The organism is Akkermansia massiliensis, assembly GCF_018847375.1.
GTDB lineage: Bacteria > Verrucomicrobiota > Verrucomicrobiia > Verrucomicrobiales > Akkermansiaceae > Akkermansia > Akkermansia massiliensis.
In genome coordinates this window covers 114,739-229,535 of sequence record NZ_CP072036.1, presented here as the reverse complement: position 1 = coordinate 229,535, position 114,797 = coordinate 114,739, and the positions used below count along the sequence as shown (strand labels likewise).

Here is a 114,797-nt window from a genome sequence, read left to right as displayed (position 1 = left end):
GGTGTCTGGAGGGGCACTTCCCTCTGGGTGACGATGGATTTTTTATTGGGGTGAACGAATTCGATAGGTTCCTCCACCGTGATGATGTGCCGCGCCTGGTTGCTGTTGATGTAGTCAATGATGGCGGCCAGGGTGGTGGATTTACCGGAGCCCGTGGGCCCCGTGACCAGCACCAGCCCTGATCTCATGTGGGCGAATTCCTTGACGACCGTGGGCACGCCCAGTTCTTCCAGCGTGGCGATTTTTGTGGGAATGAGACGGAAGACGGCTCCCAGGCCGTGCTGCTGCCTGAAGTAGTTGCAGCGGAAACGGGAGGTTTCATCCATTTCATAGGCGAAGTCCAGATCCCCTTCTTCCAGGTATTTCTGGAAGGCCTGGGAGTCGCATATTTCCGCGAGAAGGTTTTTGAACGACTGGCCTTCCAGGTTTTCGTCGGAGATGGCGGAGATGGTCCCGTTGACGCGGATTTTCGGAGGCTGGCCTTCGCTGAGGTGAAGGTCGGAGCCGCCCGCTTCTACGAGGTATTTGAAGTATTGGTCGATAACAGCCATAACAGGAGTGTGTCAAAGTTAAAGGTTACTTGATTCCCAGGAAGGATTTCATGATGGTTTTGTCTTCCGCGCGGAAGATGCAGTCTTCCGTGGTGATGAGACCTGCCTGGTGCAGCGCCCGGAGGGAGTCATCCATCAGGATCATGCCCTGGGCCTTCCCGGTCTGGATGCAGCCGGGAATCATGAATGTCTTTCCTTCGCGGATGCAGTTGGCGATGGCGGGTGTATTGACCAGCATTTCAATGGCCAGGGCGCGGCCGTTGCCGTCCGCCCTGGGAACGAGCTGCTGGGAGATGATGCCGCGCAGGGATTCACTGACCATGATGCGGATCTGGTCGCGCTGCTCCACCGGGAAGACGTCCAGCACGCGGTCCACCGTGCGGGCTGCGGACCCCGTGTGCAGGGTGCCGAGCACCAGGTGGCCGGTTTCAGCCGCCGTGAGCGCCAGGGAGATGGTTTCCAGGTCGCGCATTTCACCTACCATGATGACGTCCGGGTCTTCACGGAGGGCCCCGCGGAGGGCGCGCGCGAAGGATTCCGTGTGCTTGTGCACTTCACGCTGGTTGACGTGGCAGTTTTTGGAGGGAATCAGGTATTCGATGGGGTCTTCAAGCGTGATGATGTGGTCGTGGCGGTCCTGGTTGATGAAGTCCACGATGGAGGCCAGGGTGGTGGATTTACCGGAACCCACGGAGCCCGTCACCAGAATGAGGCCGTTGGTGTAGCGGGTGAGGGGCACCACGTATTCCGTCGGCAGGCCGATTTCCTCCATGGTGCGCACCCGCGTGTTGATGATGCGGAAGCAGATGTCATAGCCCAGGCGCTGCTTGACCACGGAAGCGCGGTAGCGTCCGAAGTCGTTGGCATAGGCAAAGTCCACGTCCCCCTTTAATTGAAGGCGGTTCCATTCCGGGTCTTCCAGAAAGCCCCTCGCCAGAACTTCCGTGTCCTGGGGCGTGAGATTGGGCGCTTCCTCCCAGATGGGGAGAAGCTGGCCGAACCGGCGCCAGGTGGGGCGGCTGTTGACGGCAAGGTGGATATCGGAACAGTCAAAGTCCTGTCCAAGCTTAAGATATCCGTCGACGTGGGGCAAAATGTATTCGCTCATGTTGTGAATGCAGCAAACTGATAAAGCTACATACTAACGAAAACGGGGCTTTTTTGACCAGCAAAAAATGTTTGGGAAATGATTTCTGTGCAGGCGGCCCTGTGCCGTCCCGTGGCGGGGGAGGATTTTTGGAGAGAAGCCTTGAGGAAGGCTCGCAAAAGTTTATTTCCGGGAGCGGGAAAGAGCATTTATGTTTTTCTGCCGTTTCGGGAACCGGATCCTGAGGGATCGCGGTTTTTCACGGACTTTCCCGGCAGAGGCATACGTTTGGCATGGCGGAAAGAGCCGACAGCAATCCCGCTGCTGTTTTCATGGTTAAATGTGAAATGGCGGCATTGAGGACAAGTCTATGGCGCGGTTGCATTTTTGCCTCCGGGGGAAAGGTCGGGATATTGTTTTAAATGACTTTCTTCATCAATTTTTCCTGTTCCTCCGAACGGGGACACGGAAGGAACATTTCCAAATTCCCCGCCGCCGCGATGACTGGGAAGGCCATGTTTCCGCCATGATGGTCGTCTTCCTATATTGGGGCCTCCCTTTCATGGCCAGGTAGCTTTTTTCCTGATTGTGCCCTGTTATTTTTGGCAGGAATTGTTCATGGCGGAAAGCGCTGGAAAGGGGAATTGAGCTGCCGATGCCTTTTTGGGGTCAGGCATGCCCTGGTCTCCTGTTTCATTCCAATATCGCCGCATGGACCATGCCGAAATGCCTGTCCAGCCTGGCGAGGTACGTATGAACAAAGGGGCGTTGTTTTCTTTGGCGGCAGGTCGTTATTTTATGAGGTATCGCGGCCGTCTGCATGAAGAGTTGTCCTGCAGGGGGGGACGATATTCCCGGAACGGCGCGCATCTGACGCCGCAGGGATATGAAGACATTTCTCCCGCAACAGCGGAATTCCTGAGTTCTTTTTTAAAGCAGCGGCTTGAAAAGGCTGCGCCGCATCGACCGGAAAATCCTGTTACTTGAACAGGTTGAAGAATTTCTTGCCTGCCAGGTCGAAGCCCATTTTTTTCAGGGACGGGAAGGCGAGGGTTACCAGGATTTCAATGATGAAACGGAAGATAGGGGAATTGATCCAGCTTCCGGAAACATGCGGACGCGGGGGCGCCGGATGGCTTTTTTTTCCCGTAAACATGCGGATGAGCAGAATGCCTCCCACCGTGCCGACAATGGAGCCGATCACAGGCAGGGACATGGCCTTTTTTTTCAGCTTCCGGAAGTGGTCGGCCTGCTGCTGCGTCTTCTGGACCAGGGTATCCGTCTCATTGACGATATCCAGCCGGGAGGAAGCCACCCGCATCAGGAGTGCGAGCTTTTCTTGAGAGCCATTTGCAGACATGATAAATCCGTTTTAAGTTCTTCCGCCGTCGCCGGGGCGATGGGCGTTACATGGGTTCGGCTGAAAAGGATGAGGGCCACGGCAGCCGCCACCAGATGGATGCCGGTGGTTACGGCAAGTCCGGCAATGATTCCCCAGAAGTGGGCCATGACCATGGTCAGGAAGCACCACAGGAACAGATAGCCGAAGATGGCCATAAAGGCGGCCAGCAGGAGCAGGGCCATTTTCCTGCCCAGCCTTTTGGACGCTTCCTCCAGTTCCAGCTTGAGCAGCGCGGCCAGGGCTTCCACATGGTCAAGCGCCGCCGCTCCGGTTTCCCGGAGGGACCGGACCATAGCCGCTCCTTCTTCCTTTTCCTCCACAATGGGGGCGACGAAGGTGCGTTTGAGTTTGTCAATCAGTCCCATGGCTCGGTTTGAAGGGGTGAGGGCGCCATGCGCTTGATGCGCATGGCGCGGAATGAGGGTTAACGGCGGCGGATGAGCATGCCGATCAGAAGGCCCACGCCCATGGCGATCAGCACGGACTGGGTGGGTTTTTCCTTCACGTATTCTTCGCCCGCTTCATGGAACTTCTTGGCCTTGTCACGGATGACTTCTCCTTTTTCCTGGGCGTAGTCACGGATGGTGCTGGCCTGTTCCGTAGCCGCCTTGCGGATTTGGTTTACTTTGGCCGCGGCGAAGGCCCTGGCCTGTTGAAATCTGGTTACGGCAAGCTCGCGGGCGGAAGGGCAGGAGCAGGCGGTGTCGTTTGCTGCTGCGGTCGGTTCAAGTTCGGTTTGGTTGTCTTGCATGGTTGATTAGAGTGTTAAGGGTTGGTTCCTGTTGAAAAACATGTCGGCTTACATGTTTTCGCCTCTCACATTGGGAATTATTTAGCACGCTTCCCTCTATTGGCAAGTGTGTAAAGCGGCTTCACCCGGAATTGTGCGCGTTCCTCAGCGGCGGCTTCCTGAAAAACCGCCGCGGGGGTCTGGTTTGGCCTGGGGCTCGTTCGGGTTCCGGTACCGCAGGATTCCGTAGTCCCTCAGGTTACGGATGAATTCCTGGGCATTGGCGCGGAAGCGCGCATCGTACATGAGCAGCCCCAGGAAGCCCTGGTTTTTCCGGGCGTCCGCCGTGACGGAGGCGATTTGCTCGGAAGCCTTGCGCAGGGCGGTCAGCGTGGGGGGGATTTCCTTGATGGCGGGGTCCAGGCTGTTGAGCTTTTCTTCCGCTCCGGCGATGATTCTGCGGGCGTCACTGACGGTGTCTTTCATGGCCGCCATTGTCGCGGGGAGCTGTTCGCCCGCTTTGTTCATTTGAGCCAGCACGCTGTTGAGGTGCCGGAGGTTTTCCCGGCTCAGGATGCCTTCATTGATCAGCTTGGTGGTCTGGGCCAGCCCTTTGGCCGCTTCCCCGATGTTGAGGATGGCCTCGTCAATGTTGTCCGAATTTTTTTCAATCTGCTTGAGGATTTTCAGTATTTCCTCCGTGGCGCCCACGGCGTTGTTCTTGATCTTGCTGAAATCGCTTTCAGGCTGCCCGATGATGGTGGCATGGGGCGGGATGTATTCGTGCGTGGGGCGTGCCGGGGGAACGATGTCGATGTACTTGTCTCCCAGGATGTTCTGCATGTCCACGCGGAAGACGGAGCCTTCCTGGATTTTCACGTCGCTCAGGATGCTGGCTTCCAGCATGACTTCATTGCCGGAGGGCAGGAGTTCGGGCGCCTTGGTGACCTTTCCCACCGTAACGCCGCCCAGGCGGAGCTGGGAGTCCTTGATGAGGCCCGCCGCGTCCTTGAAAATGATGTTGATGGGGTAGGTTTGCTCCTTGGAGGTCTTGATGTTGCCAAACCCCAGGATGACGCCGATGATCATCAGGATTCCGGCAATCAGGAAGATGCCCACCCAGGTTTCCGGCTTAAGTTTCTGCTTCATGGCTCTGTGGTAAGATGGTTATTGTTTCCGTTCACGTTCCGCCCGTTCCAGCAGAACCCGTTGAAAGTTTTCATGCCTGCCGGTCAGGGAGGCCCAGTCTTCCCCGGAATCCCCGTACAGGAACCTTTGCAGGTTTTCATCCCTGGAATGCAGCAGTTCCTCCGGGGTTCCCGTCCAGTAAACTTCCCCGTTCCTGAGATAGACGATTTTGTCCGCAATGCGGATCACGCTGGGCATGTCATGGGAGACGATGACGGTCGTGATTCCCTTGTCCTTGCAGATTTGCCGGATGAGGAAGCTGATGCTGTCCGTGACAATGGGGTCCAGGCCTGCGGTGGGCTCGTCATACAGCAGGCATTCCGGCGTGGTGACGATGGCCCTGGCTACGGCTACGCGCTTGATCATGCCTCCGGAGAGGCTGGCCGGCATTTTTTCCTGCTGCCCCAGCAGGTCCACGGAGTCCAGGGCGGCGGAGATGCGCGCGTCCAGCTCCTTTTCATTCCGGATTCCTTCCTCGCGCAGCGGGAAGGCGACGTTTTCCCCTACGCTGAGGGAGTCGAAGAGTGCCCCCTGCTGGAACATGAAGCCTATTTTACCGCGGATTTGCTTCTTGATTTTTTCCGGCGCTCCGCTGATGCGCCTGCCGTCTATTTCCACATAGCCGTCCAGCGGGTCCATCAGGCCGTCCAGATGTTTCAGGATGACGCTTTTTCCGGCTCCTGACCCGCCGATCAGAGCCATCAGCTCTCCCTTTCCCACGTCAAAGCTCACGCCTTTCAGCACTTCCTGGGTGCCGAAGCTTTGCTTGAGCTGGTGGACGCGGATGAATGGCTGCATGGCGGCGCGGAAGGGTTATCTCATGAATCCCATGGGGAAGATGGAATTGAGAATCATGGTCAGAATGAAGTTGGCGATGAGCAGAGCCACGGAGGCATACACCATGGCCTGCATGGTGGATTTGCCGACGCCAACGGCTCCGTTCGTGGTGTTCAGGCCTTCCCGGCAGGAGATGGTGGAGATGATGAGGCCGAAGACCAGGGCTTTGACCAGGGCCACGGTGATGTCCCCCATGGTGACGAATTTGCTCATGAAGTGCATCCAGTAAGCCTGGTCCACGTTAAAGGAGGTGATACTGACGATGTAGGCGGAGGCGATGCCCACCAGCACGGCTTCCATCATCAGGATAGGCATGGAAATGAGCATGGCCTGGATGCGGGGCTTCACCAGGTAGTCCACCGGGTCCACGTTCATGGAGTTAAGGGCGTCTACCTGTTCCGTGACTTTCATGGTCCCGATTTCCGCTGCCATGGCGGACCCGACGCGGCCCGCAAGCATCAGCCCGGTAATGACGGGCCCCAGTTCCCGGAACATGCCCACGGCGACGACGGCGCCCCCCATGGTTTCCATCCTCACCGTCTGGAGCTGGAACAGGGTCTGGGCTTCCAGCACGGCTCCGGTGAACGCGCCGGTGATGATGACCACCGGCTGGGACTGCACCCCGATTTTTGCAATTTGCTCCACAAGAACGCGCATCCGGAATTTGCCGGACCACATGCATGCGGTCACTTGGTAAAGCAGCAATCCGATTGACCCCAGGCGGTCAACCAGCCTTAGAGCGGCGCGGCCGATCATGGTGGCTACATAGAATTGCATGGCTTCTACTAATCACTTCTTCCACTTCAAGAGCAAGCGCAATGTACGCCACGGGAAGAAAAGCAACGCGCCGCGTCAATCCGTCAGCCGGTGGACGTAAGGCGTTTCCGGTGCACCGGGAATGGAGCGCAGCGTGAGGCGCGGCGGCAGTTTCCGGCGCATCCATTCGGAGGCGCGGGCCCGGCGCTGCCAGCGGCGGATTTCAAGCTCCGATTCCGGGAAGAGGCCAGCCAGCGGCGTGGCGGATTCATGCGCGCGGTGCAGACGGATGAGGAGGCTGTCGCGCATGGCCGCATCCGGCGCGGGAGAAAGGAAGCCGGGGAACAGGTCCGCCAGTTCCGTTTCATATAAATCCCCCAGCGGCATGAAGTCAGCGGCCAGGGCCGGCGGAAGGAGGCGGGGTGCGGTCATGATGTCCGTTCCGGTCAGGGCGGAAAGCAGCAGGCCACCTTCCTCCTGGGCCCATTGGCGCATGAGCCATGCGGCCGTGAACAGGTCATCCGGTCCTCCGGCCGCCGCATCTGCGGGGAGAGGCAGCATCCGGGCCTGAATGCCCAGCTTGTCCGCACAGGCTTGCGCCCGGGCAGTGTCCTGTTCCGGAATGCCGGGGAGGCGGGGGATGAAGCCCGTCAAGGGCAGGGAAGGCAGTTCCTCTTTTAACAGTTGAGCCAGCAGGAGGGATGCGGAGCTTTCCAGCAGGTTCAGGCAGGCGGCGCCATGCCCGCTTTTCAGGATGAAGTCCGCCGTGCCTTTCCGGAGGGCGTGCCGGAGCTGTTCTTCCGGAGCGGGAAGCGGAGAAGACGCCTCCGTGGAATTTTCCGGAGAAATGACGGCAGAATCCCGTTCAAAAAGACGCAGCCGTTTGAGGAGAATCCCGTGGGCGGACCATGCGGAAGACGCGCCGGGTAACAGAAACGGGCCTTCTCCCCCGGCCAGGCGGGCGGTGAGGACCGGCAGCCCTGTTTCCCGCGCCAGCCGGCAGGCTTCCTCCTCATCCTGCTCCAGCAGTCCTTCATGCCACGCGCCGGAATGGGTGCGGAGCAAGAGGCAGGGTACGGAAGAGGAGGCCGGGGAAGATTCCGGCCATGAAATGATGGAAAAACCCGCTTCATCCGCCGTCCGGCAGATGCCGAAAACGGGAACGGCCACCGTTCCGTGTGCGGCTGGGGAAATAACGGCTTGCCGTGGAAAGGAAAGGCCGTTCCGGAGCATGTGGAAGCGGCTGCCGTCCGCGTCCGCCGCTGCCAGCAGCAGGGGGACGTCCGCTATTTCCCGGGCCAGGTAGGCCAGGGCCGCCCTGTGCTGGGACCGGAAGCCGCTGCGCAGGGCCAGTTCCCCGGTGTGCGCGCCACTGAGGGCCAGCGGCGGACAAAGAACGAGCTCCGCCCCGCCGTCCACGCAGGAACGGTACAGTTCCACGATGGTTCTGAGGTTCCTGGGGAAATGGCCGGGGATGGTCTCCGGCTGGATTAATCCTGTCTTCAGCATGCGCCGGCAGGGTAGACCATTCCGGGGAGGCGGGCAAGCCGGGATGCCCGGCGGCTTTCCCTCCGGGCGTTTCCTGAGGAGTTTTTATCGCAAGGAGCTTGTCATCCGCGGTCTTCATGGTATGATCTGCACCGATTGCGCGCCGTCCGTTCCCGGGCGCATCAATCCGGAATTACTTATGAGGAAACAGTCAACAGAGGGGCAGGAATCCTCCATCCAGCGTGCCGTAGCATTATGGCGCGAATATCTTCTTCCTTATAAGGGCACGCTGGTGTGGGCTGTGATCGGCGGCATGGTGGCCGCTGTTTCCAGCGGCTTCGGCATACCGGTGATTTTGCAGGAAATGTTCCCCGTGATCTTTGACGGGAAGCCGCTGCCCCCGTGGGCGGAGCGCGTGCTCCTTTGGTACGTGAGTCCGGAAAACCTGCCCTGGGTGACGGTGTGGGCCACGGCGGCCATGCTCCCGATGGTAGTGGTGGTGCGCGGCCTCTCCTCCTTCGTCAATGTCTACCTGCTTTCCAAAATAGGGCTGGGCGTGCTGGAAACGCTGCGGCTCAAGGTGTACAGAAAATACCAGGATTTATCCCTGGCCTTTCATGACCGCCAGCAGAAGGGAGACCTGCTGAGCCGCCTGATGCAGGACACGCAGTTCCTGCAGGGCGGCCTGGTGCAGATTGCCAATGACCTGATTATCCAGCCCCTGACCCTCCTGGCCGCGCTGGGATTCCTGATTTACAGGGCTTCCGTCAGCCAGCAGTTCCTTATTTTGCTGGCGAACATGCTTCTGGTGGGCGTCTGCGTGATTCCCATCCGCTACATCGGCAAGAAAATGCTCGCCCGCGCCCGCGTGGTGCAGTCCAGCCAGGGGGATCTTTCCTCCACGCTTCAGGAAAACTTTTCCTCCCAGCGGGACATCCGGGCCTTTGAACTGGAAGAGCAGCAGACAAGTCTGTTCAGGAACAGGATTCACCGTTACATCCAGGCTTCCATCAGTGCGGTCAGGTGGCAGAGCCTGCTGACGCCTTTGATTGAATTCGTCAGCGCCATCGCCATGGCGGCCACTCTCTTTGTCGGCAACATGAACGGCATGAACATGGGGGACTTCGCCGCGCTGGCTACGGCCATGTACCTTTGCTATGAACCGGTCAAGAAGCTGGGGGCGGTCCACAACAAGGCGGAAACCCTGAATGCCGGGCTGGAGCGCATCAACCATGTGCTGGACGCTCCGGACGACGTTCCGGAACCGGAAAACCCGAAGAGTCCGGAAACCTGGAAGGGGGAAGTGGAGTTCAGCAATGTGTGCTTCGGCTACCAGCAGGACGCCCCCGTCATGAAGAACATTGACATCCGCATCCCGGCTGGCCAGGTGGTGGCCCTGGTAGGCCCCAGCGGCGCCGGGAAAACGACCTTCATCAATCTGCTGTGCCGTTTTTACGACGTACTTTCCGGCAGCGTGAAGGTGGACGGCATCGACGTGCGGGAGATGGCCAAGAAGGACCTGCTTTCCCATATCGCGCTGGTTTCCCAGTATCCCGTGCTGTTCCGCGGATCCGTGGCGGACAATATCCGCATCGGCCGTCCGGACGCTTCCGACGCGGAGGTGGAGGAAGCCGGGCGCATGTCCGCCGTGGACAGCTTCATCAATGAGACGGGGGAAGGCTATTCCCGCATGATCGGAGAAATGGGGGAAGGGCTTTCCGGCGGCCAGCGGCAGCGCGTTTCCCTGGCGAGGGCCTTTCTGAAAAACGCGCCTATCCTGGTGCTGGATGAAGCCACGGCTTCCCTGGACATGAAGAGCGAGGAACTCATCCAGAAGGAGATTGAAAAGCTGGCTTCCGGACGCACGGCCTTCATCATTGCCCACCGGTTCAGCACCATCCGGATGGCGGACCGAATTCTGGTTCTGGAAAAAGGGAGCGTCATTGCGGATGGCACGCATGAGGAGCTGATGGCCTCCTCCCCCCTGTACAGGGAACTTTACAACAAGCAGCAGATGGTTGCGGAAGAGGAAGGAGGCGCTTCATGTTAAGACAGTTTTTTGAGTACGCGCGGTATTTGAAGCCGGTGATGAAGCTGTTCATCGCCGCGCTGGCCGCCGGGGCGCTGGCCGCCGCCGCCAGCGGTTTCGGCTTCCCGCTGATGATTGCCAAGGTGTTCCCGGTGGTGTTTGACAATACGCAGATTCCCCCGGAGCTTCAGAACATCATCGCCCATCTGGTGGCCCCGGAGCACATGCACACCGCTGTGCTCGTGGCCGTATGTTCCCTGCTGCCGCTGGTTTTTGCCATCCGGGGCATAGGCACGTTCTTCAATGTGTACTGGATCAGCATCGTCAGCATGAAGGTGCTGGAGGAAATCAGGCTGGACGCCTTTTCCAAACTGCAAACGCTGCCCCTCTCCTTCATTGACCGCCAGAAACGGGGGGACCTGATCAGCCGCCTCATTAATGACGCGGCCAACGTGCAGGGAGGCCTGGTAATAGCGGCCAATGACATCATCAAACAGCCCCTTACCCTGCTGACCGCACTCGCCTTCCTGGTGTACAAGGTCTTTGTTGACCCGAACACGGCGGTGGTGCTGATGAATCTGGGGCTGGTTGTGCTGGCGATATGGCCCATCCGCTTCTTTGGCCGCCGCGTGATGAAGAAGGCCAAGCAGGCGCAGGACGAGCTGGGCAATATCACGGCCGCCGCCCAGGAAAACCTGGCGGCCCAGCGTGAAATCCGTTCCTACGGCATGCAGGAACAGCAGGTGGGGCTTTTCCTGGGGCTGATCCAACGCTTCTTCAAAATCAATCTGAGAACGGTGAAGTACAGGCACTTCCTGGTGCCGGTGCTGGAAATGGTGACGGCGCTGGGCCTGGGCATTCTGCTGGTGAGGGGCCATGAAATGGGAATCACCAAGGCTGACTTCACGGCCCTGGCCGCTGCCCTCTTCATGTGTTACGACCCCCTCAAGCGCCTGGGCGTGACGCTGACCAACCTGAAAAGCGCGCATGCCTCCCTGGAACGCATCAACTACCTGCTGAAGGAGCCGGACACCATGCCGGAAGCCGCCAATCCCGTTCCCCTGGGGCGAGCCTCCGGGCGTTTGGACTATGACGGCGTTTCCTTCTCCTACGACGGCGCCCGCAAGGTGCTGGACGGCATTGACGTTCATATCAGCCCCGGGGAAGTGGTGGGCCTGGTAGGCCCCAGCGGCGCCGGGAAAACCACGTTTGCCAGCCTTCTGCCCAGATTTTACGACGTCAGTTCCGGCACCCTGCGCATGGACGGCGTGGATGTGAGAGACGCCTCCCTGCACGATGTGCGCAAGAACATTGCCTTCGTTTCCCAGCATCCCGTGCTCTTCCACGGCACCATCATGGAAAACATCCGGCTGGGACGGCAGGACGCCACGGATGAGGAAGTGATGGCGGCGGCGCGCGCCGCCGCCGCGGACGGCTTCATCATGGGGATGCCGGACGGCTACCAGACCATGCTTGGCGACGGCGGCAGCGGCCTGTCCGGCGGCCAGCGCCAGCGCGTGGCGATTGCCCGCGCCTTCCTGAAAGACGCCCCCGTCCTGATTCTGGATGAAGCCACCGCCTCCCTGGACGCGGAAAGCGAGGCCCAGATCCAGCAGGAGCTGGACCGCCTGGTGGAGGGAAGGACGGCTCTCATCGTAGCCCACCGCTTCAGCTCCATCCGCGTGGCGACGCGCATTCTGGTGTTTGAGGGCGGCCGCATCATCGGGGACGGCACTCATGCGGAACTTTATGCCTCCTGCCCGCTGTACCGGGAATTGTATGACCGCCAGTCCCTCTAGGTGAAAGGGGGGGACGGAGACGGAAGGCTTTTCCCGCGCCCGTGCCGGAGCGCACATGGCGGTTTTTCTCAGGCCATGGTGGAAAGAGCTATTGTCAAACAAGGGTCATGATGTACTATTCCGCCAGCATGAATACACTGGATGAATCCCTGACGAATGCCGTTAAAGAGGGGGAGCTTTTGGAGTCTTCCCTGACCAATATCCGCCTTCTGCTGGCCGGAACCAAATCCCCCGTAGCGCGTGAGGCCGTAGAGGAACTGGCCGCCGCCGGGGAGTGGCAGGAATTGAATGACCGTTTTTACAAGACCCTGGCCTTCGGTACGGGGGGGCTGCGCGGCCGCACCATCGGCAGCATCGTGACCCGGGCGGAGCAGGGGAGCGGCGGCGTGAACGGCCGCCCGGAATATCCCTGCGTGGGAACCGCCTGCATGAACTACTTCAATGTGGGGCGAGCGATGCGCGGCCTGATCATTTACGTGAAAAAGCATGTGGAGGCCACGGACCCGGGCAGGAAGCCCCGGCTGGTCATCGGCCATGACACGCGCCACTTCTCCCGTGACTTCGCCGAATTCTGCGCGAAAATCGGCACGGACCTGGGCTGTGACATTTACCTGTTCGACAGCCCCCGGGCCACCCCTGAAGTTTCCTTCGCCATCCGTGAACTCAATGCGGATTCCGGCGTGGTGCTGACCGCCAGCCACAACCCCTCCCACGACAACGGCTTCAAGGCCTATTTTAACGACGGAGCCCAACTGGTGCCTCCGCATGACAAGGCCGTGATTGAGGAAGTGAACTCCCTGACCTCTGAGGAATATGAACCGCTGCCGGAAGACCGGCGCGGCACCCTTCACGTGCTGGACGCCTCCTTTGACCGCGTCTACATGGACCGCCTGAAAACCGTGCTGCTCCGTCCGGAGCTCTTCAGCAAGGGCGGCGCCAAAATCGTTTACTCCAACCTCCACGGCACGGGCGGCCATATCATCGTTCCCCTGCTGAAGGAACTGGGCTGCAACGTGCAGACCGTGGCGGCGCAGGACGTGCAGGACGGCCGCTTCCCGACGGTGGCCTCCCCCAACCCGGAAAACCCGCCGGCCCTGGCCCTGGCCATTGAGCAGGCGGACGCTTCCGGCGCGGACATCGTCATCGCCACGGACCCGGACGCGGACCGCATGGGTGTGGCCGTTCGTGGGGAAGATGGGAAAATGCACCTGCTGACCGGCAACCAGATCGGCTCCCTGCTGGCGTGGTACCGCTGCATGAGCATGTCCGGGCTGGGCATCATCAATGACTCCAACCGTTCCCGCGCCGTGATGGTGAAAACCTTTGTGACGACGGGCCTTCAGGACGCCATCGGCCACCACTTCGGCTATGAAGTGGTCAACGTGCTCACGGGCTTCAAGTACATCGCCCAGAAGCTCGGCAAATATGAAGAAGCCATTCCTGCGGAAAAGCGGGAAGGCTACCGGAAGATGAGCGAGGAACAGACGCGCGCCCTGCGCCTGGAATACAGCCGCTACTTTGTCTTCGGCGGGGAGGAAAGCTACGGCTACCTGGCCCAGGACTTCGTGCGCGACAAGGACGCCAACTCCGCCGCCATCATCTTTGCGGAGCTGGCCGCCTATGCGGAAAGCGTCGGCAAGAGCCTGCTGGAACTGCTGCATGAACTCTTTGAACAATTCGGCGTGTACCTGGAAATGGGCAAATCCCTGGTCATGGAAGGCGCGGACGGCGCGGCAAAAATCGCCGCCCTCTCCGCCTCCTATTCCTCCAATCCTCCCACGGAAGTGGACGGCGTGGCCGTCAGCGGCATCCGGGACTTCTCCAAGGGTGACATGGTGGATGCGGAGGGCGACCCCATTCCGGCGGAAAAAATGATCTTTGTGGATATGGCGGACGGCCGCAGCTTTGCGGTGCGCCCCTCCGGAACGGAACCCAAGATCAAGTACTACCTCTTCGGCCACGGGAAACCGGGCGCTCCGGTGAAGGAAGCCCTGCCGGCGGTCCAGGCCTCCCTGGACTCCCTGTGGGCTGCCGTGGAGAAGGACGCCTTCGCCCGTTCCAACGGCTAAATGTTGTTGATTTCTTTCCCCCGTCTACCATGTAATGTGGACGGGGGAAATTTATTTTCTTGCCAAGGAGGCCGGAATTCCGCAGTTTATAATTCTTATGACATTTGCGGTCCACAAAACTCTCTCCGTGGCCGGTGCTCTTTTGGCCGGTCTTCTTCTCTCCTCCTGCTCCTCCACCTCCCAACAAGTCGAAGCTCCGGCACGGCTCCCCGCCTACCACTTTGTACCGGGAAAAACGGCCGTGCTGCACAACGGGAAGGCCATTCCCCCCAGGAATGCCCCCCCGCAGGTCAAGCGCGCCATTGCGGCCGCCAATTCCCTGGTCAACAAGCCCTACCGCCTGGGCGGCGGCCACAGGAAGCACTATGACTCCCACTATGACTGCTCCGGCAGCACCTCCTTTGTACTGAAGGAAGCCGGCCTGCTCACTTCCACCCGCCATTCCAAGCTGTTCCTGAACTACGGGCAGAAAGGCGCCGGGGACTGGATTTCCGTCTATGCCAAGAACGGGCACGTATTCATGGTCATCTGCGGCCTCCGGTTTGACACCACCGGAAGCGGCCGCCGCGGCGAAGGCCCCCGCTGGAGGGTGGACGGCCGCAATGCCCGGAACTTCCTGGTGCGCCACCCCACGGGTCTCTGATCCGGGCCTGCGCGACGGAAAACCGCGTTTTTTGCGTATGTTCGCGCAGGCTTTCTTGAACAATGGAAAGTAATGTGCTATCAGGTGCGAGGACGTTGATAGTTCCTTGACTTTCATGGCTAAGACAAAAATTCACGTAGGGCTTGAGATAGGGACAAGCAAGACTTGCATGGTTGTGGGCGAAGTGAAGCCCGACGCAACCGTGACGATCATCGGCGTGGGTGAGGTTCCTAGCGAGGGCGTGGTCCGCGGCGAGATTGAAGACACCTCCAAGGTCATCCAGTGCATTTACGATGCCTGGAACATGGCCCAGGACCATGCGGACGTGGACATCATGACCGTCTATCTGTCCGTGACTGGAGCCCACATCGTGGGGCAGAACAACCGCGGAACCTTCCGCCTGCCTCCGGATGAAAGCATCATTTCCCAGGAGCACATGGACGAGGTGACGGAAATCGCCCGTGACATCGCCCTGGGGCCGGAACAATTCGTCCTGCACCGCGTGCCCGGCCTTTTCTCCGTGGACGGGCAGGAAAACCTGACCAATCCCGCCGGGCTGACCGGCAGGACCCTGGACATCGACTGCCATATCATCCACGGCATCAAATCCCGCATCACCAACTCCTTCCGCTGTGTGCGGGAAGTTCCCCTGGACATCGCGGACGTGGTCTTCGCCCCGATTGCCACGGCCCAGTTCGTGCTCAACAGGCAGGTCAAGCAGGCGGGAGCCCTCCTCATTGACATGGGGGCGGGCACTACGGATTACGTTCTTTACCTGGACGGCCAGCTCGTGGCCTCCGGATGCGTGCCCCTGGGCGGCGACCACATTTCCAATGACATCACGCTGATGACCGGCATTCCGCTGGCACAGGCGGAACTGCTCAAGAAGACGGAGGGGGATGCCAACAGCTTTTCCGGAAAGACCAATGAAATGGTGCGCGTGCGCGGGGAAGGAAACATGAAGGATGCCGCCATCGAACGCAATGTTCTGAATGAAATCATCCGTTCCCGCCTGCTGGAAATCTTCAATCTGGTCAAATCCTCCCTGCCCAAGGACACCTTCAAGGGCAACCGCTGCCACGGCGTCTACCTGTGCGGGGGCGCCAGCCTGATGCGCGGCGTGGGGGAACTGGCCTCCCACGTGTTCGGCGTGGCGATCAGCCGTCCCACGCTGGTCAAAAACGGAGCGCCTTCCTATCTGGATGACCCGCGTTACTGTACGGCCATCGGGCTGATACGGTATGCCCAGATTCTGGATGCCGAACTGCCGCAGCAGCGGAGCTGGCTGGGGCGCGTGCTGGGCCTCTTCGGCAGGAAGAACTCCTGATCAATCTCTACCCCAATTAAAAACCATGCTGGAATTTTCTCCCCAGGACCCGTCCGGGCTATCCGGAAAAATCTGCCTGTGCGGCATTGGAGCCGCAGGCGCCAAGGTGATGGAGGAAGTTCTGCTGCTGGCTCCGCAGGCGGTTTCCGTGTGCGCCATGAATCTGGATGCCCGTTTGCTGAACGCCTCCGCCGTTCCGTGCAAGGTCCATCTGGGAGCCAGGCTTACCCGGGGGCTCGGCTCCGGCGGGGATGCCTCCGTGGGGGCACAGGCCGCCTGTGAAAGTGAATCCTCCATCCTCCGGGCTCTGGAAGGCAGTGCGCTGACCGTCCTCGCCGCCGGGCTGGGAGGCGGAACAGGCTCCGGCGTGGCGCCGGAGGTGGCGCGGCTGGCCAAGGAGCAGGGCTCCTACGTCGTCAGCGTCGTCATCCGCCCCTTCCGGTTTGAAGGAGACCGACGCGCCGCCCAGGCGGACGAGGCGCTGTCCCGGCTGGCCCTGTATTCCGACATGGTGCTGCGGTTTGACAATGACGCCATGGAAAGCCTGATTGATCCCGACAAGGGAGTGTTGGAAGCCTTTTCCGTGGTCAATGCCCTCATTGCCCGCGCCGTGCTCATCGTGCCCTCCCTTCTCAACTCTTCCGGAAGCCTGCTCCGCGTGGGGCTGGATGACCTGCTCCGCGTGGCCGGAACAGGGAAGGGAATTTGCTCCTTCGGCGTAGGGGAAGCGTCCGCGGACGTTTCCACGGCGGACATGCTGGACCAGGTCCGGCACTCTCCCCTTTTCCTGGAAAAACGGCTGGGGGAAGTGGACGACGTTCTGGTGCTGGTGCGCGGCGGCAATTCCCTGACCCTGAAACGCCTGGAAGCGCTGGCTGGCGGAGTGGCGGAAATCCTGGGGAGCGGCGTGCGCCTCCATATCGGCGCTTCCGTGGCGGAACAGCCGGAAGACCGCCTGTCCCTGACCGTGCTGGGCGTTGTGCCCGTGAATGAACCGGAAATTTCTCCTGCACCCGTTTTCCGTAGGGAACCGGAGCTCCAGACAGTTCTTGTGCCGGAGGAAGAACCCTTCATCGGGGATGGGAAAACCATCATTCAGCCTGTGGCTCCCGCCGTGGTTCCCGAACCGGAACGGCGTCCGGAGCCGGAACCTCCCGTTTCCATTCCCTCCGTCAGAAGGGATGACCATGAACTGGAAGAGGAACTGGTGCCTGTAAGGCCTGTTCCCTCCGTGCCGGACGTGGAGGAAACGTTCCCGGAACCCGCGCCTGCGGCGCAGGAACCCGGAGCGGATGCGGAACAGGAATTGGACCCGGTTCCCGACATCAAGGAACTGGAAGAAGGAACTCCCCCGGAAGAAGGAGAGGAAGAGCGCGCGGGACACGGACTCTTTGCCCATGTACGCCCCCTCATTCTGGACGGGGAAGACCTGGACCTGCCCCCGGCGCTGCGGAAGAAGAAACCGGATCCGAGCTGATGCCGTCTCCCCGTACGTCCAGGGTATGGTTTTGGGCGCTGGTTGCAGCCGCCCTGCTGTATGTGGCGTTGCTTAGCTGGTGGAGCCCCTTCACCTCAGACACGTACCATCACGCTCTGACGGGCATGGAACACCGTTTCTCCCTCAGCCTGGTCTGGGAACGCTGCGTGGCCTCCTACATGAGCTGGAACCCCAGAATCGGGGAATACCTGGCCTTTGCCGTGGCGACGGCGGGCAAATGGCTCTTCATTCTGCTCAACCCCTTTGTACAGGTCTGCCTCGCGCTGATGATGTTCTATCTGGCCTCCGGGCGCAGGGTAGACCCCCGTTCCTGGCCGGACGTGCGACTCTTCGGATTGGCGCTTCTCCTGCTCTTCACCTGTACGGCCCGGCCCGGCGTCACGATTTACTGGCTCTCCGGCGCTACCAACTATTCCTGGGGAGCCGCCCTCTGGCTCGGTTTCCTGTGCCTGTACCGGGGATTGCTGGAAAATCGGGAAAACGGGGAAAAAGGAAAGCCTGCTAAAAAGGGTTTCGGGCAGTGGGCTGGCGTAGTGGTACTGGGATTGTTGGCAGGCATGACTAATGAAAACAACATTCCGGGAACCTGGCTTCTGCTGGGAGCCTTGTTTGTCTTCGTCCGCCTGGTCCGGAAGGAAAAACTTCCCTTGTGGTTTTATGCGGGCGTTGCGGCGCAGGTAGCAGGTTCTCTGTGCATGTTGCTTGCGCCCGGCCTCTCTGCGCGGATGCACTCCGCCACTCCCGGCTGCGCGGAACCCCTCTCCGGCGTTTGGGACAGATGGGAAGCGGTCCCCGCGCTCCTGCTCCGGATGCATGAATACCTGGTCCTTCCCCTGCTGTTGGGTGCGGTGGCTGCCTGGATGCTGTGGAGAAGCTTCCGCAGGAACCGGAATGCCTTCCGGCCATGGAAAATTTTCATCGGAACAGCGGCAGCATACATTCTGACGGCGTATGCCATGGCTCTTTCCTTTGCCGCCGCCGTCGTTCCGGCGGACCATGCCATGTTCTCCGCCACCCTGCTGTTCGGCATTGGCGTTTTGGCTCTTCTCCGTGTGTGGTACGGCATTCCCGCCGCGGAGCCCCGTCCGCGGATGACTGTGGCTGTTTTTCTGGCGCTGTCCGGAATATGCGTTCTTTCCACCCTTCACGATCACCTGCTTCTGTTCCGGCAGCATGAAAAGCGCGTCCGCCTGATTCTGGAACAGAAAAAGGCCGGTTTTCGGGAAATTGTGGTTCCTCCCCTCGTTCCACCCTCCCCGTGGTGCTCCTTCATCTTCTGGGTGGACCTGTCGCAAAACCCGGAAGACTACGTCAACCGGGGCGCGGCTGTGTATTATGGAGTTAGGAAAATTTTTATTGAAAAATTAGAAAATTAAATAATAATAAAGAATATGAAATATTTTCTTGGTTCATCAGCAATTCAAAAATTGTGGGAATATGGGATGATATTTCTGCTGTGCGTGCTCTGTATCAATGTTCCTCTTCATGCAGAAGATGAGGAGGAATGCTGGAATGATTCTTTGTTGAAGATTATAACAAAAACAGAACAGCCTTCTGCGGAATTCGTCCTGAATATTCACCGGGATGAAGAAAAGGCTTATGAAAGAAAAGAGGTCGGAATTGGAGAAAGATTCAAGTTGATATTATCAGGCAAGCTTGTCGAGGGGCAAAATGCCCAGAACGTAAAAAATATTAAGTGGCACCTTCTAAGTGGCCAAGAGTATTTGAAAGAATGGCCAAAAAATACTGATGGAAGGTCAACCTTGAATGTAGAAGCAAAAAAAGAATTTCTGAAAGATTCATTAGATGAAAAAGGGAAAAAGAAAGACGGTAAGGTTGTGATTCAGGCAGAATTAAATGGGAAAAGGACAAAAAAGTTGGAGATAGAGGTTCTCTTTCCTGAAAAAATGTGGAGCAAGCATGCCCAAGGAGGAGTTCCTGCCTCTTTTCAGGATGAGTTGACGATGGGAGCTTCCATGTTATTAGAATTAAGATTGGAGCCATTGAAGGTGAGCTTTGTTGAAATAGATGTGATTGAAAGGGACTTGGGCTCTTTCAAGGATCAAGGAAGTATAAGTGAAAGCATAGATCCAAGGCATACGCCTGCAACAGGCTGTGATGCGAAAATAGATGTTTTGCCCGGCAATAAATTTTGGGATAGAGCTACATCAAGTGTGGATGTCCGTTTTGTAATAGAGATTAATGGAGTTCCTCCTCTGCATAAGTTGCCTCAAAAGTGGCATTGGGCATGTCAATGGAGAGTTCATTATGGAGGAGGAGGATTGGACAGTAAAAATAAGGACGGTGCAGTAATCGTAGAAGAAAATCAATGTTTTGTATTTGAAAAATTAGCTCTTGCTAATGGGCATTCTTATCTAAATTCTTCTATAAAGAAATTTGGCTGTTTTGTAACAAGGAATACATTGAATTTGAGATATTTTTTTGGTCCTGAAAATAAAAAATAACAGAATGAAAAATTATTTAAGCATCATAGGTATTTTTCTCCTCGCGTCTGTCATGAATGTTAATGCAGCGCAAGTGATAATAATTAAAGCTCCGGATGTTATCCCTATTTTCAAGGAGGAACCGGAATTGGTCCAGGGATGGGCGCAGTTGCTGAGAGATGGAAAATTGAAGGAATTTTATCAGAAGGTCCATAAGTCTCAGGAATTTATTGAGAAAATGGATTGGGATGAATTGAAAGAAGGAGATCTCAATAAATTTTTATGGATATGTTATTATGTCGCCAAAGCTCCTGCTTTTCAGGTCGATTATGATGAAAATACAGATTCTACCAACCATGAAGGTTTGGATTACAGAGAAAGAGACAATTTGGCTGGTGAAGTGGTAAGAATGTGCTGGAGCCTGCCGGAAATTGTTTCTCAGCATGACCTGAAAAGAAAAGAACTGGCAGAATTATTATCTTTGTATACTGCTGCAATGACCAAAACTGTACGTGATGATTATGATGAAAAGCTATCTGAGAAACATGCAAAGATGGCTGGAGAATATGAAAAAATAGTACAGAAACGGTTAAAAGAGTATGCAGAGAAGCATAGGGGAGATGGAGTTTGGGGTTCTGGTGATATTGAAAAAAAGCGTATATATTATTATAATAAAATAGCTTCCAATGAAGTTAGAAATTATTCAGCTTCCCATTATCTCAAAAATTCACTTGAGCCGGCATTAATGAAAATTTTATTGAAATGTTTTCCGGGCGATAAAAATGAGGTGGAAAAATATCTTAAACTGGCAGGATATGAAGGAAAGGCGATGGACGAATTGATCAATCGAACTGTAGGGAGGGATGCAAGCACTAAATTCCTATACAAGGGTGATCGAGGACGCAGATATGAACAGGCGCTCCGGCAACAGACTGGAAAGAAGAAATAAATTATAGTTATTTTTGAAAAGAAAACTATGAGTTTTGCTAATGAGTAGTGAATAGGCAAAGATCATAGTGGTTTCCTAAGAGATCAGGGCAGAATATAAGGATGGAGGAACGGTGACAAAGAGGTTTCCGGAAGGTGCGACCACCGTTATAGGAGCTTCCGCTATGTCAAAATTATTGAGAGGGACAAAAGGGAGGAGCCTTCCGATACGGATTTCGACTCAGGTTATTCCAAGAATGGTGCGAATGAAGTCATAGAAGTATTTGCAACGAATCAATTGTAGGATAATGTCACGGGGGGGGGGATTTTTGCCGTCGACTTGGAACATTCCCATTTCCCCAAGCGTGGGACTGGGTGTGTTCCTGGTGTGCATCCATGATGGGAGGAGGGAGAGGACTCGGAAAGCCTTGATGGCCACGAGATCGTGAAAGCGCGATGCCATTTTTGTTTTGCGGATTTTTAAAGGCGGGAAATTTGAGGACCACAGTGGTACCATATCGTGATGATTACCAAATTTGGCTGCTGTGTGGCAACATGGATTATGAATTGAAGACCAGAGTGGTGAGGCGAATGAACGGTTTAGCCTTGGATATATCTGGAATTGTCACTCGATGCCGTGTGAAAAGAAGTGATTTGACCGGGATATGGAGCGACTGTGTTAGAAACATTCCGGGAGCGGTATGATCCGGAATTGAACCGGGAACAGGAGCCTTGGGCTCTCTACTGCAATAATAAGTTGATGAGCAATGAAAAAAGAAACGACAGTTGCAAGTACGAATTGGAAAAGAGGTTGGAGCCTGCGTTTGTGGAGATGCTGGTTCACTTTTATCCGGGCCAGGCCGGAGAAGAGGTCAAGTATCTTAAAAAGGCCGGATACGCTGATTAGGAAATCGGAAGCCTGATTGATGACCGTGCTGCCGGGCGTGATGGCGGAACGGAATTTTTATATAAGGGAGGCCGCGGACACCAGCACGATAGAAAGTTGGAGCCTCACGGTTCCGGGCGTTTGGAATAATACGCGGGAACATGAACTATCCGGAAAAGAGGAAGGCTTCTATTTCTTTGCGTGGACAGGAGCGTCTTCAGGCTTGCCCGGAAAGCGTGGCGGACTCCAGTTTGTTCCGGGATGGAAAGAAAAATATGGGTAGGAAGTTATTCAATTCATCGGAATCGCGTAAGAGTGCAGTTTTTTGAATTCGCTTCCTTGCGGGCCTTGGTCCGTGATGCCGTTGTTGGGGGCGGCATAGGTGTCCAGAGTCATGGAGTCCGGGTAGATGTTCAGGATGTAGTAGGCCGTGATGCCGGAGCGGTATTGCAGGGTTTTTACGCGGGATTTTGCGGGCAGAAGGAAGGGGATGGGCAGCACCTTGTTGCCCGCGGGGGCGCAGATGAGGGAGGTGAGGGTGTTTTTCCCGTCCGGGGATGTAATCATGTACAGGTCGTGGGCATGCAGGTGCCCGGTGACGACGAACCGAACGCCGGCGTCCCGGAGGTTACGGTAAAAGATGTTCTGCTGTTCCGCCGCGCTGTCGTTGTAGCGGCCCCACAGGCATTCCCGGAATTGCATGGGAGTTTGCAGGGTGCGGTGGGTGAAAATTAGGCAATGGCGCGGAACGGTGTTGGCCTTGCTCCTGTTGCGTTTGACCCACGCGCTGAAGTCTACGAGCTGGTCCGGGGTCAGGTCAATGTCCATGAAGTACAGGGAGGCGTTTTTATGGCGGATGCCGTAGTTCAGTTTTCTGGTGGCCAGCCCTTTGGCGCCCTGTTTCCGGGTAGGCAGGAAGAGTTCCCTGAATTGTTCCGCGCGGAAGGGCAGCGATTCATGGTTGCCGCGCACGGCGTAGAAGGGGATGCCTTTTTCCTCCAGCATCTTGTTGAGTTCCTTGCGCTTGGCGAGTCCGTTGACGGGGGCGCTTCCTTCAATGTCCGCCATGTCCCCCACCTGGACGACCATGTCCACCTGGTGCTTCAGGATTTCCCCATAGAGGGTTTTGATGAAATTGACGGCTACCCCTTCGCTTCCTTCCATGCGTTTGGGGGAGTCATGCGTGTCGCCGATGATGGCGATTCTCCACGGAGCGGGTTCCTCCGCGTGCACCGCTTGAAACAGAAAGATGAGAAATAGCGCAAGATATTTCATGGCACCCCGTTTTTACCGCCCGCCTGCTTTCCAGGCCAGAAAATTATGCATGCGCCGGAAGAAGGCCGGACGGGTGCTTCTCTTTTTCCTTTTAAAGGTGGCAGTTCGGGGCTGGTCGGAAAAGCTCCACAGCAGTTAGAATCATGAGAGGGATACTCTTTTTCACTGGAGAAACAGGTCCTTTGACGGATTTTATTGGCGGAGGAATGAGCCATTGTGAAGACTGGCTTGCCGGGCCTCCGGAAGGTTTTACCTTCTTTTCAGTGAAGAGGCGTTTTTCTATTCCGGTTGCCGCTGCCCGGAGGGGAGGGCCGTCATCCCCTTGCAGGGAATGCGCTTCCGTTTTTTCCCATCAGTGGGAAACGGAGTTGGAAAAGATATTGATTACCAATACTCCGGCAATGATGAGCGCCAGACCTGAAATCGCCGCCAAGTCCAGGTGCTGCTTGAATGCCACCCACCCGATGGCGGAGATCAGCACAATGCCCATTCCCGACCAGATGGCATACGCAATGCCCACAGGGATGTTTTTCAGCACCAGGCTGAGGCAGTAGAAGGAGCCTGCATATCCGGCTACGGTTATGATGGTGGGCAGGAGCCTGGTAAATTGTTCGCTCTGCTTCAGGAAAGAGGTGGCGATTGTTTCCAGAACAATCGCCAGCAACAGGATAAGATATGCTTTCATGGATTCGTTCCTGATAAGGCATCGCGCCGGGAACTGCCAATGATTATGGGCATCGTGAAGATTTGAGAGAGTAAAAGCCAGGCATTTGAGAAGTCAATGCCCGGCTTTTGATGGAGCGGATGGCTTCGGCCGGAGGCTGCTGTCAATGGACTTGCAGGGCTTTGGCCTGTTCTTCCGTGAGTTCCACGCAGTGCCAGGGAAGGCCGCGCTTGTTGAGTTCGTCCATGAAGGGGTCCGGATCGTTCTGCTCCATGTTGAAGACGCCAGCGCCGGACCATTTGCCCGTAAGGATCATTTCCGCGCCGATCATGGCCGGAACCCCCGTGGTGTAGGAGATGGCCTGGGATCCAACTTCTTCAAAGCATTTTTCATGGTCGCAGATGTTGTAGATGTACACGGCCTTGAATTGGCCGTCCTTGGTTCCGGTGATGACGTTGCCGATGCAGGTTTTTCCTTTCGTGGTCTTGCCCAGGTCCCCCGGGTCCGGCAGCACAGCCTTGAGGAATTGAAGCGGAATGATTTCCACTCCATTGTACATGACCGGGTCAATCCGGGTCATGCCCACGTTCTGGAGCACTTCCAGGTGCTTGAGGTAGTTCGGGGAGAAGGACATCCAGAATTGGGCCCGGCGGATGGTGGGGATGTGCTTGACCAGGCTTTCCATTTCTTCATGGTACATGCGGTAGATTTCATAGGTGCCCACTTCCTGCGGGCAGGTGAAGCTCCGGTGCATGCTCATGGGGGCGGTTTCCCGGAAGGCGCCGTCTTCCCAGTGGCGGCAGGGGGCAGTCACTTCCCGGATGTTGATTTCCGGGTTGAAGTTGGTGGCGAAGGCCTTGCCGTGATTGCCGCCGTTGACGTCAATGATGTCCAGCGTATGGATTTCGTCAAAGTGGTGCTTGAGCGCCCATGCCGTGAAGACGTTGGTGACGCCGGGGTCAAAGCCGGAGCCCAGCAGGGCAAAGAGTCCGGCCTTGCGGAATTTGTCCTGGTACGCCCATTGCCAGGAGTATTCGAATTTGGCTACGTCCCGGGGTTCATAGTTGGCGGTGTCCAGGTAATTGACGCCGGTTTCCAGGCAGGCGTCCATCAGGTTCAAATCCTGGTAGGGAAGGGCCACGTTGATCAGCAGCTGCGGCTTGACTTCCCGGATGAGGGCCACGGTGGCGGGCACGTCGTCCGCGTTCACGGCGTGGGTGGTGATATTGACGTCCGTTCTGGCGCGTACATCGTCCGCAATGGCGTCACATTTGCTTTTCGTGCGGGAGGCCAGATGAATGTTTTGAAAGATGTCCGGCAGTTGGGCGCATTTGTTGGCTACCACATGTCCGACGCCGCCTGCTCCAATGATTAAAACCGTGTTCATGATATGCCCAGTACATAAGTGAAAACAGTTTGAAAGGCAACCCCGGATTTGGTGCAATAATGACACTGCCTTCCCACGGTCCAAATGGCCGTTCCCGTCGGCTGCCGGACGGCGTTTTCCTTGCGGAAGGCGCGGCCTTTTGGAAATTTTCCAAAAATGATTGAACAAGAGATTGACGCTGGATGTCGGACTCTTCAATATTGAACTGTAGATATGATTAGACAAATTCTGCCAATAGTTGTTGCCGCCTGCGTCGCTCCCTGTTTTGCCGCGGAAGGATGGATTACCGATATGGATGCCGCCAAGAAGCAGGCCGCCGAACAGAAGAAGGACCTCATGATCGAGTTCACCGGTTCCGACTGGTGCCCGCCCTGCATGCAGCTCCGCGCCAACGTGTTCAGCAAGCCTGATTTCCAGAAGGACGCCCAGAAGAATTTCGTGCTCGTGGAGCTGGATTATCCGCGCGGCAAGGAACAGTCCAAGGAAATGAAAGCCGCCAATGACAAGCTTGCCCAGCAGTACGGCGTGCAGGGGTTCCCGACGATCGTATTTGCGGACGCTTCCGGCAAGCCCTTCGGGGGATTTGTGGGCGGCCGTTCCAAGGATGACGTGATGAAGGCCATGCAGGACGCCTTGAAGAACAAGGAAGCCCTGAACGCCGCTGAGGCAAATGTAGCCAAGGCCACCACGGATGAAGCGAAGGTTGCCGCCCTGATGGAAGTGCTCAAGCTGGCTCCCCAGGAGTATGTGGACAATTTTTACGGCGACGTGAAGGCGGAAATCAAGAAGCTGGACAAGGATGACAAGTCCGGCTTGAAAGCCGCTGACGCGCACGCCGACCAGCTTAAGAAGGAACAGAAGGACGTCCAGGATTATCTTGCCGGCAAGCTGACGGACAAGACCACGCCTGCGGAAGCTCTCCAGGTGGTCAAGGCTTATCCCGACCGTGACAAGCTTCTGCCGGAAACCCAGCAGGATTTGCTGATGATGGAGTTCGGGACCTACCTGAATTCCACTGGTGACGTAGACGGTGCCGTGCTGATTCTGGACAAGGTGGCCGAATTGATGCCGGGTACGGAAGCCGGGCAGCGTGCTCCCCGCATCAAGGCCGGCATTCTTGCCAACAAGGACCAGATCAAAACTCAGATTGAAGCAGCCAAGAAAGCCCAGAGCAAGTAAGTAAAAGCTCCCTTTCCTTGATCCCCTGATTTTGGAAAACGGCCCCGCAGCGGTTCATGCCGCTGCGGGGCTTTTCTTTTTTTCGCCATGAGCTGCTCGCTTAAGCGGCTTCCGTTGAGAGGGTGCCCGTCAGTTCCCGCCGGGTGCAGCCTGCCTTGAAGGCGTCTGTTCCTCTTTTACACGCGGCTGCGGAGAAGGGAGCATCGCGCCGCGCCGCTCTTTCCGCCAAGCCCGGTTATGGAAGAGAAAGGAATCCTGTGGAGCATGCATGCCTGTTTTGCGGAATAAAAAAACCGGCCCCGGCATGATGCCGGGCCGGCTGGCTGCATGCTCTCTCCGTGGGAGAAAAAGGGCGTTATTGAAGCTTGATGACGGTGTCCAGGCTGTCCCAGGCCACGCCTGCGGGCAGCGTGATTTTGTATTGGGCTCCTTCCTTTTCAAGCTTGGCGGCTTTTCCGTTTCCACTGCCGTTCACGATGACGGTCGCTTTTGTGAATTTCTCGCCGATGTCCTTGATGAAGAGAGGTTCGGAGCCTTTCAGCTCTTTTCCTTGTTGAGCAATCAGCGGGCTGACATGCAGGTAGACGGTTTTTTTGCCGCGCCGGTCCGTCTTGTAGCAGCTGCCGCCCCAGGGCTGGTCCTTGTAGGGACCTCCGCGGGTGTTGTAAATGGCTTCCCGGTAGGGGGCGATCCACTTGCCCATGGCCAGGAAGGTTTCAGCCTGTTTCGGGTCGAACGTGCCCAGCGGCGTGGGTCCGATGTTGTAAAGCAGGTTGCCGTCCTTGACGGTGTTGTTGATCAGGAATTTGATGGAGGTTTCCACGGGCTTGGCCTTCGCCTTGGAGGTGTAGGACCAGTTGCCCGTCCAGCGGGTGCCGGGGATGTCCGCCACGGTCATGCAGCTTTCCCAGGGCGTTTTGTCGTTGAACGGCCCCAGCTTGCATTCCGGCGTCAGGAAATCTCCTTTCAGGTCGTCGGGCAGCGGACCTTTGTTGCCTCCGCGGGTGCCGTTCATGCGGTTGTTGACCAGAATGTCCGGCTGGTATTGCTTGATGCGGCGCATCATGGTGCGGGGATCCCACTGGTTGAGGGAGCTGTTGCCCAGGCTGTCGAACCACAGCACGTCCACCTGCCCGTAGCGGGTGAGCAGTTCACTGATCTGGCCGAAGTAGTATTCCAGGTAGCGGTAGTGCTGGTCGGTCAGGTAGTAGGGGTTGTACCAGTCCCGCCCGGAATAGTAGAAGCCCAGCCTGAGCCCTGCCGCATGGACCGCCGCCGCGAATTGCCCCACGATATCCTTGCCGTAGGGGGTATTGGCGATGGTGAAGGTGTCGTAGTCGGAGGGGAAGTTGGAGAAGCTGTCGTGGTGCTTGGTGGTCAGCACGGCATATTTCATGCCGCTTTTTTTGGCGACGGACATCCACTTCCGGGGATCGTATTGTTTGGGATTGAAGCGGCGGTGGGCGGAGTCATATTCAAAGTCCATGATGTTTTTATGGCCGCTTGCGCTGTCCTTGGGGCGCGCCGCATTGCGTTCCCAGCTGATTTCCCGTTCCAGCAGGGAAGAGGGGTTCCAGTGGACAAAGAGGCCGAATTTGGCGTCCCGGAACCATTTTAACTGTTCGTCACTGGCCTTGAAGTCGAAGAGCCTGTTGACGGCTTCATTGATCAGGTCGCGGTCCGCGACAGGGGAAAAGACGTTTTTTTCAGGGGAAAGAACCACCAGGCCTTCCGCCATGGGCTGCATGCGGAAGTTCGGGAGGGGAGCCTTTTCCTTGTCTCCCATCCAGAGGTTGAGTTTCAGCGCCCTGGCCACGTTCCCTATTTCGTAGGCCTTCTGGCCGCCCGCTTCCTCCATGATTTCGTCCGGCAGCTCCTTCTTGAAAACGGCCTGCACAAAGGGGTGGTTTACATAGATTTTCCCGTTTTCCCGGAAGGGCCTGATGTCTTCCGGCAGGGCTATCCGTTCGTTGGCCGCCATCGCGTAGGGGGCGCCGTGGAGTTTGTCCGTGTCCACGGTGAAATAAACGGCGTCCTTGAGCTTTTCAGACAGCTCCTTCTGGAGTGCGTCCACGTTTTCCTGATAGCTTTTTCCGGGGTCAAAACGGTTGTTGATGCTTTCCGCCTGCTTTTCCGTAATGACCGGGCCTATCCACGGGCTGGCAATCGCATCCTTCGTGCCGCCGCCCACGATGATCCGGAAATATTTTCCGGCGTCCTTGTCCGTCAGGGTATAGGATTCCGCGTCCTTTCCCTGCTGCACCAGCACGGGCTTTCCGGTCCGGGAATCCGCTTTTTCCCATTGGATGACAGGGCTGGCGGGTTCGTCCTCAGGAGTGCTGTAGCGGCTCTCCAGCGTGGTTCCGACCACTTCCTCCCCGTTAATGTAGGCTCTGAGCCACGGAGCTACGGGCTCTCCCCAGGCCGGAGTGAGGAGCATCCCCCCAAATGCGGTCAGAAGACAGAAGGCATGGTTTTTGAGTTTAAACATGGGGGAAAAATTAAGGGAGGAACAGTTGGGAAAACAGGATAAAAGAGACTGTTTCAGAAAAGACCAGTGGAGGCGGTTTCCGGGATTTCCTTCCGGTAGAATCCTGTGGGGGATGGGAAGGCGGCCCGTCATGCATCTGAGGCGGGGGAGGACAGGCGGCGTGTTTGCCCAGGCTTCCCGGCGCGCAAGCGTCTCTTTTGGACTGTTTTTGTGAAGATATCCTGCGGCGGCCGGTTTTTCCCTCGGGAAGTGTTTCGTGCCCGTTGTTGGTTTGGTTCAGGAGAGGAACCGCCCCCCTGCCGGGAAAGGAATGTCCACAGTACGGGCCGGCCGTGGACGGAGCGGCATGATGCCCGGCAGTGGCGGAGGGAGGGATTTCCGGGAAGATTACGTGGGCCGCGGCGCGGCGGTTGTATTTCTTGAGGTGAAGCCTTGCGCGGGGGAAGGAAACCTGACAGAATCCCGCCATGCGCCTGTTCATGATGTTCTGTGTGATGCTGCTGCTCGCCGGATGCGATACGCGTACCAGCGTGGAACGGGCGCAGGAGGAAGGAGTGCTGATCGTGGGCAATAATGCGGAACCGCAGAGTTTTGATCCGCATATTGCCACTTCCGTTTCCGATTTCAAGATTATCAATGCCGTGATGGAAGGGCTGCTGCGCGGTGATTCCAGGGATGACGCCGCTTTTCATCCAGCCGTGGCGGAGTCCTGGACGCATAATCCGGAGGCGGACAAGTGGCGGTTTTCTCTGCGGAAGGACGCCGTGTGGAGCGACGGCGTTCCGGTGACGGCCCATGATTTCGTTTATGCCTACCACCGCCTGCTTCATCCGGAGTTTGGCGGGAGGTACGCGGACATGCTTTATCCGCTGAAGAATGCGGAGGCTTACAACCGGAACAGGCGCAGCCTGCTTCTGTGCGGCCCCGGTTCCCGGCTGGCCGGGGAAGCGGGTCTGGATGGAGAGGCTCTGGCACGGGTGGATTGGGAGAGGCTGGACGGCATGGGCGCCCGGGAGCTGGAGGCGCTGCGGAAGGATATTTCCCGGATGGAGTGGCCGGACGGAATGCCGGAGGAAGGCGCGCGGAGAATCGCGGCCCGGATGCTGGAGGATGTCCGGGCCGGAAGACCGGATTTGTGGGAGGAGGCCCGTGTGGGCGTACGCGCCGCGGACGATCATACCCTGGAGCTGGAAATGCGTTCTCCGATGCCCCAGCTTCCCCTGCTGCTGCTTCATTGCACCTGGTTTCCGGTTCCCCGCCATGCGGTGGAAGCCCACGGCGGCATGCTGGACAGGACGGGGGGCTGGACGCGGCCCGGCAAGGCTGTGGGGAATGGTCCTTTTCTGATGGCGGAGCACCGTTTCAATGATTATGTGGAGGTGCGGCGCAATCCCCGCTACCGGAACGCCTCCTCCGTCCGGCTGAACGGGGTCCGTTTTCTACCCACCGTGAACGGCTTTACGGAAACCCGCATGTTTTTCAACGGCAAGCTCCATGTCACCAATAACGTTCCCCCGGAGATGACGGCGTACGCGCGGGAGCGCGGCGGCGGTGATTTCTGCCAGGATGATTATTACGTGACTATTTTTTACCGGCTGAATACGTCGCGCGCGCCGCTGGATGACGCCCGCGTCAGGCGTGCCCTTTCCCTGGCCGTGGACCGGGAGACCCTGGTGCGTGACGTGGTGTGCGGGGGCGGCCAGCCGTGCTTCGGCTTTACGCCGGACGGCGCAGGCTACAAGACGCCGCACGGGGTGGAGTTCAATCCGGAGAAGGCGCGCGCCCTGCTGGCGCAGGCGGGTTTCCCCGGCGGGAAGGGGTTTCCGCGGCTGGAGTTGATGACCACGTCCAGGGAGGTGCAGAAGACGATGGCGGAAGCCATCCAGGGCATGTGGAAGAAGCACCTGGGCGTTCACGTGGATATCCGTTCCTGTGAATGGACGGCCTACAAGTTCGCGCAGAATTCCATGCAGTATGATTTCAGTTCCTCCTCCTGGTCCGGTGATTATCTGGACCCGTCCAGTTTTCTGGATTTGTGGAGCTCCGCCTCCGGGAACAACAACACGGGCTGGTCCCGCCCGGAGTATGAGCGCCTGCTGGCGGAGAGCCGCGCCACGGGAGACCAGGAGAAGCGCATGGCCCTGCTGGCCCGTGCGGAAGCGCTGATGCTTTCGGAGTCTCCGGTGATTCCCCTGTACTGGGCCAGGCGGTCCTATTTGAAGAGGCCGGAGGTGCGGGGATGGCATCCCCTGCTGCTGGACAACCATTTGTTTGAAGACATCAGCCTGGGCGCGCCCAGGGAGCAGGGGAAGGAGGCCGCGCCTTGACCAGGATGATTTTGAAACGCCTGGGGCAGGGGCTTCTGGTCCTGCTGGTGCTGGAGACCGTGACGTTTTTCCTGATACGCCTGCTGCCGGGCCACCCCTTCATGGGGGAGAAGAAGCTGCCGGAGCACGTCCTCCAGCAGCTCCAGGCCAGCTACGGGCTGGACCAGAGCTCCCTGGTCCAGTACGGGCGCTACTGGTGGAACATGCTGGTCCATGGCGACCTGGGGCCGTCCCTGGTGAAGGAGGGCATCAGCGTGGCGGACATGATCGGCCAGTCATTCCCGGTATCCCTCCAGCTTGGCGTCATAGGCATGGTGATTTCCATTCTGGTGGGCATTCCCGCCGGGATCGTGGCGGCCCTGTACAAGAACCGGTGGATGGACTGGTGGGTGATGCTGGTTTCCATGGCCGGCATCTGTATTCCCGCCTTCGTGGTGGCTCCGCTGCTGGGTGTGGCGCTGGGCATGCATGTGCCCGGCCTGAGCGTGGCCGGATGGGATTCTCCCGGCTGCGTGGTGCTGCCTGCGCTGACGCTGGGGCTGGTGAATGCCGCGTATCTGGCGCGCCTGACGCGCGGCGGCATGCTTGAGGTGCTGGGGCAGGATTTCATCAGGACGGCCCGCGCCAAGGGGGCGGGCCCCTTCCGCACGGTCTGGAAGCACGCCCTGCGCGGCGGCCTGATTCCGGCCCTTTCCTACCTGGGGCCGGCCTTTGCCGCCATGATTACCGGCTCCTTTGTAGTGGAGACCTGCTTCCAGGTTCCCGGCATGGGCCAGCATTTCGTGAACGCCACCACGGACCGGGATTATTTCCTGATCCAGGGGCTTGTCCTGTTTTACGGCATCCTGATCGTCGCGGCCAACCTGGCCGTGGACCTGGTGCAGATGGCCGTCAACCCCAGATTGAGGGCGGAGTCATGAAGAACAGGGAATGGAACAGCATGGAGGAGCAGGGCTCCTCCCTGTGGAAAGACGCCTTTCTGCGGCTTTCGCGCAACCGCGCGGCCATGTGTTCCCTGCTGGCGCTGGCGCTGATTGTGGCGGCCTGCTTTCTGGGTCCGCTGCTGCCGTGGCTGCCGCATCCGAATGTGCAGGACCTGTCCCGCATTGCGGAAAGTCCTTCCTGGCAGCACTGGTTCGGCACGGACCAGCTCGGGCGGGACCTGCTGGCGCGCGTGCTGTACGGAGGCCGCATTTCACTGCTGGTGGGCGTGGTGGCCACGGGCGTTTCCCTGGTCATCGGCGTGACGTACGGGCTGGTCTCCGGTTATGCCGGGGGCAGGCTGGACGCCCTGATGATGCGCCTGGTGGACGTGCTTTTCGCCCTGCCGTTCATCGTGCTGGTGATTATTTTCTCCCTGTCCGTGGAGGAACCCGCCCAGCAGCTGACGCAGTGGGTTTCCGGCGTCACGGGCTGGTCCGTGGAGATGGTGAGTCCCATGACCGGATTGATTCCCCTCTTCATCGCCATCGGCGCGCTGGGCTGGCTGACGCTGGCGCGCATCGTCCGCACGCAGACGCTGGAGCTGAAGGGGCAGGAGTTCGTGGAGGCGGCCCGCTCCCTGGGCATCGGGCACATGAAAATTCTGTTCCGCCACATTGCGCCGAATTTGTTCGGGTCCGTCATCGTGTACACGACGCTGGCCGTTCCCGGCATCATGCTGCTGGAGGCTGTCCTGTCCTTCCTGGGCCTGGGCGTAAAGGCTCCCAATTCTTCCTGGGGCACGCTGATCAAGGAGGGGGCGGACCGCATGGAGGTGAGCCCGGAACTGCTCCTGTTCCCGGCGCTGCTGTTTTCCGCCACCCTGCTGGCGCTGAATTTCCTGGGGGACGGGCTGCGTGACGCCCTGGACCCCAAGTCTTCCAAGGATTGACGCTTTTGAATAAAAGACAATGAAGGTTGCTTTAACGATTTCCATGCTGGTGGTCTCCAACGTTTTTATGACGTGGGCGTGGTACGGGCATTTGAAGAAGGGTTCCGCGGCGGACGACAAGCCCCTGCTGCTGATTATCCTGATGAGCTGGGGCGTGGCGTTTTTCGAGTACTGCTTCATGATTCCCGCCAACCGCCTGGGCAATGCGGGAGGCCTTAACGTGGCCCAGCTCAAGATCATGCAGGAGGTGATCACCCTGTGCGTGTTCATTCCCTTCGCCCTGTTCTACATCGGGGAGAAATGGAAGTGGGACTACCTGTGGGCTTTTTTATGCGTGCTGGGGGCCGTTTTCTTTGTCAATAGGGAGCGTTTGCTCGGGTGACAGACTTTTTTCGTTCGCATTCCTCTTTCAGGGTGGTCTTACCATTTAGAAAGATGAATATGAAAATAATACCTATTCTTGCAGCAGCAGCCGTAGCCGTCCTGGCCGCAGGCTGCCACCATCGCCATAATAATAATGATTATTACCGCCCCGGTCCGTCGCACCATTATAACCATAATGATTATAACAACGGCTGGCATCACGGGCAGAACAGGCCGGGTCCCAAGCCCCGCCCGCATTACGTGACCGCCAACCAGGCTTCCTATCCCCGCCTGTACCAGCTCATGTAGTTTTTGCGGTTCCGCAGGAACGCCGCCGCTTGCGGAAAAGGGCAGCGTAAACCATGGAGCGGCGTTGGCGGGAAGGGCGTGTGAAGGGACGCAGTTTTGGCATGCCGTTCCCTGCGTGGCACGGATACCACCTCCGGGCCGCCCGCTTCCCGGTACCGGCACGGGCTCCGGAGGGCCCTTTGCCGGGCCTGATGCTTCGCGCACAGGATATAAGCTTGAAAAGGCGCGGTGCCCCCGGCACTCTATGCGCCAGATCAATGACTATAGATGAGCAATTAGACATATTGATGGGCGGTACCGCCGTCGTGATCAGCCGTGAAGAGTTGAAGGAGCGCCTCAAGCTGGGCCGTCCCCTGCGCGTGAAGCTGGGTGTGGACCCCACCGCGCCGGATATTCACCTGGGCCATACCGTGGCTATTGAAAAACTGCGCCAGTTCCAGGAACTGGGCCACCAGGCCATTTTGCTCATCGGGGATTTCACGGCCACCATCGGGGACCCCTCCGGCCGTTCCGTCACGCGGCCCCCTCTTTCCCGTGAGCAGGTGCTGGAGAATGCGGAGACGTACACCAAGCAGGCGTTCAAGATTCTGGACCGGGACAGGACGGAGATCGTCTACAACGGGGACTGGTTCCGCAAGATGACGTATGAGGAAGTGCTTAAGCTCAATTCCCGCGTGACCATGCAGCAGATGCTGGCCCGGGAGGATTTCAAGGCCCGCGTGGAGGGCGGCAAGGAGGTGCGCCTGCACGAAATGCAGTACCCGATCATGCAGGGCTGGGATTCCGTGGAAATCCGGTCGGACGTGGAACTGGGCGGCACGGACCAGCTTTTCAACATCCTGGTAGGGCGCGACCTCCAGAAGGAGGAGGGCATGTTGCCCCAGATCGCCATGACGATGCCCCTGCTGGAAGGCCTGGACGGCGTGCGCAAGATGTCCAAGTCCTACGGGAATTACGTGGGCGTGGATGAAGCGCCGGAAATGATGTTCGGCAAGATGATGAGCGCCAGCGACGAGCTGATGGACCGCTATTACCAGGTGCTGCTGGGCGAGAAGCGGGACATGGGACTGCACCCGATGGAAGCCAAGAAGCTGCTGGCCTGGAAGATTACGGCCCGCTATCACGACTCCGCCGCCGCGGACGCCGCCCGCGCGGACTGGGAAACCCGTTTCTCCAAGAGGGACCTGGCCGCCGCGGATTTGCCGGAAGTGGAGATCGCCTCCCTGCCTGCCGGCATGAATGCGCTGGCCCTGGTGGCCTTCCTTTTTGAGAACGTTTTCCAGGTGAAGAAGTCCAACGGCGTTTTGCGCAAGGAGCATTTCACGCCCGGCGCCATCCAGTTGAACGACGCCAAGGTGACGGACCCCGCCGCCGTGCCGGAGCTGGCCCCCGGCAGCGTTCTGCGCCTGAGCAAGAAGCACGCCGTGCGCTTCAAGTAGGGAGCCGGAAACGGCGTTCACCTTTCTTCCTTCCTCCATGCCGGGATTCCTTTCCAAATTGGACCGCTTTACCGTCGGCCTCATCGTCAGCGTGAGCGCGGGGATTCTGATTCCCTGTTCCGGCGTGTGGGATACGGTGTTCAGCCGCTTGAGCGATGCGGCCATCATCCTGCTCTTTTTCCTGTACGGGGCCAAGCTTTCCCGCCGCTCCGTATGGGAGGGGCTGATGCACTGGCGCCTCCAGGGCCTGGTGGCTGCAAGCACCTTCGTGATTTTCCCCCTGCTGGGCATTCTGAGCATGCCGCTGTGGAACAGCGTGCTGGGGCCGGATTTGTGCATGGGCATGCTGTACGTGTGCATGCTGCCTTCCACGGTGCAGTCCAGCATAGCGTTCACCTCCATGGCGGGCGGGAATGTGGCCGCGGCCATCTGCTCCGCCTCCGTTTCCAGTCTGCTGGGAGTGTTCCTCACGCCTCTGCTGGTGGGGCTGGTGTGGTCCCGCGGAGGGGAGGGAGGCGTGGATTTTTCCACCTTCCTGAACATCTGCTATATTATTCTGGTGCCCTTTGTGGCCGGGCAGGTTGCCCAGCGCTGGATCGGCAAATGGGTGGTCACGCACCGGAACATTACTTCCTGGACGGACCACAGCACGATCTGGCTGGTGATTTACACGGCGTTCAGCCATGCGATGATTAACGGCGTGTGGAAGAACCTGCCCTGGCTCTCCCTGGTGGAGGTGCTTGTCTTCTGCGGCATTCTGCTGGCCGCGGCCCTGTGGCTGACGGCCTTCCTTTCCCGCAAGTTGCATTTCTCCCGGGAGGACCGCATCGCGATTATTTTCTGCGGCTCCAAGAAGAGCCTGGCCACCGGCATCCCGATGATGAACGTGATTTTTGCCGGAGCGCCCATCGGGCTGCTGGTGATTCCCATCATGGTTTTCCACCAGCTCCAGCTGATGGTCTGTTCCTTCCTGGCCCGGAAGTGGGCGAAGGACGTGGGAAAGGGAGACAAGCTGTAAGGCAGCCTCCGCTTGCCGGTCAATGCCCGGCCAGGCGCAGGACTCCGTCGCACTGCATGTCCCGGCCAGGAACGACTACATGGCTGCCGTAGGAGGGGATTTTGGCCGTGACGGGCTTGTTGCGGAATTTGGACATGAACCGCTGGAAGGGCTCCATGTCCTCCGGGATGATCTTCACTTCCGTATAGGCGGGGTTGGACGGCATGTCCGTGATTTCCACCCGGAAGGAGCCTACGCCGTTGCCGTCCGGCGTGTAGAATTCCAGGGATTCCTCCGGGGTGGAGGGGTGCATGAAGAACAGGAAGAGCATGATGCCCAGGGCCGCCAGGGTGACGACGGTCAGCGGAATGTTTTTTCTGAGGGGACTGATGTGCATGCCTGCTTTTCCTTTCTTCCATAAGATTATGGGTTTTACTGGGACGTGTCAACCCCTCCGGAGGAAAGCCATGACGCGGAGCCGCTCCATGTTCTTTTGGCGGAACGGGTTCCGGCGGAGCAAGGGTGGACGGAAAAAGGATTGCGTCCGCGGGACAATGTGGTAGCTTGTGCGGACAAAGGGAGCCCTATGACCGTGCCCGTAAAGATACTGTCCGTATTGACAGGACTGAGCCTGGCCGGAAGCGTTCAGGCGCGCATCTGGACGAATGACCGGGGCGCTACCGTCGTAGCCGTGCTGGTGGCCGTCCGTGATGCGGAGGTGGACCTGAAGCTTCAGGACGGCCGGATAGTAGCCGTTCCCAAGAACGTTTTTTCCGGCGCCGACCAGGCGTATATCCTGGAATGGGTGAAGTCCGGCGGCACGCTTCCGGATACGGATGTGGGGGCGGAGAACCCTCCCGCGCAGGGTGCGTCCGGCGGACGTTACGTTCCCCTGGAGCCGAATTGGGACGCTCCGTGGCCGGAGAGGGCGGCCGCGCCCGGCTATCTGCTGGTGAAGGCCGTGCAGGAGACGGATGAGCTGAGCGTGTATGAAACGGACCATTTCGTCATTGAGTCCCCCGGAAAATTGCCGGAAACGGAACATATGGCCCTGGCGCGGCGTTTTGAAACCATTCTGTCCGCCCTGGCGGCCGTTCCCATGAATCTGGCGGTGGCCCGCCGCCCCTCCCGCAAGTATCTGGTGAGGGTATGTTTTCAGGAAGAGGATTTCAACAAGGCGCCGGGCCTGCGGAACGGGAGGCTCAAGTTTTCCCCCACCAGTTTTACGGCCCTGCTGCTGCGGGATAAAAAGGGAAAGCCGCTGAAGCTGGACGCGGTGGATCCGCGCTTTGCCGTCACCCACTGGGTGGCGCAGTCCATGGATTTGGAACACTGGCTGGTGGACGGTTTTTCCGCGTACATGGCTTTTCTTCCCATGGAGAAGGAGGCGATGGTATTCCGGAAGCTCCCGGGAAGGCTGGCTGCCATGCTTCCCCGCGCCGTGCGCACGGGCAGGGAGCCGCTGCCTGCCCTGGCGGACCTGCTGGCGCGGGATTCCGTTCATTCCGCCGCAGGCCATGGCCTCCCTTCAAAGGGGGACGCGTCCCGGTACTGGGCCGATCTGTTATGGACGGTGTACTGGTGCCATCTGGAAGGGGACGGCAAGGCGGAACGCCTCAGGCGTTACCTGGAAGCCTGGGATGCGGAGGACGTCAACGGGGCGCACGCCGTTCTGCTGGACGGGAAGGCTCCGGAAGAGGTGGAGAGGGAAATGGCCGCAGCCTGGAAAAAACTGGGCGTGAAGCTGAAGTTTTCACCGTCCGCCCCTTCCGCTGCGGACGGGAAAAAGGCGGCGGAGAAATGACGGAAGGAGGGGTGGAAAAGCCTCCGGTTTCCGGAAAATCCGGAGCGCACCGGGTCAGATGGTGCCGTTGAGTTTTCTGCCTATCCAGAACAGGGTGAGCAGGAAGAGAAGGGCCGCGAGCGTGTACGGGCTGCACCAGAGCAGGATGCGTGTTTCCATGGGCGGCGGCACGGGCAGCTCCTTGATTTCCTTGATGAGCTGCTGTATTTCCTCCGCCTTCACCATGCGTCCGCGCGTGATGGAGGTCATTTCCTCCATCAGGGCGGTATTGACGGGCTGGCCGGTTTTTTCCAGCGTCTCGCCCATGGTGATGACCGGAAGCGTGACGGATTTGTCCGGTTCCGCGGAGGATGAGGCGGTCAGCTTCCAGGTGCCGGGGCGGTTGATTTTGACGGAGGCGGTGAAGGAACCCCAGGTGTGGTCCATGTTGTCCATCTGCACGCGGCTGGTGGTGCCTTCCGGGGCGGTGATGTCCAGGAAGACTTCCCCGTTCTGGAGAGGCGCCCCCAGTTTGTCGGAGACCATGGCGTTGACGGTCAGCGTATCCCCCAGGCGGGGGCGTTCCGGGTTGGGAATCAGGCGGATTCTTTCCCCGGCGGCCATGTTGCGCTGGTAACTCATCCAGCGGGCCACCTGGCTCCAGAAGCGGTAGTGGTATTTGTCCTCCACGCCGCGCCGCCAGCGCCAGGCGGAGTCCGTCCCCATGAAGAGGACTTTTCCGTTGCCGTAGGACTGGGTGACGATGAGGGGAATGCGGCCGTAGGCGTTTTTGTCTGCCGCATGCACGGCCAGGACGGTGGTTCCGGCCTTGGGCCGTTCCACCGGGGCGTACCAGTTGAAGCCCGGCAGGTTGCGCCACACTTCCTCGTTTTCACCCTCCGTATCCGCCAGCATGGTAAGGAGGGAGCCGCGCCCCTCCGGCGTCAGGATGAGGGGGGAGGGGGCTGGCTGGGTGGTTCCCTCCGGCTTGGCGGTGAGGAACGTGACGGGTATCAGGTCTCCCAGCTCGGATTTCAGGAGTTCCATCTGCTTGCCCTGGTAGCCGGGCAGGAAGACGATGCCGCTGGCCTGGTTTTTCACCATGCCCTTGAGCAGGGCGGCCTGTTCCTCCGTCAGCCCCTTGGGGCCCAGCCCCACGTCTCCGATGAAGATGACGTCATACTGGGCCAGGTCTTCCATCCTGTCCGGGAATTTGACCAGGTAGCCGGGGCCTTCCCCCATTTCCTCCAGCCCCGGGTGAAAGAGCAGGGTATGCACGTCCACGCCCGGGTCGCGGTACAGGGCGTTCCGGATGAAGCGGTACTCCCAGCGCGGCAGCGTGTCGATCACCAGCACCTTGATGGATTCCCTCCTGCCGGCGATGCTGAAGGAGGAGGCGTTGTTGTTGTGCATCCGTTCCTGGGGCTGGACGGGGAGCTTGAGCTCCAGCGTTTCCGCCCCTTCCTTTTCTATCTTCCACAGGACGGCGTCGGACACTTCCCCCTGGGCCGGGATGGTGACCGTGCGGGTGACGGTTTTTCCGGTGTCCCTGGAGGCCAGGGTGAGCGTGGTGCGCGTTTCCTTGCCCAGCGTGCTTTTAATGGTGAAGGGGATCTGCACCGTCTCCCCGATGATGCCGTAGGTGGGGGCTTTCACGTCCTGGAGGGCCAGGTCGGGCAGGGGGTACGGACTGCCGGCGGGAATGATGAAGAGGGGAATGCCCCTGGTGCGCATGCGCTGGGCCTGCGTCAGCACGGAGGAGGAGGCGTTGTGGCCGCCGTCCGTGAACATGATGACCGCCCGCAGGTTGTCCGAGGATTGCATGGCGTCCTCCAGCGGCTTGGCCAGGTCCGTGCAGGCCATGGCGTAATCCGGGGAATCCGGCGGAGGGGGGGAGCCGAAGGCGGCGGATTCCACCACGTGCGTGTCTTTCAGGGATTCCGTGCTGTTGCCCTTGATCAGCTCCTGCGCGTAGGCCGTGCGGGTAACGACGTGCTGGGGGGTGATTTCCACGTCCTGCGTTTCCATGGAGCCGGAGCGGTCCTCCAGGATGGAGACCTTGGGCTTCTCCTGCGGGGCGGAGGTGACGACCCATTCCGGCTGGAAGAGCAGGAAGCAGATGGCCCCCAGAATCACCAGGCGCAGGAGTTCCAGCTTGAACGTCAGCGGACGGCGGTTGCGTTTGCAGGCGGTGCGGCTCATCCAGACGCCGGCCGCCATGACCAGGACGGCCAGGAGGACGCTTAAAGCGGTAGGTTGAAGGCTCAGGCTCATGGGCGGATGGTGGGGGAGGGACGTTTGGCCGTGTGCCTGGGCAGGCACAGGAAAGCTTCCAGCAGCAGGCAGGCGAGGGAAATGATGAGAAAGAGTTTCCAGGCCTCCTGCACCAGGGAGGGCGTTTCCGCCGTGCTCTGCATGGAGCTGATGGAGGCCTCCGGCAGAAGGAGGCGGAGCTTTTCATCCGTAATCTGGTCCGGATTGTCTTCCGACCAGGGGCGGTTCACGGCATAGGTCTGCGCTCCCAGGCGGTACACGCCTGCCGTGTCCGCCGGAGAGCCGGAGGGGTGGCTGCCCTGGGCGTTGTCCATGCGCACGGGGATGTCCGTGGCGGATTGCGGCAGGGCCGGGTCATTCACCCGGAGGGAGATGGAAGTGGAGAAGCGTTCCGCCCCGCGGTCCGCCATGCGCTGGAGCAGGGGGAGCAGCAGGTGGCCGTCCGCCAGGTTGGACCAGGAATATCTGGGCAGAGTCCCCAGGAACAGGGCGGAACCCGTTCCGGCCCTGACCTGGGCCAGGGCGCAGGTGCCGTCATCCCAGGAGGCCAGGGTGCGGTATTTGCCCAGCAGGGGCTTCCGGCGCACGGCGCGGAGCCGGTTGGCGGGAATGGCCGCCTGGTCGGAACCGTCCCGGAGGAATCCGCGCTGGCGGTCCCATGTTTCCAGGCGGTAGTACTCCTCGGGCGGGGCCGTTTCCATCGCTCCCCAGGAGACGCCCAGGAACGGATGCCGCGTGCCGTGGGCCGTATCGTCCGGCAGGAAGAGGACGATTCCCCCTTCTTCAATAAAGGCCAGTAGCTTTTCTTCCATTTCCGCGCGCGGCGGCGGTCCGTACCAGGCGACCATGGACTGGGAGGCCAGAGCGGCCTGCGCCGCCCGCGTGTTGCCGGGCATCGTGGCCTTCCTGTTGGGCAGGCCGGGAGGGGCGGACATCAGGGAGAGGGTTTTTCCCACTTCTCCGGAAGGGCCGCAGATCAGGATGTTGGCGAGGGGCCGGGGGGCGAAGGTGAAGAAAGAAATGTCATCCCTGGTGAAGTCGTCATGAGGCAGGGAAACGAAGCCGAAGCCGGATTCCTTCCCCTGCGGCAGCGGAATTTCCTTCCTGATGGCGGTGCTTTCCCCGGCCAGTTGCAGCGTGGCGGAGGCGGCGGCATTATCCACGGAAAGGTGTACCGGCACGTCCTCCGGCTGGTTGGGGTTGAAACCCTGGCGCAGCACCTCCAGGTCCAGCACCAGCCTGCCGTTGTTCACCTGGGCCTGCCTGACCCTGATGCCGCGGTTGCTTTCCGGCCTGTCGCGGAGGGCCATGATGCGGATGGAGGGGGGAATGGCCAGAGCGGCCAGCCGCTGGCGCACGCCGGGCCAGAGGGGGGAATCCGGCCTCCAGGAGGAGGCCTGCATGTCTGAGGCAATCCAGATTTCCGTCTTTCCGGAACCGGACTCCTCCAGATACGGGATGGCTTTTTGCAGCAGGGCCGGAATATCTGCGCCGCCGTCCGTGGTTTTGCTGACAGTCAGGTCCGCCAGGGCTTCCGGGGCGGGAATCTGGGTGACGGTTCCGGTGGCGGAATCAAGCAGGGACAGGCGGCAGTGGCCAAGCTGCGCAAAGGTGGATTCCACCAGCGGCGGGATGGCGTCCCGCAGGGAGTTGGTTTTGTCCGGCCGTGCGTCCATGGAGGCGGAACGGTCCAGAACCAGCAGGACTTCATTCAGTCCGGAACTCCCCCAGCCGAAGAAGCTGCTGAGCAGGGGCCGCGCAAAGGCCGTCACCAGCGCCGCCACGGCCAGGACGCGCAGCGCCAGAATCAGGTAGTGCAGCAGTTTTTTCGTCCCGCGGGTTTCCCTGGCGGCGCGGAGCAGGAATTCCATGGCCGCCCAATGGACGGAGCGGTGCCGCCACCTGTTGACCAGGTGGATGATGATGGGAATGGAGGCTGCAAAGAGGGCCCATAGCAGCCAGGGAGAGGTGAAGGACATGGGAGGATAGGGGTAGTTGGGGATTCAGGCCTGGTTGTCAGGTAGAGGGAGGGTCGGGCAGCAGCTGGCGGAGGATATGCAGGGTCATTTCTCCGGTTTGCTTGAAGGATTTCTCACCCAGAATGCCTATGTTGTCCTTGGACGTGTGCCACCAGTTGCCGTCCTGAAAATCGTCGATGATGTTCAGCGTATCCATGCCGAGGTCCATGAAGGGGACGTGGTCGTCCAGAATGGCGTAGCCGGAGACCCCCCATTCCTCCGGTGAATAGCCCAGTTCACGAATGGCGCGGGAATAAACCCGGTACATGGACTGGGGCGTCATGACCGGGATGCGTATCTTTTTTCCCTGCCGCCCGACCATGTCCAGGTTGATCATCCACTTGGGCAGCGGCTTCCGCATGGCGGCGGCATAGTGCTTGGAGCCGTACAGGCCGTCGTCACTGTCCATGTGTTCCGCAAAGCTCTCTTCTCCGTCAAAAAACACCAGCTCCAATTCCCCGGCGCGCGCGGGTTCCCCGGCCAGGATGCGGGCCGTTTCCAGAATGGCCGCTGCGCCGGAAGCCCCGTCATTGGCCCCGGTGAAGCCGGCGATGCCCTGCTTGGTGTCGATATGGCAGGTCAGCAGTCCCCGGACCGGAGCCTGGAAATCCGGCGCCTTGCCAAAGCGGGCCCGCAGGTTGACGAACTGGATGGGGCCCTTGGATGTTTCCTGTTCAAAGGACTGCTCCTGGCAGGTCCAGCCGTGTTTGGCCAGTTCCTTCTTCAGGTAGTCCAGTTGCTGGCGGTAGCCTGGAGTGCCGGAACCCCGGTCCCCCATCTCCGTCATCCGGGCGGCGTGGAACATGGCGTTTCCTCCGTTGAAGTGGGTTGTTTCCTGGAGCCGGGCAGGAATGGTTTCCGCACCCGGAAGGGGCGTTTCCACGGGATTTCCGCACTGCATCAGCAGGGCCGTGAGCAGGATGAGTCCGATGCGGGGCGTCATGGGAAAAAGACGGAGTGGAAGGTTTACTTGGAAGCGGACCATTCATCCTGGCCCAGAAGTTCAAGAATGCGGACGAATTCGGCCTTGCTGGAAAAGGTGATCTCAATGGAGCCCCGGCTTCCCTGTCCGGAAATATTTACCGGCGTGCCGAATTGTTTGGCGAGCACGCTGGAAATCTTCTTGTACTGCGGGGAGGAGGGCTTTCTGGCGGGAGCCGCCGGTTCCGGAGGATTGAGAAGCTTCTGGATGGCTTTCTCCGTCTGGCGCACGGTGTAGCCCTTGTTGACGATGTCGCGCCCGAGCTGGATTTGCTGGTCCTGGTTCTTGAGGGACAGGAGCACCTTGGCATGCCCCACGCTGATGAAGGCGTTGCCCAGCATGTCCTGGACCGCCTGGGGAAGATCCAGAAGCCGCATGCTGTTGGCTACGGCGGCGCGGGATTTGCCTACCCGCTTGGCGATGTCCCCCTGCTTCATGCGGAATTCCGTTTTCAGGCGCATGTAGCCGGAGGCCTCTTCCAGCGGGCTGAGGTTTTCACGCTGGAGGTTTTCAATCAGCGCCAGCTCCAGCACGTCCTTGTCGGAAGCCTTCCGGATGATGGCGGGCACGGTGGACAGGCCCAGGATGCCGGAAGCGCGCCAGCGCCTTTCCCCGGCAATGAGCTCATACTTGCCGCTTTCCGTTTTCCGGACGATCAGCGGCTGGATGATGCCGTGCTCCTTGATGGAGTCCACCAGCTCCGCCAGTTGTTCCGGGGTAAAGATGGCGCGCGGCTGGAGGGAGCTGGGAATAATGGAGGCATGGGATAATTGATGCACAACGTCTCCCGCCTGGGGAGCCGCCAAGGATTCACGAGACAGATTTTGATTGATAAGGGCGTCAAAGCCTTTCCCCAGAGCCGATTTTGCCATAGCAGGGAAGAAACTAGCATGAACCGGTTCCGTTTTCAACAGGGTATTTGTTATCCGCAGCGGAAATTCCCGCTTGTGCGGCCGGTTTCATCCTCCATGTTCCCGGACGTGTCAGGCGTGTTGCGCCCCACCCCGCGGGCAGGTCAAAGATGGCGGTGCCTTGAACGGCCCGCTGCCGCCGCGCTGGTTTCCGGCAGGCTGCGGATATCCTGTCCCGTGCAGGGCAGGGGGCGTTTCAAGGCCATGAACCAACAAATGAACGAGATGAACAGCAATGAACAATCCTGCCATGGCGCGGGCTTTCCCTGCGGAACCGCTGCGGCGCAGCGCGCACCTGAATTCCTTGAACTCCTTGCCCCCGCCCGCCGATGAAGCTCAATCTGACGGAAGAACAAAAGAAAGCCGCTCTGGAAGCGGGAAAGCAGGGCATGAAAAACGCCTATGAGAAAAGCAAGTACCGGCCCGGATTGACGTGGTGGGAACGCCTCCTGTGGGTGGTCCTGGCGGGAGCGGCCTATGCGGCGTCCTCCCTCCTTTCCGGCTGCGGGCATACCATAGACGTGACTGCGGAGCGGACGGAGATATGCAGGGATGGCGCCTGCCTGGTGCTGGAACCGGGTCGCCTGTCCTATTCCCAGGCCCAGCCGGAGACGGAGGTACAGCCTGTGATCCAGAGAATCCGGAAAGGCAAATGATTCCGTGCCGTCCGGTCCGCAACCTGCCGGGACAAGCGGTTCTGCATGAGCCGTCCCGGCGGGAATTGCGGAAGTGAATGGCCTGTGGCGAAAGGGGGATGGCATGAACGCTTTATCAGCCGCCGCCGCCTATTATCTGGCTGCGGGCAGGAGGGAAGAAGAGATGGATGAGGATGGGCGCTGCCAGGATGTCTATGTCCGTACCCCGGAGCTTGTCCTGATGGCGCGCCGGGTGGATTCCTCCGCTCCTTTCGGCAGGATTATCGATGTCCGCTGCCGGTTTGAGCCGGAACGGTGCGATGCCTGGCATCTCCATTTTCTGGCGGGAGAGGTGCGGGAACTGTTGACTTATGAACGGGAAATTCTTTCCCTGCCATGGATTCTGACCCAGCATGGCAAGCGCGGGGACGGGCGGCTGATGAAGTTGTCTTCTTCCCGGTTCTGCCGCCTGCTGGCGGCGTCTGCGGTTGCCGGACCGCTCTCCTGACCCTGTTGAAGAAACGGAAGCATCCATGCGGAAAACCGCATGGATGCTTTTGTTGCATGCTGGAGACCGCCCTGATGAAAGCGTGCTAGGCATTCAAAGGTGCCGGCCGCTTCCCGGTTCGCGGCATTTCTGGTGAAAGTCCTGCTAGGCCAGGGCGGCGGCGAACTCGTAGGCATTTTTACAACGGTTCCGCCAGCCATTACCGAAGGTGCTGAACTGCCTGCATGAACAATAAAACGACTCGCGCCGCTCGTAAAGGCTGTCAAGGAGTTTGCGTTCTCCGGATTCTGCAAGAACGGTTTGCAGCGTTTGGCGGGTTTGTTTTCCGGGAATGCCGTCCACGGCAATTCCGGCGCCGTGGTCGTTCAAGGCTCGCTGCAATATCTTCCCGGTGTTCTTGCTGCCGGAATTGAAATAATGGTCCCGCAGGAAGAACTCAATGCCCGGATGGGTGTCAGAACCAATCCAGGAACGGACGGCGGCGGTATTGTCCAGAATATATTGAAGACAGCCTTCCCAGGCTTCTTCCTGTTTTCCGGCGTCAAGCAAGGCTTTGAGGCGGTTGAATACGGCGGGTTCAAAGCCGTCGCAGATGCCGCAGATTTCCCACTTGCCGCCCTTGTCAGCGGCAGGAAGGCGGGAAACGCGCAGGGAGGCCGGCCCGGTGACGCGATCGTCTTCAAAGCGGAGAATGGCCGCAGCCATCTTTTTTTCTGTAGTATTCATAGGTTCCAATAATGGTGGAGGTTCGGCGGACCTGCAATGAATGCGTCTTCAAGGGGAAAAATGGCTTTTTGACCTGCCGTTTTCCATCAATGAACGGTCCGCCGCTTGAGCTGCATGCACGGCTGCCGGGGATAAATGAGGCGTCTCCGGAGCGGTTTGATGCGTCCCTGTATGGGGGTGCCGTTCTTTCCCCGGCGGCGCTGGGCCCTTTATTCCTAGGCTATTCATGAACCATTGAAAACAAAAAGCATAACGCCTGAAATTCACAAAACCCGGTGAGGGATAGTGATTCCTTCCATTTCCGGAGATTGGCGGCATTAAAGACGCCGTGGAATCGTTTCCGGATATTCCCCGGACTCTGGGAGCCATTCAGGAAAGTGGCGCTCCTCTCCGAAGCATGGCACAGGGGTTTTCCGCGACTGCTTCGGTGCACCCGGAATTTATTATGCGCAAAAAGGATGATTAAGTCTTGCGTCCCGTTGGGAATGGTGCCACAGTCAAAGGACTTTACGTTAGGATACTTCGCCCCTTGGCCTCCGTGCCAGGGGGCTTTTTTATGAATGCGGCCCGTCGTGTTCCGGATACTGCGGGCGGTATGAACTCCTGCCTCCGTTTCCGGTTCAGGATGGGCGTAATCGGAAACGGCATGCCGCGCATTCCCGTTTCAGGACAAATCCGGAGGGAACGGCCTTTTCCGTTTTGACGTGCGGCCTGACGTGGGACTGGGTTCTCCCTGGCAAGAAAAAGAAAACCCCTCAAGCGGTGAACTTGAGGGGTTTATAATGGAGCCGCTTGTCAGATTTGAACTGACGACCGTCCGCTTACAAGGCGGGTGCTCTACCACTGAGCTAAAGCGGCGTGGTGAATGAGGTGGCCCATATCTACAGAAGATGGCCCATGGTGGCAAGCCGAAAATGGGGTGGCAGGCATGGCGCGCCTCATTTTAACCGCTTCAGGAGTCAAACAGGGAGCCCTGCTCCAGTGCCGGTCCGGCAGGAGGTTCCTCCGGTCCGGGAGATGTTCCGGCCTGCGGCGTCTCCGTATCCGGAACGGACGTGTTTTCCGCCTGTTCCGTGGCAGCGGAAGGGGAGGGCGTTTCTTCCTCCGTTTCCTCGTCTCCGGTTTTCGCCGGGGGCATGATGCGGGAGACGCGCTCCACGGGATGTTTGGTAATGATGTTGCCTTGGACCCCGCGGTTTTTAATCCTCAGGTCCGCGAAGTGGAAGGGCCTGACCAGGTTGCGGAGTTTCAGCACGGCCTTCAGATAGACGTTCACGCTGATCTGGGAGCTGTTTTCCTCCGTTTCATGCACGGAGAAGTGGAAGATGCGCGTTCCCTTCGCGCCGCGGGTGAGCGGGTATTCCTTGTCCCTGGTGAAGCCGCCTATGCGGAAGCGCTTGGCGTACACGGGGCCGTCCCTTCCGTCCCGGTAGATCAGGTTGAACACGGGGTCATCATCCTTCTTGATGACGGAAATATAAAGGGGGTTCTTACCGGCGAAGAATTTGTCCTGAATCCGCACGATCTTGAGCACGCCCGCGCTGTCGATGACCAGCACGTCGTCCAGCGTGGAGCATTTGCAGACGGGGTTTCCCTTCTTGACGCCGTACCCGGCGAAGCCTTCTTCGTCAATATACAGCGTTTCATTGGCCACGGCCACCTGGGCGCGGTCCACGGAGCCGAAGGAGGAGATTTCCGTTTTCCTGGGATAGGCCGCGCCGTACTTCTTGCGCAGGGCTTCAAACCAGCGGATGGTGAATTTGGTGAGCTGGCTGAGGTTCTTCTGCGTCTGTTCAATGTCCGCTTCAAGCTGCCGGATGTGCTGGTCCGCCTTGAACGCGTCAAACTTGGAAATGCGCTTGATTTTAATTTCCGTCAGCCGCACCAGGTCGTCCCTGGTGATGGGCGCGCGCAGCTGGGCGGCAAACGGCTGCAATTCCCGGTCAATGGTGCCGAGCACTTCCTCCCACGTCTCGGAATCTTCAATGGAGAGGTAAATGCGGTTTTCAATGAAAATCTTTTCCAGGCTTGCCTGGTGCCATGCCTCGTTCAGTTCCTTGAGGCGTATTTCCTGTTCCTGGCGCAGGATTTCCCTGGTGGAGTCCGTGTTGTAGCGCAGGATGTCGCTCACGCACATGAACCGGGGCTTTTCCTCCACGATGACGCAGGCGTTCGGGGAGATGCTGACCTCGCAGGCGGAGAAGGCGAACAGGGCTTTCCTGGTCTGCTCCGGGTCCGCTCCGGCCGGGAGATGCACCAGGATGTCCACGTGCTGGGCCGTATTGTCCTCGATGCGGGCTATTTTGATCTTCCCCTTTTCCGCGGCGGAGACGATGGTATCAATCAGGATTTCCGTGGTGACTCCGAACGGAATTTCCGTGATGCGGAGAAGCTTCTTCGATTCCGTGAGGATGCGCGCCCGGATGCGGACGCGCCCTGTGCCGCGTTCCCCGTCCCGGTAGTTGGTGGCGTCCATCACGCCTCCGGTCGGGAAGTCCGGCAGAAGCTGGAAGGGCTGGCCGCGCAAGTGCGCGATGGAGGCTTCAATCAGTTCGTTGAAATTGTGGGGAAGAATTTTGCTGGAAAGGCCTACGGCAATGCCTTCCGCTCCCTGGGCGAGGAGCAGGGGGAATTTGACGGGAAGGCTGACCGGCTCCTTGTTCCTGCCGTCATAGGAAAGCTGCCATTCCGTGACCTTCGGGCTGAAGACGACCTCACGGGCGAAGGAGGTGAAGCGCGCTTCAATGTAGCGGGAGGCCGCCGCGGGATCCCCGGTCAGGATGTTGCCCCAGTTCCCCTGCGTGTCAATGAGCAGCCCTTTCTGTCCCAGCCCCACCAGCGCGTCCGCAATGGAGCGGTCGCCGTGCGGGTGGAATTTCATCGTGTCCCCCACGATGTTCGCCACTTTACTATAGCGCCCGTCGTCCAGCCGGTCCATGGCGTGCAGGATGCGGCGCTGCACGGGCTTGAACCCGTCATTGATCTTGGGTACGGCCCGTTCCAGGATGACGTACGAGGCGTAATCCAGAAAGTAGTCGGCATACATGCCTTCCACGGACTGGCTCGCGGGAGCAATGTGGGCGGGTTGAGTCACGGGCGCAAATATTAAAGGAATTGTTCCGGAGGGGCAAGTGCGATCTCCGGAAAGAAAATAACCGGCCTTCCGTTAAGGAAAGCCGGTTACCGGAAAAAGGAATGGCTAAACGCAATCAGGCCTGTTTGGCCGTAAGTCTGTTTTTGAGTTCCTCCGCTTCGGCGCGCAGGGTGTCGAGCTTGGTTGTCTGGGCTTCAAGGTCGGCGATTTCTTCCAGGACTGCTGCCAGGCGGCGCAGGTCCGCGGGCTGGGCCGCAGCGAGAGGCTGAGCTTTGGGAGCGGCTGTATTTTTGGTGCCGGGCTTGCGGCCGCGCTTGGCCTTGGTGGCCTTCATCCAGCTTGAAATGGTTACCGTGCTGATGCCGAAGCGTTCAGCGGCTTCCTTCTGGGCGCCTCTTTTGTTCTGAGTTTTCCGTTCAGCGATGAAGTCAAGAACGGATTGTTTTTCTTCAGGCGTATAGCGCCTCTTGTTTTTGGTGCTGTCGTTGGAGTTCATGATATTGACGAGTGGCTATTTGTTTAATCAAAGGTCCGTAGGGTAGCAAGCAAAAAGAGCAAGTATTTTGACATAATTTAAAAGACTGTTTAAATATAGGGGGCATATTGTTGACGTTCAGAGGTAATATGCTTATTTTATTCATGATTTTTATTATTTAAAATTTGAATTGTTTAACATTCCGTGCAAGGGCGCTTGCGGGATGTTTAAACGCTTTTTTATTTTCTGCGCCGCATGAAGTCTTTTTCCCTGAATTCCTTGTTGAATCAGGAGTTCCGGAGAATTTCGCGTCCCTTCGTCAGTCCGGATTTTGAGATTGCAGGAGCCGGAGGGATCGTGTAAAATCACCCCAATCTTCCAGCCATTTTATCATCATGACCGACCAGCCAGAAACCCCGTCTTCTCCAGAGGCTCCCAAATTACGCCGCCGCCTGGTAACGGCAGCCCCTGCGGCAGCGCCCAAAGTAAAGTTTGCTTCCCCCGCCGCGGAAGGCGTGGAAGTTGCCAAACCGCGTTTCCTCACTCCTGAATTGCAGGCCAAGCTGGCCCAGGAACAGGAGGAAGCCGCGCGCCGTGCCGCAGAACAGGCGGAGGCGGACAGGATTGCGGCGGAAAAGGCGGCAGCCGAGCAGGAGGCCGCCCGCATCGCTGCGGAAAAAGAGGCGGCCAGAATAGCCGCCGAGGAGGAAGCCGCCAGAATCAGGGCGGAGCAGGAGGCCGCGGAAGCCGCTCGCATTGCCGCGGAGAAGGAAGCGGCCCGTGTGGCGGCGGAAGAGGAAAGGGCCCGTCTTGCGGCGGAACAGGAGGAAAAGGAAGCTGCTTCCCAACCATTGCCCGGTCCGGCGGTGGATGCCCAGATTCAGGATGCCCTTGCCAAGGTGGCGGAGGCCCAGAAAGCCCTGGCGGACGCGCAGGCCGCTGCCCTGGCGCAGGCCGCCGGCGTGGCTCCCGCTGCCGTTCAGGCGCCTGAACCGGCTGCTCCGGCGTCTGCCGCGGCTTCCACAGGTTCCATTCCCAAATTGAAAGTTTTAAAGACTTCCCCGGCTCCTGCCCCGGCGGAGGAAGCTCCTGCCGCCGCCCCGGCGGAAAGCGCCGTGCCCCGGTTGAAGGTGCTGAAATCCCCTGCGGGGACCGCGCCCGTTCCTTCCGTGGCGTCTGCCGCGGCTTCCCAGCCCGTGGCTGCCGCATCCGTTTCTCCCACCGCCAGCGTTCCCCTCGCGGGCACGGGCGGCATCCAGCCGCCTGCCGGCACGGAAACCACCCGGGAAATGGTCGCCTCCGTGGATAAATCCAAATCCCTGCTGAGGGGCGTCATTTACGGGGTATGCGCCCTGGTGCTTGCCGCTGCCGGGGTAGGAATTTATGCTTGGCATACCAACAGCAAGAAAGACCAGGTGGAAGGGGAAAACGCGCGCCTGAATGCACTGGTGGTGGAAGGCGGCAAACTGGGCCGCAGCCGCCTGTTTGATTCCAAAAATCTCAGCCGCGTTCCGGACGTGAAGGTGGTGCCCAATGCGGAGGACGCCGCCCTGCTCCTAGCCAATGTGAGGGGAGCCAAGGGAAACCGGGAAAACTGGCCCGGCGCCGCCCACCTGGTTTCCATCATGGCCCAGATGGATGACAACATCGCACGCCAGGTGGTGGAAGACATGAAGAAAAACGTCGGCAGGTACAGCAAGGAGAAATACTCCATGATGGTGACGCTGCTGGCTAAATCTTCCAGCCCCGCCATGCGCGACATGCTGAAAGACCTGTACGCCTCCATCAGTGATAGCAAGAACAAGAAAATTCAGGACAAGCAGGCCGTGGTGCTCAAGTACATGCGCTTTGCCATGAAGCTGGACGACCTGGATGACGTCATGAAGATTCTCCAGCAGAAGGATGCTTCCCAGGACCTGGTTTCCTCCGCCTTCCGCACGGCCCGCTACCTGATTGACGAAGCCCCCCCGGCCAAGCGCATGGCGCTCTCTTCCAAGCTGCTCCAGTACCAGAAGAACATGCCGGAGGAAAACGTCAAGGTCCTCTACAAGCTGCTGGCCCGCACCGGCGATCCCAAGGTGCTGGACATGATGGAAAAGAGCTACAAGGAAGACCCCAAGAAGGCGCTCGCCATCATCACCGCCTGGGGGGACTGGAACACGGATGACGCCGTTCCGTACCTGTTCAAGGCGTGGAAGGATGAATCCCTGCATGAACGCGTGCGTTCCCAGGCCCATGATTCCATTCTCCGCGTGCTCTCCGTGGACCGTGACCGGGATGACAACGCCACGCTCAAGCTGTTCGAGCCCCTGATAGCGGACGCCAAGACGAGCGAACGCCGCCAGTTCCTGGTTTCCGCCTTCAAGAGGCTCAGCAACCGCCCCTATGTGATCCGCCTGCTGGGCCGCATCAAGCAGACGGCGGAAGACCACAGGAATGTGGTGGAACCCAAGTTCCAGGCCGCAGAGGAAGCCCTGTTCAAGGCGGAGGACAAATTCAAGGCCAACCCGAACGATGCCGCCGCCAAGGCTGATTATGAAGCCAAGGAAAAAATCTATAATGAGCTGGCCAGCCAGAAAACAGGGGAAGACAAGGTAATTACGGCGGTGGACAAGGCCCTGGAAAAGGTCAGGAAGACGCCTGTGCCCACCAGGAAGGCCGCTTCCTCCGATGACAGGGAGGAGGACGAATCTTCCGTCATCAAGACGATTTAAACGGCTTCATTAGCCGTATTCGGAACCGGAGGGAGGACATCCCTCCGGTTTTTGTATGTAAGGGAATTCCCTTCGCTGCCGGAAACGAGGTTTCCTTGTTCCCGGTACACGATGGGCTCCTCCCTGGGAACAAGTGGCTCCTGCTCCTTGCCAGCGGTGGCAAAAAACGGAAGAAGGAAAGCTCTCTTCCGTTGACTGTGGAGCCAGACCGAATCCGAAGGCCGGATGGCCTTCGCTCCCAGGAGGGGGCCAGTAGCGTTGCCGGGAAGGGACGAACTTTTCAGGGAGTATGGCATTTCCCCGCCATTCCGGCCTGCCGGAAATATTTCCTGCCGCCGTTTTTTCCGCATCCGGCTCTTACAGGAACAGTCCTGTCTGGTACACCAGCGTAGCTGTCAGAAACCCCAGCAGGGTCAATCCACCGAATTGCGCCAGAGCAAACCACCAGGTGCCAGCTTCCCGTTTGGCGACGGTGACGGTGCCGATGCAGGGGAGGGCGATCAGGCAGAACATCATGATGCTGATGCCCTGGAGGGGGGTGTAGCTGGCTTTAAGGCGGGCGTTCAGGGTCTGCTGGGCTGCCGGGCCGGAGTCCCCGTCCTGCACCGCATAGAGAATGCCCATCTGGGTGACGAAGATTTCCTTGGCCGCAAAAGCGCCCAGAAGAGCGGAATTGATCTTCCAGTCAAATCCGGCCACTTGCGTGACGGGTTCCATCCAGTGGCCTATTTGTCCGGCGTAGGAATGTTCCATGGCCGCTGCCGCATTCGGCGCGGTTCCTTCCTCCGGCCTGGGGTAGGTGTTCAGGAACCACAGGATGATGGAGGCCCCCAGAATGAAGGTTCCCGCCTTCCGGACGTACATGAAGGCCCGCGACCACATCAGGGCGCCCACCTTCCGCAGGGAGGGGAGGCGCAGGCGCTTCATGTGGTGGAGAGAGTCCCTCTGGGCGGTCTTGAAGAGCGTGTTTTTCAGGAGCCGGGCGCAGCACAGGGCCAGAAGGACGCCGCTGGCGTAAATCCCGAACAATACGGTGGCCTGCAGGCGGGAGGGAAACAGGGCGGAGACGAACATCATGTAAATCGGCAGGCGACCCGCGCAGCTCATCATGGGCAGGACGGCGATGGTGACCAGGCGGTCGTTGCGCGCTTCAATCCTCCGGGTGGACAGGATGGCGGGAACCGAGCAGCCGAAGCCCAGCAGGAGGGGGGCAAAGCTGCTGCCGTTCAGGCCCATGATTTTCATGATGCGGCTCATGAGGCGGGAGACCCGCATCATGTATCCGCTGTTTTCCAGCAGGGTGATGGCTCCGAAGAGCAGCACCACGTTGGGAAGAAAGGCCAGCACGCCGCCTACGCCGCCCACCACGCCTTCCCCCAGCAGGGATTGCAGGCGGGGCCACGGTTCCAGCATGCGGCAGGCCCAGATGCTGAACATCTGCGTGCCTGTCTGGATGAGCCTGACCAGAGGGTCGCCGATGGCGAAGCTCAGGAAGAAAATGATGTAAACGATGCACAGGAAGATAAGGGAACCCCATATCCTGTGCATCAGGACGGCGTCCAGCCTGGTTCTCCACCTGTTGTCCTGCGCCTCTGCCTCCCGTTCCATAAATTACCGGGGAGTAACTTAGAACCTGCGAATTTGACAGGCAAGCTTAAAATCCCGGATTTGCGGGAAGGCGGCCGGGCCGTTTGGCCGGCTTTGAGCCGGTGCCTGTTCCGGATTGTTTCCCAGGGAACAGCGGAAGCCCGGCTTCTGCTAGCGGCGCATGGCCGCAAGCCCCTGAATGAACAGAATGGCCGCCGTGCAGCCGAAGACCATGGAGGGCAGGCACTGGAGCATATATAGCGGGTCCGTGGAGTCGTTCCCGTAAGAGGGGAAGATGAAAGCCATGACCAGTGCAATCAGGGCCAGGCCCCATGCCAGCCAGGACACGGCGGGGACGGCAGTGCCGGAGCCAGCGGCAGTGAGCCGGGAGCGGCTTGCTTCCCTGGGGTCGCGCCCATCCGCGTCCCGTCCGGAAGAAGCCGGCTGCTTTTTCTTGACGGGGGGCAGGGATGCCGGTGTTTTTACGGCGTTTTCCGGTTTCTGCCCGGAGGGGGAAGAGGGGGCTTCCCCAAAGGGAAGCCCCGTTTTAACGTGAATCAGTACGCCGCACGCCGTGCAGTGCATGCCGGCTTTTTCATCCAGCCCGGCCGGGTAGGTATACCCGTGCCCGCACAGGGAGCATGTGGCGGATTCTCTCATGATTCAGGCTGAATGGGTGTTAGTCGTCCAGCGGAAGGAGGTCCGCCCTGTCGGCCTTGGTTTCCGGCCTTTGGCGGATTTCCTGGAGCTTGGCTTTCATCTGCTCGCAGATGTCCGGATGCTGGGCTGCTACGTTGTTGAGTTCCTTCGGGTCCTTTTCCAGGTCGAACAGGCTGCCGCCTTCCGGGGACTTGGTCATTTTCGCTCCCAGTCCGTTGATCCCGTCGCGGATGGCTACGCCGGCGGGAATGAACTTCCACTTGCCGTGGCGGATAGCCAGAGCCTTGCCGGTGCTGTTGATGACGTGGTAGTCGCGTCCCTTGGCGGATTTGCCCAGGAGGGCGGGGATCACGTTTTCAGAGTCGCGGAAGGAATTGGCCTTGCCGGGTTCCAGAAGCTGTTCCAGGGAGGCGGCCAGGTCCATTTGGTTGAACAGGGCCTTGCTCGTCGCTCCGGGTTTGACTACTCCGGGCCATTTGACGATGAACGGAATGCGGGAGCCACCTTCCAGAATGCTGTATTTGCCGGCGCGGAAGGGGCCTGCCGGGGAGTGGGTGGCGTTGTCCCGGACGGCAAAATCCTTGTAGCCGTCGTCCAGCACGGGGCCGTTGTCGCTGGAGAAGATCACCAGGGTGTCCTTTTCCAGTCCGGCTTTTTGTAGGGCTTCCGTGATGCGGCGGACGCAGTCGTCCAGTTCCACGGTAACGTCCCCCCGCACGCCATGCTGGCTCTTGCCCACAAAGCGTTTTTCCGGGCAGCGCGGCACGTGGATGTCATGCGTGGCGAACATCAGGAAGAACGGTTCCTTGGCCTTGGCGCTCTTCTGGATGTATTCAATGGCCTTGTTCGTGATCACATCCGCGTTTTCCTCATCCTTCCACAGGGCGCTCTTGCCGCCCTTCATGAAGCCGATGCGGCCGATGCCGTTGATGATGGCCTGGTTGTGCCCGTGGCTCCACATGAGTTTGAGCTGGTCCTTGTTGTCCTTCCCGTTCGGAAGACCGGGGAAGTTGTGCTGGTAGGACACTTCAATGGGGTCGTTCGGGTCCAGGTTGCGGACGTTGCCGTTTTCCAGAATCACGCAGGGAACGCGGTCGCCCGTGGCGGCGAAGATGAAGCTTTCATCAAAGCCGATTTCGTTAGGGCTGGGGGCGATGTGCTTGTTCCAGTCAATCTTCTTTCCCCTTTCCCCCAGGCCCAGGTGCCACTTGCCCACCATGTAGGTTTTATAGCCGTGGGATTGGAGCATCTTGGGCAGCGTGGGCTTCTTGGTGTCAATAATCAGGGCGGCGTCCCCCGGCAGAATGCCCGTGCCTTCCTTGCGCCAGGGATATTCCCCGGTGAACAGGGCATAGCGGGAGGGAGTGCAGACGGAGGTGGTGGAATAGGCGTCCGTAAAGCGGACGCCCTGCTTGGCAAGCTTGTCAATGGAAGGGGTGGGAATCCCCTTGGCTCCATAACAGCCTACGTCTCCATAGCCGAGGTCGTCAGCGTAAATCATGACGATGGCTTTGGGCGGCTTGACCTGGGGCGTGGTGGCGGCCGGGCAGGCCGCCGCCGCCAGGGCAAGCATCAGGTGTAATGCGGGTTTGTTCATGTTGTCAGGTGTGTGTGTTGTTGCGGTTGATCAAAAGATGGTTGGAAAAATGCCGGGATTCTGCCGGGGGAAGGGCCGCGCGGTCTTGGCTGGCGCTTTTAATGAGGCTCCTCCGGCGGCGGCAGGGGCTCCGTCATGGGGCGCATGCTGGCATTCTGCCAGATGTAACGCTTGTAGAGAACCTTGATAGCGGCCGTCAGCGGGACGGCCAGCAGCGCGCCGATCAGGCCGCCCAGGATAAGCGTCCAGATCAGCACGGAGAACATGACCGTGAGCGGATGAAGCTCCACGGAATCCCCCACGATTTTCGGCTGGATGACCCATCCGTCAAACTGGTTGACGGCCAGGAAGATGCCGGAAACGATCAGCACGTGCTGGAAGTCTCCCCACGTAAACCAGGCCAGCAGGACGGCGGGAATGAAGGCGGTGATGATGCCCAGGTAGGGCACGATGCCCAGCACGCAGACCGCCGCGCCGATGGTGACGGCGTACGGCAGGCCGAGCAGTTTCAGGCAGATGGCGATCAGGATGCCTTCAATGATGCTCACCAGCATCTGGCCGCGGAAGAAGGAAATCAGGTATCCGTTGATTTCCTCCATGGTGTCCACCACGTCCTTTCTGAATTTGGAGGCCTTCAGCGGCAGGATGCTGGGCCATTTTTCCCTGATCTTATCCGCTTCCAGCAGAAAATAAAAGGCGAAAATGGGCGTGATCAGGATGCTCACCATGATGCCTATGGTGCTGTACAGGGCCCTTCCGCCGGAAGTGAGCCAGCTCATCAGCTTGTCCTGGTAAAAGGAGGAATTGATGGTCATGTACGCCCCCAGTTTTTCCCGGGCGGTCCGGGCGTTTCTCAGGTCGTGGACCTCCGCGTCCGTATAATGGCCGGTATTCAGTTCCCGCAGGCTGGTGCTGTAAACGCTGTCAATGGTGCGGGAGATGAAGGGAATTTCAATGGTGGAGTCAATCAGCTCGGAGGTCTTGTCCCAGAGCTCCATCCGGTTGTCAATCAGCTCATCCGTCTGCCGGATCAGGGGAGGGAGGATAGTGGCGCCGAAGCCCACCAGGACGGCCAGAGCCGCGAACATGACCGTGACCACAGCCCAGGGGCGGGAGAATCTGAAGTGCACCAGCCAGGAGACGATGGGTTCCAGCAGGTAGGCCACCACGGCGGCAATCAGGATGGGCAGGAGCACCGGTTCCAGAAAGCCCAGGAGTTTCACCACTTCAAAGATGACGAAGGCCGCGATGCACAGCATCACCAGGATGGCGACGCCCGTCAGGGCGTACCAGCAGGTCTTTTTCTGGAAGGGTGAGGGAATGCGGCAGTCGCCGGCGGCTTCCTGTGAATCCTGTTGCTGTGCGTCGTTCATGCCGGTGGTAGAGAGATGGCTGGATAGGGGCTGGCTCAGGCCGCGGGGGTCTTGTCCGTTTTCCCGTCAGGCGCGGGGGCGGCCTCCTCCGGAGTTTCCGTCGCGGCGGGCGCGGGCTGCTGGTCTCCCGCGGCATCCTGGGGCTGTTCCTTTTCCTCCTGCTGCTTGACGTGGTTTTCAAACTCCTGCTCCGTAATGGCCTGGGGCGTGGGGTAATAATCCCCGGCAGGGGGCGCGGCCGGAACTTCCCAGTGAATGCGCACCAGTCTGTTCCTGCGCTGGACCACAACGCTTGCCTGTGCCCCCCGCTGGGTGGTGACATATTCTACGAGGTCCGGATACGGATTCTTTCTCCCATTGATGGAAATGAGCACGTCCCCCGTTCTGAGGCCGGCGTCCCACGCGGGCGACCATTCGGCCACGTAAGCCTTCATGGGGCCGTTCCCGTTGCGGTCCTGGATGAAGGTGCCCCCCATCAGGTTGAAGGAGGAGGGCGCGGGCATCCGGTGGCTGGTGGAGCTGAAATAAAGGGCGTTCCCCGGGCCGTCCAGCCAGAACTGGCGCGCGGCCAGCGCGCCGTAGCCCAGGATGATGTCGATGTCGTCGGGAATGCCCATCACTTCCGGATTGGCGAAGCTTTCACAGAGCAGGATGTTCTTCAATTCCAGGGGGCCGAGCTGGAAGGAGCTCACGTGCATGCATTCATGGGCGTAAAAGCCGCCCGCGGCGGGGCTGTAGCCGGAATAAACGCTGACGAACGCGTCCGGGTAGGCCTGCTTGATGGCGTTCCAGCGTTTCTTGGAGATGTAGACGGCATGGGGCGCGCCCGTATCCAGAATGATGCGCCGGCCGTGCTTGTCCGCAATCTGCGGGTAGTCGGAACCGGGTATCAGGGAAAGCTTGTGCCAGCTCCGTATTTTGGAGGGCAGTTTGTTGAAAAAGCGGTGGGAGCGTTTGGGATAGTTGATGTTCCACACGTACTTCCGGATGCACTCCCAGCCCAGCAGTCCGTCATACGGCGCCTGGTCCACCATCACCACGTCCTGCTTCCGGGAAATGGGTTCTCCGTCATCCTTCAGGGAAACGGGCACATTGGCCGTGCGCATGGCGCCCCTGCCGCGCAGGCGGGCGCCGATGGATTCCACCGCGGGGGAGAAAAGCAGGGACGTCTGGACCGCTCCCGTGTCCACCCCCATCATCAATTGCGTTCCGGAGCTCCACGCCAGGGCCACGGGGGTGCCGTCCAGCGGGTTGGCCGCGTCAATGGGCGGAGAACTGCTGTCCTGGATAGGCCGGTGCGATACGCAGGAAACGCACAGCATGGTTGCCAGAAGCATGATGGAGGGACGAAACATAAAGCATTCCATTCATAACAAACGGACCAGAGGCTGGCAAGGTTTCCTTCCTGCTTATGGAGCTTTTTGGCGGCATCAGTCCGTAAAACTTGCCACGATGTATCTATCTGATAAGGTAGAAGCATGATATTCAGGACTTTGGCATATTTGTTTCTTCTGGGCTCCGTGTCATGGGCGGATATTCCGCCTGCTCCGTCTCCCGGTGTTTCCGCTCCTCCGGAGCTGCGCCTGTTCCGGGCATGCATGGAGAAAAGCGGCGGCAGTGTCATGATTTCCCCTTTTTCCCTGTATGAAGTTCTCCGTTACATGCTTCCGGGAGCGGCGGGGGAAACGGAGAAGCAGATGGCGGCCGTATTGCCCGGAGACGGAAAAATCAGGAGGGACTGGACTTTTCTGTCTGGTGATTTTTCGCGCTCGCTGCGCTGTTATTCCGCCAACCGCATTTTTGCAGACCGGTCCGTGGAGTTGAAAGACGCCTATAAAAAGGCCGTGGGGCCGGATGCCGTGGCTCAGGCGCCCTTCCGGGAAAACATGGCGGAAGCCGTGCGGCAGGTGAACGCCTGGGCGGCAACGAATACGGGAAACCGCATCAGGAATCTTCTGAATCCGCAGCGGATGAGTGACCGGACGGTGCTTGTACTGGTGAACGCCATGTATTTGAGGGCGTTCTGGGACAGTAAATTTGAAGGGCGGGACACCGCGCTGCGGACCTTTGTCCGGGAGGACGGCGCTGCCTGCCAGGTGCCCATGATGAAGCAGCAGGTATTCACGGAGGGAAGGTCATGGCCCCGGCAGGGAGGAATGTATTATGAAAAGGACGGCGTGCGGGGGGCAAGCCTGTTTTTTACGGGAGGGAAGGGCGCGCCAGTTTTCATGGCCGTTCTTCCTCCGGAGGGGAGGAAGATGAAGCAATTCATTGACGGGATGACCGCAGAGGACTGGAACGGCATCCTGTCCTCCCTGTCCGCCCGGGATGCCGCGGAAGAAACGCGGAAGCCCGGCGGAAAGCCCCTGGAGCAATATTCCAGATACCATCTGCGGCTGCCGCGTTTCTCCCAGTCTTCCCCCACGCTTTCCCTGAAAAAGGCTCTGGAGGCGCTGGGAATGGAGGACGCGTTTACCGGCCGCGCCGATTTTTCACGGATGGGGAGCTGCGCGCCGGAGCCGTTGAAAATCCATGGCGTGTACCAGAAATGCGCGGTCAGAGTGCGGGAGGAAGGGCTGGATGCGTCCGCTTCCACTGCCGGAGAGATGGATCCATTTGCCGGCGCTCCTCCCCGCGGCAGGGGGCCGGAGATCGAATTCAACCGTCCTTTCCTGTGGCTCATTTACAGCCCGGAGGACCGGGCCGTGCTGTTCATGGGAACTTATGAAGGGCCGGAATGCGGGAAAAAGGAAGGAAAGCCGTGAAGTTTGCGCGCTCCCAAAAATCTTGATTTTCACAGGGGCCCGTATAGGGTAGGGGTGAGCCGTTATGACCACCCCTACGTTTGAAGATGCCGTGAGCCGCATTGTGCGGAAGGATCCCCGTTTTGCGGAACGGGCGTATTCCTTTCTGAAAGATGCGCTGGATTTCACCATGCAGCGCATTGAAGAGCAGGAAAACGGCTCCCAGCGGCATGTCAGCGGGCAGGAATTGCTGGAAGGCTTCCGGGATTACGCCCTCGCCCAGTTCGGCCCCATGGCCTCCACCGTATTAAAGGAATGGGGGCTGAGAAACGGGAAAAATGTGGGAGAGATGGTTTTCCTGCTGATTGAGGAGGATGTGTTTTCCAAGCAGCCGGAGGATTCCCTGGACGATTTCAAGGGGTTCATGAGTTTCCGCAAGGCCTTTGAAGAGCCTTACGAATTCCAGGAGCAGCCCAGTTGACCCCCCGTACCGCCATGAGCAAGGAACCCGATGTACGCTGGCCCGCTGAATGGGAACCGCAGGACGCCGTCTGGCTCTCCTGGCCCCACCGCAGGGATTTGTGGCAGGGCGGCCTGGATGAATTGCAGCAGACCTACGGGAGCGTGGCCGCCGCCATTGCCCCGCATGCCCGCGTGTGCGTGAATGCCGCGGAACCCCTTCATCCGGGCATCAGGCAGGCGATGCAGGCCGCCGGGGTGCGGGAGGACCAGTACCGCCTGTTCAACCATCCGGCCAACGATGTCTGGTGCCGGGACCACGGCCCCGTCTTCGTGCAGGACGTGGAGGACGGCTCCCTGATGCTGGCGGACTGGCAATTTAACGCCTGGGGCGGCAAATTTGCTCCGTGGGACCTGGACAACGGCATTCCCTCCCTGATCGGCGCTTCCCTGGGGCTTCCCGTGCGCAGCTCCTCCATGGTTCTGGAAGGGGGCGCGATTGAAGGCAACGGGGACGGCCTGCTGGTGACGACGGAATCCGTGCTGCTGAATCCCAACCGCAACCCGGAATGGAGCCGCGCCATGATTGAGGAGGAATTGCGGCGCATGCTGGGCGCCAGGTCCATTTTCTGGCTCGGTTCCGGCATTGAGGGTGATGATACGGACGGGCACATTGACGACATGGTGCGCTTTGTGTGCCGGGATGCCGTGGTCTCCATTGTGGAGACGGACTCATCCTCCCCCCATTACCGCGCCCTGGCGGAAAATAATGAACGCCTGCAGGATTTGAGGGGCGTGGACGGTTCCGGCGTGGAGGTGATTCCCCTCCCGATGCCGGACCCCCTCCATGCGGAGGACTGGCGGCTGGACCAGCTCCCGGCCAGTTACGCCAATTTCCTCATCGTGAATGAAGCCGTCATCGTTCCCGTGTTCAACCAGCCCCGGAATGACGACCGCGCCCTGGGCATTCTGCGGGAATGCTTCAGCGGAAAACAGGTAGTCGGCGTGGACGCCCGCAAGCTGGTGCTGGAAGGCGGAGCCATCCACTGCATCACGCAGCAGCAGCCTGGGCCGAGGAAGGAGGCCCCATGAACGGAGGGGAAGGCGTAACGGTGGATGTGATTCTGCCGATGGAGAAGGCCGGCGACGACCGCGCGCGCCGCGCCGCCGTGGCGGAAAAGCTGGGCATTTCCCCCTCCCGCATCAGGGAATTGCGGCTGGTGAAGGAATCCATTGACTCCCGGCAGAAAAACATTTTGTTCCAGCTTCGTCTGCTGGCGGGGGTGGATGGCCCTCTGCCTCCGGAAGAACCTCTTTCCCGGGACTATCCTCCCGTCAGGCCCGGCGCCCCGGTGGCGCTGATTGTGGGATTCGGACCTGCCGGAATGTTCGCCGCGCTCCGCTGCCTGGAGCTGGGGATGAAACCCGTGGTTCTGGAACGGGGGAAGGACGTCTCCTCCCGCCGGTTTGACCTGGCCCCCATCCTGCGGCAGGGCACCGTGATGGAGGATTCCAATTACTGCTTTGGGGAAGGCGGCGCGGGAACGTTCTCGGACGGCAAGCTGTTTACGCGCGCGACCAAGCGCGGCCCCGTGCGGGAGGTTTATGAAATTTTCGTGGCCCACGGCGCGCCGCGGGAAATCCTGACGGACGCCCATCCGCACATCGGCTCCAACCTGCTGCCCAGCGTCGTGAAAGCCATCCGGGAATCCATCCTGAGCGCGGGCGGGGAAATCCATTTCAACGCGCGGGTGGAGCATTTGCTCCGTTCCGCGGACGGCCGCCGCATACGCGGCGCGGTCTGTGCGGATGGCCGGGAATTTGCGGCGGACGCCGTTCTGCTGGCTACCGGGCACAGCGCGCGGGACGTGTACCGCATGATGCTGGCGGAGGGGCTGGCCCTGGAACAGAAGCCCTTTGCCGTGGGCGTGCGCATTGAACATCCCCAGGCGTTCGTGGATGCCCGCCAGTACCATCTGCGCCCGGACCGGAAACGCCCGGAACAGCTTCCGGCGGCGCGCTATTCCGTGACGACCACCATTCGGGACCGCGGCGTCCACTCCTTCTGCATGTGCCCCGGAGGCTTCATTGTTCCCGCCGCTACGGAAAATGACGAGGTGGTGGTCAACGGCATGTCCCTGGCCCGGCGGGATTCCCCGTTTGCCAACGCCGGCTTTGTGGTCAGCGTGCATCCGGAAGATACGGAATCCTTCCGCAGGGAGCACGGCGTGCTGGCGGGTGTGGCGTACCAGAAGGCGCTGGAGACCGCTTCCAGCCGCGCCGGCGGAGGCATGCAGAAGGCCCCGGCCCAGAAAGTGGAGGATTTCCTGAACGGGCGCGTTTCCTCCTCCCTGCTTCCCACCAGCTACCACCCCGGCATTACATCCCACCCCCTGCATGAACTGCTTCCGGGGGAAATCGTCTGGCGCATGCGGGAAGGGCTGCGGCAGTTTGACCATAAATGGCGCGGTTTTGCCGGGGCCTCCGCCCAGCTCATCGGCTGCGAGACGCGCACCAGTTCCCCCGTGCGCATTCCGCGGGACCCCGCCACGCTGGAGCATCCCGGGCTGGAAGGGCTGTATCCCTGCGGGGAAGGGGCCGGGTATGCCGGCGGCATTGTTTCCGCCGCCCTGGACGGCCGCCGCTGCGCGGAGGCCATGGCGCGGCAGATGTCCCGTTGAGGGATGCGGCGCTCCGTGAATCCCTTTTCAAGCTTTGCCGTGCAAATTCCGGCATTCCCGCCGTTGGCCTTGTAAAAACAGCCTTTCGTTCCGGAAATGATTGGGGCGTGCAAGACGGTAGGGAAGCGGCTGGAGGAACGGTATTGCCGGAATGCATGTTTGTGGTATGGTGTCTTCATGGGTAAGATGGTTCGTTTTCTGATCGTTTTAAGTTTATCGGAAATGGCGGCCGCCCAGGATATTGCTCCTCCCGCCGTGCCGGACTTGAACCGGGATACGGAGGAAGGAAGGGTGCGGGAAAGGAATCGTAAAGAAATTCGGAGCTTTCTTGCCCAGTTGTGCCTTGTCCGGAACCTTCCTTCCTTTGAAGTAATAATCAGAGGCGGCAACGGACTGGCTACGGAATTTTATCAGGTAATCCTGGAGGAATTCCCGGAAAATGCCCTGAAACGCTGTCCTGCGGATTTTCAGGAACTGGTCGTTGTAAAAAAGAGCAAGATACAGGAATTCCTGGACGGGCTTGAAAAGAATATTGTCTGGCCTTACGTGGCGGATGAAGAAGTGGCCGCCTTGCTGTTCAAGTACGGCTTGAAGGATGAAGAGGAACGGATTGCACGCTGGGTAACTTCCAGGCTGGGTTTCAGGAAAAGTGACACCCCCGCGTTTAAAGCCCGGCGCATCCGTGAACTGAAAGAGGAGATGGAGGCCGGGAAAGTCGTGGTTCCCGAAAATATTGGCGAGGCTGAGGAAATGGAGGACGGGGAGGTGATGGAAGATGTTTGAGAAGAAAGCCGTTATCTTCCGTTTTACCTCCTGCCCGGTGGCGGAATCTGCCCCTGGTGGAGCGAACGTGCGGAAAGCCGTGGAAGGGATGGATTGCTTTCCGCGGCTCCCATTCCGCAACGTGGAGGTTTTAAGTTTTCCCGGTGAAGACGTCCCGGAAACGTAAAATATTAAAGGAACAAGGGATTACCGCAGATTTCGAACGATCGGGAAGCCCCGCTGTCCAAAAGTGAACCATGAGAATGCCCCTGAACTTTTTATTGCTGTGCCCCGTGCTGTTTGCGCTGTCCGGTGCCGCCCAGGATGTCGGGGCGCCCGGAATGCCGAATGTGGATTTGGAAACGCCTTCCGGGCAGAAGCTGGCGGCGGAGAAGGCGACTATCCGCAAATTCTTCGTGCTGCTTTATTTAGCCGCTCTCCTGCCGGTCGTGGAAAACCAGGGCGAGGTATTCAGGGAAAAGGATCTTTATCCCCTGATACTGGCGGCTTTTCCTGAACAGGAATTGAAGGAATGCCCGCAAAAGCTCCAAAAGCTGATGAATGCCAGGGTTCAGGCTCTGAAAGAGGCGGCGGACGGAAAAAGGGATTTGCAGTCCGAGCCGTTTAATCCGGAAGACCCGGAGGTTCTGGCCTTTCTGGCGGAATACGGCCTGGAGGACATGTGCCGCCAGGCCTTGAACTGGATGGAGCGGGAAGTCAACGCCCGCGGCAGCATGGACCAGGACTCGTTTGCCCAAGCGTTCAAGCAATTTCGCGATCATGTCCGTTCAGGGCGCCTCGTCATGCCGGAGACGGTGGAGGAATAAGTCCGGTAGTTGTTCCGCTCCGGCGTTTTTCCGGAAGAAAGGGCAAGCCTGTTGCGGCGGATGCCCGGAATCCACGGCATCCGGCGTATGGGCGGCTGTGCGGGAAGGTCCATGAATGGGAAAAGAAGCGGCCCCGGCACGGAATGGCGGAAAACTTATTGCCCGCGGACGGTCCCGTGGTATGCTGTGAATATGGCTGGCATGAGTCGCTTTTTATTGATTGTTTTATTATTATGCGGGGCGTTCCCTCTTTTCTCCCGTGCTCAGGATATTGCTTCACCGGGAATGCCTGTCGTTGATTTGGATTCCGAGACCGGGAAAAAAATTCAGGAGGAGCGTGCCGCCATATGCGGTTTTATGGTTGTACTGGTTTTGAATCAGATGATTTTAATGCTGGAAGAGGATCCTGCGGAGAAAATGGATCTGCAAAAGAGAATAAAACATTTTTGGGAGTTCATTCCCATGAACGCGCTTGCCCGGTGTCCGGAAGATTTCAGATGCGCAGTACGGCAATGGAAGGATACGTGTGAGAAAAAGATGGAGGAGTCTGGAGCCGTTCCCGGAGACTTGGAGATGGGTGCGTGGGAAGACGTACGCCTGCTGATGGAAAAATACATGGTGCAGGAGGCGATACAGCCGGTGATGGGTTGGATGATGAAGAAGGCGGGTATTTCTGCCCTGGAGATGGAGGATGGCGCCGGCAAAAAGGAAATGCTCAAACGTCTTAAAGGAATCAAGGAAAAGCTGGAATCCGGAGAAGTGGTTATTCCTGCGGAAATCATGCAGAAGCAGGAGGGATAGAAGCTGGGCGGCGAGAGGAGGAAGAGCAGTTTTTACCGGGCAGCCCCCCTCGTTGCCTTCAGGGCGTTTGCTGTGGTTGCTGCGGACCTGCCTGTCTGGTTTTCCGCAGTAGCGGACAGGGAGAATAATGTTGACCGCATGTGAAGGGCTCCTGTAACGTGGTTTCATGTTAAGTCTGTTCCGGCGGGTGGTGGTTTCTGCATTCCTGACGGCGTTCCCCGCCATGTCCCAGGATGTGGCGGCGCCTTCCATGGCGAACGTGGATTTGGAGACGGAGGAAGGGAAGGCCCTGGAACGGTATCAGCAAGCCATTGACCGGGTGGAAATGCTGGGATGCGTTCTGGGAACGATGATAAGGCTGGAGATGAAAGGCCGGGAGACACGGGAAATCGTGGCCGCCATGATTGTTCGCATGAACTCTGCGCCGCCTCCCCGGATGCTGGAGTTGTGCCCGCCTGATTACCGGAAAACCTTTGAGGCGTGCAGGGAAGAATCCGCCAGACTGCTGGACAGGATGAAGACGGAAAAAATGGATGATGAACAATTCGACAAGGTTTTTAAGGAATATTGCAACCGATGCAATGAAATGAATGCTCCCATGATGGAAAAATACCGTTTGAGGGAACGCAGTTCTCTTTTTTTCCGGATGCTGGAAAGCAAGGTGATAGGATTGAACAGGGAGGAGCGCATGAAGGCGCTTCAACGAATGAAGGACGACCTGATTGCCGGAAAGCTGAAAATTCCAGGGGAAAATGAAGGAATGGAAGAAGAAACCGGATTGATAAGATGATGCTGAATGTAGTTTTCTGTGCAGTTCTGGCATGGGCATGCTGGCTGGGAATGGTGCGGGGGCAGGATGTTGCTTTTACGCAGGAACCGTCCGTGCGGGAGGCGCAGAGTGCGGAGGAAAAACTGTTCAGGGACCGGGACGCCATTATCCGGCTCATGATGTGGAGCATGCTGTATCTGGAGAAAAGGGCGCCGCTGCTGGACCGGATGCCGATGGAGGGCGTGCACCGCGCTTTTTTGGAATCGTACATAGCCGTTCCCGTCAGACTGGTGGAGGAATGTCCCCCGGATTACCGCAAGGTGTTTTGGCTGGTGGATGCCATGAGCAAGGCCTTTCTTCAGCGTATGGAAAAAGAGAAGCTGGCGGGAAAGGAATTGATCCGGGAGTACGGCGTTTATGTTAAGGCATGCAATGAATTGCTGCTTCCCGTCGTTTCCCGGTATCCGCTTTCCGAAAGGTTTCAGCAGGTGGACCGGGAGCTCAGAAGGCAGATGAAAGCGGCCACAGACCGGGAAGCGCTCATCACGGCCCTGATGGAGCAGATGGAGGATGTGGAACGCAGTCTTCCTCCTCCGGAAAAAGAAGGGGCTGTCTCTCCGGAGAAAAAGTGTGGGGAGAAGGAGGAATAAGGATGGACTTTATCCCCGGCAGATGCTCTTATCAACTAATGATCAAGCTGATTTTAGCCGCAGGCTTGGCGGGCTGCTGCCTGGGAATGGCGCAGGGGCAGGATGTGGCGTCACCCTCCATGCCGAATGTGGACAGGTACCGGCAGACGCCGGAATTTGCCCGGGAACGTGCCGCCGTTGCCAGGTACATGTTTTTCTGGACCTTGTGCGGGCGGATTGCCATCCTGGAATCTGATATTAAGGGAAATGTTAATGCGGGGCTGCTTTGCAAGCGGTTGCTGAACCTGCTTCCTGAAAATATTTCAGCCGGGTGTCCGGAGATGTTCCGGAAAGAATGGATGGAGCATGTGGAAAAAATAAAAGCCGCGTTGAATGAAAATCCCGAATGGATGGAGACGCCGCAAGGGAAAAAGGAATGTGCTGCGATAGAGGCTGTGATGAAACGCCTGGATGAGCGGTATGGAATAGAACGAGCGATTTATTTGTCCAATGAATGGCTTGATAAGCGGTTGGAGACCGGGAAAAGGAATGATGCCCCTGAAATATTCCTGAAGGATTTGCTCCGGTTGAAGAAGGACTTTGAGTCCGGGAAACTGGCTATTCCTGTGGAGTTTATATCCCAAGAGAGGAAGGAAGGATGAGAAGGCTGAGCTTGTTGCTGTTTCCGGTGCGGGAAAGAAAAAAGGTTTTCACCGCTGAAAAGGAGATGAAATTATTCAAATGGTTTTCCCTGGCGGGTATGGCATGGGGATGCGGTTGTGGCGTATTGAGCGGACAGGACGTTGTGGAACCGCTCATGCCGAATGTGGATTTGGAAGTGCAGCAGTTCAGGAAAGCCCGCGCGGCTATCCTCAAGTACCGTGTCATGCTTGAATTGTGCTGTGAAATTATTTCCCTGGAACGGGGAACTCCGTCCGGCGACAGGAGTAAAAGCATGTTTGACCTCATGCCGGAACGGTTTGAGGCGGAATGTCCGCCTGATTTCCGGGAGTCGTATATTGACGTCCTGAAGATGGTGGATGAATACTGGAAGGGAGATTTTTCCCGGAAAGACATATCCGTTGTGCAGAATCTCATGGCCAGTCTGGACGAGGCCAGGGAACGGTTTGACCATCAATATGATTTGGGCCGCTCCATGAATGCGTTGATTGACTGGCTGGACCGTGGGACGATGAAGAGGGAGGGGGAAAGCGCCCCTGACCTTTTGAAGCGCCTTTACCAGTGGAAAAAGGACCTTGAGTCAGGCAAGGCGGTTATTCCGGAGGATGCGGGAGACCCTTCCGGAAGCTCCGGGCAGTGGAGACGCGGAACAGGGGAAGAGGCGGTTTCACAGGCAGACCATGAAAGAGATGGGTGAAATGGGGGAAAAGGCGTGTGCCCGGTGAGGCCGTTCCGGAGTTTTGGCGCCTCCGTCCGGGCATCCTTCACGCCCGCGGCCCCCGCCGTTTTTTTTGAAGGTTAAGTCTTGCCAGGGCAGGGGGCTTGGGGCCATAATCTGCAAGTTTCACAACCGCACACACAGCCATGAAAGTCATCGTCATCTACGGCAGCCCGAATGATAAGCCCTTTATGGAACCCGCCCGCGAGTATTTTGCTCAGGAGAATGTTCCGTATGAAGAAACCGTCCTGTCCGCCCACCGCGACCTCCCGGAGCTGGTCAAGTTCCTGGGTGAGCTGGAAGCCAGCGGGGAAAAGGCCGTCATTCTGGCTGTGGCCGGGCTGTCCGCCGCCCTTCCCGGCGTGGTGGTGATGAGCTGCTCCCTTCCGGTCATCGGCGTGCCCGTTCCCGGAGGCCCCCTGAACGGCATTGACGCCCTGCTGGCGATCGCCCAGTGCCCGGGCGGAGTGCCCTGCACCACGGTGGGCCTGCACAAGAAGACCCCCGTCAACGCCGCCATGGCCGCCCACCGCATCCTGAAGCTGGCCGGCCTGTAACGTTCACTCCTTTCCCATCAGATGACTCCTCCTCCGTCACAGGAAATCGTGTTGGACGGCCCGGGGATTTCCCGTGCGCTGGAGCGCATGGCCCACGGCATCGTGGCCCGCTTTCCCGGGGAACCGCTCGCCATCGTCGGCCTGCTCAGCCAGGGGGACGTCATCGCCCGGAGGCTGGTGGACAAGGTGAAGGAGCTGGGCGTGGAAGCCCAGTACGGCGCCATTGACATTTCCCTGTACCGGGATGACATTTTCAAGCTGGAGGTCCGCCCCTCCCTCCGTTCCTCCAACCTGCCGTTTTCCACGGATGACATGAGGGTGGTGCTGGTGGACGACGTCCTCTACACGGGCCGCACCGTGCGCGCGGCCCTGAACGCCCTCTTCGACTACGGCCGCCCGGCCCGCATTGAACTGGCGTGCCTGATTGACCGCGGAGGGCGGGAAGTGCCCATCCAGCCGGATTACACGGGCCATGTGCTGGACCACGCCGGAGCCAAGGTCATCGTGAGCATGAAGGAGGCCGACGGCGAGGACCGCGTAATCATCTCCTCCCACTAGACACTTTTCAATCCATTACCCGTTTTCCATGAATCCCCGCAAGGACCTTCTCAACATCTCCTCGTTGACTGACGAGGAAATTCATACGCTGCTGGATTCGGCCGGTCCGATGAAGGAGCTCTTCACCAAAAGCGTTAAAAAGGTGCCTGCCCTGAAAGGGAAGTCCGTTTTGACGCTTTTTTATGAGCCCAGCACCCGCACCCGCTCCTCCTTTGAGGTAGCGGCGGAACGCCTGTCCGCGGACGTGACCAACTTCACGGTGTCCACCTCTTCCGTGGTGAAGGGGGAATCCGTGCAGGACACGATCGCCACGCTCCAGGCCATGAAGGTGGATTACGTGATCGTGCGCCATTACAACAGCGGCCTGCCGAATGTGATTGCGCGCCATACCTGCGCCAGCGTGATCAACGCCGGGGACGGGGCCCATGCCCATCCCTCCCAGGCGCTGCTGGACTCCTTCACCATCCGGGAGGTGTTTCCGGAGGTAAGGGGCAAGCGCGTGCTCATCGTGGGGGACATCCTGCATTCCCGCGTGGCGCGTTCCACCTCCCTGCTGATGAAGAGGCTGGGGATGGAAGTGGCCTACCTGGGGCCCGGCTCCCTGGTGCCGCGCACGGAGCACTCCGGCATCCCGCGCTTTTCCGATTTCAATGAGGCGTTCGCCTGGAAGCCGGACGTGATTTACCTGCTGCGCGTGCAGAAGGAGCGGCAGGACGCCCCCTTCTTCCCCAGCGCCCGGGAATACAACAAGATTTACGGCGTCACGGAAGAACGCCTGAAGCGCATTTCAGATGAAGGCCTGTATATCATGCACCCCGGCCCGGTCAACCGCGGCGTGGAAATCTGCGACCTGGCGATGGATTATGAGCGCTGCCTGATCAACCGGCAGGTGGAAAACGGCATCGCCTGCCGCATGTCCATCCTTTACCATCTCACCCCGCAAACCCAGCACTGATTGCTCATGAAAACTTCCGTACTTATTCGCAATGCCCGGACGGCGGACGGTTCCGCTCCGGTGGATCTTCTTGTTTCCGGAGGGGTAATCGCCGCAAAGGCCCCCGCCGGGACGCTCCCGGAGGATGCCGCAGAAAAGGTGCTGGACGCCTCCGGAAAGCTGGTTCTGCCCGGCCTGTTTGACCTTCACGCCCACCTGTGCCAGCCCGGCCGTGAGGACAAGGAACGCGTGGCCACGGCTACCGCGGCCGCCCTGCATGGCGGCGTGACCGGCCTGATGGCCATGCCGGATACCGATCCCGTGATGGACAATGCCGCCCAGATCACCACGTTCATGGAAATATGCCGCACGGATGCGCTGGTGGAGGTCATCCCCTCCGGCTGCCTGACCAAGGGGGACGGCGGGGAAGAGCAGGCCTCCTATGACTCCCTGCGCGCCAAGGGCGTGCGCTTCATCACGGACGGGGATCGCGCGCCGGACAACATGCTGCTGCTGTACCGCGCCATGCAGTACGCTAGCAACCTGAATCTTACCTTCGCCCTGCGGGGGGACGTGCCGTCCCTGACGGCCAAGGCCACCATGCACCCGGGCACCACCTCCTACCGCTTGGGATTGACGGGCTCTCCCTCCTGCGCGGAGGAAATAGGAATGGAAACCATCATCCGCCTTTCCGTGGATACGGGCAACTCCCTGCATGTGCAGACCGTTTCCACCGCCGGCAGCGTGGACATCCTGCGCCGCTGCAAGCCGGTGACCGCCGGGCTGAGCGCGGAAACGGCGCTCCACCACCTCCTCTTCACGCATGAAGACGTGGGCCGCTACGATACCAGCTACAAGACGCTCCCGCCCCTGCGCGGGCAGTCGGACGTGGACGCCCTGATCGCCGCGGTGAATGACGGCACCATTGACTGCATCGTCTCCGACCACACGCCCTGCACGCCGTTCTCCAAGCTTCAGGACTTCGTCGTCGCGCCGCAGGGAATGATTGCGCTGGATACGTTCCTGCCCGCCATTTACCAGTATCTGGTGGAACCCGGGAAAATGTCCTGGCAGACGGTGGCGCGCGCCTGCAGTGACGCTCCCCGCAGGCTCATGGGGCTGGCTCCCGTTTCTTTGGAAGAAAGCGCTCCGGCCAATCTGGTGGTGTTTGACCCGGAGGGTGAAACGCCCGTCACGGATGAAACGCTCCGCAGCCGCGCCCGGAACACCCCTTTCCTGGGCAAAACCCTGAAAGGGAAGGTGGAAGCCGTAGTGCTCGGTGAAGAACTTCACAGTTTTTAACGTTCACTGTTAACTATTAATTATTAACTGTTCATTTGCTTGCATCCTGTCGCCCGCGTCAGCACGTGTTATCCGGACAAGTTCGGCGTACCGCGCCAGAGCGGGCTGGTTCCGGGTGCGCGTGCGCGGCTGGTATTTGAGCCGCCGTTCCGTCATCCGGATGCCGTCCGCGGCCTGGAAGGGTTTTCCCACCTGTGGCTGATCTGGGTATTCAGTGAAAACGTAAACGAGGGATGGAGCCCTACGGTCCGGCCTCCGCGGCTGGGGGGCAACGTGCGCATGGGCGTGTTCGCCACGCGCGCGCCGTTCCGTCCCAACCCCATCGGCCTGTCCGCCGTCAGGCTGGAAAAGGTGGAACTGCACCCGCAGGATGGCCCGGTGCTGCACCTTTCCGGCGTGGACCTGGTGGACGGCACGCCCATTCTGGACATCAAGCCATATGTTCCGCTGGCGGACTGCATTCCGGAGGCTTCGGAAGGATTTACGGCTGTTCCCTATGAACGGCTGGACGTGGAAATCCCCGCCGCTCTTGGCGGCACCATGACCCCGGAGGAACGGAAAGCGCTGGCGGATACGCTGGCCCTGGACCCGCGCCCGCAGTACCAGGACGATCCGGAACGGGTTTACGGCCTCCTGTTTTCCGGCTGGGAGGTGAAATTCAGGGTGGAAGGCAGCCGGCTGCTGGTGCTGGCCCTTCATGAAATCAAAGCTGGGTGAAGTACGGCGCGGGAGGCATGATGCGAGCAGCATGCCATCGCTGGAAGGGGGAAATCGTATGGAAAACTGCTTCTTCTCCCGTGTCTGATGCGCTTTTTCTTTTGCCTGCAACTCCTCTCCCTTGATGCCGGAGTGGCTGGCCCCGGAGGACTCAGGAGGCTGCGCCAGGAGGAAGTGGAAGATGCAAGGTACCGGAAAACTTTCCTTCTGCCGCGTTCTATGGGCTCCCGCCCTCTGTTTCAGGGGTCTTTTTCAAGGCAGGGCCGGGGCTTGCTTTACATGACCGGGGGGAGTAACCTTCCGCCCGGACTTCGGAGGTAGCGCCGGGGTGTTTAAGGGGATGAACAATGACCGTCAGATAGTTGAAGCGTTTGAAAGGAACTTCCGTGACTACGGGGAACTGGGCGCCTCCGTTTCCGTCTGGAAGGACGGAAAGGAAATCGTTTCCCTTCATTCCGGGTTTGCCGTAGCGGATGAAACGCGCCCGTGGACGGAACACTCGCTGGTGCCCGTTTACTCCGCTACCAAGGGAGCCTCTTCCGCCGCCCTGCTGCTGGCCCTGCACCGGCAGGGAGCCTCACCGCAGATGAGCATGGGGGAACTGTGGCCGGAATTCCCGCTGCCTTACGCATCCATCGCGCAGATGATGTCCCACCAGTGCGGCCTGGCGGCCTTTTCCCGGACGGCCAGCGTGTTTGACCATGAGGACTGCGTGCGCGCCTTGGAGGAAACCGTTCCGGCGTGGCAGCCCCCGGAGCACGGCTACCATCCGCATACCTACGGCGTGATGCTGGATGAACTCATGCTGCGCCTGACCGGGGAACGCCTGTGGCGTTACTGGGAGGAATGCATCCGTACGCCGCTGGACCTGGACTTTTACATCCGCCTGCCGGAATCCGAATTCAGCCGGGTGGCGACCTTGTACCCCGGCAAGATGGACATGTCCAACATGGGCACGCCGTTTTATCAGGAATACATGAAAAAAGGCACGCCCGTGAACCGCGCGTTCAACACCCTGACAGGCCTGAACAGCGTGCGCCAGATGAACACGCCGGAAGCGTGGACGTCCGGAGCCCCGGCATTCGGTGGCGTGGCCTCCGCCCGCGGCATGGCGCAATTCTACCAGGCCTGCCTGGGGCTGGATGAATTACGGATATTCCCTTCCGCTGTGCGCGGCTGGATGCGGGACATTGTTATTGACGGCCCGGACCTGACCCTGAAAACGCCCACCGCCTTTTCCTGCGGCTTCATGCACGATCCCGCGGATCCCGTTACGGGCCGCAAGCTGCGCCGCCTGTTCGGTTCCGGCGGCTTCGGGCACGCCGGGGCGGGCGGCTCCCACGCCTTTGCGGACCCGGTCCGCGGCCTCTCCTTCGGCTACGCAATGAACCGCATGGACCTGAACGTGCTGCCCGGCGTGAAGACCCGGAACCTTATCAGTGCAGTGATGAAGGAAATGGAGGAGAGGCTGGAGGCCTGACCTTTCTCCCGGAAAGAGCCGGAGGGCGGAGGAAGAAAAACCGTTCTTCCTGAGTAGGAGGGAGATTTTCCGTATGCGCCGTCTCTTTCAAGTACGGTTGTTTTCGGGAGCCTGCGCCGCTCCCTCTCCAATGGTCTCATTGGGTATCCAGCCTTCCTCCCGGTCGCTTGCTCTCCGGACCCACGTCCACCCGTTCAGCGTCCTGATCTTGAGGATATCTTCCCCCGGGTCTACGTCCAATTCCCTGGCGCTGTAATCTTCCAGCACCGTTCCCCGCGTTCCGTCTCCCGGAAAGTCAATCAATTGAACGGGAACCCATCCTCCTGTCCCTTTACTGTTTTCCGCCCATATCCAGTCCTTCCAGTTTTCCTCCGGAGCTCTTTCCCCCAGCGTAACGCTTTCCCCCTTTTTCAATTTGATGGGATGTTCATATTCCGTCCTGTGTGAAGCTATCGTTTTAAAGGTTTTCATTATTATATATGTGTGATGATCTTTTTCCGTATGGTAATAGAGTCCTATTCGCGCCTCAGTGGCTGTTACATGATTTGACGGGAGCTTGTGTTCCTGATGCGGCGGATATCAGGTTAATCTTCATTTGCTTTCACCCATGCCAGTTTCCATTCCCGGCCCATTCCGTCTTTGGCCCTTAGGGTGAGTGTTAGTTTCAAAGGGGATAATGATTTTTTGCCGATTTCCATGAAAAGAGAATTCTCTTCCGTTTTGGTGGTGACGGAGTCGGATGTCCAGAGAATGGATAAGACAGACGTATTTTTTATTTCCGGAGGAAGATGAGCGGTTTCATTGGGATTGATAAAATGCGTCTCCGTCTCGGCATATTCCCTATTTTCAGCGGATTGTCTGGATTGGGTTCTTTCAATAATAAGAGTTCCTACTTCAGCAGATAGAGAGTCCTGCGTTTCCTGGTTTTTGAAATAGAGATGGGGAAACTGGGAAGAAATATCCGGAACGAAATCGTCATCTCTATGGTCGGCACACTCGCTTTTTTCTTCCGTTCCAGCCTTTTGAGAATCGAGGCGGATGCTCTTTTCATGCCAGATAATGCTCCCCTCAACGAGTGAGACGGCAGCGAGGAGAACAATAGTGATATTTGTAAGACGGTTATTCATGCTTCTTTCAAACAGGGGTGGGATGATGAAAATTCCAATGCTGGTCATTGTTTTCCGGCAGCATGTCTTGATGCATTCCGGTATGTAAAAGCGCATCTCGCTGCCCATCCGCAAGGGATAGTGCAGTGAGATGCGGTAATGACGTTCAGGAAGTCCATCTGGCCGTTGATGTACAGGGTGCGGGAGAGAAGGAAAGCCTCTCTGTTGGCGTTGTTTTCCTTGTGCAGGTATTGCATCTAGGAGGTGTAGTTGCCGTAGGCAATCAGAGCGTCTTCCACCTTCTCCATTAAGGTGAGGAAGTATTTTGTTGAGTCCCTTTTGCTGTCCAGTAGAACGTTTTTATTATAATTCTTGTCAATGCCGCTTCCTTTTCCATAGCAGCTAGATAGAAAACATTAAGCGGATGAAGTCCCTTGATTTGCTTTTAATTCCCAGATTCGCTCCAAGGGAATAGACAAGATTTTTCGATTGAACAATTTTAAGCTGGATTTTTCTTTCCGCAGTAGAAAATAACCTATTTTTATCTCTTGAAGAAGCCCGTTTCCAATTTCATTCTTTGACTTCCGATTTTACCAGCTTTCCCTGTCTATTGATAGAAAATTCCTGAGAACTCCATTTTATGGATGTAACTTTCAATCTTTTACCAATCAAATCCTTCCAATTTAGAGGATTGAAGAATTTTCGATCGTGCGCGTCAGCCGTATACTTCTGAAATCCGTCACTTCGAATGTACAAACGTTCTCCCGGCAACAGAATTTTCCTGTCTTCTTTTTTTGTTTCCCTGCCAGCTTCCCCGATGATTTTTTCATGATTCTCCATTACTTCCACCAACCGAAAATTCATGTCAACGTTCAAAGGTCCCGTATACCCGGTTAAAGGAACCTGTAAGGGGTGATCCGTCTCATTCTTTAAAACGACTGACAAATAAAATTGAGGGGTCCGCGACGATTCATCAGCTACGATGCCGGTACATTCTAAGATTCCCTCATGGCCGGTTGTATCCCCATAACTTTTTATTTCCAAAATTTTGGGGATTACAAATATTCCCGTCAGCCATGATATGGTGCCCAGCATGTTGTCGTCATGTTCAACGTTGCAATAGCTTTTGATCATGTACGAACCACTTGCAAGAAGTGAAGAAGGTACGGCAAAGAAGATCATCATTTTTGTCTTAGGAGCAATTTCTTCACGCAAACTTATTCCGCAACGCCCTAATTTTTGCTCTGGATAGACTCTTACCCACTGTTTTCCTTCTTTCCGAAAAAGTTCGAACGTCTCAAAAGATACATCGGAAATGGCAATATTTGATGAAGACACGTTCTCCAGAAAAAAACCGAGGTACACTTCCCCTTCAACCTTCCTTGGAATCAAGCGTTCACTCCATACAGAAGAGGGCAAACTCTCAAAACAACCAGCAAATGACGTTTGTACCCATTGTAGACTTATTGAGGTTCGGTCATTTCTTATTTCATTCTGAACTGTCCATGCCCCGGCATGAATAGGAAAAAAGAGCATTAAACAGATGATTTCCAGTATGAATTTATTTTTCATCATTTTTCTTATCTTGGTAAAAGAGCACCCTCAACTTGATCCTTCACTATATTTGCAATCTCATCAGAAATTTCTGGATAATTCACTCGTTTCCAAGTATGAGGAGCATTTGGACCATTGTCATAAGTTTCTTTTGTGTTTGCTATTGCCGTATTGTACTGCTTATCCAGAACAGAAATAGTACGCTTAGTTGCATTCTCTTTGCAACTTCCATAGGTAAAAAAATAAATAATGCCATTACTCAATTCTTCAACAATTGCAGTTTTCAATTCCTCCCCGGCTAACCAAGCTTTAAAATCTTTCACATGATCCATCTCCTTACTGTAAACCCAGTCATATGGAGCATAAACACTGGAATTCGTAGCGCCAACAGATTTGTAAACATAGTCACTTGAAATTTTAAAAACCATGCCATTCTCCGCAACAATATTATAATACGTCAAATCTTCCGGCTGATTAATCACAATAATCACACTGGCTTGGAGAGAAACACTTTTTACTTCACACGGGCTTGCTTTGGCAGCTTTTGCCTTACCACATATAACAGAGATTGATGCCCGGTTTATTTTTACTTGAGTATTTGCAAAAACGTTGGGATCAGTAGCTTGAATTTTAAATATGGAATCTTCTCCCACTCCTTCTGGAATGAATCCAGCAGGCGTTTCTATAACATTTACTTCATCTGTTCCAGTGACATTAATATCATCCTTTGTTAGAAGAAGTCCCAGGAAATCCCATTCCCAATGATTGCTGACAAATCCATAAAGATTACGTCCTGCCTGTTCCCGTATGGGATCCCTGTTGATCCACCTACCGTCGAGCGGATTAAGATGGCGATAGTTGTAGTAGACAAGCCCTAATTCATCGTCTGTGAACTCGCAGGAAAAACGGAACTTGTTGGATTGTGCCATGTCTCCGTCCGCTGTAAGCAGGGCGCCGAAAGGAGCATACTCGTAGCGGGCTCTTCGCGTTCGTTGGCCGTCGAAAATGGAAGTCACGTTTTTTCGAGCATCGTGCATGAAATAAAAATTCTCTTCCGTTGTCACTCCCCTTTTCCATCTGGTCGTCATCAGGACGCGTGTAGCCGTACGCACCGTCGGATCCCATACATGGGTTCTCGTCAGCATGGCTTCCGAGTGCATCAGATCCAGCTCAGCTATTTGTAAATAGCCTCGGTATAAATAGTAGGAATGAGAAGAGGTAACTGCATTGATAGTGATTTTTTTCTCAAAGCGGCGGCCCTGGTAGTCGTAGCCGCAGGTGATGGTTGTTCTGCCATCCTGGCTGGCGAAGACGACGGGGCGGTCGTTGGCGTCGTAGGACACTTCCCATATGCCCGTTGAGGTCCTGATGCGGGTCTGGTTGCCGTCGGCATCGTAGACGGGGTTAAAATCTTCTTCTCCCCCGGCAATATCCGTGTACTGGTTGAGCCGGTTGGATTCATAAGCTACTTCTTCCTCCAGTTCCCGGGCTGTTTTGCGGTTGCCGATGTTGTCATAGCAGTACGCAAAGCTTCCTCCCCGGCTGATGCGGTCTTCCAGCAGTTCACTGCGGCTGTTATAGGTAAAATCTCTTATCGTCTCAGGAGTGGTAGCATCCCACGAGTCCCGCAGCTGGACGGGACGCATCAGCGCGTCGTACTGATATTTATGCCCAACAACTGTTTCCTCATTTCCCTCCATCTTATAACCGATAGCGGTTACGAGGTTGAGTGTGGGATGGTAGGTGTTTTGGCGGACCATGCCGTTGGGGTAGGTGAGATGGTTGAGGAAGCCGCTGGTTGGATCGTACTGCCAGGTAAAGGGAGAAGCGATGCCTTCCAGATTCATCCCAATAATGCCACCTTTGGAATCGTAGTCAAGATGGGAGTGCTGCACGGTGCGTGTGCCGAGCATCAGGCGGTATCCGTTGGAACGCCCCTGGGCATCGTATTCTTCTTGAAGAGAACTTTCCACCTGTCCAAAGGAAGTGTCCTGAATCATCCTGCCGTAGCTGTCATAGGAAAATTCCCTGAGACCCGAAGCGTCATAGACGGAGATTATCTGCCCTAGATGGTTGGATGAAAAGATCCAGGGAGAAGTTCCATCGCTGTAGGAAACCGAGATGAGTTCTCCTGTAAAGGGAGCATACTTATACGTTGTGACAAGCCCCCTGGCTTTGACAAGTGTCTCCTGACGGTTGAGCTCGTCATAGGTTCTGGAAACACAGGAACCGTCGGCATAAGTCTTTTTCAATTCCAGCCCCGTGGCCTCGTCATAGAGCCAGGTGGTGGTGTCTCCGTCGGTTCGGCCGGAAGGATCGGAAGTGATGTCGCCTTCGTTTGCACGGAAGGTAGTCAGGGCCACTATGCGGTCGGCTTCGTCGTAGGCGAAGCAGGCCGGCTGAATGGCGGTGCCATATTCGGCTGTCTTTCTGCCGCGGATGTCATAGGAATAGCAGGTCGTTCCCACCAGGGCATCGGTGATACAGGCGGGATTGTCACAGCAGGGCAGGTAGTTGTTGGTGGTCACGTTGCCTGCAGAATCGGTGACTTTGACAGTACGTCCCGCAAGGTCGGTTTCCGTGGTGGTGACATTGCCTCTGGCGTCCGTGTGCTTGAGAACCATGCCCGTGGAGGCGTAGGAACGGGTTTGTGAAGAACGGATTCCAGCGTGATCGGTCTGGCTGGTCTCAAAACCGTCCACGACCAGTGATTCAGCTGTGATCTCCGAAGTGGGAATGCGGCTGAACCAAGTGCGCCTGGTTGGAGAGGTGTACTCCGTCCACTGGATGCTCTGCTGGCCGTAGACGTCCGTGGTGATGGATTTGTTTTCCAGTACAGCGCTGAGTCTGGAAACCATGTTTTCCGTGGTCTGGGTGAGGGGGAATCCGTCGGCGTTGCAGGTGGTGGAAGTCTGCACCTGGTAGACGCCGTCTTCCCGAACCCGGTAACAGGAGGAACTTTCCGATATCCTGTTTCTGGTGGTGTCATTGGGATGAAGTTCATCCAGAAGAACGGTCTGCTTCACGGCTTGCCCCAGTTCGTTGTAATCCGTGAGGGTAGGAGCAAGATCCTCCGTTTGAGAGCGGACCGATTGTCCTTTGTCGTTGTAGAAGTTCCTGGTGACGATAAAGCCGCCCCTGGTATTGGGATGTTCCTGCCGGACGGTTTGACCAAAGCCATTTTTCAGAATCCGCGACAGCACAACTCCCTTGGACAAGGTCGTGGTCAGGATGCCTTCTTCGCTCAACTCCAGCTTGGTCTCCACTTCTCTTTGCCCCGTTCCTCCCTGCCAGAGTATGGTTCCATCATAGTACTTTTTGGTAATCAGCGTAGCGCCTGCCGGGGTGGTGGTGGTAGTGGTGAGTCCGTCTTCGCCGTACCCGGTTCGGGTGGTGCGTCCCAGCATGTCCGTGGAAGAAATCACCCGCCCCAGATCGTCGTACTCCGTGCTTTCCGTCGCCGTCATGGGACCCACGTCACGCCGCGTGGCGATCGTCCTTCCCGCCGCATCCTTCGTGTAGGAGATAATCGTTTCGGGCGTGGTTTCCGTCGCAGCCCGAATAGTCTCCACCAGCTGCTTGGCCGAGTTGTAGCCGTAGCCGGTGGTGATGCCGTCTTCGTCGGTTTCCCTCAACGGGCCGCAGCACATCCACTCCGTCGTGCTGGTCCTGCCGTTGCCCTTGGTCGTCTTGATGAGCCTCTGCTCGTCGTCGTATTCGTAGTCCTCCGAGGCAATCAGCGACCAGTCCTCTCCGGTGTGAACGTATTGTTCTCTCCTGGTGGTGGCGCCGTTTTCAGCGATGTATTCCACGTTTCGGGTGCTTTGTCCCGGAACGATGCTTCCGTTGGCCTGCACGGTCTCCGTCACCTGGTGAATGGCTCCGTATTCCGCGGCGGCTTCGTAAGTATAAACGGTTTGCACCCCGTCAATACTCTGGCTCATCTTTTGCCTGCCCCGGGCGTAGGGATATTCGGCTCCTTCCCCATAAGTCTCTTCTACACTCGTATGAACCTGGTCGCTTCCCAGCGCGGTTTCCGTGACCGTGGTGCGGTTCACCTGCGGGCTGTCTTCATAGGTGTAAGTGCGTTTGAGAAGCGCCGTTTCCGTCCCGTCCTCGGCAATGATTACTTCAGTTTCCGTGGCGGGTCTGAAGTCGTTAAAGCGTAAGTCGGCGTAAGTCGTGCGTGTTCCCTTTTCACCGCCTCCGGCCCAGGGAGAGGCCTGCAGCACTACTCGTCCCTGCTCGTCGTACTCGTAGCGCGTATAGCCGCCATTGGGCTTGAGTTCCAGGGACATCCGGAACTGGTCGTTGTAGGTATAGAGGGTGGTCCGGGCCAGAGGGGTCTTGTATCCCTCCGTCCGGCTGATGGTCAGCCAGCCGCCGTCGGTATACTTCTTCACTGTCCGGGTACAGGAGGCGGGCGCTTCCTCGTTGATGCCCTGGATGGTTTCAATGCGCTCCCACTTGGAGTCGGTCAATGCATTGCGTTCAATGGTGCGAACGATGCGCTCCTCTCCCTCCCCCTTGACGATGGTCACCTTGTTGCCTTCCTCGCGGCGTTCGATGAAATGCGGCTCCTGACCGGCGCGCCGGTTGGTGATATGGGTGACCTTGACTCCGTTTTCAAGCGAGGTTTCATAGACGGCCGTCTTGTAGGGCTCTCCGGCAACGGTGAACCCGCCTTCCCCGTCCGGGATGGTCTTGCCGGGAGCATACCACTCCAGGGTGAGCCTGTCGCCTTCGGGAATGCTTCTCATCAACCCCTGGGCGCGGGAATAAACGCTGGCAAGGGAGCCGTTTTGATGGTAAGTGACCTGGACCTTGCTGAAGTACTCCTCGGCAGAGATCACATGGCCCGAAGAGCTGGTGACCGACACGACCTCTCCGGTGGCTGCCGAGAAGCGCAGGACCATGCCGCCGGGAAGAACCATGTCCATGAAGGCGGGAGTACCCTGGAGGTTGGGAGTAAGATCTTCGTTGAGAAGCCTCACACGGTAGTTGACCTTCCTGGAAGAGCCGATGGGAGAAGCATCGCTGCTTCCCTCGTTAGCTTTGAAATAGAGATGGCTTCCGGAGGGGCGCTTGACGGTGACGCGGCGCTCGTCAGCCGAGAAGGAAGCGCTCCAGGCCATGGGGTGGTTGTAGCGCATGGAAAAGCCGCTGGAAGCCGGGGCATTAGTGGTGGCAGAGCGTGCCGTCCTGATGAACTTGGCGGGAGCCGGAGGCGTGGGTCCTGCCGGGGAGGAAGGGTTGATGCAGGCGTTGCCCTGGCAATCCTGCTCTCCCTCGGGATCCCCCGGAGTGGGCTGTGTCTGGACACAGTGTTCGTCCCCTTCCTCATTGCACTCACATTCACAGGGGCAGGGTTCCTCTTCCTGGTCCGGCTCGCTGGACGAGGAGGAAAGGGAACTTGAACTGCTGCTGGAAGATGAGCTTGAGCTCGAAGAACTTGATGACGAAGAGCTGCTGCTGGAAGACGAGCTGGAAGAAGACGATGAACTCGAACTGCTCGAGGAGGAGCTGGAAGACGGAGCGCTGCTGGAAGAATCCGGCTCCTGGGGCGGCAAGGAACTGCTGTGGAAACTGGAAGACGACCAGTTGCTGGAAGAAGATGACGAGGAAGAACTCGAACTGCTGGAAGACGACGAACTGGAAGAAGAAGGCGGCGCGCTGCTGGAGGAATCCGGAGGCTCGGGAGCCGAAGAACTCTGCAGGGAGCTGGAAGACGAACTGTTGGAGGAGGAAGAGCTCGAACTGCTGGAAGAAGAACTCGAGCTGCTGCTGGGCTTGGGATCAAACTCAAACGAATCTCCTCCCCCTGCCGAACTGCTCGACGAATCTCCTTCTTCCACCTCCTGGTACAGGTTGACCAGAGTCAGGACGGTTTCTCCTTCCTTGCCGGCAGGCGTGTTTTCCGCCAGCAGGTAATAGTCCAGGTCGGGCTCGCCTTCCTTGTCGCTTACCAGGGCAATGCAGAACTCCTGCTGGGAGTTCGGGGCTGGCTGGTGCTGGTGAACAATGTGGCACCAGTAGTATCCCTGGTCGAACTGGATCTGGCGGCGCAGAGGGGTGGAAGAGCCCGGCTCCGTGGAGAGTTCCAGATCCTTGGCGGGAATGGAAAGGGAGATGGAGGAGTGGGCGTGGAGGTGGAGAAAACAGGTGGCGGGAGCCATGACCTTGAGGTATCCGAACCATTCGTGCCGGGTAGGGGAGGAAGCGGCGCGTTTGGGGATAAGGACAGGAGCGGAGAGGCCGTTGACCAGGAAGTTGCCCTGGGGCTGTCCGTTGGGGTACATGGGAATGAAGGGATAGACGGTGTCCATGGCGCCGATGTTGAAAGTGTTGTTCATGGTAATGAAGGTAAAATTATTAAATGGTTGCGGTTACCATGAGAACAAAAACCAGCAAAGTAAACACGCCGGAGACGTCAAAAATATTACCGTCTTTTCCTGAGATAGTAATCACACTCCTAAAAACAGGCAGAAGAGATGACAAATCTCTTCTGCCTGGCATTTCATCAATTAATAACAAGGACAGTGATTGTCTGATTGTTGGTTGCCGGACTTCAACCGATTTTGATGTGCTTCGGTATTCTTTTTACCTGTTGCTGAACATTCTTGCTTCCATTCTCATTTCACAGAATCCAGGTACAGTTTACAGTTGCATGAGGCATCCGTATCAAATGATTTTATTATTTTCCCCTTTTGATTTATTTTCTGTAGAAATGGAGAAGCAAGGAGCTTCAAACCTATGGGCCAAGAGGTTCATCATAATTTCATTTGGTAGCTGAATTTACCGGGAACCGGAAAGTTTTACAGGATCAATGAATGCGAAAACAAGAATCTGACCCGAAAGATCGGCAATTCTCAATTTATTCAACAATCAGAGTCCCGTTTTTCAGAAATGGAAATTCTTGCCTACTTAATGGAGCAGGTTTTACCATCCGCCGCCCAGGGCGCGAGCGAGCTGCACGACGGCTTTGCGGATGTTCTGCTTCATGGTGACCAAGGATTCCTCGGAGCTGAGCCAGGAGCGCTGCGCGGTGATGACGTTCAGGAAGTCCGTCTGGCCGTTGATGTACAGGGTGCGGGAGAGAAGGAAGGCTTCTCTGTTGGCGTTGTTTTCCTTGTGCAGGTATTGCATCTGGGAGGTGTAGTTGCCGTAGGCGATCAGGGCGTCCTCCACCTCGGAGACGGCGGTGATGAGCGTCTTGCGGTAGGTTTCCGCGGCTTGTTCCGCCGCGGCTTTCTGGGCGCGCACCGTGGCTCTCAGGGCTCCGCCCTGGAACAGGGGCTGGAGCAGGTTGCCGCCCAGGGACCACGCGTTGTTGTTTTCCCGGAAGAGCTGGCCGAAGTCTCCGCCGCGGCTGGAGAGGGATCCCGTCAGGCTGAAGCGGGGGTACAGGTCCGCCACGGCTACGCCTACGTTGGCTACGGCCACGTGCAGGTCCGCTTCAGCGGCGATGACGTCGGGCCTGCGCCGCAGGAGTTCGGAGGGGAGGCCGACCGGCACGACGGGCGTTTTTTCAAAGACGGAGGCTTTGGGGAGCGTCAGCTCCACGCGGGAGTTGTACGTGCCCAGCAGCACAGAGAGCTGGTTTTTGGCGGAGGCCACCTGTGCTTCCAGCGCCGGGATGCGGCTTTCCGTGGAGGCGACGGTGGAGGTGGCCTGTTCCACGTCCAGGCGGGGGGCGAATTCCGATTTGTAGCGTTTTTCCGCAATGGTGAGGGTGTTGCGTTGGATTTCCAGCTGTTCCCGGGCGATGCGGAGCTGTTCGCAGGCGGTGATCCAGTCAAAGTAGGCCGTGGCGACGTCCGCCAGCAGGGCCGTGCGCACGGCGCCCGCGGAGGCTTCCGTAGACATGAGGGAGGCGCGGTAGGCCTCAATGGAACGCCGGTTGCCGCCGAAGAGGTCCAGCTCCCAGGAGGTGGACGCCCCCAGGGTGAAGTCCTGGGAGGTGGAGCTGCGGAAGCCCCGGTCCGGGGACAGGCTCCAGCCGGCGCTGGCATCCGCGGAGGGCAGCAGGGAGGCCTGGGAGACGCGGAGCCTTTCCCTGGCTTCCCGGATGCGGAGCAGGGCTACCTTCATATCCGGATTGTTGTTGAGGGAGGCGGAGACCAGGCGGTTGAGCTGGGGGTCCCCGAAGATGTTCCACCAGGAGCGCAGGTCCTTGTCAGAGCTGCGGGGGGGCCTGCTCTCCGCCCAGGCGGCGGGGAGGTCGTTGGCCGGCGGCCGGAAGTCCGGGCCTACCATACAGGAGCTCAGGCAGCATGCGGCCAGGAGAGGGAGATGTTTGAACATGGATGACATGGGAAAGGAAGAAGTAAGGTGTTATTCGTGTCGCAGGGCGTCGATGGGGTCCATCTTGGACGCCTTCCAGGACGGGTACCATCCGAAGGCCAGGCCGATGAACACGGAGACGCCCACCGCCAGGGCCATGGCTTCCGGGGAGGAGGCGGTGGCCCAGTTCATGGTGCGGCTGACGATGATGGAGATGGCCTTGCCGAGCGCGATGCCCAGCGCGCCGCCCACCACGCAGAGCAGAACCGCTTCCAGCAGGAACTGGCGCATGATGTCCTGCGGACGGGCGCCCACCGCCATGCGCAGGCCGATTTCCTTGGTGCGCTCCGTGACGGAGACGAGCATGATGTTCATGATGCCCACGCCGCCTACGACCAGGGAGATCATGGCCACGATCATCAGCAGGTTGGTCATTACCTCCGTGGTGCTGCTCATGGCGCGGGACATTTCAGCCATGTCCCATACCCGGAAGTCGTCCAGCTGGCCGTCCTTGAGGTTGTGCTTGGCGCGGATGACTTCCGTGATCTGGTCGATCGCCTCGGAGGAGCGCTCCGGGTCCGCAATCTGCGCCATGATGGAGTCAATGTTGTTGAAGCGCCGCGGGTGGGGGGCGTCCGTGTAGGGCTGGTCCGTGGTTTCCGTGTAGTAATCCACGGAATTGGCGGTGTATTTGTCCGCCCGGTTGAAGGTGGTGGTGGATTTGCCGGAGGAAGTGGAGGCGGAACCGCCGCCCAGGCCCTGGAGGCGGTAGCGGATGCTCGTCCAGGGCAGGATGATGGAGTCGTCCTGGTCGCGGCCCATCATGTTGGCGCCCTTTTTCTGGAGGATGCCGATGACCTTGAACATGACGTTCTTGATGCGGATGTCCTTGCCCAGCGGGTCTTCATCCCCGAAGAGCTCCCTGGCTACCGTCTGGCCGATGACGCACACGCGCCTGGCCTGCTCCACGTCTTCCTCGGAGAAGGGCTGGCCGCGGTCCATGTCATACCAGCTCTTGATTTTCAGGTATTCCACGGATCCGCCTTCCACGGTTTCCGGGCTCCAGTTCTTGTTGCCGTAAATGACTTGGCCGCTGGCGCGCACTACGGGCGTGGCACGCAGGACCATGGGGCAGTCCTTCGCGATGGCCTCGCAGTCCGCGTTGGTCAGGGAGGCCCGGCCGCCTGCGCCGGTATTGACGCCGCTCTTGGAGATGGCGCCGGGGCGGATGTTCAGCGTATCCGCCCCCATGGAGGCGATGGTGTTTTTAATCTGGAGCGTGGACCCCTGGCCGATTTCCACCATGGCGATCACCGCTGCAATGCCGATGATGATGCCCAGGATGGTGAGCGCCGCGCGCATGGGGTTGCGCACCAGGGCCTTGATGCAGGTTTTAAGGAGAGGAAGGAATTTCATACGTCGTCCTTGCTTAGCGTGTCGGAAATCCCTTCGCAGATGAGGCCGTCCGCCATGTTGATGGCCCGGTCCGTGAAGGCGGCTATTTTGGGGTCGTGCGTCACCAGGATGACCGTGATTCCCTGGCGGCGGTTCAGGTCCTTGAACATGTGCAGCACTTCCTTGGAGGTGGTGGAGTCCAGGTTCCCCGTGGGTTCGTCCGCCAGCAGGATGCTGGGGTTGTTGATGAGGGAGCGGGCGATGGCTACGCGCTGCTGCTGGCCGCCGGAGAGCTGGGCCGGGGTGTGGTCCATGCGGTCGGAAAGGCCCACCAGGTTCAGCAGCTCCACCGAACGTTCGCGCATGGCTTTCATGCTGAGGGTGGGGTGGGCGTACACGGCGGGCATCATCACGTTTTCCAGGGCGGTGGTGCGGGAGAGCAGGTTGAAGTTCTGGAAGACGAAGCCGATGCGCTTGTTCCGGAGCGTGGCGCGCTCTGCGGCGTTGAATTTGGCTACGTCTTCCCCGGCGATGTAGTAATGGCCGGAGGTGGGGCGGTCCAGGCAGCCCAGGATGTTCATCAAGGTGGACTTTCCGGAACCGGAAGCCCCCGTGAGGGAGACGAATTCCCCCTCCTTGATGTCCAGGGTGATGCCCTTGAGCACTTGAAGGTCTATTTCCCCCAGGTGGTACACCTTGGTTATGTCACGTAAGCGGATCACGTTGTTGTAGTGCTTGAAGCGGTAAAAAGGAATGGTTGAGCGGGTGGATGGAGGCGTTTCCCCGGATCAGGGAGGCGGGGGCGGGCCGCCGTTGCCGGAGGCGGAGGGAGCCTTCGTGTTGCCCGTGCTCGGCTTGCGGCGCGGCGGCATCTTGGGCGCGAACGGATTTTCCCCGCCGGCGGAGGCGGAAGCTCCGTCCTCCGAGTTGCCGGAGCGGTTCAGTATCTGCGCCGTGGAGACGATTTCCATGCCTTCCCGGAGCGTTTCTCCCGTGATGGCCGTCAGCATGCCGTTGCTTTCCCCCCTGGTGACCAGGTGGGGGTAAAGAAGATTGTCCCGCAGTTCCCAGACCACGGCTTTTTTCTTCTGGCCGTTTTGGGCGGGAGCGGCCAGTTCCGGCTGCATCCGTTCAAAGGCCGCCTTCTGCTCGGCGCTGACCAATTCCGTTTCCGGACGGAAGCGGAGCGCGGCGTTGGAGACGAGGAAGGCGTCCCGGATGTCCTCCACCACGAATTGAACGTTTGCCGTCAGGTAGGGGATGAGGAGCTTGTCCGGGTTGGGCACGTCAATGTCCACGATGTAGGTGACCACGTTGGAGGTCATGGTGGCGTCCAGACGTATCTTGTCCACTGTTCCCTTGAATTTGCGGCCGGAGAAGGCGTCCACGGTGAACAGGACTTCCTGCCCCTTGCGGATGCTGCCGATGTCCGCCTCATTCACGGCGGCCCAGATTTTCAGCTTGGAAAGGTCCGTGGCAATGTAAAACAGGCTGGAGGCGCTCATGCTGGAAACCACCGTCTGGCCTATGTTGACCAGGCGCTTGACCACCACGCCGTCCACCGGGGACTGGATGGTGGTGTATTCCAGGTTGCGCATTTCCTTCTTAAGCGCGGCTTCCGCCTGTTTCAGGGAGGCTTCCGCTTCCTGCAGGGAGGCTTCCGCCACGGCCACGTTGGCGCGTGCGGTCTCTTCATCCGCAATGTACTGGTCGTAGCTGGACTTGGAAAGGGCATCCCCTGGCCCCAGCTTTTCCGCGCGTTCGCGGTCCAGCCTGGCTTGCTGGTGCTTGGCCTTGGCCTGCTGGATGTCCGCCTTGGCGCGGGCGATTCCGGCGATGGCCTGCGCCTTGGAAGCTTCCGCACGCTGAACGTCCAGCTGCACGGGCAGCTTGTCAATTTCCGCGAGCATCTGGCCCGCCTTCACCGGGCTGGAATAATCCACCACCTTGCCGTCCAGATCCTTGCCGAACTCCATGATGATGCCGCTGACCTGGGCGCCCACGTCCACCAGTTCATCAGGTTCCGTGACGCCGGTCGCGTCAATGGTGATCATCAGGTCCCCCTTCTCAAGAGGCTCTGTCTGGTAGTCCACCTGGATCGCTTCGTTCCCCTTCCACTGTTCCCAGGCGAACCAGATGCCTCCGAGAACGGCAATGACGATGATGAGTTTGATGAATCCCTTCACGACTATAATATACTTCGCAATAATGAAAAAGTTGCACAGATGTTAAAAACTTTTTCGCAACAGGGCGTGATCCTACCATGATTTCCGGAAATGTCTAAGGGTTTATTTTGTTCGTTAACAGTTGTTATTTATAAACTAACAATATTACATTATCGTAATGGGCTGTCCCTTTTTTACGGATTTGTAAGAATATGGAGGAAGGCCGTTTCCGGAATGGCCCCAGGAATGAATTGATAACCATCGTGTTTCATCCATGGGTAAAAATTGGCACGCTTCTTGCTGGATACAAGATGAAGGATCGCACGATCCGGAAACAACCAATCAACCATATGTACAAGAACGATTTATTTGACCTGATGTTCAGGCTGCTTCATTCCTTCTGCCGCTCCTCCCGGCCGCCCCGGAAGGAGAAGGAGCGGGAGCGGAAGGCCCGGAAATATTTGAAGGCCATGGTGGCGAACGCGCGCATGCGTTCCTTTTAAGCGCGCGTGCGCTTTCTGCCAGGAAATGCCGTGGGGCGCAGAGGTGCGGGAAAAAGCAATAAAAGCAGCCGTGCCGGAATGCTTTGATTCCGGTGCGGATTCAAGAGGGGGCCATCGGGAAAACAGGCCCCGGCGGGGTTCCCGGCTGCAAGGGAAAGAGAAAGACACCGCTGCACCGTCTCTGGCTGTGAGCCACGTTCCCGTGCCTCAATAGAGCGGGGACTTCCGCCGCTGTTTTGACTTTTCCGGTATAGGACGTAGTCAGCCCTGCGTCGGGGCTGCCCCCATTAGGTTGTAATATCGGTTCGGGCCACTTTGCCAGGTAATGACGAGTGCAGCAGCCACCACCTTATATACCCCAGAAGGGGGAATGATCCAAGGTGTTTTTGGAATCTTTTCAGACATGCGCAGGCAATCCTCCGCGGAGTGGTTGAAGCTGAACGGGCTGCCGTTTTGTCAGCGGTTTTCTTCCATCCACTGCCTTAAAACGGGGAGGTCTGCGGGAGCCCAGGGCAGTTTTTCCAGCATGCGGCCGGAGAAGAAGCCCAGGCTTTCGTGTTCCAGGGGCCGGGGCAGGGCGCAGGGCTCCAGACGGCACAGGAAGGGGATGAGGCGGATGATGCGCTCCCGTTCCCGGTGCCGGACGGGGGTGAGCATGCGGACGGGATGGACGGCGCATCCCAGTTCCTCCCGTATTTCCCGGATGATGGCGTCCCGGGCGTTCTCTCCGGGTTCCACCTTTCCGCCGGGGAATTCATAAAGAAGCCCGTTGGACTGCCCCGCTTTCTTTTTTGCCCCCAGGAGAAGGGTTCCTTGTGCGGAGGGCAGTTCAATCAGGGCGCAGCAGACGTCCAGGATGTTCATCATGCGTTGAAATCCAGAGAATGCAGGTTCATGATGCGGGAATCCGTGTCCAGAATGCCGAAGCCGATGCGGCCGGTCCTGCCCTGGAGTTCCCCCGGATTGGCCAGCAGGCACCCGCGGTACATTTCCCGCACGGCCTGGTGGGTGTGGCCGTACAGGGCGGCGTCCACACTGCCGCTGCGCGCTTCCTGCATGGCGTATTTGGGATAGTGGGAGAGGGAGAACTTCATGCCGTACCTGGTGAGCAGGACGTGTTCCGGGTGCAGGCGCGCCGCCGGGGAGCAGGCGGCCAGTTGGCGCATGATGGCAAGCTCGTAGTCGTTGTTGCCCGGAACGGCGTCCAGAGGGAGGCCCCCCGTCAGTTCAATCAGGCGCTGGAAGCTCTCCGGGGTGGTGCAGTCGCCCAGGAACATGAAATGTCCGCAGTCCAGCAGGCGCATCTGGCGCATCGCAAGCTCCAGGTGGTCCGTGCGGTCGTGCATGTCGGAAAAAACGCCTATCTTCATGGTGTTGGTCGGTTCATGGCATGGATGGGCCAGGCCTTCAATTCGTCCGGCAGGGGAGGCAGGGGCGCATGCTCTCCCTCCCGGCGCAGCAGGCAGGTAAAGCCGCCTGCGCCCGCGCCGTGAAAAGGCATGAGCCGGTAGCAGGCCTCCTGAGTCAGGGCGGAACGGAAAGGCTCCAGCTCCGGCACGGCTGCGGTTCGCAGGTCCGGACAGCGTTTCAGCAGGTACAGGACGTTCCGTTCGTTCTCCTCCGGGGCGTAAGTGCATGTGGTGTACAGCAGATAGCCTCCGGGCGTCAGGCACTGGAGGGCCGCCAGCAGAATGCCCCGCTGCCGCTTGGCGTTGCCCCCGGTGACGGAGGGGTTGAAGCAGCCGGGGTTGGGAATGCCCTTGGCCAGCAGGGATTGACCGCTGCACGGGGCGTCCGCCAGAATGAGGTCAAAGCAGCCCGGGGCCAGCTCCGCCCACTGGTCCGGGCGCAGACGCTGGGTATATACGCCGGTGAAGCCGCAGCGCAGCAGGTTGTGGCGCAGGATGCCCAGGCGCTTCGGGTGCACCTCGTTGGAGACGTGCTCCCGCGGGGCGATCCGCGTCTGGGCCAGAATGCTTTTCCCGCCGGGAGCCGCGCACATGTCCAGGCAGCGTTCTGGCCGGAACGGCAGATGCGCCAGCGGAGCCGTCTCCCAGACGGAAGAGAGGTCCAGGGGATAGTAATAGCCGCGTTCGTAGTCCGGCAGGGAGCCGGGTCTGGCCTCCGCCTCTCCAGCCGAGATCGCCAGGATGGAAGGGTGGCCCCAGTCCCGCGGCGTTTCCTCCGCCGGCAGGGGCGGCAGGTAGCCTTCCGGAGCTTTCGGGGTGATGACCAGCGCGCTTCTGGAACGGTCCCCTGCCTGCATGGCGTCCAGAAAATCCTGCTCCTGTTCCGCTGTCAGCTCCAGCTTGCGGGTGAGCCTCAGTATTTGGGAGGTGGACACGAGATCAGGCCCGGAACGTTTCGCCGAAATGGGTGTTGAGCGCCAGATGGGCGGACCCCAGGATACCCGCCTCCGTGCCGAACTGGGCGGGGAGGATTTCAAGATGCTCCACCAGCGGAGCGGCAAGCTGGGTCTTCATGATCTCCTGAAGGGGCTGGAAGAGCAGGGTCTTGGCCTTGGCCACGCCGCCGCCGATGATGATGGCCTCCGGGTTCAGGAGGTAGCAGCAGTTCATCAGCGCGCAGGAGAGCTTTACGGCCAGGTCGCGCCAGACCTGCGCGGCTACTTCATCCCCCGCCAGCGCGGCCCGTTCCAGGGCGATGGGGTTGCAGTCCACAATGGCCTTGTCAACGCCGTGGCTGGCGTACAGGGTGCGGGCGTCCGCCGCTATTTCCCGGTTGCCCACGTAATCCTCCAGGGAACCGCGGTTGCCGTAATGGCCCAGCCGCCCCCGGTAGTCGATGCTGGTCTGGCCCAGTTCCCCGGCGGAGCAGGTGGCCCCGCGCAGGAGCTCCCCGTTCACGATGAGTCCGCTGCCCACGCCGGTGCCCAGGGTCAGGCAGACCAGGTGCCTTTTCCCCTTTCCGGCTCCCAGCTTCCACTCCGCGTAGGCCATGCAGTTGGCGTCGTTCTCCACGTACACGGGCAGTCCGCAGGCGGCCTGGAGCATGTCCCTTACCGGAACGTTGTTCCAGCCGGGCACGTTGGTGAGCGTATAAACGGTGCCCTGGTAAAAATTGACGAAGCCGGGCATCCCCATGCCGATGGCCTGCACTTCCGGATGGTTCAGCCGCAGCATGTTCACGAACTGGGCGATGGCTTCAATCAGTTGGTCGGGATTGCCGTATTCCTGGGTGGCGATGGAAGGCGCGTGCGCGATCACTTCCGTGCCTTTGACGACCCCCAGCTTGATGGAGGTGCCCCCGAAGTCAATGCCGATGGAGGGAATGGTTGAAGCTGTCATATGGTACCAATATAGAATTTTGCCGGGCGTTGAAAAGGTTAAAAGAAGTATGCTTCCGTTAAAAAAACGGCAGGCGGGGCAGCGGGAAAAATGACTTGTTTCATAGCTGAATTTTCTTGAATGAACATTTGAGCGCTTGTAGTGTCTCATAGTCTAGTCAGTTGGGCGGTTTCGCCCGCTGTTCGTGAAACATCGTCAACCTCAGCCCATAGAGACACCTCCTATGCCTACTCCCAAGAAAACCGATAGCAAGACCGTCGCCAAGGAAGCTCCGGCCCCCAAGAAAAAGACCTGCGGGAAGTCCGCCTGCAAGACCGCTGTAGAGCAGGAGGCGCCCGCCAGGAAAAAGTGCTGCAGGAAAAAGGCCGCTGAACCGGAAAAAGCCGCCAAGCCCGCCAAAAAGGCCGCTGCCCCCGCGGCTGCTGTGGAAAAGAAGACGGAACCGAAAACGGCCCGGAAGGCCCCGGCCAGAAAAACCGCTTCCTCCCCCGCCGCCCCGGCTCCCGCTGCCGCAAAGAATGAATTGACGGATGAGCAGACGGAAGCCATCGCCGCCGCCAAGGCTGAACTGGCCGCCAATCCGGAATGGGAACCCTTTGTGCAGATGCAGCGCCAGCACCTGATGGACCTGCGCGACAGGGCCCTGGACAACATGAGCGGCGTGGCCCGCGACACCCTCCGGAACCATCCGGAAGGCAGTGAAGCCTCCGGCTCCGGGGAACACCAGGCGGATGCCGGGAGCGACGCCTATGACCGCGACTTTGCGCTCAGCCTGCTTTCCAAGGAACAGGACGGCCTGTATGAGATTGAACAGGCGCTCGCCCGCATTGACAACGGAACGTACGGCATCTGTGAAATGTCATACAAGGTCATTCCCATCTTGCGGCTGGAGGCCATTCCTTTCGCGCGGCTCACGGTGGAATGCCAGGCCCAGTGGGAAAAGGAAAAAGGGCAGAACGCCCGGTTCCGCCCCAGAGTGGCCCTGGGCTTTGCGGGAGGACAAAATGATGTAGATTTATCTGTTTCTCTTGACGATGACGAAGAATAGTGTATAAATCCTCCCCCGTAACACATTTTCATCATGCCAAGAGACATCATCATCCTCGAATGCACCGAGGCTAAAGCCGAAGGAAAGCCTACGTCCCGCTACGTCACCACGCGCAACAAGAAGAGCCTGCGTACCCCCGGCCGCCTGGAAAAGGTTAAGTACAATCCTTTCCTGAAGCGCCGCACGCTTCATCGTGAAATGCGTTAACCGCGGTCCAGCTCATCGATTATCTTTATTACTATGTCCACTGAACCCAAGACTGTAGAACGTCGTATTCGTTTCCGCACGTGCAATCGCCAGATGCCGCGCCGCCGTCTCGACATCCCGATGGATCAGGTCGATCTGCTCAACCCCGATTTCCTGTCCAAGTTCACCTCTGAAACCGGCAAGATTCTTCCCCGCCGCGTGACCGGGCTGTCCGCCAAGATGCACCGCAAGGTGACCCGTGAAATCAAGCGGGCCCGTTCCATCAACCTTCTGCCGTAACAAGCCCCAAGGAAATCTCTTTCGGTAGAAATTGTCTTTGCAGGCGGGAGTTTGTCCGGTAACAGGGCAGACTCCCGCTTTATTTCCAGCCAACATCCTCCTTCCGCATGCAGGAACTGAAAGATACCCAGTCCGAGACGGATACGCGCAATATCTCCATTGACCGGGTGGGCGTCAAGGGGCTGCGCTTTCCCATCCAGATCCAGGACAAGCTCAACCGCATCCAGTCCACCGTGGCGACGGTTTCCCTGGCGGTGGACCTGCCGGAGGAATTCAAGGGCACGCACATGAGCCGCTTTGTGGAGGCCCTGCACCAGCACGGCCCCCTGCTGGACGTGCATACGGCCCTGGCCATTCCCCGGGAACTGCTCCGCCGCCTGTCCGCGCGCCGCTCCCATGTGGAAATGGAGTTTCCGTTCTTCCGCGCCAAAAACGCCCCCGTAACCGGAATTGAAGGGCTCATGGACTACGTGGTCCGGTTTGAGATGGAGGCGGAAGCGGACAACAAGCTGGCGGACTTCAAGCTGACGGTGGTCGTCCCGGTGACGACGCTCTGCCCCTGTTCCAAGGCCATGAGCGCCTATGGGGCCCACAACCAGCGCGGGCTGGTCACCTACTCCGTGCGCTTCGCCTCCCGGCCCGTCTGGATTGAAGACCTGATTGACCTGGTGGAATCCTGCGCCAGCTGTTCCCTGTACAGCGTGCTGAAAAGGCCTGATGAAAAATGGGTGACGGAAAAGGCTTATGAAAACCCCGTCTTTGTGGAAGACTTGGTGCGCAACGTGGCGCTGAAAACGCAGAGCCACTCCGCTTTCAGCTGGTACCGGGTGGAGGCGGAAAACTTTGAATCCATCCACAACCACCAGGCGTATGCCGTCATTGAACGGGACCTGCGTTCCTGAGCTGCTTTCCGTACAGGACTTATGAACGACAACTGGTGGGCCATTGCATCTCTCGTCCTGTCCCTGGCTTTTACGGGGCTTGGCTGGCGCCTGCTGGCCTCCGGCCGCCGGTTTTTATACGCCCACCTCTGGATGGCGTGCCTCTTTGCGCTCCAGACGGGGGCGCTTTGCGTCAAGGCGTACCAGACGGGGATGTGCCCCATCCGCGGCGCGTCGGAGGTGCTCTTCTTCCTCTCCTGGACCATCAACCTCTTTTATCTTCTTCTGGGGCGCGCCTACCGCATGTCCGTGCTGGGCATCTTCACCGCTCCGGCCATTGCCGTGCTGACGGCGCTTTCCCTGCTGATCGGCCTGTACGGCGCGGATGTGCAGGGCACGCATGACTTCTGGGTGACGGCGCACGTGGGCGTAGCCATGATGTCCTACGGAGCCGGAGGCCTGGCCGCCGCTGCGGGCGTGGCGTTCTGCATGCAGAACGAATGCCTCAAAAGGCGGCAGATACCCGGCACCTGCCGTCTTCTGCCCCCTATCCGCACGCTGGAAGCCAGCATGAAGCGCCTGGTTCTGGTGGCGTTCCTCCTGCTTCTGGCCGGGGAATGGCTCGGCTGGCAGAGGCATCTCCCCATCAACGGGGCCAAAACCTCCATCGTCATTCTGCTGACGCTGGGCTATAGCATTCTGCTGTGGTTCATCTACCGCCGCGGCATGCCGGGGCGCGCCCTGGCCTACTGCTGTGTGGCCCTCTTTATTGCATCCATGAGCATTTTCCTGGTAAGCTGATGAGAATGGTTTGTTTAGGCTTGAATCACCGGACCGCTCCCGTGGAAATACGGGAGCGCTTTGCCGTGCCGTCCCACAGGCTCCAGGAGGAGGGGCGGCGCATCCGCTCCCTGCCGGACGTGGACCAGTGCGTGGTGCTTTCCACCTGCAACCGCATGGAAATCTACTACTGGTCTGACAGGCCGGAAAGCGCGCAGGAACACATCCTGTCCCACTTCCTGGGAGCGGGCCGCGGGAACGTGGACATGGCCTCCCACTTTTACAGCCATCTGGGGGCGGATGCCCTGGAGCACCTGTGCCGCGTCCTGAGCGGGCTGGACTCCATGGTGCTGGGGGAAACGGAAATCTTCGGGCAGGTGAAGACGGCCTACCAGATGGCGCTGGACGCCGGAGTGACCGCGGCCTGCGCCAACAAGACCTTCCAGAAAGCCTTCACCATCGGCAAGAGGGTGCGGACGGACAGCCAGATTCACGCCGGAGCCACCTCCGTGGGGTCCGTGGCCGTGGAGCTGGCGGAACAAATCTTCGGCGACCTTTCCGGCACCCGCGTCCTCATCCTGGGAGCCGGGGAGATGAGCCGCGTCACGGGCCGCGCCCTGCACGCCCGCGGGGCGGAGGGCATCTATGTAGCCAACCGTTCCTTTGACCGGGCGGTGGAACTGGCGGGCATGATCGGCGGCCAGGCCATCCGGTACGACGTGTGGGGGGACTACCTCAGGGACATTGACGTGGTGGTGGCCGCCACCGCCGCCCCCCACTGCATCATCACCCGGGAGACGCTGCTGCCGCTGCGCGCGCCCCGCAAGTACCGCTCCCTCTTCCTGATTGACATCTCCGTGCCGCGCAACATCTCTCCGGACGTGGCGGATATTGACGAGGTGTACCTCTACGATATCGACACCCTCACCCAGCTGGCGGATGAAGCCAAGCGCAGCCGGGAGCAGGAAGTCTCCCGGTGCGAGGCCATCATCCAGGACAACATCTCCAAATACTTTCCGGACTCCGCGCTTTATGACCAGTAAAAACACCCTTATCATCGGCACCCGCGGGAGCGCCCTGGCGCTGGCCCAGGCGGACATGGTCCGGGCCGCCCTCTCCCTCCGTTATCCGGAACTGGACGTGCGCCGGGAAATCATCCATACCACCGGGGACCGCCGCACGGACGTGCCGCTGGCGGACGTGGCCCGCGTTTCCGGCATCGTGGACAAGGGAATCTTCATCAAGGAACTGGAAACCGCCCTCCTGGAAGGCCGCATTGACGTGGCGGTGCACAGCCTCAAGGACGTGCCCAGCGAGCTGGCCCCCGGTTTCACGCTGGCCGCCGTGCTGCCCCGCGCCGCCGTAGAAGACGTGCTCATTACGAGGGAGCCGGACTGGAACGGCTCCGGCACGCTGGCTACCGGAAGCGTGCGCCGCCGCCTGATGGCGCGCACGTACTGGGGTTCCGGCCTCCGGTTTGAAGACCTGCGGGGCAACGTGCCCACGCGCCTGGCGAAGCTGGCGGAGCATCCCGGCTGGGACGCCGTAATTCTGGCCAGGGCCGGACTGGAACGCCTGGGGCTGTATGCGCCGGAAACCCTCGTGGAGGGGAGGAAGCTCTACATGCGCCCCCTGCCGGTGGAAGCCTTCATTCCCGCCGTGGGGCAGGGCATCGTGGGCATGGAATGCCGCTCTTCCGACCGGGAGACGATGGAAATGCTGGCAGGAGTCAGCGATCCGGAAGCCTTCGCCTGCGCTCTGGCGGAACGCGCCTTCCTGGTGCGCCTGGGAGCGAGCTGTTCCACGCCCGTGGGCGTTTACGCCCGTTTGGAAGGGCATGAACTGGTCCTGCGTGCGGCGTACTACGCGCCAGGCAGGGAAGAACCTTTTGCCGTGGTGGTCCGCGGGGACCGGAAGGAGCCCGGGGTCCTCGGCCTTCGTGCGTTTGAAGAATTGGACCTGCGCTGACGGGGTGCGCTCTTCCGCTTTTTCCGGAGCGGACAGGGATAAAAAAAGGTTCCGGACCAAGTCCGGAACCTGAATTAAGCAGAGAGCTCACGGGGAATTAATGTTTTTCCTTGGAGCTTGAGCCTTTATCGCTCATAAACTGCCCGGTTGAAGCATCGCGCTTGACGCGCTGCCCGGTTTTGTTCGTGGTGGTTTCGGAGCGCTTCTTGGAAGAACCGCCTTTGTGATTTCCACCCATGTGGGAACTACTTGCCATGTTGTTTCACCTCCTTTCCATTTTCTTCGCCTGTTCATGAACGAGAGAAGAAATCCGGCCATATCATAGGTCCCTGTGACAGCATTTGGGCCTGTAAACGGCGCTTGTTCAAAAATGCGCGCCTGCTTATGAAGAAGACCGCTGCATAAGATAATCCCTCAGGGCCGCCGCTTCATTGTGCTCCGTATTTCTGGCGGAGTACAGCAATGTAAGCTTCCCTTTCCGCGCGAGCTGGAGCAGATGGGAAACGGCCTCCTTGTTCCCGTCCAGTTCCTCGTCATACTTCCGGCGGAAGGCGTCCCATTTGGCCGGATCATGCGCAAACCACTGGCGGAGCGCCGTGGACGGAGCCACATTTTTCAGCCATTCATCCCAGGAAGCCTTTTCCTTGGAAATCCCGCGGGGCCAGAGACGGTCCACCAGCACGCGGTAGCCGTCTCCGGTTTCCTTCGGGTCATAAATTCGTTTGATGGTTATATTCATACGAAAAAAATCTGATGAAGGAATAGAGCGGGCAACGCTTGCTTTTGTTGAGCTGCGTCGGGACATGCGCCGCCCGATGCCGTGAATGGAAACGGCCCGGGGAGGGGGAAAACGGAAAAAAAACGGCCCCGTTCCGGAGACGGAACGGGGCCGGGAGGCATGTAGCTGAAGACGCTTAAAATTCCAGCATAACGCCTGTACGGCCTTGTTGTGCCAACTGTCGGCTTTTCATCTTTCTGGCTGCAGTACGCTCTGTGTTCCGTGGATGAATAAGCTGACGCGGAATCCGGTAAAAAAGAAACCGGATAAAGGGAGTTGCGGTTAGGGATTAGCGCAAAAAACTGATTTTTAACCGATTTTTTTCGGGCGGCAACAGAAGTAAAGACCACGCCAAAGGATAAAACCTTGAGTGTGGACTTTTTCTGTTTGTACTATGCAGCAATCCATCCATAGCCTTGGATTGCCATATCTATAAAGTGATTGAGCAAAAGGTTGGTTTTGGCATCAAAGGAATCCTTGTCATAGCTATCCGGCAAATCCTCATTCAAGGCATACTCAATGGCGGATTTCACCTTCATTCTTGGTTGGTCATCCTTGTACCAGTCCACAACGAGCAATTCGGTTTTCTCCTCTGTCAGTTTCTTGAACAGATTTTTCGCAGCCAGTTTGACTTTTTGCTCCTCTTCCTGTGTCAGTTTTTTACCACGGACGAGCAGGTCATAAACTTCCAGTTCCTCTTCGGACAGGCCTTCCGCCTTGGGGCGCTCCTGCTCCTTCTGCATTTCCTCAAGCAGTTTTACAAGCTGCTCGTAATAATCCTCATTTTCCGAGCCACCTGCGTTATAACGGTCAATAATGCCCTTAAACCGCTGTGAAAACTTCTGACGGGTACAGTTCCGGCTGATCATCTTCTGCAAAGCCGTTTCTATGAATGCCTTGAGGTCATCAATTTCCACTGCTTTATAAACGGCTTTCTTGATTTCTGCCCGCAGTTCATCCACATTGATTTTGGAGAGGTCAATCACCTTCGTGCCGTGGATGGCATATTCCCTCTGCTTGTCCTCCGCCGTAGCAGAGGTAACGCTGCTGTCAAGGACGGTAGCCATGCGATTTCTGGCACGTTGGATTTTCTCATCATCAATCTTGTTATGCAGCAGGCCGTGGATATAGGCAAGGGGTGAGAATTTCTCATTATCCCAATGGCGCTCAAAGATTTCCGGCTTGGATGCTTCGTATAGGTTAATCATCTTATTTGTGATAACCTTAAATTTATCCTTGCTTTCGTCATTTGCGACCACTGTATCGTATGCACTGCGGAAGGCATCAAGTTTATCGAATGTACTGCTTTCCCCAAGAATGCTGTCCAGGGACACGCCAAGCGTCTGCAAAAATGCATCTCCCTCATTAATGCAGGAGTTGAGCAGATCAATCAGTTCATCCACATTTTTCGCTGGCATAAGAGTTTCATCATCGGGAACGGCATAATCGGAAAGTGCCTTTTTCATGTACTTAAACACATTCACATAGTCCACAATGATGCCGCAAGGCTTGTTGGGATACACGCGATTGGCTCTTGCGATAGCCTGCATAAGCGTGTGGGATTTCATCGGCTTGTCCAGATAAAGGGTAGAAAGGTTTTTGACATCAAAGCCTGTGAGCCACATCGCACACACGAAAACGAGCTGCAATTTGTCATTCGGCTCTTTGAATCTATCCTCGATATCCTTTCCGTCAACGGTGATTGCATTCATTTTTGCCCGATGAGTCGTGATGTCTAGGCCCTTGGAGGCAAACTTCTTCACTTCATCCGCCTCTTCGGAAATAATGACTGCCATCTCCACATGATTCATATAATCAAGGATAGCGGTCAGCCTGGCACGATCATCCTTGGTTTTGGCGGCATTACGCTCAGCAATGATGGTTTTCTTTTCCTCTGCCCAATAATGCTGCACCTTGTTATACATGGTGACAGCGGTGTATTTATCAACAGACACCACCATACCTTTTCCAAGGAAACCACGCCGTGGGAAATGATGGGCAATATCCCTGGCAATCTTCTCCAATCGATCATCACGCTTGATAACCTCCAAAATGCGGGATGCAGAATTTTCAAGGAGCCGCGCCTCATCATCATTGAGGTTTTCCTCCTCGATAATATCTACCACATCATCGTCAAGGAAATCATTGGTCAGACCTACTTCCGGCACACGGCGGCTGTAGAACAACGGCACCGTAGAGCCGTCCTCTACGGATTGGGCGAAGTTATACTCGGAAACATAATCGCCAAACCACTGGTTGGTCAGTCTCTTGGAGCCTAACAGCGGTGTGCCTGTGAATGCGATGAAGTTTGCATTCGGCAGGGCGGCTCGCATATTTTCAGCCAAATCCTTGTACTGTGTGCGGTGAGCCTCATCCACCATCACAAAAATATCGTTGCGTGTGGACAGCACAGGGTACTTCTTGGTTTTGTCATAACGGAATTTATGAATAAGCGTGAACACAAATTCCTTGTTCTTCTGCAGGAAATCACGGAGCTGCTCACCATTTTTCGGCTGGCACTCATCGTTGTTGCCGATAACCTCTGTGCGCACAAAATTCTTGTGAATCTGCGTATCCAGGTCATCTCGGTCGGTAATCACCAGGAATGTGAAATTGCCTGTGATTTTGCGTTTCACCTTACGGGCAAACATCACCATAGAATAGGATTTGCCGCTGCCCTGGGTATGCCAGAATACACCCAACTTACCCTTGAGTTCCTCTTTCCGTTCCACAGCACAGACGAGGTTATTGACACCCAGGTACTGGTGGTTTTTAGCGATAATCTTGTACTTGCGGTTATCGAACAGCACGAAATTTTCAATATAATCGACAAGTCGCTCCTTTTTAAGGAGGCCGTCAATAAAATACACGATGGACACACCGCTGTCGCGGATTCCGGCGCGGTCGGGCTTTTCTTTTTCGCTGTCCACCTTCAGCCATTCAAAGAAATAATCATAGGTGGCATTGAAGGCACCGAGCCGTGTTTCAAGACCATTGGACAGGACGCAGATCTGGTTGAAAGCAAACAAATTAGGAATATCCTTGATGTAGTCCTGCAAATTTTTGTTATAGGCCTCTTCTACCTTCACCACGCTGTTTTTCAGCTCGATGAACACCAGGGGCAGACCATTGACGAAAATCAGCACATCGGGCCTGCGCCAATATAGTTTACCCCGTATCCACATCTGCGACACTGCCGTGAAGGTGTTATTGGTGGGTGTGTCAAAATCCACCAGTTTTACGAAATCGAAGTCATCCCTGCCGTTGCGGCGCACCTTGACCTTAATTTGATTGCGGATTTTATTATATAAATCATAGTTGGTGGCCACCATGTCCGTGCCTGTGAAATCACGGGTCAGCGTTTTCACCACATCGTCAATGATGCTTTCGGGGATGTGGGGATTAATCTTGACAAGAGAGGCCTTCAAAATGCACGGCAAAACACACTCCTTTTTCGAGGAGCGTCCCGTGCCGTCATCGAGGTTCTCACGCTTGCTTGGGTCGGCATCGCACTTGACAATGTCATACCCAAAGTCAGGGTGGGAAAGTCTGTCTAAAACGGCTATCTCAATATCATCTTCAGTAATATATTTTGCCATTTTATCACCTCCCGTATTTACACTTCTAACTTACCACTCATGAGGCGGGGTAGGAGCATATCCCGCTGTTTGGTAAGGTTAGCATTTTTGTCTTTCAATAATTTGATTTGCTCGTATATCGGCTCAACTTTATCGCAGTATGCTTGGATGGTGTCATCATCAGGGATAATAGTACACAGACGATTGATATTCTTCGGATACACATGGGGCTGTGCTGCACCCACCTGCATATTGCTGATTACCGGCTGCAAGAACTTCAGTGCGTTATAAATAAACCACAGTTTTTTATCGTCCTGACAGTATGAGCAATCTGCTGCCCAAATATCAGACAGATGGTATTTTAAGTATCCGGCATTTGCGCCGGAGGCACTGATTGTGAGAGATTTTCCTGTAACATTATTAGCATTGTGATAACCGGAAGGCTCTAAGCCAGCAGAAATCACAGGAATATCTCCCTCAACCATTTCAGCAGCCGTGATATTCTTACCACGCACAAAAGTGCCGATTTCGGAAAATTTCCCATAATGCCAACCTTCGGGGCAGACCATTTCTGTGGCCTTTGATGCAACCACCCATCCACGAGGGAATTGCTCTTTCAAGGAATAATTCTCATGACCAGGAAAACGGAAATGGACAAACCACTCTTCATAAAGCTTTTCAGCCATCTTCTCCAATAGCTTGATGCGTTTGTTGTTGATATGAATCAATTCATCATATTTAGATAGCACAGCGGCTATCTTTTTCTGAATGCCTATTTCCGGAAATGTCCACTTGATGCTTTTAATATCTGTTGGACTTACATTAACTTGATTTGCCCCACCGTATGCTCTGTTGGCAATGTCATACTTTATAGCCTTCGTAGAAAAGAGATAATATAAATAATCCTTGTCAACTGAGGCAAATGGGATAACTTTTCCTGCGCGTTGGTTTAGAAGATAAAGCCTGTCTGTATAATTCCGACAACTTCTTCCGACCATAGAATTCGGTTGGTTAATGTGGCTACCCGTAAGGGAAACTAAAATATCACCTTTTTCGATTCGGTATTTTGGGTCGAGCTTTTCGAAAAAAACATCATCGACATATTGTGTTTGTTCATCAAGTATTACATCACATCCGTTGCTTATGTTTCCGATTTTGATAACAGGAATTCCCTCATCTTGCCAATCAGAACTTTTGAATGCATACCCAGAAATGACTTTGCAATATGTACCTAATTTTGCATAATCCATATTCATACCCCCAACAACTCGTTCAAATTATTGGAAATGGAATTTTCCAGTTCACGAGCCTCCGCATTGAGTGCTCCTAAGGCCTCGTTGAGGGACAGCATTTCTGCCTTGAATTCCTCTGCGGTCAAACCATCATCCTCAATAACCACGCCCACATAGCGACCTGCGTTGAGGGAATAGTCCTGATCCACGATGCCGTCCTCGCCGTTCAGCTTGGCAACCTTACAAAGACCGATGACATCGCGGTACACGCCCTCGGGGAAACGCTCGGTAAGCCAATCGATTTGAGCCTGCCAGTATGCCTTGGTCTTTTCTTCCTTGTCCTCGGAGGTTTCCGGAGCAACGGCAAGGGCAGTTTTATATTCTGCAATCAAATCTGCGAAAGCCTGTGTATCACCCTCGTACAAATGGGAAATGATGCCCAGGTTCTTAATCTGCTCTTCGCTGAATTTACGATGGGCTCGGTCAATCTGCATGAACACATTTCTGGCATCGATAAAGAGGATTTCGTCTTTTTTATCTGTGTGCGCCTTTGCCTTGTCAAAGAACCACAAGGTAGCCGGGAGCGTCACCGAAGAGAACATATTGGAGGGCAGCGTCACCATTTGGCTGATGATGCCTTCCTCAATCATCTTCTTGCGGATATCGTATTCGCTGTTTCCGGCATCGGAGGCGGAGTTTGCCATAACGAGAGCAGCCTTGCCATTGTCCTTCAATGCCGATGCAAAATAGGAAATCCACAAATAGTTGGCATTGGGTACAGTTTCTTTTTTGTCACTTGCCTTTTTCGCTGTTTTGGATTTGTTCTTCGGAATGCCGTAGGTGTTGAAACGGGCATCATCCTTTACACGCTCATACACCACCTCATCTACATTGAAAGGCGGATTTGCCATGACATAGTCGAATCTGCCAACGGCATCATAAGGGTCGGCATAGAAGGAGTTCGCCTCGGCGATTTCACCACGCACATTGTTCAGCAGCAGATTCATTTTTGCCAGCTTAACGGTGTCCGGCTCTTTTTCCACGCCGTAGCAACGGAATTTCATATCCGCGTCGCTGGCATTGTGGTTGTGCATATACCGAGCTGCCTGGACAAACATACCTCCAGAACCGCAGGCGGGGTCGAGGAACATTTTATCACCGGAAGTCGGCTGCAACACCTCCACCATATATCGAACAACCGTGGCGGGGGTATAGAAGGTGCCGCCGTCCTTACCTTCCTGCAAGGCGAAATTGCCCAAGAAGTATTCGTAAATTTCTCCGAAAAGGTCAATGCTGATATTTTCGGGGATGTCCTTGAAGACGCGGACGATTTTGGAGAGCAGATCCGGCTCTTCCTCCGGCACAAGCTGTCCATACACTTCCTTGGGCAGAACTCCGTCCATTTTATCGTTGTTTTCCTCGATGGCGGTCATCGCCTTTTTCACAAGGGTGGCTTTGTTGGCATCATCGGGAGCGTCGTTGATAGCATCGTAATATGCCTCCGGCGGCAGATAGAAACCACAAACCTCGATGGAAATCTCTTTCATGGATTTTTCCATTCGAGTGCCTTTCCGCTTATTATATTTTTCCTCAATTTCCTCCTTGTACTGCTTGTAAAGGATGTCAGCATAACGCAGGAAAATCAAACCAAGGATAGGCTGTCCGTATTTATTGGCAGCCAGGTGTGCGCCCGCACGAAGTATATCCGCGGAATGCCAGAGATCATCCTTCAGCTTCTTCAATTCTTTATCGGTCATGTTGTGTTGCCTCCTCCGGCATAAATTCTAATATATCGTTTGGTGTGCAGTTCATGGCATAGCAAATGCGTTCCGCTTGTTCAAGCGCCATGTACTGTTCATTTTTTGTCTTGGCAATAATGTTTGCAGAGATGGTTGCCGGCGCATCTGTTCAGCATGGGATGCATCCTGTTCAATCATCAAACGCTGCAATCTTTGATGGTTGGCCGCCAAAAAAATACTATTTCCGCCAGGAGGGGTCGGGCACCGCTCCGCGGGCCTGGAGCGTCATGATGAGCATCTTGAGCTCGCTGAGGCGCAGGTCGTGTTCCTTCCTGACCTGGGGATTCAGAGAGCCGTGAAACAGCCATTGATCCGTCTGGGCGGACATCAGGCGCTGGGCCGTCAGCGCCATGGACAGGGCCTGCCCCGGAGACTGGGCCGCAATGGCCGCGCTCCAGGAATACAGCATATTACTGTAAATGGTGGTCCAGGCGAACATGCGGTCGTCAAACCTGCCGGGACTCTCCACATAGGGGCGCAGCAGCCTCTCCGCCTCCGCAAGGCGCCCCTGGCGGATGTAAAGCAGGCTTTTGGCCGCTGCCAGGCCGTGATTGCCGGGACTCCGCAATTCCGCCTCTTCCTCCTGCCGTTCCAGTTCCTTGAGCCGCGCCTCGTCTGGAGCGGCAGGACTGCCCACGGCATGCAGGATGCTGCGCCGCACCAGGTCCGGGTCCAGGCTGCTGGAAGCGGCCTCTTCCAGCATGGGAAGCCGTTCGTTGGAGGAAACCGGAACGGCCCGGAGGGAGGCCTTCCAGACCGGGAAAGCCCGGAACGCGTAGCACAGGGCCAGCGCCGCCAGCAGCAGCGCGGCAGAGGCCTGGAACCAGCGTCCGGCGCGCCGGGAGGCCTTCACCCGGGAAAGGGAGGCGGTGCAAGTGATGCCGCAGCACAGGGCGCTGGCGCCCAGCAATGCCGGATTGTGCCAGATGAACTCCCCATAGGCATGGAAGGCGGCGATGCACAGCACGCAGAAGGCAGCCGGCCCCAGGGGATTGGCGCGCTGGTGTTCCCCCGCCAGCTTGAGCACGCTCCGGAACCCGGAAAAGAGGAACAGGACCAGCAGGGCCAGCATCAGCCCCAGCCCGGCATAACCGTAGTCGCAGGCGGCCTGCGCGTACTCATGGTGGGCGAAATTGGGGAGGCTGGCCCCGGCAAAAAACTCCGTGGAAAGGTTGGTGAACATCCGGCTGCCGTGGCCGAACCATGGGGCCTGGTCCGCCAGCGCCCACGCCAGTTTGGACAGGTCCAGACGGCTCCCGAAGGAGAACGTATCCAGCAGGGAGGCCAGCTTTCCGGCTCCGTTGGCCAGGTCCAGCACGGCATAAGCCGCTCCCAGGAAGAGAAGCAGGATGAACAAGATGGCCGCCGTATAAAATTTCCTGTTATTGCGGAAAACGCTGGAGGTATAAATGAAAAAGCACAGGGTGACGCCAGCCAGCGCATTCGGAAAGGCGGCGCGGGAACTGCAGGTGAAGGAAACGAGAACGAGCGCCAGCCCCGTGAACAGGCTGATGCCCCATTTCCTGGCGGAAGCCATGCTGTACGCGCAGAGGAAAAATCCCGTGACGGACAGGAAATGAGCGGAAAAATTCTTGTACCCGAAGAGCCCGATGTTGCGCAGCTCCGTTCCGAACAGGGAATAATCCGGCCTGAACCAGGAGGCCTCCGTACCCGTCATGTTCTGGTACCCCCACAGCAGGGCGTTCAGCAATCCCAGCGCCGCCGCCAGCACGGGAAGAACGCTCCTTTCCCCATTCCCGGCTCCGGCATACGCCCCCGCCATGAACATGGCCATGGCCGTGACGATGAGGCCCAGGTCCGCCACTCCCTCATAGTAAAACCAGGGTGAAAACCACGCCCGCAGGAGGAAATAGCCGCCTCCCAGCCCCAGCGCCAGCCATCCCGGCAGCCCGGGGCTGGGAATCTTGTACCCCCGGAGGATGCAGAAGCAGAACAGCAGAAGGGCCGCCGCCAGAAGGCAGGCGGGAAGAAAAAGGGTGTGCCACTCCCCACCTGCCGCCGCCGTCGCCAGAAGGGCGTAAAAAAGGGCCAGCAGGGCCATCAGGGCTTTTCCGGCGGCGGTTTCAGCAATGCGTGGTGCGGAAGGCTTGCTGGGGGCGGGGTCTGGCATGGCTGGGAACGGGCTGGATGACGACAGGGAAGGTAACATTATAAACGCGGGACCCCCCCTTGCCAAGAGCAAGCTTCCGTACAGGACGGGATGGATGCGGCGGCCCGCGCGTTAAAACCGGATGGGCCGGAAAAGGGGGAGGAAAGGGAGATAAAAGGAATGGAGTGAAAAACGGCTTTCATGGAAGGATGGCATTTACCTCCTGTTTTGAAAGAAGGCTTTCAGGAAGCGCCGCATGCTTCTGAATGAATGCACGGACAAAGGCCGCACTTTCAAAAACCGTATTCCTTCATTCTCTTGAACATTCCTTCGCTGGCTCCCGGTTTCCTTTCGGCCGCGGCAAAGGCCTGCTGCTCTTCTGCGCGGCCTTCCATTTCAAATGTGGAGCTGAAAGACCAGGTATCCGGCCTTCCGCTTTCCCGGCCCGTTACGCCTGGATGCCGAATTTGCGTTTGATCTCCGGAATGGAATAATTCACCAGCGTGGGCTTGCCGCCCGGGGTGCAGTACGGCACTTCGCAGGCCAGCAGTTCTTTCAGGATGGCCGGGGCGCGGTGCGGGGAAATACGTTCCTTCCAGGCGGATTTCCTGGCGATTTCCCCGATGAAGGTCTCATAAGCCATGCGTTTGGCGTTCCGGCTGAATTCGGACTGGGTGAGGCGGTCCACCAGCTCCAGCAGGAAGGCGCGGGCGTTCTCCAGTTCCAGCAGGGCGGGCAGGGATTCTATCCTGATCGTGTTCTGGCCGAAGGGCGTGACGGTCATTCCGGCCTGGTCAAAGTGGGGTGCGAACTGCTGGATAACGGCAAAATCCCGCGGGTCCAGGTCCAGTATCACCGGGTCCAGAAGCTGCTGGGACGGCATGGGCGCTTCCCGGTGCGCCCGCAGCCGTTCAAAGATGATGCGTTCCCGCGCGGCCCTGGGATGCATCAGCACCAGGCCCTCCGGCGTTTCAAACAGGGCGAATTGCTGGTGGAGGGTTCCCATATAGGTGAACCCGGCGGTGGCGTCCCTCTCCGGAGCGGCCTTTCCGCAGGCGTCCCTTGCGCCGCCGCCCTCCGCCTGATGCTGGAAATCCAGTTTCCCCTGGGTGGCGGGAACCTGCTTCAGGGGAATGGGGCGCAGGGGGGGAAGAGGAACAGCCTCCCGTGATTGCCTGCTGGGGGCGGGGGAAGAAAGGGAAGGGAGTTTGGAGGAAGGAGCGGGGGCCGTGCGGGGTTTTGCCGGAGGGAAGGCCTGGGAATTGTCCGCCCGGGAGGGTGTTTCCCCATGCGGCGCGGCGGAAGGCGGTTCCGGAGGGCCGCCGTCCGTCTCCGGCACGGCGGCGGAAGCGTGAATTTCCTGCCGGGCGTGTTTTTGGAGGGTGTTGGCAATCGCCTCCACAATGGTATTAACCACGTCCGCGGAACGGCGGAACCTCACCTCCTTCTTGGCTGGGTGCACGTTGACGTCCACCAGCGCGGGCTCCACCTCCATGTACAGGAAGAGCGCCGGATGCAGCCCGGTGGGAAAACCGCCGTAGCCGTCCCGGATGGCCCGGTTGATGAGCTGGTCCTCCACGGGGCGGGTGTTCATGAAGACGTACTGCCCCTTTCTGGTGCGCCTGGCCTCGGAAAGCGGGAGCAGGAAGCCCGTGACGGAAATGCCGGGCCCGATGGTCGTTTCTATCGGAATCAGGGCTGCCGCCGTAGCCGCATCCGTCAGCGCGGAGATGCGGACGCGCAGGTCCGCCGTGGCCGGAAGGTCGAAGACGAGCTGGTCGTCCCGCTTGTAGGTAAAGCGCACCTGGGGATAGGCCAGGGCATGCAGGCGTATCTGGTGCTCCACATGGGAAGCTTCCGTCTCCGCGGATTTCAGGAACTTGCGGCGTGCCGGGGTATTGTAAAACAGGTCGGAGACCTCAATGGCGGTGCCGGGGGAGACGCCGGAACTTCTCGGCTCGTGCTCCAGCCCGCCGTCGATGCGTACTTCCCAGCCCTCCAGCGCCTGCTGCTGCCTGGTGCAGAGCTTGAAGCGGGAGACGCTGGCAATGCTGGGAATGGCCTCTCCGCGGAAGCCTAGGTGAGTGATTTCAAACAGGTCCTCCAGGGAGGAAAGCTTGCTGGTGGCGTGCCGCTTGGCGCACAGGCACGCGTCTTCCCGGGACATGCCGCAGCCGTCGTCCGTCACCTTGATCAGGCCCACGCCTCCGCGGCGTATCTCCACCCGCACGGATCTGGCTCCGGCGTCCAGGCTGTTTTCCACCAGCTCCTTCACGACGGAGGCGGGGCGTTCCACCACCTCGCCCGCCGCCACCTGGCTGGCAAGAGTGGGGGACATGACGTGGATGGAGGGCATGGCGGTGACGGATTGGGAAGGGAAATAAAGGAAAAAGGGAGCCTAGCCGCCGGCGACGATGGAGACGATTTCCACCCGGTCTCCGGGAGAAACCGTAATCCGGGAAAAATCCTGCGGCAGAAGCGCGGAGCCGTTGTGCTCCACGACGACGGGTTTGCCGTTCATGTTCAAGAGTTCCAGAAGCCGGGAAACGGAACAGGGTTCCGCCAGTCCATACGGGGCTCCGTTCAGCGTAATTTCGTTCTGGGCTGCCATGGCGGAAGTAACCATACCACAACGGGTGGAAAAATCCAGAAACATACCGGGGGGATGGCGTAAAAAAGATTCCGGTTCAAGACGGAAGGAAAAGAAAAAACTGGCATCGCGTACGGGACTCGAACCCGTGTTGCCCGCGTGAAAGGCGGGAGTCCTAGACCGCTAGACGAACGCGACATTAGGTTTGCAGGGACTGCGCGACGGAGTAAACACAACCACCGCGCAAAAGGCAAGAACTATTTAACCAAGGCCGCAAAAAAGCGTACTTACGGGAGTTCCCTCCCTCATTCTTGAAAGTGTGAAAACAACCTGATTCACCAATACCAAGCCAATACAAAAAACTTGCATGCCAAATAATGCCAATATATAACGGCGGTATCTGCTACAAAAACTATGCGCTATCTGCTATCCATCCTTACTATCTAGCCATCATTGGAACAGTCTGGTACAATAACCATTTGACAGTACAACACGACCAGAACGTAAATGAACTGAACTCTCAACTGGAAAAGCTGCAACTCACTACAGAGCCCAAAATCAATAATCTGGAGAGAAAGATAAAGGAATCTTATGACACTCTTGACCTGGAAGAAGAAACATTCCGGAACAAGAGGGATGCGTTAGAAACTATCCTCAAACAAACACAAGCACAACAGGAACGAACAGCACAACAGAACGCGGAACGGGCTTTACGCCGTAAAAAGGCCGCTGTGGAAACAGCACTAGCTAACCGTGAATTAACTGCTAAGGAATGGGAAGTCACGCTGGCGACTTTTAAAACACGACGGGCAGAATAGCTAAATTACTTGATAAAAATAAACAACAGATAACTCTTAATAATAGGAAACTTGCTGACATCATTAAACGTGATACGGAAGACATAGCAAGACGGGCAGACGCTATGAGGTCCGCCGCCCGCGCATCAATGGCAAGCGGAAGGGCTGGAGGCCGAGGAACCTCTTATGCGATCATTGAAGCCAAGGAAGCCATGGAAAAAAAGCACAGGAACATGAACAAAGCGGTTGCCCTGCAAAACAGAAAACTCATGGAATCCATAGATACTATGGAAAAAGAATTGGTCCAAATGGATCGGGCGGAAGAAAAATTTATGCAATTGAACTCTCCGCATAATAAACCAGTTGCACACCTTGAACACTCTGAAGAATTCGTGGCAAAAGTGCCCGTAGGAGAAAAAGCACACCAGGACCTTCTAAAACTCCACGAAGAACACAAACTCTCCATTAAAAAGCTTCAGAACACAATTAACGACCTACTGGACGCAAAAAATTCTTTAGAAACCAGGCTTAGCGACGTTCGCCGTGACATCAACAAGCAAAAAATGGATATTCAAGATAAGCATCAGCAAAGACTGAGAAACGCTCAATTCACAGGATACGCAATCATTGGAATTTTAGCAATTCTTACGCTCATTTCTTTTTCTTTTACAAATAGATACGCCTGATAAGTCACATTGCCTTCCCCTCTCTAGTCGTGCCCTCACAGGGTACGGCTTTTTTGTTGTCTAAACTCTAACTGTCACTTTTGCCAAGGAGTGCAGCACTTCCTGTGTCCGGGCAGCAGCTTGAGAAGCCAAGGGGCGGCGGCCTGGCGCAATGGCGGAAGCTACCGAATGACCATTAGCCGGCCGTCAATGCATTCTTGGGGGATTGCGGTAGAATGGACCCTGACCATAACGGCCTAAAAGTTCATCGGCCGCAGGCACGCCTTTCCGGAACGGATTATGATGCCTTTTGGGAGTTCGTGGAAGATGAAGGCGGCGTGTCCCTGGGGCGGGAGCGGGATTATGACTGGATGCACTTTCAGTTTGCGCGGTTGTAAATAAATTGTAATAAAGGGGATATTCCTGTATATCCGCATTGCCGGGTTGGTCCCGGACTAAAGAAAGGAGGTGTAACATGTGATACTTAACCCCGAATTAGTAGTACGGCTGATGGAACTTATTATTGTTCTGACTAGCTAAAAGAAAGCCCCGGCCTGGTGACGCAGGCTGGGGCGATTTTTTAGAGGTGTATGCGATACACGAACTAGTAGTAATGCCAATATGTGCTAGAACCACTTTTTGTCAAGATAAATATTATCAGCTTTTATCAGCTTTTATCAAGTAATTTGGAAAGTGTATTTCTTACTTCGCTTTTTTCCGCGGGAGTCCCATTTGACGGTGCGGCCGTCATTTAACTGGAACGTCTTGCCGCCATAAGTGGAATTGAGCAGGAAGGAAAAGCGTTTATTGGAAGCTTGGGTGAACTTATAGCGGGGTATCTTGCTTTCGTGTCCATCTTCGTCCTTTTCCGTTACAGATCAAGGTTGAGTTCCGGGTGTTTGCGGGTGCGCGGTTTGGGGGCGTCCTGCTTCTTTTTTTTGCGGGATTTCTTTTGAGCCTTCCGGCTGGTCCAAGATACTTGTGCAAGCTTGCGCAGGGCAGTCTTCCCGTATTTCCCGATAAGAGCTTGCGCTTGATCGGGTGTTAAGGAGTCAAGGAAATCGTTGCAGGCGTGCGCCCGCATGGATGATGCGGAAATGGTATCACTGGTCAGGAGAGCAAGGTCAGAATGCGACAAGTTTTCTACGGATTTTGGACAGTAGAGTTTGGCAAGCTTGTAAACGTTCCGGGTAACGCGTTGCGGGTGATGGCCGTTGCGAAAAAGGATAGTGAAAATACCGATAAGGATATGCAAACGGGCATCCGCTATTTCTTCTTTTACCACGTCAAGTTGATGGTGGTTTAGACCGCATTCATAGAGTGCTTTTGAGAGTTCCGGGAGGATGGGCGTGGCGTCAAAAGGCGCGCTCCATTGCTCCTGTGTTTCTCCGTGCGCATGCAACAGGTAGTCAAGCGCGCCTCCTTGAGCGTGGATAACAGAGGGGCTGGAACTCATACCGTACCCCCCCTTCCCGGGACAAGACTTGCTCTGAATGTGGAGCTAAAAACAAGAGGTTTACTACGTTTCTTGCTACGCTAAAGGCGTAAACGTTTGAAAGTAAACATGGAGGCGGGAGCGGGAATCGAACCCGCGAATAACGATTTTGCAGACCGTCGCCTTACCACTTGGCTACCCCGCCGCTGATGTTGTGCGCGGATACTAGGGGAAAGAACCGCGGGTGTCAATCTCGTTTTTGGAAAAGATGCGCTGTTTCTGCGGAAGGCTGTCCGGGAATCCGGCCACCTTCCGGATGGGGCGGCATTGCTTTCAAGGCGTCTTCCCGGGAGACGGCGGCGTTGATGGGCAAGTTCCTGGTTTCCTGCTTTTCCGCATAGTGAATGACAAGGCGGACGCGATCATATTTTTCCGGGAAAGTGCAGGTGAACGGGTGGAATTCGATCGGCCCCGAACGGCATCGCGCCATTTCTGTTTTCACGGGGATCCTGTGTCCCTCCCGGTCAAGGAATACCATGCCGGCATAGGGGAAGCTCACAGGATAAATGAGCCCGATGCTCCATGTGTTGGTTTCCGTATACGGATTCACCCTTATGTCCAGATGCGGGCATTTTTCCAGATTGGCTACGTCCGTCCCTTCCTCAAGAAAGGAGGAGATGCAGAGAGGGATGGAATACGCGGCGTTCGGACGGAGATCGATTTCCGTTTCTGGCAGAGTGGCCAGCCGCGCGCATTTCACCGGCACCTTTCCCTTGATCTGGATTCTTCCGTCTTGGGGGAAGGGGCGGTCCTTAACCAGAAGGCCCAGGGAGAATATGCCTTTGCCTGTTTCCTGTTCATAGGAATGATGGGAAATGCTGATGGACGTGTCTTTCAAAGAAATTCCATTTCCGCTTCTGATGCTCAGTCCTGTTGGACTGGCAGCTGCAGAGAGTACGGCGCGGGGGGAAGTGTAACTGCCGGTGAATAGGAAATAACGGTATTTCGGAAAGAAGCTGGTTAGTTGAAGCTTGATGGCCTTTCTGCAGAATGTTTCATGCCGCTCCCCCCTTGAAAGGGAGGGAATGAGCAGGAGGAAAAGGGCCGGAAGAAGCTTCATGGATGGCTGATGAACGAAAAGGGGGAGGGATACGGAGGCGCCTCCCGTGCAAAGCCGGAGCCGGAAAGATGGTTTATGGCGGTTTTTAACGGTTGGACAGCAGCTGCTTCATTTCCGGAAGACGGAAGTGCAGCGGAGGAAGCTCCTCCTCAAACGCGGCTGATTTTTCTTTCCTCAGGGCTTCCGCCCGTTCTTCCAGTTTCCGGGCTTCAGCCAGGATTTTGCGTATTTCCTGCCGCCCGCGGCCTATGTGGGAAACGGCCCGGGACGGGTCCGGCGTGAATTCCGGACCTCCCTTGAGGTATTTTTCAAAGTATTGCTGGTAGCGTTCCGCCAGTTCCCGCCCTCTGGCAAAGAGCTTGCGGTCTTCTTCCACATAGGCCGCCACGGCGGGGTCCACGTCTTTCGTGCTCAGGTCCGCCAGTTCTTCGTCCCGCTCCCGCAGCAGGTCCGCCGCGTCCCTGCTGCTTTCCGCCAGGCCGGGAAGGGTGGGATTCTTTTTCAGCTTCAGGAGGCGCTGCACCAGCGCATCGCTTTTTTCCGAGTATTCCGTATTGATGTCCGCCGCCTTTTTCCAGTAGGAGACGGTGGGGTCACCGCAGGAGGCCATCAGGAAGGCGGCCAGAAAGGGGAGCGTGCGGCGCAGGAAAGTAAGGGAAGTCATGTTCCTTTTGTAGCATTCCCGTGACGGGAATCAAGGCTGTTTTACGGGTCCCCGGCTTCTGCTTCTTATGAAAAGATGCTGAATCTTAATCGGTTCCGTTTCTGGAACGTTTCTTTTCCGCCGGAGGCGGCATTTCCACCACGCCGCTGCTGTTTCCGGGCGTCAGCAGGATTTCCACCTCCAGGGGCAGGGACGTATCCGCCAGCAGGCCTTCCGGGATGGAGATGCCGATGGGGGCGGAGCTTTTGCCGGGCAGCACTTCCTGGGGGGAGATGATGTCCAGAATGAGGCGTCCGTGCTGGAGAATGTTGATTTTGCTGATGGAGAAGGCGTCCTTCATGCCCGTGTTATGCAGCGTGACGCCCTTGAGCTGGGATGGGGCGAACGGTCCCGGAACGGTGAAGCGCAGGATGGTGGATTCCCTCCTGGCAAGCGGCAGGGGAAGCCAGTACGCCGCAATGGGCGCCTCCGGGTTCAGGCTGTCCGTCAGGTAGGCGGATCCGTTGAGACGTTCCATCATCAGGCCGGAAAGCTCCGGGGAAGCGGGCACGCCCCAGCCCTGGGAGTACATGAGGGAGAGCAGGTACAGGGCTTCCTGGTCCCGGTACTGGACCGCCATTCTCAGGAACCG

The 114,797-nt window shown here is 57.9% G+C and carries 103 protein-coding genes and 3 tRNA genes (2 of these 106 only partly in view); 51 read left to right on the top strand and 55 right to left on the bottom strand.

Annotated features, from left to right (window positions below):
• On the bottom strand, positions 1-551 hold the 5' portion of the coding sequence (locus tag J5W70_RS01010; protein WP_022397531.1) for a type IV pilus twitching motility protein PilT. 544 nt of this gene lie to the left of the window's left edge; the window shows 551 of its 1,095 coding nt (coding positions 1-551); it begins with the start codon at positions 549-551; its stop codon lies beyond the left edge, outside the window.
• 25 nt (positions 552-576) lie between these two features.
• Positions 577-1,659 carry a type IV pilus twitching motility protein PilT gene (locus tag J5W70_RS01005; RefSeq protein WP_022397530.1) on the bottom strand — a complete coding sequence of 361 codons (1,083 nt, stop codon included), beginning with the start codon at positions 1,657-1,659 and terminating at the stop codon, positions 577-579.
• Positions 1,660-2,313: 654 nt separating this feature from the next.
• Here J5W70_RS01005 and J5W70_RS01000 point away from each other — a divergent pair.
• The gene (locus tag J5W70_RS01000) at positions 2,314-2,625 is read left to right on the top strand and encodes a hypothetical protein (protein WP_146021372.1); all 312 of its coding nucleotides are present in this window, start codon (positions 2,314-2,316) and stop codon (positions 2,623-2,625) included.
• Here the strand turns inward: J5W70_RS01000 and J5W70_RS00995 are convergent.
• The 7 genes from J5W70_RS00995 to J5W70_RS00965 all read right to left on the bottom strand — a co-directional run bounded on the left by J5W70_RS00995 (position 2,618) and on the right by J5W70_RS00965 (position 8,060).
• Positions 2,618-2,959, bottom strand: a complete 342-nt coding sequence (locus J5W70_RS00995; protein WP_022397529.1) for a hypothetical protein — start codon at positions 2,957-2,959, stop codon at positions 2,618-2,620. The two genes, J5W70_RS01000 and J5W70_RS00995, sit on opposite strands and share 8 nt — an antisense overlap.
• Entirely contained in the window at positions 2,959-3,405 is a 447-nt protein-coding gene (locus J5W70_RS00990; RefSeq protein WP_022397528.1) for a phage holin family protein, read from the bottom strand. The genes J5W70_RS00995 and J5W70_RS00990 overlap by 1 nt, the downstream gene beginning before the upstream one ends.
• Before the next feature lie 59 nt (positions 3,406-3,464).
• A complete protein-coding gene (locus J5W70_RS00985) occupies positions 3,465-3,791 on the bottom strand; it encodes an ElaB/YgaM/YqjD family protein (RefSeq protein WP_022397527.1) in 327 nt (108 codons plus the stop codon).
• Positions 3,792-3,935: 144 nt separating this feature from the next.
• Complete coding sequence (locus J5W70_RS00980) at positions 3,936-4,919, bottom strand: MlaD family protein (RefSeq protein WP_022397526.1); 984 nt, start codon at positions 4,917-4,919, stop codon at positions 3,936-3,938.
• An 18-nt stretch (positions 4,920-4,937) separates the two neighbouring features.
• Entirely contained in the window at positions 4,938-5,756 is an 819-nt protein-coding gene (locus J5W70_RS00975) for an ABC transporter ATP-binding protein (protein WP_022397525.1), read from the bottom strand.
• A gap of 15 nt (positions 5,757-5,771) precedes the next feature.
• On the bottom strand, positions 5,772-6,572 hold the full coding sequence (locus J5W70_RS00970; protein WP_022397524.1) for an MlaE family ABC transporter permease: 801 nt from the start codon (positions 6,570-6,572) through the stop codon (positions 5,772-5,774).
• A 75-nt stretch (positions 6,573-6,647) separates the two neighbouring features.
• Complete coding sequence (locus tag J5W70_RS00965) at positions 6,648-8,060, bottom strand: hypothetical protein (protein ID WP_022397523.1); 1,413 nt, start codon at positions 8,058-8,060, stop codon at positions 6,648-6,650.
• A gap of 178 nt (positions 8,061-8,238) precedes the next feature.
• Here J5W70_RS00965 and J5W70_RS00960 point away from each other — a divergent pair, with 178 nt between their 5' ends.
• The 10 genes from J5W70_RS00960 to J5W70_RS00915 all read left to right on the top strand — a co-directional run bounded on the left by J5W70_RS00960 (position 8,239) and on the right by J5W70_RS00915 (position 21,682).
• Positions 8,239-10,089: an ABC transporter ATP-binding protein gene (locus J5W70_RS00960; protein ID WP_180973710.1), complete on the top strand. Its 1,851-nt coding sequence runs from the start codon at positions 8,239-8,241 to the stop codon at positions 10,087-10,089.
• A complete protein-coding gene (locus tag J5W70_RS00955) occupies positions 10,083-11,867 on the top strand; it encodes an ABC transporter ATP-binding protein (RefSeq protein WP_022397519.1) in 1,785 nt (594 codons plus the stop codon). The genes J5W70_RS00960 and J5W70_RS00955 overlap by 7 nt, the downstream gene beginning before the upstream one ends.
• Positions 11,868-11,995: 128 nt before the next feature.
• Positions 11,996-13,936, top strand: coding sequence for a phospho-sugar mutase (locus J5W70_RS00950; RefSeq protein ID WP_257228316.1), 1,941 nt, complete (start codon positions 11,996-11,998; stop codon positions 13,934-13,936).
• A 127-nt stretch (positions 13,937-14,063) separates the two neighbouring features.
• Positions 14,064-14,579, top strand: a complete 516-nt coding sequence (locus J5W70_RS00945; RefSeq protein ID WP_240454340.1) for a peptidoglycan endopeptidase — start codon at positions 14,064-14,066, stop codon at positions 14,577-14,579.
• A 115-nt stretch (positions 14,580-14,694) separates the two neighbouring features.
• Positions 14,695-15,906 carry a cell division protein FtsA gene (gene ftsA / locus J5W70_RS00940; protein ID WP_102713795.1) on the top strand — a complete coding sequence of 404 codons (1,212 nt, stop codon included), beginning with the start codon at positions 14,695-14,697 and terminating at the stop codon, positions 15,904-15,906.
• A gap of 25 nt (positions 15,907-15,931) precedes the next feature.
• Positions 15,932-17,383 carry a cell division protein FtsZ gene (locus J5W70_RS00935; protein ID WP_022397515.1) on the top strand — a complete coding sequence of 484 codons (1,452 nt, stop codon included), beginning with the start codon at positions 15,932-15,934 and terminating at the stop codon, positions 17,381-17,383.
• Positions 17,383-18,780, top strand: a complete 1,398-nt coding sequence (locus J5W70_RS00930; protein WP_022397514.1) for a DUF6056 family protein — start codon at positions 17,383-17,385, stop codon at positions 18,778-18,780. The genes J5W70_RS00935 and J5W70_RS00930 overlap by 1 nt, the downstream gene beginning before the upstream one ends.
• A 15-nt stretch (positions 18,781-18,795) precedes the next feature.
• Complete coding sequence (locus J5W70_RS00925) at positions 18,796-19,869, top strand: hypothetical protein (RefSeq protein ID WP_022397513.1); 1,074 nt, start codon at positions 18,796-18,798, stop codon at positions 19,867-19,869.
• Positions 19,870-19,873: 4 nt separating this feature from the next.
• Entirely contained in the window at positions 19,874-20,797 is a 924-nt protein-coding gene (locus J5W70_RS00920; RefSeq protein ID WP_102731463.1) for a hypothetical protein, read from the top strand.
• 654 nt (positions 20,798-21,451) lie between these two features.
• Positions 21,452-21,682: a hypothetical protein gene (locus tag J5W70_RS00915; RefSeq protein WP_022397511.1), complete on the top strand. Its 231-nt coding sequence runs from the start codon at positions 21,452-21,454 to the stop codon at positions 21,680-21,682.
• A gap of 270 nt (positions 21,683-21,952) precedes the next feature.
• On the opposite strand, the gene J5W70_RS00910 is transcribed toward J5W70_RS00915, so the two are convergent.
• The 3 genes from J5W70_RS00910 to J5W70_RS00900 all read right to left on the bottom strand — a co-directional run bounded on the left by J5W70_RS00910 (position 21,953) and on the right by J5W70_RS00900 (position 24,987).
• Positions 21,953-22,936 carry a metallophosphoesterase family protein gene (locus J5W70_RS00910; protein ID WP_022397509.1) on the bottom strand — a complete coding sequence of 328 codons (984 nt, stop codon included), beginning with the start codon at positions 22,934-22,936 and terminating at the stop codon, positions 21,953-21,955.
• 352 nt (positions 22,937-23,288) lie between these two features.
• Positions 23,289-23,621: a DMT family transporter gene (locus tag J5W70_RS00905; RefSeq protein WP_022397508.1), complete on the bottom strand. Its 333-nt coding sequence runs from the start codon at positions 23,619-23,621 to the stop codon at positions 23,289-23,291.
• A gap of 142 nt (positions 23,622-23,763) precedes the next feature.
• A complete protein-coding gene (locus J5W70_RS00900) occupies positions 23,764-24,987 on the bottom strand; it encodes a saccharopine dehydrogenase family protein (RefSeq protein ID WP_022397507.1) in 1,224 nt (407 codons plus the stop codon).
• Between the two features lie 213 nt (positions 24,988-25,200).
• Here J5W70_RS00900 and J5W70_RS00895 point away from each other — a divergent pair, with 213 nt between their 5' ends.
• Positions 25,201-26,166, top strand: a complete 966-nt coding sequence (locus tag J5W70_RS00895) for a thioredoxin family protein (RefSeq protein ID WP_022397506.1) — start codon at positions 25,201-25,203, stop codon at positions 26,164-26,166.
• Positions 26,167-26,521: 355 nt separating this feature from the next.
• On the opposite strand, the gene J5W70_RS00890 is transcribed toward J5W70_RS00895, so the two are convergent.
• Complete coding sequence (locus tag J5W70_RS00890) at positions 26,522-28,657, bottom strand: alpha-L-fucosidase (RefSeq protein ID WP_022397505.1); 2,136 nt, start codon at positions 28,655-28,657, stop codon at positions 26,522-26,524.
• A gap of 467 nt (positions 28,658-29,124) precedes the next feature.
• On the opposite strand from J5W70_RS00890, the gene J5W70_RS00885 reads away from it, so the two are divergent.
• The 7 genes from J5W70_RS00885 (at position 29,125) to J5W70_RS00855 (ending at position 35,986) form a co-directional block, all read left to right on the top strand.
• Positions 29,125-30,984: a peptide ABC transporter substrate-binding protein gene (locus J5W70_RS00885; RefSeq protein ID WP_022397504.1), complete on the top strand. Its 1,860-nt coding sequence runs from the start codon at positions 29,125-29,127 to the stop codon at positions 30,982-30,984.
• Between the two features lie 5 nt (positions 30,985-30,989).
• Entirely contained in the window at positions 30,990-31,904 is a 915-nt protein-coding gene (locus J5W70_RS00880) for an ABC transporter permease (protein WP_022397503.1), read from the top strand.
• Positions 31,901-32,857: an ABC transporter permease gene (locus J5W70_RS00875; protein ID WP_257228315.1), complete on the top strand. Its 957-nt coding sequence runs from the start codon at positions 31,901-31,903 to the stop codon at positions 32,855-32,857. The genes J5W70_RS00880 and J5W70_RS00875 overlap by 4 nt, the downstream gene beginning before the upstream one ends.
• Before the next feature lie 19 nt (positions 32,858-32,876).
• The gene (locus J5W70_RS00870; RefSeq protein ID WP_102721059.1) at positions 32,877-33,239 is read left to right on the top strand and encodes a DMT family protein; all 363 of its coding nucleotides are present in this window, start codon (positions 32,877-32,879) and stop codon (positions 33,237-33,239) included.
• 53 nt (positions 33,240-33,292) lie between these two features.
• Positions 33,293-33,529 (top strand): hypothetical protein, encoded by a 237-nt coding sequence (locus J5W70_RS00865; protein WP_022397498.1) that lies wholly within the window; start codon positions 33,293-33,295, stop codon positions 33,527-33,529.
• A gap of 257 nt (positions 33,530-33,786) precedes the next feature.
• Positions 33,787-34,968, top strand: coding sequence for a tyrosine--tRNA ligase (tyrS, locus tag J5W70_RS00860; protein WP_102721061.1), 1,182 nt, complete (start codon positions 33,787-33,789; stop codon positions 34,966-34,968).
• 37 nt (positions 34,969-35,005) lie between these two features.
• Positions 35,006-35,986 (top strand): bile acid:sodium symporter family protein, encoded by a 981-nt coding sequence (locus tag J5W70_RS00855; protein ID WP_022397496.1) that lies wholly within the window; start codon positions 35,006-35,008, stop codon positions 35,984-35,986.
• 19 nt (positions 35,987-36,005) lie between these two features.
• On the opposite strand, the gene J5W70_RS00850 is transcribed toward J5W70_RS00855, so the two are convergent.
• Positions 36,006-36,362 carry a hypothetical protein gene (locus tag J5W70_RS00850; protein WP_022397495.1) on the bottom strand — a complete coding sequence of 119 codons (357 nt, stop codon included), beginning with the start codon at positions 36,360-36,362 and terminating at the stop codon, positions 36,006-36,008.
• Positions 36,363-36,551: 189 nt separating this feature from the next.
• Here J5W70_RS00850 and J5W70_RS00845 point away from each other — a divergent pair, with 189 nt between their 5' ends.
• Entirely contained in the window at positions 36,552-37,769 is a 1,218-nt protein-coding gene (locus J5W70_RS00845) for a hypothetical protein (RefSeq protein ID WP_022397494.1), read from the top strand.
• A 54-nt stretch (positions 37,770-37,823) separates the two neighbouring features.
• Here J5W70_RS00845 and J5W70_RS00840 read toward each other — a convergent pair whose 3' ends face one another.
• Genes J5W70_RS00840 through J5W70_RS00825 form a run of 4 tightly spaced genes read right to left on the bottom strand, consistent with a single transcriptional unit; the run spans position 37,824 to position 43,894 of the window.
• Positions 37,824-40,022, bottom strand: coding sequence for a hypothetical protein (locus J5W70_RS00840; protein ID WP_022397493.1), 2,199 nt, complete (start codon positions 40,020-40,022; stop codon positions 37,824-37,826).
• Positions 40,019-42,001, bottom strand: a complete 1,983-nt coding sequence (locus J5W70_RS00835) for a vWA domain-containing protein (RefSeq protein ID WP_022397492.1) — start codon at positions 41,999-42,001, stop codon at positions 40,019-40,021. The genes J5W70_RS00840 and J5W70_RS00835 overlap by 4 nt, the downstream gene beginning before the upstream one ends.
• A 37-nt stretch (positions 42,002-42,038) precedes the next feature.
• Complete coding sequence (locus J5W70_RS00830; protein ID WP_022397491.1) at positions 42,039-42,983, bottom strand: M28 family metallopeptidase; 945 nt, start codon at positions 42,981-42,983, stop codon at positions 42,039-42,041.
• A gap of 23 nt (positions 42,984-43,006) precedes the next feature.
• On the bottom strand, positions 43,007-43,894 hold the full coding sequence (locus J5W70_RS00825) for a ParB/RepB/Spo0J family partition protein (protein ID WP_022397490.1): 888 nt from the start codon (positions 43,892-43,894) through the stop codon (positions 43,007-43,009).
• A 368-nt stretch (positions 43,895-44,262) separates the two neighbouring features.
• Between J5W70_RS00825 and J5W70_RS00820 the strand changes: the two genes are divergently transcribed.
• Both J5W70_RS00820 and J5W70_RS00815 read left to right on the top strand, forming a co-directional pair.
• Positions 44,263-44,589, top strand: a complete 327-nt coding sequence (locus J5W70_RS00820) for a hypothetical protein (protein WP_022397489.1) — start codon at positions 44,263-44,265, stop codon at positions 44,587-44,589.
• Positions 44,590-44,692: 103 nt separating this feature from the next.
• Complete coding sequence (locus J5W70_RS00815; protein WP_022397488.1) at positions 44,693-45,076, top strand: hypothetical protein; 384 nt, start codon at positions 44,693-44,695, stop codon at positions 45,074-45,076.
• A 144-nt stretch (positions 45,077-45,220) separates the two neighbouring features.
• Here the strand turns inward: J5W70_RS00815 and J5W70_RS00810 are convergent, their stop codons facing one another.
• The 4 genes from J5W70_RS00810 to J5W70_RS00795 form a co-directional block, all read right to left on the bottom strand.
• Positions 45,221-45,802, bottom strand: coding sequence for a putative peptidoglycan-binding domain-containing protein (locus J5W70_RS00810; protein WP_022397487.1), 582 nt, complete (start codon positions 45,800-45,802; stop codon positions 45,221-45,223).
• Between the two features lie 783 nt (positions 45,803-46,585).
• Positions 46,586-46,660 (bottom strand) — tRNA-Thr (locus J5W70_RS00805).
• A 94-nt stretch (positions 46,661-46,754) separates the two neighbouring features.
• On the bottom strand, positions 46,755-48,896 hold the full coding sequence (locus J5W70_RS00800; RefSeq protein ID WP_022397486.1) for a DNA gyrase/topoisomerase IV subunit A: 2,142 nt from the start codon (positions 48,894-48,896) through the stop codon (positions 46,755-46,757).
• Positions 48,897-49,011: 115 nt separating this feature from the next.
• Complete coding sequence (locus J5W70_RS00795; protein WP_022397485.1) at positions 49,012-49,392, bottom strand: hypothetical protein; 381 nt, start codon at positions 49,390-49,392, stop codon at positions 49,012-49,014.
• 374 nt (positions 49,393-49,766) lie between these two features.
• On the opposite strand from J5W70_RS00795, the gene J5W70_RS00790 reads away from it, so the two are divergent.
• Positions 49,767-52,085 carry a hypothetical protein gene (locus J5W70_RS00790; RefSeq protein ID WP_022397484.1) on the top strand — a complete coding sequence of 773 codons (2,319 nt, stop codon included), beginning with the start codon at positions 49,767-49,769 and terminating at the stop codon, positions 52,083-52,085.
• Between the two features lie 357 nt (positions 52,086-52,442).
• On the opposite strand, the gene J5W70_RS00785 is transcribed toward J5W70_RS00790, so the two are convergent.
• The 5 genes from J5W70_RS00785 to J5W70_RS00765 all read right to left on the bottom strand — a co-directional run bounded on the left by J5W70_RS00785 (position 52,443) and on the right by J5W70_RS00765 (position 58,639).
• On the bottom strand, positions 52,443-53,693 hold the full coding sequence (locus tag J5W70_RS00785; RefSeq protein ID WP_022397483.1) for a ferrous iron transporter B: 1,251 nt from the start codon (positions 53,691-53,693) through the stop codon (positions 52,443-52,445).
• 150 nt (positions 53,694-53,843) lie between these two features.
• A complete protein-coding gene (locus J5W70_RS00780; protein ID WP_022397482.1) occupies positions 53,844-54,332 on the bottom strand; it encodes a hypothetical protein in 489 nt (162 codons plus the stop codon).
• A gap of 19 nt (positions 54,333-54,351) precedes the next feature.
• Complete coding sequence (locus tag J5W70_RS00775) at positions 54,352-55,929, bottom strand: sulfatase family protein (RefSeq protein WP_022397481.1); 1,578 nt, start codon at positions 55,927-55,929, stop codon at positions 54,352-54,354.
• Positions 55,930-56,027: 98 nt separating this feature from the next.
• Positions 56,028-57,302, bottom strand: coding sequence for an AI-2E family transporter (locus J5W70_RS00770; RefSeq protein WP_022397480.1), 1,275 nt, complete (start codon positions 57,300-57,302; stop codon positions 56,028-56,030).
• 35 nt (positions 57,303-57,337) lie between these two features.
• Entirely contained in the window at positions 57,338-58,639 is a 1,302-nt protein-coding gene (locus tag J5W70_RS00765) for a PDZ domain-containing protein (RefSeq protein WP_022397479.1), read from the bottom strand.
• Between the two features lie 141 nt (positions 58,640-58,780).
• On the opposite strand from J5W70_RS00765, the gene J5W70_RS00760 reads away from it, so the two are divergent.
• The 9 genes from J5W70_RS00760 to J5W70_RS00720 all read left to right on the top strand — a co-directional run bounded on the left by J5W70_RS00760 (position 58,781) and on the right by J5W70_RS00720 (position 66,995).
• On the top strand, positions 58,781-60,067 hold the full coding sequence (locus tag J5W70_RS00760) for a serpin family protein (protein ID WP_215840608.1): 1,287 nt from the start codon (positions 58,781-58,783) through the stop codon (positions 60,065-60,067).
• A 64-nt stretch (positions 60,068-60,131) separates the two neighbouring features.
• Positions 60,132-60,527, top strand: coding sequence for a Minf_1886 family protein (locus J5W70_RS00755; protein WP_022397477.1), 396 nt, complete (start codon positions 60,132-60,134; stop codon positions 60,525-60,527).
• 14 nt (positions 60,528-60,541) lie between these two features.
• On the top strand, positions 60,542-61,597 hold the full coding sequence (locus tag J5W70_RS00750; protein ID WP_022397476.1) for an agmatine deiminase family protein: 1,056 nt from the start codon (positions 60,542-60,544) through the stop codon (positions 61,595-61,597).
• Positions 61,594-63,186 (top strand): NAD(P)/FAD-dependent oxidoreductase, encoded by a 1,593-nt coding sequence (locus J5W70_RS00745; protein WP_022397475.1) that lies wholly within the window; start codon positions 61,594-61,596, stop codon positions 63,184-63,186. The genes J5W70_RS00750 and J5W70_RS00745 overlap by 4 nt, the downstream gene beginning before the upstream one ends.
• 177 nt (positions 63,187-63,363) lie before the next feature.
• Positions 63,364-63,969, top strand: coding sequence for a hypothetical protein (locus tag J5W70_RS00740; protein ID WP_215841926.1), 606 nt, complete (start codon positions 63,364-63,366; stop codon positions 63,967-63,969).
• Between the two features lie 236 nt (positions 63,970-64,205).
• Entirely contained in the window at positions 64,206-64,775 is a 570-nt protein-coding gene (locus J5W70_RS00735) for a hypothetical protein (protein WP_022397473.1), read from the top strand.
• Positions 64,776-64,976: 201 nt separating this feature from the next.
• Positions 64,977-65,576 carry a hypothetical protein gene (locus tag J5W70_RS00730; protein ID WP_146020091.1) on the top strand — a complete coding sequence of 200 codons (600 nt, stop codon included), beginning with the start codon at positions 64,977-64,979 and terminating at the stop codon, positions 65,574-65,576.
• A 166-nt stretch (positions 65,577-65,742) separates the two neighbouring features.
• On the top strand, positions 65,743-66,366 hold the full coding sequence (locus J5W70_RS00725) for a hypothetical protein (RefSeq protein WP_022397471.1): 624 nt from the start codon (positions 65,743-65,745) through the stop codon (positions 66,364-66,366).
• Positions 66,363-66,995 carry a hypothetical protein gene (locus J5W70_RS00720; protein WP_022397470.1) on the top strand — a complete coding sequence of 211 codons (633 nt, stop codon included), beginning with the start codon at positions 66,363-66,365 and terminating at the stop codon, positions 66,993-66,995. Before J5W70_RS00725 ends, J5W70_RS00720 begins: the two co-directional genes overlap by 4 nt.
• Before the next feature lie 31 nt (positions 66,996-67,026).
• Here J5W70_RS00720 and J5W70_RS00715 read toward each other — a convergent pair whose 3' ends face one another.
• Complete coding sequence (locus tag J5W70_RS00715) at positions 67,027-67,185, bottom strand: hypothetical protein (protein ID WP_180973713.1); 159 nt, start codon at positions 67,183-67,185, stop codon at positions 67,027-67,029.
• On the opposite strand from J5W70_RS00715, the gene J5W70_RS00710 reads away from it, so the two are divergent.
• The 8 genes from J5W70_RS00710 (at position 67,184) to J5W70_RS00675 (ending at position 73,921) form a co-directional block, all read left to right on the top strand.
• Positions 67,184-67,636 (top strand): hypothetical protein, encoded by a 453-nt coding sequence (locus J5W70_RS00710; RefSeq protein ID WP_146020090.1) that lies wholly within the window; start codon positions 67,184-67,186, stop codon positions 67,634-67,636. The genes J5W70_RS00715 and J5W70_RS00710 overlap by 2 nt on opposite strands.
• A gap of 65 nt (positions 67,637-67,701) precedes the next feature.
• Positions 67,702-68,352 carry a hypothetical protein gene (locus J5W70_RS00705; protein ID WP_146018228.1) on the top strand — a complete coding sequence of 217 codons (651 nt, stop codon included), beginning with the start codon at positions 67,702-67,704 and terminating at the stop codon, positions 68,350-68,352.
• 167 nt (positions 68,353-68,519) lie between these two features.
• Positions 68,520-68,930 (top strand): AIR carboxylase family protein, encoded by a 411-nt coding sequence (locus tag J5W70_RS00700; RefSeq protein WP_022397467.1) that lies wholly within the window; start codon positions 68,520-68,522, stop codon positions 68,928-68,930.
• 21 nt (positions 68,931-68,951) lie between these two features.
• A complete protein-coding gene (gene pyrR / locus J5W70_RS00695) occupies positions 68,952-69,488 on the top strand; it encodes a bifunctional pyr operon transcriptional regulator/uracil phosphoribosyltransferase PyrR (protein ID WP_022397466.1) in 537 nt (178 codons plus the stop codon).
• 28 nt (positions 69,489-69,516) lie between these two features.
• On the top strand, positions 69,517-70,443 hold the full coding sequence (locus J5W70_RS00690; protein WP_022397465.1) for an aspartate carbamoyltransferase catalytic subunit: 927 nt from the start codon (positions 69,517-69,519) through the stop codon (positions 70,441-70,443).
• Between the two features lie 6 nt (positions 70,444-70,449).
• On the top strand, positions 70,450-71,724 hold the full coding sequence (locus J5W70_RS00685; protein ID WP_022397464.1) for a dihydroorotase: 1,275 nt from the start codon (positions 70,450-70,452) through the stop codon (positions 71,722-71,724).
• A 39-nt stretch (positions 71,725-71,763) separates the two neighbouring features.
• Positions 71,764-72,441 (top strand): tRNA (N6-threonylcarbamoyladenosine(37)-N6)-methyltransferase TrmO, encoded by a 678-nt coding sequence (gene tsaA, locus J5W70_RS00680; RefSeq protein WP_022397463.1) that lies wholly within the window; start codon positions 71,764-71,766, stop codon positions 72,439-72,441.
• A gap of 340 nt (positions 72,442-72,781) precedes the next feature.
• The gene (locus tag J5W70_RS00675) at positions 72,782-73,921 is read left to right on the top strand and encodes a serine hydrolase domain-containing protein (RefSeq protein WP_022397462.1); all 1,140 of its coding nucleotides are present in this window, start codon (positions 72,782-72,784) and stop codon (positions 73,919-73,921) included.
• A gap of 87 nt (positions 73,922-74,008) precedes the next feature.
• Here J5W70_RS00675 and J5W70_RS00670 read toward each other — a convergent pair whose 3' ends face one another.
• The 4 genes from J5W70_RS00670 to J5W70_RS00655 all read right to left on the bottom strand — a co-directional run bounded on the left by J5W70_RS00670 (position 74,009) and on the right by J5W70_RS00655 (position 82,934).
• The gene (locus tag J5W70_RS00670; protein WP_022397461.1) at positions 74,009-74,392 is read right to left on the bottom strand and encodes an SH3 domain-containing protein; all 384 of its coding nucleotides are present in this window, start codon (positions 74,390-74,392) and stop codon (positions 74,009-74,011) included.
• Between the two features lie 113 nt (positions 74,393-74,505).
• On the bottom strand, positions 74,506-75,096 hold the full coding sequence (locus J5W70_RS00665; protein ID WP_102729122.1) for a hypothetical protein: 591 nt from the start codon (positions 75,094-75,096) through the stop codon (positions 74,506-74,508).
• Positions 75,097-75,597: 501 nt separating this feature from the next.
• A complete protein-coding gene (locus J5W70_RS00660) occupies positions 75,598-76,602 on the bottom strand; it encodes a hypothetical protein (RefSeq protein ID WP_215832866.1) in 1,005 nt (334 codons plus the stop codon).
• Positions 76,603-76,607: 5 nt separating this feature from the next.
• A complete protein-coding gene (locus J5W70_RS00655; RefSeq protein WP_180975927.1) occupies positions 76,608-82,934 on the bottom strand; it encodes an RHS repeat protein in 6,327 nt (2,108 codons plus the stop codon).
• Between the two features lie 38 nt (positions 82,935-82,972).
• On the opposite strand from J5W70_RS00655, the gene J5W70_RS00650 reads away from it, so the two are divergent.
• Complete coding sequence (locus J5W70_RS00650; RefSeq protein WP_146020088.1) at positions 82,973-83,374, top strand: hypothetical protein; 402 nt, start codon at positions 82,973-82,975, stop codon at positions 83,372-83,374.
• Between the two features lie 146 nt (positions 83,375-83,520).
• Here the strand turns inward: J5W70_RS00650 and J5W70_RS00645 are convergent, their stop codons facing one another.
• From J5W70_RS00645 to J5W70_RS00630, 4 genes are all read right to left on the bottom strand, one after another.
• The gene (locus J5W70_RS00645) at positions 83,521-84,885 is read right to left on the bottom strand and encodes an efflux transporter outer membrane subunit (RefSeq protein ID WP_022396969.1); all 1,365 of its coding nucleotides are present in this window, start codon (positions 84,883-84,885) and stop codon (positions 83,521-83,523) included.
• Between the two features lie 30 nt (positions 84,886-84,915).
• A complete protein-coding gene (locus tag J5W70_RS00640) occupies positions 84,916-86,280 on the bottom strand; it encodes an ABC transporter permease (protein ID WP_022396970.1) in 1,365 nt (454 codons plus the stop codon).
• Positions 86,277-86,981, bottom strand: a complete 705-nt coding sequence (locus J5W70_RS00635; protein WP_022396971.1) for an ABC transporter ATP-binding protein — start codon at positions 86,979-86,981, stop codon at positions 86,277-86,279. Before J5W70_RS00635 ends, J5W70_RS00640 begins: the two co-directional genes overlap by 4 nt.
• Positions 86,982-87,047: 66 nt before the next feature.
• Positions 87,048-88,445: an efflux RND transporter periplasmic adaptor subunit gene (locus J5W70_RS00630; RefSeq protein WP_022396972.1), complete on the bottom strand. Its 1,398-nt coding sequence runs from the start codon at positions 88,443-88,445 to the stop codon at positions 87,048-87,050.
• Positions 88,446-88,735: 290 nt separating this feature from the next.
• On the opposite strand from J5W70_RS00630, the gene J5W70_RS00625 reads away from it, so the two are divergent.
• Complete coding sequence (locus tag J5W70_RS00625) at positions 88,736-88,927, top strand: hypothetical protein (protein WP_146020087.1); 192 nt, start codon at positions 88,736-88,738, stop codon at positions 88,925-88,927.
• A gap of 456 nt (positions 88,928-89,383) precedes the next feature.
• On the opposite strand, the gene J5W70_RS00620 is transcribed toward J5W70_RS00625, so the two are convergent.
• The 4 genes from J5W70_RS00620 to J5W70_RS00605 are packed head-to-tail and all read right to left on the bottom strand — an operon-like array spanning position 89,384 to position 92,235.
• Positions 89,384-89,794, bottom strand: a complete 411-nt coding sequence (locus J5W70_RS00620) for an NUDIX domain-containing protein (RefSeq protein ID WP_022396974.1) — start codon at positions 89,792-89,794, stop codon at positions 89,384-89,386.
• Positions 89,791-90,297, bottom strand: coding sequence for a metallophosphoesterase family protein (locus tag J5W70_RS00615; RefSeq protein ID WP_022396975.1), 507 nt, complete (start codon positions 90,295-90,297; stop codon positions 89,791-89,793). Before J5W70_RS00615 ends, J5W70_RS00620 begins: the two co-directional genes overlap by 4 nt.
• Positions 90,294-91,271, bottom strand: coding sequence for an RsmB/NOP family class I SAM-dependent RNA methyltransferase (locus tag J5W70_RS00610; protein WP_022396976.1), 978 nt, complete (start codon positions 91,269-91,271; stop codon positions 90,294-90,296). The genes J5W70_RS00615 and J5W70_RS00610 overlap by 4 nt, the downstream gene beginning before the upstream one ends.
• 4 nt (positions 91,272-91,275) lie before the next feature.
• Positions 91,276-92,235 carry an ROK family protein gene (locus J5W70_RS00605; RefSeq protein ID WP_022396977.1) on the bottom strand — a complete coding sequence of 320 codons (960 nt, stop codon included), beginning with the start codon at positions 92,233-92,235 and terminating at the stop codon, positions 91,276-91,278.
• A 223-nt stretch (positions 92,236-92,458) separates the two neighbouring features.
• On the opposite strand from J5W70_RS00605, the gene J5W70_RS12880 reads away from it, so the two are divergent.
• The 7 genes from J5W70_RS12880 to hemC all read left to right on the top strand — a co-directional run bounded on the left by J5W70_RS12880 (position 92,459) and on the right by hemC (position 97,398).
• Positions 92,459-93,283, top strand: coding sequence for a TraR/DksA family transcriptional regulator (locus J5W70_RS12880; RefSeq protein ID WP_022396978.1), 825 nt, complete (start codon positions 92,459-92,461; stop codon positions 93,281-93,283).
• 33 nt (positions 93,284-93,316) lie between these two features.
• The gene (rpmG, locus tag J5W70_RS00595) at positions 93,317-93,490 is read left to right on the top strand and encodes a 50S ribosomal protein L33 (RefSeq protein ID WP_022396979.1); all 174 of its coding nucleotides are present in this window, start codon (positions 93,317-93,319) and stop codon (positions 93,488-93,490) included.
• A 33-nt stretch (positions 93,491-93,523) separates the two neighbouring features.
• Positions 93,524-93,769, top strand: a complete 246-nt coding sequence (rpsR, locus tag J5W70_RS00590; protein WP_022396980.1) for a 30S ribosomal protein S18 — start codon at positions 93,524-93,526, stop codon at positions 93,767-93,769.
• 107 nt (positions 93,770-93,876) lie between these two features.
• Entirely contained in the window at positions 93,877-94,671 is a 795-nt protein-coding gene (gene folE2 / locus J5W70_RS00585) for a GTP cyclohydrolase FolE2 (protein WP_102721342.1), read from the top strand.
• Between the two features lie 21 nt (positions 94,672-94,692).
• The gene (ccsA, locus tag J5W70_RS00580; protein ID WP_022396982.1) at positions 94,693-95,451 is read left to right on the top strand and encodes a cytochrome c biogenesis protein CcsA; all 759 of its coding nucleotides are present in this window, start codon (positions 94,693-94,695) and stop codon (positions 95,449-95,451) included.
• Between the two features lie 20 nt (positions 95,452-95,471).
• Entirely contained in the window at positions 95,472-96,473 is a 1,002-nt protein-coding gene (gene hemA, locus J5W70_RS00575; RefSeq protein WP_240454337.1) for a glutamyl-tRNA reductase, read from the top strand.
• On the top strand, positions 96,463-97,398 hold the full coding sequence (gene hemC, locus J5W70_RS00570; protein WP_180973721.1) for a hydroxymethylbilane synthase: 936 nt from the start codon (positions 96,463-96,465) through the stop codon (positions 97,396-97,398). Before hemA ends, hemC begins: the two co-directional genes overlap by 11 nt.
• Positions 97,399-97,495: 97 nt before the next feature.
• Here hemC and J5W70_RS00565 read toward each other — a convergent pair whose 3' ends face one another.
• The 10 genes from J5W70_RS00565 to J5W70_RS00520 form a co-directional block, all read right to left on the bottom strand.
• Complete coding sequence (locus J5W70_RS00565) at positions 97,496-97,654, bottom strand: hypothetical protein (protein ID WP_180971526.1); 159 nt, start codon at positions 97,652-97,654, stop codon at positions 97,496-97,498.
• A gap of 126 nt (positions 97,655-97,780) precedes the next feature.
• Positions 97,781-98,137 carry a DUF488 domain-containing protein gene (locus J5W70_RS00560; RefSeq protein ID WP_022396987.1) on the bottom strand — a complete coding sequence of 119 codons (357 nt, stop codon included), beginning with the start codon at positions 98,135-98,137 and terminating at the stop codon, positions 97,781-97,783.
• A gap of 431 nt (positions 98,138-98,568) precedes the next feature.
• Positions 98,569-101,775, bottom strand: coding sequence for a type I restriction endonuclease subunit R (locus tag J5W70_RS00555; protein ID WP_022396988.1), 3,207 nt, complete (start codon positions 101,773-101,775; stop codon positions 98,569-98,571).
• Between the two features lie 17 nt (positions 101,776-101,792).
• A complete protein-coding gene (locus tag J5W70_RS00550; RefSeq protein ID WP_022396989.1) occupies positions 101,793-103,010 on the bottom strand; it encodes a restriction endonuclease subunit S in 1,218 nt (405 codons plus the stop codon).
• Entirely contained in the window at positions 103,007-104,743 is a 1,737-nt protein-coding gene (locus J5W70_RS00545; RefSeq protein WP_022396990.1) for a type I restriction-modification system subunit M, read from the bottom strand. The genes J5W70_RS00550 and J5W70_RS00545 overlap by 4 nt, the downstream gene beginning before the upstream one ends.
• Positions 104,733-104,834 (bottom strand): helix-turn-helix domain-containing protein, encoded by a 102-nt coding sequence (locus J5W70_RS12925; protein ID WP_343123156.1) that lies wholly within the window; start codon positions 104,832-104,834, stop codon positions 104,733-104,735. Before J5W70_RS12925 ends, J5W70_RS00545 begins: the two co-directional genes overlap by 11 nt.
• A 129-nt stretch (positions 104,835-104,963) precedes the next feature.
• Complete coding sequence (locus J5W70_RS00535) at positions 104,964-106,916, bottom strand: O-antigen ligase family protein (RefSeq protein WP_022396991.1); 1,953 nt, start codon at positions 106,914-106,916, stop codon at positions 104,964-104,966.
• Positions 106,917-107,343: 427 nt separating this feature from the next.
• Positions 107,344-109,251 (bottom strand): DNA mismatch repair endonuclease MutL, encoded by a 1,908-nt coding sequence (gene mutL, locus J5W70_RS00530; protein ID WP_022396992.1) that lies wholly within the window; start codon positions 109,249-109,251, stop codon positions 107,344-107,346.
• Positions 109,252-109,293: 42 nt separating this feature from the next.
• Positions 109,294-109,506, bottom strand: coding sequence for a sulfur carrier protein ThiS (gene thiS, locus J5W70_RS00525; RefSeq protein WP_180971774.1), 213 nt, complete (start codon positions 109,504-109,506; stop codon positions 109,294-109,296).
• A 101-nt stretch (positions 109,507-109,607) separates the two neighbouring features.
• Positions 109,608-109,683, bottom strand: a tRNA-Glu gene (locus J5W70_RS00520).
• A gap of 179 nt (positions 109,684-109,862) precedes the next feature.
• On the opposite strand from J5W70_RS00520, the gene J5W70_RS00515 reads away from it, so the two are divergent.
• Positions 109,863-110,303 carry a hypothetical protein gene (locus J5W70_RS00515; RefSeq protein WP_022396994.1) on the top strand — a complete coding sequence of 147 codons (441 nt, stop codon included), beginning with the start codon at positions 109,863-109,865 and terminating at the stop codon, positions 110,301-110,303.
• Positions 110,304-110,515: 212 nt separating this feature from the next.
• On the top strand, positions 110,516-110,968 hold the full coding sequence (locus tag J5W70_RS00510) for a kinetochore Spc7 family protein (RefSeq protein ID WP_146020086.1): 453 nt from the start codon (positions 110,516-110,518) through the stop codon (positions 110,966-110,968).
• A gap of 850 nt (positions 110,969-111,818) precedes the next feature.
• On the opposite strand, the gene J5W70_RS00505 is transcribed toward J5W70_RS00510, so the two are convergent.
• The 5 genes from J5W70_RS00505 to J5W70_RS00485 all read right to left on the bottom strand — a co-directional run.
• Positions 111,819-112,403, bottom strand: coding sequence for a hypothetical protein (locus tag J5W70_RS00505; protein WP_022396997.1), 585 nt, complete (start codon positions 112,401-112,403; stop codon positions 111,819-111,821).
• A gap of 109 nt (positions 112,404-112,512) precedes the next feature.
• Positions 112,513-112,587, bottom strand: a tRNA-Cys gene (locus J5W70_RS00500).
• Between the two features lie 42 nt (positions 112,588-112,629).
• Positions 112,630-113,280, bottom strand: a complete 651-nt coding sequence (locus tag J5W70_RS00495; RefSeq protein ID WP_102727975.1) for a hypothetical protein — start codon at positions 113,278-113,280, stop codon at positions 112,630-112,632.
• Positions 113,281-113,587: 307 nt separating this feature from the next.
• Positions 113,588-114,166 carry a hypothetical protein gene (locus J5W70_RS00490; RefSeq protein WP_022396999.1) on the bottom strand — a complete coding sequence of 193 codons (579 nt, stop codon included), beginning with the start codon at positions 114,164-114,166 and terminating at the stop codon, positions 113,588-113,590.
• 85 nt (positions 114,167-114,251) lie between these two features.
• Positions 114,252-114,797: the 3' end of a protein kinase domain-containing protein gene (locus J5W70_RS00485; protein ID WP_022397000.1), read on the bottom strand. 2,202 nt of this gene lie beyond the right edge of the window; 546 of the gene's 2,748 nt are visible here — the last part of the coding sequence; the start codon falls outside the window, past its right edge; its stop codon occupies positions 114,252-114,254.

Coding starts and splice junctions, on each gene's coding strand:
- J5W70_RS01005 (WP_022397530.1), bottom strand. CDS start 1,659: ATGAGCGAATACATTTTGCCCCACGTCGACGGATATCTTAAGCTTGGA.
- J5W70_RS01000 (WP_146021372.1), top strand. CDS start 2,314: ATGCCCTGGTCTCCTGTTTCATTCCAATATCGCCGCATGGACCATGCC.
- J5W70_RS00995 (WP_022397529.1), bottom strand. CDS start 2,959: ATGCGGGTGGCTTCCTCCCGGCTGGATATCGTCAATGAGACGGATACC.
- J5W70_RS00990 (WP_022397528.1), bottom strand. CDS start 3,405: ATGGGACTGATTGACAAACTCAAACGCACCTTCGTCGCCCCCATTGTG.
- J5W70_RS00985 (WP_022397527.1), bottom strand. CDS start 3,791: ATGCAAGACAACCAAACCGAACTTGAACCGACCGCAGCAGCAAACGAC.
- J5W70_RS00980 (WP_022397526.1), bottom strand. CDS start 4,919: ATGAAGCAGAAACTTAAGCCGGAAACCTGGGTGGGCATCTTCCTGATT.
- J5W70_RS00975 (WP_022397525.1), bottom strand. CDS start 5,756: ATGCAGCCATTCATCCGCGTCCACCAGCTCAAGCAAAGCTTCGGCACC.
- J5W70_RS00970 (WP_022397524.1), bottom strand. CDS start 6,572: ATGCAATTCTATGTAGCCACCATGATCGGCCGCGCCGCTCTAAGGCTG.
- J5W70_RS00965 (WP_022397523.1), bottom strand. CDS start 8,060: ATGCTGAAGACAGGATTAATCCAGCCGGAGACCATCCCCGGCCATTTC.
- J5W70_RS00960 (WP_180973710.1), top strand. CDS start 8,239: ATGAGGAAACAGTCAACAGAGGGGCAGGAATCCTCCATCCAGCGTGCC.
- J5W70_RS00955 (WP_022397519.1), top strand. CDS start 10,083: ATGTTAAGACAGTTTTTTGAGTACGCGCGGTATTTGAAGCCGGTGATG.
- J5W70_RS00950 (WP_257228316.1), top strand. CDS start 11,996: ATGAATACACTGGATGAATCCCTGACGAATGCCGTTAAAGAGGGGGAG.
- ftsA (WP_102713795.1), top strand. CDS start 14,695: ATGGCTAAGACAAAAATTCACGTAGGGCTTGAGATAGGGACAAGCAAG.
- J5W70_RS00935 (WP_022397515.1), top strand. CDS start 15,932: ATGCTGGAATTTTCTCCCCAGGACCCGTCCGGGCTATCCGGAAAAATC.
- J5W70_RS00930 (WP_022397514.1), top strand. CDS start 17,383: ATGCCGTCTCCCCGTACGTCCAGGGTATGGTTTTGGGCGCTGGTTGCA.
- J5W70_RS00925 (WP_022397513.1), top strand. CDS start 18,796: ATGAAATATTTTCTTGGTTCATCAGCAATTCAAAAATTGTGGGAATAT.
- J5W70_RS00920 (WP_102731463.1), top strand. CDS start 19,874: ATGAAAAATTATTTAAGCATCATAGGTATTTTTCTCCTCGCGTCTGTC.
- J5W70_RS00910 (WP_022397509.1), bottom strand. CDS start 22,936: ATGAAATATCTTGCGCTATTTCTCATCTTTCTGTTTCAAGCGGTGCAC.
- J5W70_RS00905 (WP_022397508.1), bottom strand. CDS start 23,621: ATGAAAGCATATCTTATCCTGTTGCTGGCGATTGTTCTGGAAACAATC.
- J5W70_RS00900 (WP_022397507.1), bottom strand. CDS start 24,987: ATGAACACGGTTTTAATCATTGGAGCAGGCGGCGTCGGACATGTGGTA.
- J5W70_RS00895 (WP_022397506.1), top strand. CDS start 25,201: ATGATTAGACAAATTCTGCCAATAGTTGTTGCCGCCTGCGTCGCTCCC.
- J5W70_RS00890 (WP_022397505.1), bottom strand. CDS start 28,657: ATGTTTAAACTCAAAAACCATGCCTTCTGTCTTCTGACCGCATTTGGG.
- J5W70_RS00885 (WP_022397504.1), top strand. CDS start 29,125: ATGCGCCTGTTCATGATGTTCTGTGTGATGCTGCTGCTCGCCGGATGC.
- J5W70_RS00880 (WP_022397503.1), top strand. CDS start 30,990: ATGATTTTGAAACGCCTGGGGCAGGGGCTTCTGGTCCTGCTGGTGCTG.
- J5W70_RS00875 (WP_257228315.1), top strand. CDS start 31,901: ATGAAGAACAGGGAATGGAACAGCATGGAGGAGCAGGGCTCCTCCCTG.
- J5W70_RS00870 (WP_102721059.1), top strand. CDS start 32,877: ATGAAGGTTGCTTTAACGATTTCCATGCTGGTGGTCTCCAACGTTTTT.
- J5W70_RS00865 (WP_022397498.1), top strand. CDS start 33,293: ATGAATATGAAAATAATACCTATTCTTGCAGCAGCAGCCGTAGCCGTC.
- tyrS (WP_102721061.1), top strand. CDS start 33,787: ATGACTATAGATGAGCAATTAGACATATTGATGGGCGGTACCGCCGTC.
- J5W70_RS00855 (WP_022397496.1), top strand. CDS start 35,006: ATGCCGGGATTCCTTTCCAAATTGGACCGCTTTACCGTCGGCCTCATC.
- J5W70_RS00850 (WP_022397495.1), bottom strand. CDS start 36,362: ATGCACATCAGTCCCCTCAGAAAAAACATTCCGCTGACCGTCGTCACC.
- J5W70_RS00845 (WP_022397494.1), top strand. CDS start 36,552: ATGACCGTGCCCGTAAAGATACTGTCCGTATTGACAGGACTGAGCCTG.
- J5W70_RS00840 (WP_022397493.1), bottom strand. CDS start 40,022: ATGAGCCTGAGCCTTCAACCTACCGCTTTAAGCGTCCTCCTGGCCGTC.
- J5W70_RS00835 (WP_022397492.1), bottom strand. CDS start 42,001: ATGTCCTTCACCTCTCCCTGGCTGCTATGGGCCCTCTTTGCAGCCTCC.
- J5W70_RS00830 (WP_022397491.1), bottom strand. CDS start 42,983: ATGACGCCCCGCATCGGACTCATCCTGCTCACGGCCCTGCTGATGCAG.
- J5W70_RS00825 (WP_022397490.1), bottom strand. CDS start 43,894: ATGGCAAAATCGGCTCTGGGGAAAGGCTTTGACGCCCTTATCAATCAA.
- J5W70_RS00820 (WP_022397489.1), top strand. CDS start 44,263: ATGAAGCTCAATCTGACGGAAGAACAAAAGAAAGCCGCTCTGGAAGCG.
- J5W70_RS00815 (WP_022397488.1), top strand. CDS start 44,693: ATGAACGCTTTATCAGCCGCCGCCGCCTATTATCTGGCTGCGGGCAGG.
- J5W70_RS00810 (WP_022397487.1), bottom strand. CDS start 45,802: ATGAATACTACAGAAAAAAAGATGGCTGCGGCCATTCTCCGCTTTGAA.
- J5W70_RS00795 (WP_022397485.1), bottom strand. CDS start 49,392: ATGAACTCCAACGACAGCACCAAAAACAAGAGGCGCTATACGCCTGAA.
- J5W70_RS00790 (WP_022397484.1), top strand. CDS start 49,767: ATGACCGACCAGCCAGAAACCCCGTCTTCTCCAGAGGCTCCCAAATTA.
- J5W70_RS00785 (WP_022397483.1), bottom strand. CDS start 53,693: ATGGAACGGGAGGCAGAGGCGCAGGACAACAGGTGGAGAACCAGGCTG.
- J5W70_RS00780 (WP_022397482.1), bottom strand. CDS start 54,332: ATGAGAGAATCCGCCACATGCTCCCTGTGCGGGCACGGGTATACCTAC.
- J5W70_RS00775 (WP_022397481.1), bottom strand. CDS start 55,929: ATGAACAAACCCGCATTACACCTGATGCTTGCCCTGGCGGCGGCGGCC.
- J5W70_RS00770 (WP_022397480.1), bottom strand. CDS start 57,302: ATGAACGACGCACAGCAACAGGATTCACAGGAAGCCGCCGGCGACTGC.
- J5W70_RS00765 (WP_022397479.1), bottom strand. CDS start 58,639: ATGCTTCTGGCAACCATGCTGTGCGTTTCCTGCGTATCGCACCGGCCT.
- J5W70_RS00760 (WP_215840608.1), top strand. CDS start 58,781: ATGATATTCAGGACTTTGGCATATTTGTTTCTTCTGGGCTCCGTGTCA.
- J5W70_RS00755 (WP_022397477.1), top strand. CDS start 60,132: ATGACCACCCCTACGTTTGAAGATGCCGTGAGCCGCATTGTGCGGAAG.
- J5W70_RS00750 (WP_022397476.1), top strand. CDS start 60,542: ATGAGCAAGGAACCCGATGTACGCTGGCCCGCTGAATGGGAACCGCAG.
- J5W70_RS00745 (WP_022397475.1), top strand. CDS start 61,594: ATGAACGGAGGGGAAGGCGTAACGGTGGATGTGATTCTGCCGATGGAG.
- J5W70_RS00740 (WP_215841926.1), top strand. CDS start 63,364: ATGGGTAAGATGGTTCGTTTTCTGATCGTTTTAAGTTTATCGGAAATG.
- J5W70_RS00735 (WP_022397473.1), top strand. CDS start 64,206: ATGAGAATGCCCCTGAACTTTTTATTGCTGTGCCCCGTGCTGTTTGCG.
- J5W70_RS00730 (WP_146020091.1), top strand. CDS start 64,977: ATGAGTCGCTTTTTATTGATTGTTTTATTATTATGCGGGGCGTTCCCT.
- J5W70_RS00725 (WP_022397471.1), top strand. CDS start 65,743: ATGTTAAGTCTGTTCCGGCGGGTGGTGGTTTCTGCATTCCTGACGGCG.
- J5W70_RS00720 (WP_022397470.1), top strand. CDS start 66,363: ATGATGCTGAATGTAGTTTTCTGTGCAGTTCTGGCATGGGCATGCTGG.
- J5W70_RS00710 (WP_146020090.1), top strand. CDS start 67,184: ATGTTTTTCTGGACCTTGTGCGGGCGGATTGCCATCCTGGAATCTGAT.
- J5W70_RS00715 (WP_180973713.1), bottom strand. CDS start 67,185: ATGTACCTGGCAACGGCGGCACGTTCCCGGGCAAATTCCGGCGTCTGC.
- J5W70_RS00705 (WP_146018228.1), top strand. CDS start 67,702: ATGAAATTATTCAAATGGTTTTCCCTGGCGGGTATGGCATGGGGATGC.
- J5W70_RS00700 (WP_022397467.1), top strand. CDS start 68,520: ATGAAAGTCATCGTCATCTACGGCAGCCCGAATGATAAGCCCTTTATG.
- pyrR (WP_022397466.1), top strand. CDS start 68,952: ATGACTCCTCCTCCGTCACAGGAAATCGTGTTGGACGGCCCGGGGATT.
- J5W70_RS00690 (WP_022397465.1), top strand. CDS start 69,517: ATGAATCCCCGCAAGGACCTTCTCAACATCTCCTCGTTGACTGACGAG.
- J5W70_RS00685 (WP_022397464.1), top strand. CDS start 70,450: ATGAAAACTTCCGTACTTATTCGCAATGCCCGGACGGCGGACGGTTCC.
- J5W70_RS00675 (WP_022397462.1), top strand. CDS start 72,782: ATGAACAATGACCGTCAGATAGTTGAAGCGTTTGAAAGGAACTTCCGT.
- J5W70_RS00670 (WP_022397461.1), bottom strand. CDS start 74,392: ATGAAAACCTTTAAAACGATAGCTTCACACAGGACGGAATATGAACAT.
- J5W70_RS00665 (WP_102729122.1), bottom strand. CDS start 75,096: ATGACCAGCATTGGAATTTTCATCATCCCACCCCTGTTTGAAAGAAGC.
- J5W70_RS00660 (WP_215832866.1), bottom strand. CDS start 76,602: ATGATGAAAAATAAATTCATACTGGAAATCATCTGTTTAATGCTCTTT.
- J5W70_RS00655 (WP_180975927.1), bottom strand. CDS start 82,934: ATGAACAACACTTTCAACATCGGCGCCATGGACACCGTCTATCCCTTC.
- J5W70_RS00650 (WP_146020088.1), top strand. CDS start 82,973: ATGAGAACAAAAACCAGCAAAGTAAACACGCCGGAGACGTCAAAAATA.
- J5W70_RS00645 (WP_022396969.1), bottom strand. CDS start 84,885: ATGTTCAAACATCTCCCTCTCCTGGCCGCATGCTGCCTGAGCTCCTGT.
- J5W70_RS00640 (WP_022396970.1), bottom strand. CDS start 86,280: ATGAAATTCCTTCCTCTCCTTAAAACCTGCATCAAGGCCCTGGTGCGC.
- J5W70_RS00625 (WP_146020087.1), top strand. CDS start 88,736: ATGAAGGATCGCACGATCCGGAAACAACCAATCAACCATATGTACAAG.
- J5W70_RS00620 (WP_022396974.1), bottom strand. CDS start 89,794: ATGATGAACATCCTGGACGTCTGCTGCGCCCTGATTGAACTGCCCTCC.
- J5W70_RS00615 (WP_022396975.1), bottom strand. CDS start 90,297: ATGAAGATAGGCGTTTTTTCCGACATGCACGACCGCACGGACCACCTG.
- J5W70_RS00605 (WP_022396977.1), bottom strand. CDS start 92,235: ATGACAGCTTCAACCATTCCCTCCATCGGCATTGACTTCGGGGGCACC.
- J5W70_RS12880 (WP_022396978.1), top strand. CDS start 92,459: ATGCCTACTCCCAAGAAAACCGATAGCAAGACCGTCGCCAAGGAAGCT.
- rpmG (WP_022396979.1), top strand. CDS start 93,317: ATGCCAAGAGACATCATCATCCTCGAATGCACCGAGGCTAAAGCCGAA.
- rpsR (WP_022396980.1), top strand. CDS start 93,524: ATGTCCACTGAACCCAAGACTGTAGAACGTCGTATTCGTTTCCGCACG.
- folE2 (WP_102721342.1), top strand. CDS start 93,877: ATGCAGGAACTGAAAGATACCCAGTCCGAGACGGATACGCGCAATATC.
- ccsA (WP_022396982.1), top strand. CDS start 94,693: ATGAACGACAACTGGTGGGCCATTGCATCTCTCGTCCTGTCCCTGGCT.
- hemC (WP_180973721.1), top strand. CDS start 96,463: ATGACCAGTAAAAACACCCTTATCATCGGCACCCGCGGGAGCGCCCTG.
- J5W70_RS00565 (WP_180971526.1), bottom strand. CDS start 97,654: ATGGCAAGTAGTTCCCACATGGGTGGAAATCACAAAGGCGGTTCTTCC.
- J5W70_RS00560 (WP_022396987.1), bottom strand. CDS start 98,137: ATGAATATAACCATCAAACGAATTTATGACCCGAAGGAAACCGGAGAC.
- J5W70_RS00555 (WP_022396988.1), bottom strand. CDS start 101,775: ATGGCAAAATATATTACTGAAGATGATATTGAGATAGCCGTTTTAGAC.
- J5W70_RS00550 (WP_022396989.1), bottom strand. CDS start 103,010: ATGAATATGGATTATGCAAAATTAGGTACATATTGCAAAGTCATTTCT.
- J5W70_RS00545 (WP_022396990.1), bottom strand. CDS start 104,743: ATGACCGATAAAGAATTGAAGAAGCTGAAGGATGATCTCTGGCATTCC.
- J5W70_RS12925 (WP_343123156.1), bottom strand. CDS start 104,834: ATGGCGCTTGAACAAGCGGAACGCATTTGCTATGCCATGAACTGCACA.
- J5W70_RS00535 (WP_022396991.1), bottom strand. CDS start 106,916: ATGCCAGACCCCGCCCCCAGCAAGCCTTCCGCACCACGCATTGCTGAA.
- mutL (WP_022396992.1), bottom strand. CDS start 109,251: ATGCCCTCCATCCACGTCATGTCCCCCACTCTTGCCAGCCAGGTGGCG.
- thiS (WP_180971774.1), bottom strand. CDS start 109,506: ATGGCAGCCCAGAACGAAATTACGCTGAACGGAGCCCCGTATGGACTG.
- J5W70_RS00515 (WP_022396994.1), top strand. CDS start 109,863: ATGCCAATATATAACGGCGGTATCTGCTACAAAAACTATGCGCTATCT.
- J5W70_RS00510 (WP_146020086.1), top strand. CDS start 110,516: ATGAACAAAGCGGTTGCCCTGCAAAACAGAAAACTCATGGAATCCATA.
- J5W70_RS00505 (WP_022396997.1), bottom strand. CDS start 112,403: ATGAGTTCCAGCCCCTCTGTTATCCACGCTCAAGGAGGCGCGCTTGAC.
- J5W70_RS00490 (WP_022396999.1), bottom strand. CDS start 114,166: ATGACTTCCCTTACTTTCCTGCGCCGCACGCTCCCCTTTCTGGCCGCC.